General features: G+C 64.7%; 107 protein-coding genes and 7 pseudogenes (1 of these 114 running past the window's edge). 71 read left to right on the top strand and 43 right to left on the bottom strand.

What is annotated here, in order from left to right; translation table 11 throughout:
• The 8 genes and pseudogenes from GXN78_RS30960 to GXN78_RS30925 form a co-directional block, all read right to left on the bottom strand.
• A protein-coding gene (locus tag GXN78_RS30960; RefSeq protein WP_106561022.1) for an IS110 family transposase crosses the window boundary here: on the bottom strand, positions 1-892 show its 5' portion. 227 nt of this gene lie to the left of the window's left edge; only the first 892 of its 1,119 coding nucleotides appear in the window; the start codon lies at positions 890-892; the stop codon falls past the left edge of the window.
• A gap of 188 nt (positions 893-1,080) precedes the next feature.
• Entirely contained in the window at positions 1,081-1,725 is a 645-nt protein-coding gene (locus GXN78_RS30955; protein ID WP_106561028.1) for a DUF938 domain-containing protein, read from the bottom strand.
• A gap of 15 nt (positions 1,726-1,740) precedes the next feature.
• Positions 1,741-2,674, bottom strand: a pseudogene (locus GXN78_RS30950) (transposase); the annotation flags it as partial.
• A gap of 153 nt (positions 2,675-2,827) precedes the next feature.
• Entirely contained in the window at positions 2,828-4,354 is a 1,527-nt protein-coding gene (locus GXN78_RS30945; protein WP_239143034.1) for a cytochrome P450, read from the bottom strand.
• Between the two features lie 515 nt (positions 4,355-4,869).
• Positions 4,870-5,142 (bottom strand): DUF3761 domain-containing protein, encoded by a 273-nt coding sequence (locus GXN78_RS30940; protein WP_239143054.1) that lies wholly within the window; start codon positions 5,140-5,142, stop codon positions 4,870-4,872.
• Positions 5,143-5,559: 417 nt separating this feature from the next.
• The gene (locus GXN78_RS30935; protein ID WP_106561019.1) at positions 5,560-5,976 is read right to left on the bottom strand and encodes a hypothetical protein; all 417 of its coding nucleotides are present in this window, start codon (positions 5,974-5,976) and stop codon (positions 5,560-5,562) included.
• A 159-nt stretch (positions 5,977-6,135) separates the two neighbouring features.
• Positions 6,136-7,026: an alpha/beta hydrolase gene (locus GXN78_RS30930; protein ID WP_239143033.1), complete on the bottom strand. Its 891-nt coding sequence runs from the start codon at positions 7,024-7,026 to the stop codon at positions 6,136-6,138.
• Between the two features lie 221 nt (positions 7,027-7,247).
• Entirely contained in the window at positions 7,248-7,472 is a 225-nt protein-coding gene (locus GXN78_RS30925) for a hypothetical protein (protein ID WP_106561026.1), read from the bottom strand.
• Between the two features lie 619 nt (positions 7,473-8,091).
• Between GXN78_RS30925 and GXN78_RS30920 the strand changes: the two genes are divergently transcribed.
• The 3 genes from GXN78_RS30920 to GXN78_RS30910 all read left to right on the top strand — a co-directional run bounded on the left by GXN78_RS30920 (position 8,092) and on the right by GXN78_RS30910 (position 10,556).
• On the top strand, positions 8,092-8,496 hold the full coding sequence (locus GXN78_RS30920) for a hypothetical protein (RefSeq protein WP_146163209.1): 405 nt from the start codon (positions 8,092-8,094) through the stop codon (positions 8,494-8,496).
• Between the two features lie 369 nt (positions 8,497-8,865).
• Entirely contained in the window at positions 8,866-9,030 is a 165-nt protein-coding gene (locus tag GXN78_RS30915; protein WP_164255966.1) for a hypothetical protein, read from the top strand.
• 584 nt (positions 9,031-9,614) lie between these two features.
• On the top strand, positions 9,615-10,556 hold the full coding sequence (locus GXN78_RS30910; protein ID WP_106561017.1) for a zincin-like metallopeptidase domain-containing protein: 942 nt from the start codon (positions 9,615-9,617) through the stop codon (positions 10,554-10,556).
• A gap of 121 nt (positions 10,557-10,677) precedes the next feature.
• On the opposite strand, the gene GXN78_RS41550 is transcribed toward GXN78_RS30910, so the two are convergent.
• A complete protein-coding gene (locus GXN78_RS41550; RefSeq protein ID WP_239143032.1) occupies positions 10,678-11,433 on the bottom strand; it encodes a hypothetical protein in 756 nt (251 codons plus the stop codon).
• On the opposite strand from GXN78_RS41550, the gene GXN78_RS42070 reads away from it, so the two are divergent.
• From GXN78_RS42070 to GXN78_RS30885, 5 genes and pseudogenes are all read left to right on the top strand, one after another.
• Positions 11,426-11,548, top strand: coding sequence for a hypothetical protein (locus tag GXN78_RS42070; protein WP_275407624.1), 123 nt, complete (start codon positions 11,426-11,428; stop codon positions 11,546-11,548). The two genes, GXN78_RS41550 and GXN78_RS42070, sit on opposite strands and share 8 nt — an antisense overlap.
• 519 nt (positions 11,549-12,067) lie before the next feature.
• Positions 12,068-12,280, top strand: coding sequence for a hypothetical protein (locus GXN78_RS30900; protein ID WP_106561015.1), 213 nt, complete (start codon positions 12,068-12,070; stop codon positions 12,278-12,280).
• 152 nt (positions 12,281-12,432) lie between these two features.
• Positions 12,433-12,894, top strand: coding sequence for a hypothetical protein (locus GXN78_RS30895; RefSeq protein WP_164255963.1), 462 nt, complete (start codon positions 12,433-12,435; stop codon positions 12,892-12,894).
• Between the two features lie 505 nt (positions 12,895-13,399).
• Positions 13,400-13,588 (top strand): annotated as a pseudogene (locus GXN78_RS41545) (DUF2958 domain-containing protein); the annotation flags it as partial.
• A gap of 242 nt (positions 13,589-13,830) precedes the next feature.
• Positions 13,831-14,154, top strand: coding sequence for a YnfA family protein (locus GXN78_RS30885; protein ID WP_106561013.1), 324 nt, complete (start codon positions 13,831-13,833; stop codon positions 14,152-14,154).
• On the opposite strand, the gene GXN78_RS30880 is transcribed toward GXN78_RS30885, so the two are convergent.
• Positions 14,151-14,615 (bottom strand): helix-turn-helix domain-containing protein, encoded by a 465-nt coding sequence (locus tag GXN78_RS30880; protein WP_106561012.1) that lies wholly within the window; start codon positions 14,613-14,615, stop codon positions 14,151-14,153. The genes GXN78_RS30885 and GXN78_RS30880 overlap by 4 nt on opposite strands.
• 53 nt (positions 14,616-14,668) lie before the next feature.
• Between GXN78_RS30880 and GXN78_RS30875 the strand changes: the two genes are divergently transcribed.
• Positions 14,669-15,358, top strand: a complete 690-nt coding sequence (locus GXN78_RS30875; RefSeq protein WP_146163208.1) for a hypothetical protein — start codon at positions 14,669-14,671, stop codon at positions 15,356-15,358.
• A gap of 145 nt (positions 15,359-15,503) precedes the next feature.
• Here the strand turns inward: GXN78_RS30875 and GXN78_RS30870 are convergent, their stop codons facing one another.
• On the bottom strand, positions 15,504-15,860 hold the full coding sequence (locus GXN78_RS30870; protein WP_106561010.1) for a LysR family transcriptional regulator: 357 nt from the start codon (positions 15,858-15,860) through the stop codon (positions 15,504-15,506).
• Between the two features lie 23 nt (positions 15,861-15,883).
• On the opposite strand from GXN78_RS30870, the gene GXN78_RS30865 reads away from it, so the two are divergent.
• From GXN78_RS30865 to GXN78_RS30840, 6 genes and pseudogenes are all read left to right on the top strand, one after another.
• On the top strand, positions 15,884-17,131 hold the full coding sequence (locus GXN78_RS30865; RefSeq protein WP_164255960.1) for a nitrate reductase associated protein: 1,248 nt from the start codon (positions 15,884-15,886) through the stop codon (positions 17,129-17,131).
• 58 nt (positions 17,132-17,189) lie between these two features.
• Positions 17,190-17,966 (top strand): sulfite exporter TauE/SafE family protein, encoded by a 777-nt coding sequence (locus GXN78_RS30860; RefSeq protein ID WP_239143053.1) that lies wholly within the window; start codon positions 17,190-17,192, stop codon positions 17,964-17,966.
• A gap of 91 nt (positions 17,967-18,057) precedes the next feature.
• On the top strand, positions 18,058-19,623 hold the full coding sequence (locus GXN78_RS30855; RefSeq protein ID WP_106561350.1) for a tyrosine-type recombinase/integrase: 1,566 nt from the start codon (positions 18,058-18,060) through the stop codon (positions 19,621-19,623).
• Positions 19,614-20,531, top strand: a complete 918-nt coding sequence (locus GXN78_RS30850; RefSeq protein WP_219910144.1) for a tyrosine-type recombinase/integrase — start codon at positions 19,614-19,616, stop codon at positions 20,529-20,531. Before GXN78_RS30855 ends, GXN78_RS30850 begins: the two co-directional genes overlap by 10 nt.
• Positions 20,528-21,529, top strand: a complete 1,002-nt coding sequence (locus GXN78_RS30845; protein ID WP_106561349.1) for a tyrosine-type recombinase/integrase — start codon at positions 20,528-20,530, stop codon at positions 21,527-21,529. The genes GXN78_RS30850 and GXN78_RS30845 overlap by 4 nt, the downstream gene beginning before the upstream one ends.
• An 82-nt stretch (positions 21,530-21,611) precedes the next feature.
• Positions 21,612-21,791: pseudogene (locus tag GXN78_RS30840) on the top strand (DUF2958 domain-containing protein); the annotation flags it as partial.
• A 219-nt stretch (positions 21,792-22,010) separates the two neighbouring features.
• On the opposite strand, the gene GXN78_RS30835 reads toward GXN78_RS30840, so the two are convergent.
• From GXN78_RS30835 to GXN78_RS30815, 4 genes are all read right to left on the bottom strand, one after another.
• The gene (locus GXN78_RS30835) at positions 22,011-22,439 is read right to left on the bottom strand and encodes a DUF6283 family protein (protein ID WP_106561348.1); all 429 of its coding nucleotides are present in this window, start codon (positions 22,437-22,439) and stop codon (positions 22,011-22,013) included.
• An 857-nt stretch (positions 22,440-23,296) separates the two neighbouring features.
• Positions 23,297-24,283 (bottom strand): tripartite tricarboxylate transporter substrate-binding protein, encoded by a 987-nt coding sequence (locus GXN78_RS30825; protein ID WP_164255957.1) that lies wholly within the window; start codon positions 24,281-24,283, stop codon positions 23,297-23,299.
• Positions 24,284-24,330: 47 nt separating this feature from the next.
• Positions 24,331-25,011: a carbon monoxide dehydrogenase subunit G gene (locus tag GXN78_RS30820; protein ID WP_106561345.1), complete on the bottom strand. Its 681-nt coding sequence runs from the start codon at positions 25,009-25,011 to the stop codon at positions 24,331-24,333.
• A 7-nt stretch (positions 25,012-25,018) separates the two neighbouring features.
• Positions 25,019-25,753: an enoyl-CoA hydratase/isomerase family protein gene (locus tag GXN78_RS30815; protein WP_106561344.1), complete on the bottom strand. Its 735-nt coding sequence runs from the start codon at positions 25,751-25,753 to the stop codon at positions 25,019-25,021.
• Between the two features lie 402 nt (positions 25,754-26,155).
• Between GXN78_RS30815 and ltrA the strand changes: the two genes are divergently transcribed.
• Positions 26,156-27,664: a group II intron reverse transcriptase/maturase gene (ltrA, locus tag GXN78_RS30810; protein WP_164255954.1), complete on the top strand. Its 1,509-nt coding sequence runs from the start codon at positions 26,156-26,158 to the stop codon at positions 27,662-27,664.
• Between the two features lie 73 nt (positions 27,665-27,737).
• On the opposite strand, the gene GXN78_RS30805 is transcribed toward ltrA, so the two are convergent.
• The 4 genes from GXN78_RS30805 to GXN78_RS30790 are packed head-to-tail and all read right to left on the bottom strand — an operon-like array spanning position 27,738 to position 32,430.
• Positions 27,738-28,562, bottom strand: a complete 825-nt coding sequence (locus GXN78_RS30805) for an alpha/beta hydrolase (RefSeq protein WP_164255951.1) — start codon at positions 28,560-28,562, stop codon at positions 27,738-27,740.
• A complete protein-coding gene (locus GXN78_RS30800) occupies positions 28,559-30,976 on the bottom strand; it encodes a xanthine dehydrogenase family protein molybdopterin-binding subunit (RefSeq protein WP_106561149.1) in 2,418 nt (805 codons plus the stop codon). The genes GXN78_RS30805 and GXN78_RS30800 overlap by 4 nt, the downstream gene beginning before the upstream one ends.
• Entirely contained in the window at positions 30,969-31,493 is a 525-nt protein-coding gene (locus GXN78_RS30795; RefSeq protein ID WP_106561148.1) for a (2Fe-2S)-binding protein, read from the bottom strand. Before GXN78_RS30795 ends, GXN78_RS30800 begins: the two co-directional genes overlap by 8 nt.
• 19 nt (positions 31,494-31,512) lie before the next feature.
• Positions 31,513-32,430, bottom strand: a complete 918-nt coding sequence (locus tag GXN78_RS30790; RefSeq protein WP_106561147.1) for an FAD binding domain-containing protein — start codon at positions 32,428-32,430, stop codon at positions 31,513-31,515.
• A gap of 198 nt (positions 32,431-32,628) precedes the next feature.
• Here GXN78_RS30790 and gcvA point away from each other — a divergent pair, with 198 nt between their 5' ends.
• Positions 32,629-33,588: a transcriptional regulator GcvA gene (gene gcvA, locus GXN78_RS30785; protein WP_164255948.1), complete on the top strand. Its 960-nt coding sequence runs from the start codon at positions 32,629-32,631 to the stop codon at positions 33,586-33,588.
• 265 nt (positions 33,589-33,853) lie between these two features.
• Here gcvA and GXN78_RS30780 read toward each other — a convergent pair.
• Positions 33,854-35,303: pseudogene (locus tag GXN78_RS30780) on the bottom strand (IS1182 family transposase).
• A gap of 231 nt (positions 35,304-35,534) precedes the next feature.
• Positions 35,535-36,512, bottom strand: a complete 978-nt coding sequence (locus GXN78_RS30775) for a LysR family transcriptional regulator (RefSeq protein ID WP_239143031.1) — start codon at positions 36,510-36,512, stop codon at positions 35,535-35,537.
• Positions 36,513-36,530: 18 nt separating this feature from the next.
• Here GXN78_RS30775 and GXN78_RS30770 point away from each other — a divergent pair, with 18 nt between their 5' ends.
• From GXN78_RS30770 to GXN78_RS30760, 3 genes are read left to right on the top strand one after another with little or no spacing between them, the layout of a single operon-like run.
• Positions 36,531-37,547: a tripartite tricarboxylate transporter substrate binding protein gene (locus tag GXN78_RS30770; protein ID WP_164255945.1), complete on the top strand. Its 1,017-nt coding sequence runs from the start codon at positions 36,531-36,533 to the stop codon at positions 37,545-37,547.
• A 20-nt stretch (positions 37,548-37,567) separates the two neighbouring features.
• On the top strand, positions 37,568-38,776 hold the full coding sequence (locus GXN78_RS30765; protein WP_106561143.1) for an aromatic ring-hydroxylating dioxygenase subunit alpha: 1,209 nt from the start codon (positions 37,568-37,570) through the stop codon (positions 38,774-38,776).
• Complete coding sequence (locus tag GXN78_RS30760) at positions 38,773-39,741, top strand: PDR/VanB family oxidoreductase (protein ID WP_106561142.1); 969 nt, start codon at positions 38,773-38,775, stop codon at positions 39,739-39,741. The genes GXN78_RS30765 and GXN78_RS30760 overlap by 4 nt, the downstream gene beginning before the upstream one ends.
• Before the next feature lie 288 nt (positions 39,742-40,029).
• On the opposite strand, the gene GXN78_RS30755 is transcribed toward GXN78_RS30760, so the two are convergent.
• Positions 40,030-40,230: a hypothetical protein gene (locus tag GXN78_RS30755; protein WP_106561141.1), complete on the bottom strand. Its 201-nt coding sequence runs from the start codon at positions 40,228-40,230 to the stop codon at positions 40,030-40,032.
• A 379-nt stretch (positions 40,231-40,609) separates the two neighbouring features.
• Between GXN78_RS30755 and GXN78_RS30750 the strand changes: the two genes are divergently transcribed.
• The 3 genes from GXN78_RS30750 (at position 40,610) to GXN78_RS30740 (ending at position 43,308) form a co-directional block, all read left to right on the top strand.
• Entirely contained in the window at positions 40,610-41,434 is an 825-nt protein-coding gene (locus GXN78_RS30750) for an alpha/beta hydrolase (RefSeq protein ID WP_164255942.1), read from the top strand.
• A gap of 17 nt (positions 41,435-41,451) precedes the next feature.
• Positions 41,452-42,768 carry a tetratricopeptide repeat protein gene (locus GXN78_RS30745; RefSeq protein WP_106561139.1) on the top strand — a complete coding sequence of 439 codons (1,317 nt, stop codon included), beginning with the start codon at positions 41,452-41,454 and terminating at the stop codon, positions 42,766-42,768.
• A gap of 165 nt (positions 42,769-42,933) precedes the next feature.
• Positions 42,934-43,308, top strand: a complete 375-nt coding sequence (locus tag GXN78_RS30740) for a helicase SNF2 (RefSeq protein WP_106561138.1) — start codon at positions 42,934-42,936, stop codon at positions 43,306-43,308.
• Between the two features lie 115 nt (positions 43,309-43,423).
• Here GXN78_RS30740 and GXN78_RS30735 read toward each other — a convergent pair whose 3' ends face one another.
• Positions 43,424-43,789, bottom strand: a complete 366-nt coding sequence (locus tag GXN78_RS30735) for an SMI1/KNR4 family protein (protein WP_146163222.1) — start codon at positions 43,787-43,789, stop codon at positions 43,424-43,426.
• Positions 43,790-44,322: 533 nt separating this feature from the next.
• Here GXN78_RS30735 and GXN78_RS30730 point away from each other — a divergent pair.
• The 3 genes from GXN78_RS30730 to GXN78_RS30720 all read left to right on the top strand — a co-directional run bounded on the left by GXN78_RS30730 (position 44,323) and on the right by GXN78_RS30720 (position 47,221).
• Positions 44,323-44,604, top strand: coding sequence for a DUF5372 family protein (locus GXN78_RS30730; protein WP_106561481.1), 282 nt, complete (start codon positions 44,323-44,325; stop codon positions 44,602-44,604).
• Between the two features lie 48 nt (positions 44,605-44,652).
• Positions 44,653-44,985, top strand: coding sequence for a DUF6788 family protein (locus tag GXN78_RS30725; RefSeq protein WP_106561479.1), 333 nt, complete (start codon positions 44,653-44,655; stop codon positions 44,983-44,985).
• Between the two features lie 139 nt (positions 44,986-45,124).
• Positions 45,125-47,221 carry a recombinase family protein gene (locus GXN78_RS30720; RefSeq protein WP_106561480.1) on the top strand — a complete coding sequence of 699 codons (2,097 nt, stop codon included), beginning with the start codon at positions 45,125-45,127 and terminating at the stop codon, positions 47,219-47,221.
• Between the two features lie 8 nt (positions 47,222-47,229).
• Here GXN78_RS30720 and GXN78_RS30715 read toward each other — a convergent pair whose 3' ends face one another.
• Positions 47,230-48,288, bottom strand: a complete 1,059-nt coding sequence (locus tag GXN78_RS30715; protein ID WP_239143030.1) for an IS110 family transposase — start codon at positions 48,286-48,288, stop codon at positions 47,230-47,232.
• 103 nt (positions 48,289-48,391) lie between these two features.
• On the opposite strand from GXN78_RS30715, the gene GXN78_RS30710 reads away from it, so the two are divergent.
• Positions 48,392-49,738 (top strand): hypothetical protein, encoded by a 1,347-nt coding sequence (locus GXN78_RS30710; protein ID WP_164255939.1) that lies wholly within the window; start codon positions 48,392-48,394, stop codon positions 49,736-49,738.
• Positions 49,739-49,789: 51 nt separating this feature from the next.
• Here the strand turns inward: GXN78_RS30710 and GXN78_RS30705 are convergent.
• Positions 49,790-50,041 (bottom strand): annotated as a pseudogene (locus GXN78_RS30705) (integrase core domain-containing protein); the annotation flags it as partial.
• A gap of 95 nt (positions 50,042-50,136) precedes the next feature.
• Here GXN78_RS30705 and GXN78_RS30700 point away from each other — a divergent pair.
• The 4 genes from GXN78_RS30700 (at position 50,137) to GXN78_RS30685 (ending at position 53,354) form a co-directional block, all read left to right on the top strand.
• Complete coding sequence (locus GXN78_RS30700) at positions 50,137-50,367, top strand: DUF5372 family protein (RefSeq protein ID WP_239142876.1); 231 nt, start codon at positions 50,137-50,139, stop codon at positions 50,365-50,367.
• A gap of 116 nt (positions 50,368-50,483) precedes the next feature.
• Positions 50,484-50,993: a helix-turn-helix domain-containing protein gene (locus GXN78_RS30695; RefSeq protein ID WP_239142877.1), complete on the top strand. Its 510-nt coding sequence runs from the start codon at positions 50,484-50,486 to the stop codon at positions 50,991-50,993.
• Positions 50,994-51,121: 128 nt separating this feature from the next.
• Positions 51,122-51,289 (top strand): hypothetical protein, encoded by a 168-nt coding sequence (locus GXN78_RS30690; RefSeq protein ID WP_164255698.1) that lies wholly within the window; start codon positions 51,122-51,124, stop codon positions 51,287-51,289.
• On the top strand, positions 51,279-53,354 hold the full coding sequence (locus GXN78_RS30685; protein WP_164255700.1) for a recombinase family protein: 2,076 nt from the start codon (positions 51,279-51,281) through the stop codon (positions 53,352-53,354). Before GXN78_RS30690 ends, GXN78_RS30685 begins: the two co-directional genes overlap by 11 nt.
• A 12-nt stretch (positions 53,355-53,366) precedes the next feature.
• On the opposite strand, the pseudogene GXN78_RS30680 reads toward GXN78_RS30685, so the two are convergent.
• Both GXN78_RS30680 and GXN78_RS30675 read right to left on the bottom strand, forming a co-directional pair.
• Positions 53,367-53,828, bottom strand: a pseudogene (locus tag GXN78_RS30680) (DDE-type integrase/transposase/recombinase); the annotation flags it as partial.
• A 192-nt stretch (positions 53,829-54,020) separates the two neighbouring features.
• The gene (locus GXN78_RS30675; protein ID WP_106561467.1) at positions 54,021-54,671 is read right to left on the bottom strand and encodes a TetR/AcrR family transcriptional regulator C-terminal domain-containing protein; all 651 of its coding nucleotides are present in this window, start codon (positions 54,669-54,671) and stop codon (positions 54,021-54,023) included.
• 117 nt (positions 54,672-54,788) lie between these two features.
• Here GXN78_RS30675 and GXN78_RS30670 point away from each other — a divergent pair, with 117 nt between their 5' ends.
• Positions 54,789-55,364, top strand: a complete 576-nt coding sequence (locus GXN78_RS30670) for a peroxiredoxin-like family protein (RefSeq protein WP_106561466.1) — start codon at positions 54,789-54,791, stop codon at positions 55,362-55,364.
• Between the two features lie 104 nt (positions 55,365-55,468).
• Here GXN78_RS30670 and GXN78_RS30665 read toward each other — a convergent pair whose 3' ends face one another.
• Entirely contained in the window at positions 55,469-55,717 is a 249-nt protein-coding gene (locus tag GXN78_RS30665; protein WP_106561465.1) for a DUF6429 family protein, read from the bottom strand.
• 390 nt (positions 55,718-56,107) lie between these two features.
• On the opposite strand from GXN78_RS30665, the gene GXN78_RS42275 reads away from it, so the two are divergent.
• On the top strand, positions 56,108-56,449 hold the full coding sequence (locus GXN78_RS42275) for a hypothetical protein (RefSeq protein WP_258187316.1): 342 nt from the start codon (positions 56,108-56,110) through the stop codon (positions 56,447-56,449).
• A 232-nt stretch (positions 56,450-56,681) separates the two neighbouring features.
• On the top strand, positions 56,682-57,926 hold the full coding sequence (locus GXN78_RS30655; RefSeq protein ID WP_164255936.1) for an IS4 family transposase: 1,245 nt from the start codon (positions 56,682-56,684) through the stop codon (positions 57,924-57,926).
• A gap of 1,210 nt (positions 57,927-59,136) precedes the next feature.
• On the opposite strand, the gene GXN78_RS30650 is transcribed toward GXN78_RS30655, so the two are convergent.
• Positions 59,137-61,509 carry a DNA polymerase II gene (locus GXN78_RS30650; protein WP_106559203.1) on the bottom strand — a complete coding sequence of 791 codons (2,373 nt, stop codon included), beginning with the start codon at positions 61,507-61,509 and terminating at the stop codon, positions 59,137-59,139.
• 217 nt (positions 61,510-61,726) lie between these two features.
• On the opposite strand from GXN78_RS30650, the gene GXN78_RS30645 reads away from it, so the two are divergent.
• Entirely contained in the window at positions 61,727-62,368 is a 642-nt protein-coding gene (locus GXN78_RS30645) for a hypothetical protein (protein ID WP_106559204.1), read from the top strand.
• A 565-nt stretch (positions 62,369-62,933) separates the two neighbouring features.
• Here the strand turns inward: GXN78_RS30645 and GXN78_RS30640 are convergent.
• From GXN78_RS30640 to GXN78_RS30630, 3 genes are read right to left on the bottom strand one after another with little or no spacing between them, the layout of a single operon-like run.
• Complete coding sequence (locus GXN78_RS30640; protein ID WP_106559205.1) at positions 62,934-63,401, bottom strand: hypothetical protein; 468 nt, start codon at positions 63,399-63,401, stop codon at positions 62,934-62,936.
• The gene (stbB, locus tag GXN78_RS30635) at positions 63,398-64,165 is read right to left on the bottom strand and encodes a StbB family protein (RefSeq protein WP_106559206.1); all 768 of its coding nucleotides are present in this window, start codon (positions 64,163-64,165) and stop codon (positions 63,398-63,400) included. The genes GXN78_RS30640 and stbB overlap by 4 nt, the downstream gene beginning before the upstream one ends.
• Positions 64,162-64,605: a hypothetical protein gene (locus GXN78_RS30630; RefSeq protein WP_106559207.1), complete on the bottom strand. Its 444-nt coding sequence runs from the start codon at positions 64,603-64,605 to the stop codon at positions 64,162-64,164. Before GXN78_RS30630 ends, stbB begins: the two co-directional genes overlap by 4 nt.
• A 380-nt stretch (positions 64,606-64,985) precedes the next feature.
• Between GXN78_RS30630 and GXN78_RS30625 the strand changes: the two genes are divergently transcribed.
• The 3 genes from GXN78_RS30625 to mobF are packed head-to-tail and all read left to right on the top strand — an operon-like array spanning position 64,986 to position 70,002.
• Entirely contained in the window at positions 64,986-65,339 is a 354-nt protein-coding gene (locus GXN78_RS30625) for a hypothetical protein (RefSeq protein WP_146163126.1), read from the top strand.
• Positions 65,339-66,970: a type IV secretion system DNA-binding domain-containing protein gene (locus GXN78_RS30620; RefSeq protein WP_164255934.1), complete on the top strand. Its 1,632-nt coding sequence runs from the start codon at positions 65,339-65,341 to the stop codon at positions 66,968-66,970. Before GXN78_RS30625 ends, GXN78_RS30620 begins: the two co-directional genes overlap by 1 nt.
• 17 nt (positions 66,971-66,987) lie before the next feature.
• Positions 66,988-70,002 (top strand): MobF family relaxase, encoded by a 3,015-nt coding sequence (mobF, locus tag GXN78_RS30615; RefSeq protein WP_106559209.1) that lies wholly within the window; start codon positions 66,988-66,990, stop codon positions 70,000-70,002.
• A 570-nt stretch (positions 70,003-70,572) separates the two neighbouring features.
• Here mobF and GXN78_RS30610 read toward each other — a convergent pair.
• Entirely contained in the window at positions 70,573-71,496 is a 924-nt protein-coding gene (locus GXN78_RS30610) for a helix-turn-helix domain-containing protein (protein ID WP_164255931.1), read from the bottom strand.
• Between the two features lie 283 nt (positions 71,497-71,779).
• Here GXN78_RS30610 and GXN78_RS30605 point away from each other — a divergent pair, with 283 nt between their 5' ends.
• Positions 71,780-72,490: an autoinducer binding domain-containing protein gene (locus GXN78_RS30605; RefSeq protein WP_164255928.1), complete on the top strand. Its 711-nt coding sequence runs from the start codon at positions 71,780-71,782 to the stop codon at positions 72,488-72,490.
• A 95-nt stretch (positions 72,491-72,585) separates the two neighbouring features.
• Here the strand turns inward: GXN78_RS30605 and GXN78_RS30600 are convergent, their stop codons facing one another.
• Positions 72,586-73,248, bottom strand: a complete 663-nt coding sequence (locus GXN78_RS30600; RefSeq protein WP_106559212.1) for an acyl-homoserine-lactone synthase — start codon at positions 73,246-73,248, stop codon at positions 72,586-72,588.
• 1,147 nt (positions 73,249-74,395) lie between these two features.
• Between GXN78_RS30600 and GXN78_RS30595 the strand changes: the two genes are divergently transcribed.
• The 4 genes from GXN78_RS30595 (at position 74,396) to GXN78_RS30580 (ending at position 77,321) form a co-directional block, all read left to right on the top strand.
• The gene (locus tag GXN78_RS30595) at positions 74,396-75,469 is read left to right on the top strand and encodes a tripartite tricarboxylate transporter substrate binding protein (protein WP_106559213.1); all 1,074 of its coding nucleotides are present in this window, start codon (positions 74,396-74,398) and stop codon (positions 75,467-75,469) included.
• 2 nt (positions 75,470-75,471) lie between these two features.
• Entirely contained in the window at positions 75,472-75,825 is a 354-nt protein-coding gene (locus tag GXN78_RS30590) for a chorismate mutase family protein (RefSeq protein WP_219910101.1), read from the top strand.
• A gap of 203 nt (positions 75,826-76,028) precedes the next feature.
• Positions 76,029-76,550 (top strand): XRE family transcriptional regulator, encoded by a 522-nt coding sequence (locus GXN78_RS30585; protein WP_343231042.1) that lies wholly within the window; start codon positions 76,029-76,031, stop codon positions 76,548-76,550.
• A gap of 21 nt (positions 76,551-76,571) precedes the next feature.
• Positions 76,572-77,321, top strand: coding sequence for a hypothetical protein (locus tag GXN78_RS30580; RefSeq protein WP_146163128.1), 750 nt, complete (start codon positions 76,572-76,574; stop codon positions 77,319-77,321).
• A 138-nt stretch (positions 77,322-77,459) separates the two neighbouring features.
• Here the strand turns inward: GXN78_RS30580 and GXN78_RS30575 are convergent, their stop codons facing one another.
• Positions 77,460-77,720 carry a helix-turn-helix transcriptional regulator gene (locus GXN78_RS30575; protein WP_106559215.1) on the bottom strand — a complete coding sequence of 87 codons (261 nt, stop codon included), beginning with the start codon at positions 77,718-77,720 and terminating at the stop codon, positions 77,460-77,462.
• 36 nt (positions 77,721-77,756) lie between these two features.
• Between GXN78_RS30575 and GXN78_RS30570 the strand changes: the two genes are divergently transcribed.
• Entirely contained in the window at positions 77,757-78,482 is a 726-nt protein-coding gene (locus tag GXN78_RS30570; RefSeq protein WP_239143029.1) for an XRE family transcriptional regulator, read from the top strand.
• 704 nt (positions 78,483-79,186) lie between these two features.
• Here the strand turns inward: GXN78_RS30570 and GXN78_RS30565 are convergent.
• From GXN78_RS30565 to GXN78_RS30555, 3 genes are all read right to left on the bottom strand, one after another.
• A complete protein-coding gene (locus GXN78_RS30565) occupies positions 79,187-80,059 on the bottom strand; it encodes a DMT family transporter (RefSeq protein ID WP_258187104.1) in 873 nt (290 codons plus the stop codon).
• Position 80,060: 1 nt separating this feature from the next.
• On the bottom strand, positions 80,061-82,373 hold the full coding sequence (pabB, locus tag GXN78_RS30560) for an aminodeoxychorismate synthase component I (RefSeq protein WP_239143028.1): 2,313 nt from the start codon (positions 82,371-82,373) through the stop codon (positions 80,061-80,063).
• 528 nt (positions 82,374-82,901) lie between these two features.
• Positions 82,902-83,711, bottom strand: coding sequence for a helix-turn-helix domain-containing protein (locus tag GXN78_RS30555; protein ID WP_164255925.1), 810 nt, complete (start codon positions 83,709-83,711; stop codon positions 82,902-82,904).
• Between the two features lie 366 nt (positions 83,712-84,077).
• Here GXN78_RS30555 and GXN78_RS30550 point away from each other — a divergent pair, with 366 nt between their 5' ends.
• The 12 genes from GXN78_RS30550 (at position 84,078) to ssb (ending at position 94,549) form a co-directional block, all read left to right on the top strand.
• Complete coding sequence (locus GXN78_RS30550; RefSeq protein WP_239143027.1) at positions 84,078-84,635, top strand: transglycosylase SLT domain-containing protein; 558 nt, start codon at positions 84,078-84,080, stop codon at positions 84,633-84,635.
• A gap of 48 nt (positions 84,636-84,683) precedes the next feature.
• Positions 84,684-85,058 carry a hypothetical protein gene (locus GXN78_RS30545; RefSeq protein WP_106559219.1) on the top strand — a complete coding sequence of 125 codons (375 nt, stop codon included), beginning with the start codon at positions 84,684-84,686 and terminating at the stop codon, positions 85,056-85,058.
• A 5-nt stretch (positions 85,059-85,063) separates the two neighbouring features.
• The gene (locus GXN78_RS30540; RefSeq protein WP_164255920.1) at positions 85,064-85,399 is read left to right on the top strand and encodes a hypothetical protein; all 336 of its coding nucleotides are present in this window, start codon (positions 85,064-85,066) and stop codon (positions 85,397-85,399) included.
• On the top strand, positions 85,399-87,921 hold the full coding sequence (locus GXN78_RS30535) for a conjugal transfer protein TrbE (protein ID WP_164255917.1): 2,523 nt from the start codon (positions 85,399-85,401) through the stop codon (positions 87,919-87,921). Before GXN78_RS30540 ends, GXN78_RS30535 begins: the two co-directional genes overlap by 1 nt.
• A complete protein-coding gene (virB5, locus tag GXN78_RS30530; RefSeq protein ID WP_146163129.1) occupies positions 87,888-88,643 on the top strand; it encodes a P-type DNA transfer protein VirB5 in 756 nt (251 codons plus the stop codon). The genes GXN78_RS30535 and virB5 overlap by 34 nt, the downstream gene beginning before the upstream one ends.
• A 2-nt stretch (positions 88,644-88,645) precedes the next feature.
• Positions 88,646-88,900 carry a hypothetical protein gene (locus GXN78_RS30525; protein ID WP_106559222.1) on the top strand — a complete coding sequence of 85 codons (255 nt, stop codon included), beginning with the start codon at positions 88,646-88,648 and terminating at the stop codon, positions 88,898-88,900.
• A gap of 22 nt (positions 88,901-88,922) precedes the next feature.
• Positions 88,923-89,873 carry a type IV secretion system protein gene (locus GXN78_RS30520; RefSeq protein WP_106559223.1) on the top strand — a complete coding sequence of 317 codons (951 nt, stop codon included), beginning with the start codon at positions 88,923-88,925 and terminating at the stop codon, positions 89,871-89,873.
• A 143-nt stretch (positions 89,874-90,016) separates the two neighbouring features.
• Positions 90,017-90,823, top strand: coding sequence for a VirB8/TrbF family protein (locus GXN78_RS30515; protein WP_106559224.1), 807 nt, complete (start codon positions 90,017-90,019; stop codon positions 90,821-90,823).
• Positions 90,820-91,644: a TrbG/VirB9 family P-type conjugative transfer protein gene (locus GXN78_RS30510; RefSeq protein ID WP_106559225.1), complete on the top strand. Its 825-nt coding sequence runs from the start codon at positions 90,820-90,822 to the stop codon at positions 91,642-91,644. Before GXN78_RS30515 ends, GXN78_RS30510 begins: the two co-directional genes overlap by 4 nt.
• 117 nt (positions 91,645-91,761) lie before the next feature.
• Complete coding sequence (locus tag GXN78_RS30505; protein ID WP_164255913.1) at positions 91,762-92,877, top strand: TrbI/VirB10 family protein; 1,116 nt, start codon at positions 91,762-91,764, stop codon at positions 92,875-92,877.
• Between the two features lie 2 nt (positions 92,878-92,879).
• On the top strand, positions 92,880-93,950 hold the full coding sequence (gene virB11, locus GXN78_RS30500; protein WP_106559227.1) for a P-type DNA transfer ATPase VirB11: 1,071 nt from the start codon (positions 92,880-92,882) through the stop codon (positions 93,948-93,950).
• 65 nt (positions 93,951-94,015) lie between these two features.
• On the top strand, positions 94,016-94,549 hold the full coding sequence (gene ssb / locus GXN78_RS30495; protein WP_106559228.1) for a single-stranded DNA-binding protein: 534 nt from the start codon (positions 94,016-94,018) through the stop codon (positions 94,547-94,549).
• Positions 94,550-95,245: 696 nt separating this feature from the next.
• Here the strand turns inward: ssb and GXN78_RS30490 are convergent.
• Both GXN78_RS30490 and GXN78_RS30485 read right to left on the bottom strand, forming a co-directional pair.
• Positions 95,246-95,839 (bottom strand): H-NS family nucleoid-associated regulatory protein, encoded by a 594-nt coding sequence (locus tag GXN78_RS30490; RefSeq protein WP_146163130.1) that lies wholly within the window; start codon positions 95,837-95,839, stop codon positions 95,246-95,248.
• Between the two features lie 88 nt (positions 95,840-95,927).
• The gene (locus tag GXN78_RS30485; protein ID WP_239143026.1) at positions 95,928-96,782 is read right to left on the bottom strand and encodes a tyrosine-type recombinase/integrase; all 855 of its coding nucleotides are present in this window, start codon (positions 96,780-96,782) and stop codon (positions 95,928-95,930) included.
• A gap of 726 nt (positions 96,783-97,508) precedes the next feature.
• On the opposite strand from GXN78_RS30485, the gene GXN78_RS30480 reads away from it, so the two are divergent.
• Positions 97,509-97,775 carry a hypothetical protein gene (locus tag GXN78_RS30480; protein ID WP_146163131.1) on the top strand — a complete coding sequence of 89 codons (267 nt, stop codon included), beginning with the start codon at positions 97,509-97,511 and terminating at the stop codon, positions 97,773-97,775.
• A 217-nt stretch (positions 97,776-97,992) separates the two neighbouring features.
• Here GXN78_RS30480 and GXN78_RS30475 read toward each other — a convergent pair whose 3' ends face one another.
• Entirely contained in the window at positions 97,993-99,156 is a 1,164-nt protein-coding gene (locus GXN78_RS30475; protein ID WP_106559232.1) for a twin-arginine translocation pathway signal protein, read from the bottom strand.
• Between the two features lie 85 nt (positions 99,157-99,241).
• Here GXN78_RS30475 and GXN78_RS30470 point away from each other — a divergent pair, with 85 nt between their 5' ends.
• The 7 genes from GXN78_RS30470 (at position 99,242) to GXN78_RS30440 (ending at position 104,948) form a co-directional block, all read left to right on the top strand.
• A complete protein-coding gene (locus tag GXN78_RS30470) occupies positions 99,242-100,144 on the top strand; it encodes a LysR family transcriptional regulator (protein WP_106559233.1) in 903 nt (300 codons plus the stop codon).
• Between the two features lie 526 nt (positions 100,145-100,670).
• Positions 100,671-101,189 (top strand): hypothetical protein, encoded by a 519-nt coding sequence (locus GXN78_RS30465; RefSeq protein WP_146163132.1) that lies wholly within the window; start codon positions 100,671-100,673, stop codon positions 101,187-101,189.
• Positions 101,190-101,263: 74 nt separating this feature from the next.
• The gene (locus tag GXN78_RS30460; protein WP_106559235.1) at positions 101,264-101,533 is read left to right on the top strand and encodes a hypothetical protein; all 270 of its coding nucleotides are present in this window, start codon (positions 101,264-101,266) and stop codon (positions 101,531-101,533) included.
• Positions 101,534-101,979: 446 nt separating this feature from the next.
• Positions 101,980-102,246, top strand: coding sequence for a hypothetical protein (locus GXN78_RS30455; protein WP_146163133.1), 267 nt, complete (start codon positions 101,980-101,982; stop codon positions 102,244-102,246).
• A gap of 479 nt (positions 102,247-102,725) precedes the next feature.
• Entirely contained in the window at positions 102,726-103,541 is an 816-nt protein-coding gene (locus tag GXN78_RS30450) for a hypothetical protein (RefSeq protein ID WP_106559237.1), read from the top strand.
• 426 nt (positions 103,542-103,967) lie between these two features.
• On the top strand, positions 103,968-104,216 hold the full coding sequence (locus tag GXN78_RS30445) for a hypothetical protein (protein ID WP_106559238.1): 249 nt from the start codon (positions 103,968-103,970) through the stop codon (positions 104,214-104,216).
• A 429-nt stretch (positions 104,217-104,645) separates the two neighbouring features.
• On the top strand, positions 104,646-104,948 hold the full coding sequence (locus tag GXN78_RS30440; protein ID WP_146163135.1) for a hypothetical protein: 303 nt from the start codon (positions 104,646-104,648) through the stop codon (positions 104,946-104,948).
• Positions 104,949-105,101: 153 nt separating this feature from the next.
• On the opposite strand, the gene GXN78_RS30435 is transcribed toward GXN78_RS30440, so the two are convergent.
• Positions 105,102-105,413 (bottom strand): hypothetical protein, encoded by a 312-nt coding sequence (locus GXN78_RS30435; protein ID WP_146163136.1) that lies wholly within the window; start codon positions 105,411-105,413, stop codon positions 105,102-105,104.
• A 113-nt stretch (positions 105,414-105,526) separates the two neighbouring features.
• Positions 105,527-105,742: a hypothetical protein gene (locus tag GXN78_RS30430; RefSeq protein ID WP_106559242.1), complete on the bottom strand. Its 216-nt coding sequence runs from the start codon at positions 105,740-105,742 to the stop codon at positions 105,527-105,529.
• Positions 105,743-106,071: 329 nt separating this feature from the next.
• On the opposite strand from GXN78_RS30430, the gene GXN78_RS30425 reads away from it, so the two are divergent.
• The 7 genes and pseudogenes from GXN78_RS30425 (at position 106,072) to GXN78_RS30395 (ending at position 113,081) form a co-directional block, all read left to right on the top strand.
• A complete protein-coding gene (locus GXN78_RS30425; RefSeq protein ID WP_106559243.1) occupies positions 106,072-107,247 on the top strand; it encodes an AAA family ATPase in 1,176 nt (391 codons plus the stop codon).
• A gap of 482 nt (positions 107,248-107,729) precedes the next feature.
• Positions 107,730-108,623 (top strand): annotated as a pseudogene (locus GXN78_RS30420) (PDDEXK nuclease domain-containing protein).
• An 18-nt stretch (positions 108,624-108,641) separates the two neighbouring features.
• The gene (locus tag GXN78_RS30415; protein ID WP_106559244.1) at positions 108,642-109,181 is read left to right on the top strand and encodes a hypothetical protein; all 540 of its coding nucleotides are present in this window, start codon (positions 108,642-108,644) and stop codon (positions 109,179-109,181) included.
• Between the two features lie 16 nt (positions 109,182-109,197).
• The gene (locus GXN78_RS30410; RefSeq protein ID WP_164255911.1) at positions 109,198-109,590 is read left to right on the top strand and encodes an alpha amylase C-terminal domain-containing protein; all 393 of its coding nucleotides are present in this window, start codon (positions 109,198-109,200) and stop codon (positions 109,588-109,590) included.
• Positions 109,591-109,663: 73 nt separating this feature from the next.
• The gene (locus GXN78_RS30405; RefSeq protein WP_106559259.1) at positions 109,664-110,065 is read left to right on the top strand and encodes a hypothetical protein; all 402 of its coding nucleotides are present in this window, start codon (positions 109,664-109,666) and stop codon (positions 110,063-110,065) included.
• A 669-nt stretch (positions 110,066-110,734) separates the two neighbouring features.
• Complete coding sequence (locus GXN78_RS30400; protein ID WP_106559246.1) at positions 110,735-111,556, top strand: SHOCT domain-containing protein; 822 nt, start codon at positions 110,735-110,737, stop codon at positions 111,554-111,556.
• 889 nt (positions 111,557-112,445) lie between these two features.
• A complete protein-coding gene (locus GXN78_RS30395; protein WP_106559247.1) occupies positions 112,446-113,081 on the top strand; it encodes a YkgJ family cysteine cluster protein in 636 nt (211 codons plus the stop codon).
• Positions 113,082-113,127 lie beyond the last annotated feature (46 nt).

Genomic DNA, 113,127 nt, shown 5'->3' with positions numbered 1-113,127 from the left:
AGCGATAGTTCCAAGCGGCCTCAGTCAACAGTCGCCGCGCATGCGCGTTGCCCGTCTTGGTGATGCTGCCGCGGCTCGTGCGCTCGCCGCTGGAATGCTCGGACGGTACCAGCCCGAGATAGCCCATGAGCTTGCGCGGATGTGCAAAGCGACCAAGGTCGCCGATCTCGGCCACCAAGCCAATCGCTGTGATCGCGGCAACACCACGCAGTGCCTGCAGCGCACCGACCACCGATTCAAAGCGCCAGCCAGCGATCGAGGACAGCAGCGCCTTCGTCAGCCTATCGACACGATCATCTGCCGCCGTCACGGCTTGCCAGTATTCGGTGAACGCGGTCTGGGCGGCACCAACACCGAAGTTCAGCGTCCCCAGCCAGCGGTAGTAGGCACCGCACCACGAGGTCTTGCCCTTGTAGCGCACGTCGTGGCGCAGCAAGAAGCCCTTGAGCTGATGGCGGGCCTGGACGCGACTGTGAACCGCGTCTTCCCGCGCCCGCGACAAATCCCGAATCGCTTCGTCGTCCGGATCGGGAATCCACACGGCGCTCAACTGGCCAGCACGTGAACACTCGGCCAATTGAACGCTGTCGCGTGTGTCAGTCTTGATCCGCTCACCTGGACGTCGCGGGATCTGCGATGGGGCAATGATCTCGCAGCTATAGCCCTTGACCTTCAAGGCACGCTGCAGACCGAAGCCCGTCGGGCCAGCCTCGTACACGATGTGCAGTCGCTCCGCGGTGCCGACCTTGGCCAGCACTCTTAGCAGCTTGGACACGTCGTGCGGGACCTTGCCGACCAATCGCCCGGGCGCTCGGTCAGGCTCGGCCGCCGCCACGCTGATGCTGTCCTTGTGGACATCCAATCCCACGTGAATCTTGCTACGCTCTTCCATGGTCGGTCTCCTTGTTGCTGACGACGCAAGTCACAGCATGTAGCTCTACGTTTTTGGACGCAATCTACGATGTTGGAGACCGGCCGCCTACGCTGGGGCGGCGACCATCATGTCTAGATTCCAGCTGTAACCTTTGGCCGGCCGCCCTCGGCCAGTTCCCCGCCATTCGTGGCCGACAGCTTTGGTGCTCAAGCAAACCCGTCGACGAGGGCCCGCGCGCCGGGGAGTGCGCCGTTTGATTTCCGCCAGACCAGAGTGAAGTTGTTTGCCGGCATTGGTACGGCCTCCTCCAGCGCAAGGCCTTCATTGCCCGCGACTTCCGCCACCTTGTCGATGTCGCGCACGCCCCAGAGCGGATTCCTTGCGCGCAGGCTCGCGTCGAACGCTTCGTTGCTCTGCGACGTATGCGCGCCGCCGCGCATGTACGGGCCGTAGGTCACAAGCACGCCACTGGCGGGCAGGATCCTGCCGGCGCCCGCCATCAACGCGAGCGTGGCCTCCCACGGGGAGATGTGAATCACGTTGATGCACACGACCGCGTCGGCCGCGGATACGGGCCAGGGATGCTTCGTGACATCGATGGCGAGAGGCGGCTTTACGTTCGACAGGTTGCCTTCGGCCACCCACGCCTCGATGGAAGCATGGCGCTCCACGTCCATCTCGCTGGGCTGGAAAGTGAGGGCGGGCAAAGCCCTGGCGAAGTGCACCACGTGCTGCCCGGTGCCGCTGCCGATCTCGAGCACTAGGCCGCGTGGCGGCAATACGCGCGCAAGTACCTCGAGCATCGGCTGCTTATTGCGCTCGGGGGAGGGGGCGGTCTCGCGTGAGTCCATGCAGCGATGGTAAGCGTAGGTCGTGATGCCCGCGTCCTCGCAGGCCTTGAGCTCCGTGCCGTTGAAGTAGCCGCGGCGGCGAGGGCCTGCAGCTTGGTCTTGCCCATCGCCTCGCACGCGGCCGTTGCCATCGTTGGTGACCTCGTGCGCCACGATCGGGTGGTGTCTGGCGTCGACCGCCGCTTGGACGTTGTAGCCCACCAGGCCCGACCCCTTGGCTTGCGAGTTCATCGATCGCGCATCGGGATCGGTGAGCGAGCGTTGCCCGTCGGGTTCCTTCTTCAGCTCTTCCCTCGTGCGATCGAGCTGCTTCGTCTGCTCGCGCAGCTTCTTGATCTTGTCCTGCAGCCGCTCGGTCTTGGCCTCGACCTCTGTTCGGCTGCGTCCGGTCGGCCGTCTCCAGGGCGTCGAGGTAGCGCTGGATGCTCTGCTCGATCTGCCGCTGACGAGCGTCGATCTTGCCGGCGGTGAAGTTGCGGTCGCGGTTGCTGACCGCCTTGAACTTGCTGCCGTCAATGGCCACGATGGCATGAGAGAACAGCTTGAGGTCGCGGCACAAACCAACGAAGCGGCGGCAGACCTTGCGGATACCCGCCCCATTGTCGTGGCGGAAGTCGGCGATGGTCTTGAAGTCCGGCGCGAGCCGGGCGATGAGCCGCATCAGTTCGACGTTGCGCTGCGCCTCGCGCTCCAGGCGGCGGCTCGACTGGATGCGGTTCAGGTAGCCGTAGATGTAGAGCTTCAGCAGGACCGAGGGATGATAGGAAGGCCGACCGGTGGCTGCCGGATCGACGCCTTCGAAGCCCAGTGCATAGAGATCCAACTCCTCGACGAAAGCATCGACGACTCGCACCGGGTTGTCTTCGCCGATACAGTCTTCAAGGCACTCTGGCAGCAGAGCGACCTGCTGTCGGTCTTCGCCTTCGATGAACGCTTCATGGGCCTCCACCTCGCTCAGACGGGTTGGCTCAATATAGGCCAGACTTGCCGCGGCCGCGGCCGCGGCGGAGGCTGCGCGGGGCCGACGCACGCGATGCCCCTATCCTCGGCCGACAGCCTGGCAGGCGGCCGGCCCACGCCCTGACGCGGAGGCGAGCGCGATTCAGGCCTCAGCGCTGATGCCGTGCTCGCGCACATTCATCCTCAAGCCCACAGGTGCCATGGCCAGTTGCAGCCGTTCGCGCGGCTCCTTGCCGTCGACCGTGCTCACGTTTTGGATGTCGAAGCGACTCAGCAGAACCGCCATCGCCATCTTCATTTCAACCAGGGCCAGGTAGCGCCCAGGGCAGATGCGGGGGCCAGCACCGAAGGGCATGGAGATCCGCTTGGCGGCGCTGGCGTTCTGCCCCGGGTGGCCGTCGGCAAACCAGCGTTCGGGGTTGAAGCGGGCGGCCTCGTGAATGTGGGTCTCACTCATCGCGTCGCGCCGCATGACCGCGATCACCACCATGCCGGCAGGGATGCGCACGTCACCCAGCGTGGTGTCGCGCAGGGCTTGCATCGCGTTCTGCGGAGCCACGGGCTTCAGGCGCATGGTTTCGTGGGCGCAGGCTTCTACATAGTTCAGTTGACCGATCTGGTCGACGGTGGGTGGCTCGCCATCGGCACACACGCGGCGTACCTCCGCGGTGGCCTGGGCCAGAGCCTGCGGGTTTTGCCATAGCAAGTGGATCATCCATGCCAGCGTGTTTGCCGTGGTGTCCTCTCCGGCCAGGAGCATGGTGAGCACATTGCCTGCCACTTGCTTGTCATCCATTCCACTGTCAGGTTCGTCAGCGGCAACCAGCAAGGCCTCCAGCAAGTTGGATGGGTGCTCGCGCAGGGCCGGATTCGCCTGTAGTCGCCGGCGACCTTGCGCGATGAAGCCGTCGACGGCCGCATTCACCTCGACCACGCTGTGCACCAGAGCGCGATCCTCGGCCGATGGGAACCAGCGCCACAGCGGAAGTGGCGCGAAGATGCGCTTGAACACGGCCGGAAAGATGCGGTTGAGATGTTTCTGGATCACATCCTCGTCGCTTTCAAGCGTATTGACCTCGGCGCCGAACGCCAAACCGGCAATCGCGTCGACTGTGAAGCGCATCAGATCAGCCTGCAGATCGATGGTGGTGCCATGACGCGCGGCCTGCTGCCAGCGCTTGGCCAGGCGCAGTCCAACGCGCTGCAGTGCCGGGTGATAGCGCTTCACATGACCGGGATCGAAGGCGGCCATCACCATGCGTCGCTGGCGACGCCAAGTCTCGCCGTTGGGCCCGAACACGCCAGCCATCAGACCGAGTTCTGTCCACACCTGTTCGAGCTTGGTGGTACGGCGAAAGCCGTCCGGGCGGTCACGCAGGGCAGTGGCAATCAGTTCATGGTCACCGAGCACCACCGCGCGGCGAGGGCCCAGGCGCAGCTTGAAGATCGGGCCGTGCTCTTCACACCAATTCTCCAGTTGCAAGTGCAGTCGCGTGGAGTCAATCTGAAACAGGTTGCCGAACACCGGCACGCCGCGTGGGCCGGGGAGATCGTCGAACTGGCGCAGACGGCTCGCCGAGGTAGGCGTATTCATAGGCTTGCCGGCTGCCACGAGCGGCGCAAAGAGCGAAGGTCGTGCCAGATGGCCCTGCTGAATTGGATCGATCAAGTGTTGGGCAGCTTTGAGAGCTCGGCAATCGACAATTGTGAGGATGGCGGTGGCAATGCGGCCGCTTACACAGCAATCCGGTCGTGGCCCGACTGTCAGCCGCCGACGCCGCCAACGTGCGGGACAGCCGCTGCACGTGCGCTGCGTTCTTCAAGACCCCAGCAGCCAAGCGCGAGTCCGAGGAGTTGCTGGCGCTCGCAAGGTCTACACGACGAAGGTCAGCGGCGCGCACGCGACATGGGACGGCCGCCTGCCCGGGAGCGACGTCGATGCTCAGCCGTTCGAACATGCCGCGGCCCTTCGGAGGACATGGCCCGATTGGAGATTGCGCGACAGTGGCTGCCCTGCGACTACGTCCGCGCTGGTCGTGGAAGGACGCTGCACGTCCCAGGTGACGCGCAACGCAAAGGCGCGGGGTCGGGGGAGGGCCGGGGGCTCGCAGGGGCTGTCGGCCAGCGCGTGGCCGCATGCCGTCACGCCGGGTCGGGGCCAGCATCGCGAAAGCCTCAGCCCTGTTACTTCTGCGTTCCCGACGGCGCAGGCTTCACGGGATTTTCCGGGGTCGCCGGGGTCTTGGACGGCTCGCCAGTCGTCGGCGCAGCGCCAGTTGCCGTGACCGCAGGAGACTGGGTCTGCACTGCCGCTGCGCTGGTTCCGTACCACGTCTTGACCCCCCGATGCCCGGCGCACGCTGCAGACCTCTTGGCGGCGCTCGAGTAGGTCCCGTCCTTGCATTGCGCCGTGCTGCCGGCAGGCGCCTTCGCCGGCGCCTGTGCTTGCGCGGCCATGCAAAGAAGGGATGAGCAGATGAGAAGAACCGGCCGATAACGCATGACTGAACTCCTTGGCGCATCCAGTGAGGATCCTTTCTTGCTCCGTGGAGAAGCTCGAGGGCCAGTCTTGGTTGCGCTTGTGCGTAGGACATCCGGCTCGCTGCGCCTGTGACGGCGCCGACCGAACCCTTTACCGGCCTCGGTCGAGCGACATCGCCGTGGCGTGAACGGCTCGAAGCCGCTGGGAACTGTGGCGGAAGCCGCGGCGTCCGATCTTGGCCTCGTTTCCTGCTCACGCTACTTTCTTCCGCTGGGCTGCTCTCCGTTGGGCTTCGCGCCCGTGAGGTACGCGTTCGGCGTCGCCATCTTGACGACGCGCGAGAGGTCAGGCCAGGGGGACTGGCTGCTCACGATGCGGCCCAGCAAAGAAGCTCATCCTTTTGTTGTGGGGGTCCGAGCGCAAGCAAGATACAGCGTGGGCAGCAACTGCAGGTTGCTGTGTGGGCACAGCAAGAAGCCGCGGCGCTCAAGCCAGCCGATGAAGCGACGATTCGTCACGTTCTCCACGAATAGCGCCTGCGCGTGAATCGGGCAGTCTGCAGCTTCGAACTGGTCGCAAAGGGCTGAGAAGAGCCCACAACCAGGTTGCGCGACCGTGATGTCGGCGATGCAGAGACTTGGTGCGCCCTGTACCGCCGCCTTGAGCATGGAATATCGACTGTAGGCCGTCAGAAGACGGCTGCGGTAATGACGCGACACCACACCTTGGTCGGGCTTGACGCTTCGCTCCAAGTCTTCGAACCACGACAAGTAAGCACGCGTCTCTTCAGCGACGGAAGCCTCATCCATCCACGCACTATAACCACGCCAACTCGGCTGCCCGGCAGTGCCTCCTGGGGGGTGCTGCGGCTTCGCCCCCGTGGAAGTTCTGCGCCGATGCCAAGCTCGACGTCCTCCGACGAGGCGACTTTGTCCTTCCACGGTTTCGCCGCGCGCAGCTGCGTCGGGTCAGCAACGCGGCAGCTCCGATGCTGCCAGCATGCGTTGCCACAAGCCTCGCCATGGGTTCCAGTCATGCCCGCCCGGTGCGGTGAATACCCGACCGGGCGGCAACGCCTGTGCGAGTACGCGGTGAGTCGGGGCGAGGCTGTCCGAGAGCCCATAGCCGAGATAGAACGGCGGTCGTGCGGGCCCCTCATTCCGCAGCAAGAGGCTTTGGACGCTGCGCCAGACCTGCGTCGCGACCTCATCGTCGGGGAGCGGATCCGGGGGAGCTTTCCACCGCCGCAGGCCGCCGGCCTTGAGAATCGCCTGGCTTGCCTCCGGCTCACCGAGGTAGGGCGCGAGCACGACGATCCCTTGCACATCTGCGGGATGCACCTCGGCATATCGCAGCGCGCCAAGACCGCCCATCGAAATACCCGCAAGCCAGATCGAGCGGTAGCCCTGTGCCTGCGCGGGCGCGATGACATCGGCGCGCACGCGCTCCAGGATGCTGCGGTCCCGGTAATAAGCCAGATGGGCATCTACGCGCAGCACGTCGACGGCAAGGTCGAGGCTGCGTATTGCTGAGACAAAGCCCTCCTTCTCCAGTTCGCGCAGCGTCATGCCGCGGCCCGGCAGGATGATCAGGAGGGTCCGGGCCTCTACGGTACAAGCGCTCTTGTCCAGTTGCGCCGGCATGGGAACCGTGGCCGGGCGCGGTAGATGGCTGCAGCCGTCGATGCCTAACGCGGCCATGGCTGCGAAGACCGCAGTCCACGCGCCGAAGCGCCGCCGAATCGGACGAGCCCCATTCATCCGCCTCAGGCTAGCAGAAGGTGGACGGCGGTTGCCTGACCGCTTGCGCGGGAGCGGAGGATCACTTTGCGCGGCGTTGCCGATCGTGTTGGCGGTCATGCGTACCGGCATTTCTCGGTCGCCCGTTCTGCGTCAGCAACCTGTCCAGAATGCTCGGCAACGCGCGGGCACGCCTGCCCCGTACGTCGAACAGCGCCTCGGCAAGGGCCGCGACGTGCCTGTCATCCCGATTTCACCCAGCACGCGCGCGTCCGAGGGCAGGCGCGTCGGGAATGCCGGTCCACACCATCTCCACCGGCGGCATGTCGGCATACGCTGGGCTAATCGGCCAGGTCCCGCTGTACCTGGAGCAGCATGGAGCACCGGATCAGCCCGATCCGGTCGACGGCCTCGGCCATGGTGCAACCCAGCTGGGCGAGCCACTCGGGCCGGTTCAGCACCAGCGCGGCCACGATCCTCTCTCCGGTCGAGAGGGCGCTCAACCCGCCATCGCGGGCGTCCCTGCACTTCTCGAGCAGGTGGCGATACTCGATGTCATTTCGCATAAGCTGGTGCGCGCGTTGCAGGATCGGGTCTGTCAACGCCCCCCACACGGGTGTCGCGATCTGGTTTCATGGCTGAAATTCTCACTCAGAATTAGTGCTTTCGTTTGCAACCGTTGATCCGAATTGTCAAAAAATTCACGCTCGCCGAGCCGTGGGCCCGCCGCCATCGCGGCGATTCCAGCGAGCTGTCATCGGCTTCATGGCGAGAGGGGCTCGGGCGCGTGCGCGGCCTTGTCTGCAGTCGGGCGGGACGCATGGGGACGTCAAGATTGCATCGTGGGTTGGATGTCTTGCGCTGCGTACCGGCTGCCCAGACAGGGCGCAATGCACGGCCTTCGAGGCGGCGCCTCCTGCGACAGTGCCCATTCATCAGCCATTCTCCAAACGAGGTAGTCCACCGATGGTTGGCAGCGCCTGCATGGCTGAGGCGCTACGGACCTAGGCCGAAAGTGCAGCGGACAAACGCCATCGCGCGAAACATACTTTCCTGTCCAAATTCCCCTGTTACGGCCGGCGAATGGAAACTGGAAAGCTCCTCGCGATCGTGGAAGTCGCACAGGCCAGACGGTTTGCATGTCAGGCCCCCGGCTGTGGCCGCAGTACGTTTCGGCAACTCTACGTGGTCTTTCACAGCGGAGGAATCATCGTCCTCGGCTCAGGCTGCTATCGGAAGATGCTTGGCACCGAAGTCCCGGTGCGGCCGCTGGATCGGACGCCTGTCGTGCGTCGCCTCACCGAACGGGAGTGCAACTTGCTCGCGGAGAATCCGGCCCAGCTGATCGCTGAGTTCGACGCGGGCCACGCGTTCGCCTTCGCGCCCTCGGCGCCTGCAAGCCCGCGCGAGCCCGCACCACGCGCCCGAATTCCTCGCTTGCCCCTGGGGACGAGACGCCAATTTGGTGCGCAGGCAGAAAGAGAAGTGGAAGCGAAATACGGGCAGCGATCACACCTCAAGGGCTGGCGTTCGCTGGTCGACCTTCGCATCAGGGAACTTGCGAACGGCGTCACGGGCTCGAGCGTCTAGCGCCCACCACGCACCTATGGGTGCAGATCCAACGCATCCTCTGCTTCGCCGTCTCGACCACGACGCCAACTCCGGGCTGCTCCTGTTTTGCGCCGTCGCGCGCATCCCCTGGCGGGCGCGGGCTGCGCCCGCCTCGCGCATCGCTGACGCGGGAGCGGGATCGGACTTCTTCCGGGTGTGCTGCTGAGGGGGGAAGGGCTTGCCTGTGTGCCCTCACGCTACCCCCCCGTTCTCGCGTTCAAGGCCCTGTGCGCGCTTTGCGTGCTCGGCGCGTGCCGCGCGCCTGCGGCGGCCTTGAGCGCTGCGCTGCGGCGGGGTGATCCGGGGTCGCGCAGGCAATCCCGCCTGTGCCATTCACAGGAGCTCATCATGACCGCATCGTTCGATCTCACCGCCCAGCAACGCCGCATCGTCGATGCCTTGCGCCCCATCCTTGGCGCGGAGGCCGACGCGCTGTACGAAGCCAATGGCCGCTCGCTGCACAGGCTGACCGGCTTCGCCCGCGACTCGTCGATGCCGTGCTGCCAGCGCTGATGTAGGGGCAAGGGGCCCCTCGGCCCCTTTTTCTGATGGCGACGCCGCATGGTGCGGATTCGAGGCTTTGCACTTGAGTGACCGCTGGAGCGCGGCCACTTGGCAAGCAAGAAATCATTGATCCCCGAGCTTGTGCGCGTGCGCGCAGAGGAGGGCGCGGCCTGCTGGCCGCTGGAGGCACTGACGGCGCTTGGATGCGCTGTGCCGGCGTGGTGCGCCGCGCTGCATCTCTGCCTTCCGAGCCACCTCTTGACCGACGCATAGCTCGCACGGGCCGCTGTCCAGGGCAAGGGCTGCGCCACCGTCCTCACCCGGTCCTCGCTTGGCTCGGCTGCGGCCTCCGGGCGGTCCCCGGACATCGGCCCTTGGGCTCGCTCTTCATGCGTCGAGGCGGCTCCGAAAGCAGATGTTCAACACCGCGGCACACCCCGCAGAAAGGCCCAGCCATGCATGCAACTTCTTCCACCCGTCAGCGCCATGCGGACACCCGAACAGCCACGGGCGTTCCCCCCGTACCCCCCGAGGACTCACCCAAAGCAGGCACTGTTGAGGAAAACAAGTCAGCGGGTCGCCCGGTCGGGCGCATGGACGTTCGGCAGCTCATCACCGATCGGATCGTCGGCATGCTCGAGAAGGGCGGCCACACGTTCCGGGAACGCTGGACGCGGGCCGCTTCGCGCGGCATGCCGCGCAACGGCAAGACGGGCCAGCCCTACCACGGCGCCAATGTGCTGCTGCTGTGGGATGCCGCCATCGAGCAGGGCTATGGATCGAATGTCTGGCTGACCTACAGGCAGGCATCGAGCCTGGGCGCTCAGGTACGCAAGGGCGAGCGGGCGGTGATGTGCGCACATTTCGAACGCAAGGCGGGCCAGGCAAACGACGGCGATGGTGCTGAGTGCGGGCCGGACGGCGAGGAAGAGGGCAGGGCGGAAGAATCGCCGCGCGGCGGCGTTCTGCTGGCCAGGCCGTTCTGGGTCTTCAACGTCGCGCAGATCGATGGATTGCCCAGCGAGGTGGTCGGCCTGTGCGTCGATCCGGTGAAGTCGCCGAGTGGCCCCGTGGAAGGCGCCTTGCGCCTCCTGGGCGGCTGCGATGCGGTCATCCGGCATGGCTTCGAACGCGCGATGTACCTGCCCGAGCTCGACGAGATCCGGCTGCCGTGGCCGAGCCGCTTCATCAGCGGGGAAGCGTACTGCGCCACCTTGCTGCACGAGCTGGTGCACTGGACGGGACATCCGAGTCGACTTCATCGACAGTTCGGGAAACGGTTCGGCGATGCGGCCTATGCGTTCGAGGAACTGGTGGCCGAACTTGGATCGGCGTTCGTGATGGGGCGCTGCGGGCTGGTCGACGCCACCATCGAGGGGCATGCCGCCTACCTGGACAGCTGGCTGCCGTTGCTGAAGAACGACCGCACCGCGATCTTCACGGCCGCACGGCAGGCGGGCGAAGCGTTCGAGTACATCCTGGCCCGGGAGATGCCGCTGCTGGACTGCGCGCCGCTGCGGTCATCGGATGAATGAGTCCCCGGCCGGTCGGCACGCGTTCGATCGGACTTGAATTGTTTGCGGCCCAGTCCCATTGGGCTGAACAAAACTAATTAGACTCCAGCCTTTCCACTTTCAAGTTCTTCATGACCAAGACCTACGCCCAATTGGCACGCGAGATTGCTGCTCTCCAGGCCTCCGCCCACAAGCAACTTGCGATCGAAGCCAAAGGCGCCATCGCGAAGATCAACGGCATGATCTCGACGTACGGCCTCACGGCTGGCGATCTGAAATTCGCTTCGACTGCGGCATTGGCAGTGCGGCCTTCGGCTTCGAAGAAGATCAAGGCGACGAATGGCAAGGGGCGCGCTGCGGCCCAGCGCGCGAAGTTCAGCGATGGACAAGGCAACCAGTGGGGTGGGCGTGGGCCGAGGCCGGCATGGCTGCGCGATGCCATCGCTGCCGGTCGGACGCTCGAGAGTTTTGCGGGCGGTGCGGCAGCACCGGTCGTCGTCGCACCCGTTGCCGAATCACCCGCGAAGAAAGTGACGGCCAAGGTGACCGCATCCAAGCGGATCAAGCCGCGCGCCGGCGCTGCGACAGGCAAAGCAAGGAAGATGTCGGCGGCCGCGAAGTCATCTCCCGGCGCTGCCGTGGCGGCGCCCGCCGACGCGGCGACGAGTCCGGCGAAGGCCTCGCGCAAGAAAGTGGCTGTGAAGCCTCGTGCCGGATCTGCTGTCAGTTCAACGTCCACCCAAGCGGTCCAGCCGCCGGTGAAGAAGTCGCCGGCGAAGAAGGGCCGCGCGGCCACGACAGCGCGCGCTTCGACCGCAGTGAAGACAAGCACCCGTGCGAAGACACCGGTGGCGGCGTCGGAGCCGGCCGTGGCGGCGAAGAAGGCGGCGGTGTCCAAGGCCCTGCCGATCCGCAAGAAGGCGAACCCGAAACCTGCTGCGCGCAAGGCGGCCGTGGTGGAGAGCCAGCCGCCTTCGGCGCCTGAAGCCGTCGCCGCAACGGCGGCTGCGTAACCCTCGTTGCGGCCCTGCCGTCACGAAGGTGGCGGCCGCCCCGGCCGCCTCGCGCCTGTTCCTGCGCTGCTGCAGGTGCGCGCCGTTGCTGCGACTGCGCGCCTGACACGCAGTAGCCGGGGCGGGTGCGATCTGCGGCGCTCCCGGGTGTTGCCTTCTTCCGCATGCGGTAGCCTGGGTCGGGCAGAGCGCAGAGGGCTTTCTTGATCGGTTGCCGCCCTTTGGGAGCCCGCCGGGCACGGTGCCATGGCGGTGGCCCTTGGGCCGGCTGTCGCCCAGGCGAACGAGCCGTTCTGCGACCTTGTCCCTGCGCGTGGCACCGCACCACGAGATGACTCGGCGCGCCGCGCCGTTGCTCGCCGGCCAGACCCGATGACGCTTGCCTGATGCGAGACATATTCCACGCTCCAGGCTTTTGGGGATCGGCTCGCGCAGGTCGGGGCAAGCTCCTGCCAAAAACTTCCAATCGTTTTGGCTCATAACGAGATACAACACGCCGCATTCACTAGAGGAGCCACCATGTCAGGTCGGGGAAGACTCGCGCTGAGCGTCAACGAATTGGAGACCGGCGAATATCACTACGTGCTCCTGGAGGCTGTGACGGAACCGGGCGAACTCCTTTGCTACCGGCCGAAGGAGATCGATGAGAAGGCCCACGCGACCTCGCTGCAGGCGTGGTTCGCCGGCGTGGGCGCCGTGCGCAGGCTTGAAGCCAACCGAGGACAGCCCTAGGTGCGAACGCGCCCCGTGCCTGGACGGTCCATCACCTTGCTCAACCCCGGAAATTTGTCCCCTTGATGCCCCGGGATCCGAGAGCATCAATACAATCCGCGTCGACGATTCTTGGCCGAGAGCTGCGCGCTCGCCTCACCTCTGATTTCCCCATGCCTGAGATTGATTTGACCGCGCAGAAAGCGGCGGTTCGCAACGTGCTTGCCTCCAGCGGAATTCGTCCTGCGCTGGCGCTGCTCAATGACAGGACGCAGTACCGGTACACGGCCATCTACAAGTTGAGCGGCGATGCGTTGCGCGCAGCGCATGTCTTCGACCGCGCCTCGGAGTACCGCACCTGGCTGAAAGCCGTTCCCCTGGACAAGAGCTTTTGCCAGCACGCGATCGCGCAGGGCGAGTTCACGACCGGCCACGTCTCCAAAGACCAGTCCCTGGTGAACTACCGGCCCTACGTCGGCCTCGTCGAGTCGTACTACGGGCGTCTGCTGACGCGCGATTCCGGCGCCCCCTATGGCACGTTCATCCATTTCGATCTGGAGCCACGCAGCATCGATGCGAAGGAGGTCGCCTTTCTCCAGGAAGTGACTCCGATGTTTCTCGACTACCTGGACTGAGTGAGGACACGGGCCCTGCGGTTCTTGGCCAGCGCATCGCGCGTGCGGCCGGGCATCTCATCGATGTGGTCGACATCCCCAGGCTGAAGCGGTGCATGCCTGGAAGGGGATCCGCACCGGTCTGCAGCCGTGGCGCGTCGGCGCCGGCGCGGACGGCCGGTGCGCATCCTCTGGCCTGCTGCGCGTGGCGCGGGTGCCGCGCGTGGCCGGCGAGGTGGGGTCTGAGGGCCTGCGTCGGATCGGCACGAGGCCTTGACGTGACCTCGGCGCGACACCAAGGCGCGTCTGCCCCGCCTCGCGGTCGCTTCGTGCTGGAACATGCAAGGCGCGGAGGGCTGGCTTGCTGTTCCCCTCAGGGTGCCACACCGTTCTCGCGGTCAAGGTCGGCGCGCGCCGGCGTGGCGCGCTGGCGGCCTGCGGCCGTCTTCGAACCTTGACCGCTGCGCTGCGGCGTGCCGGCGACGGTCCCGGGCAATCCCGCCCGCAACCGTTCAAGGAGAACGCCATGGCTTCCAGGTTTCCCTTCATCACCGATGCGCAATTCGAGCTGCTGTTGGCCAACGGCCTGCAGTCACAGTCGCAGGAAGACTTCGATCCGCTGCCCGTGCTCAAGCTGTTCACGCCGGATGCCGGGGCCACCTGGCTGCTGACGGAGATCGACCCGGAGGACCATGACATGGCTTTCGGCTTATGTTGTACCCAACATAAACCGAATTATGTGGAGCGCCGCGTTATGCAGCGCACGCGGCTGGTACCCGGGCGAAGCGCTCACGAACGTGCGGCGATCTCTCTCTCCATAACTGGCGCAGACCACGACTGAAGGCCGCTGGCCTAGAGCGTAGGGCTATCCCATCTTGGCAAGGTCGTTGGCTTCCAAGGCTCTGGCAACCGGGATGCTGTAATTGAAGCACTTCCAATCACACCAAAGGTGCCTCTTTGAAGACACTCCTTCTTTTTGTCATCACCGCCATCGCTGAGATCGTGGGGTGCTACTTACCGTATTTGTGGCTGACCAAGGGTGCCTCTGTCTGGCTGCTCGTCCCCGCAGCGATTTCTCTCGGGCTGTTCGCATGGCTGCTCACCCTGCACCCTGCAGCCGCAGGACGCGTCTATGCCGCCTATGGCGGGGTATATATCGCGGTGGCACTGGCGTGGCTGTGGGGCGTCGATGGCATTCGCCCGAGCGCCTGGGATGTCGCAGGTGTCGCCGTTAGCTTGACCGGTATGGCGCTGATTGCATTCCAGCCGCGGGCTGGCTAACCGCAGCACCCAGTCGACTTGGCCAATCGAGAATCTCGCAGGCTCAAGTCCTTGAGGATGGTGCACTTGGGCGCCGGACCACCGATGCATTCGTCTGAGCAGGCCCGCACAAACTTGGCTAGGCTGCGCTCCAGGTTCTGCAACTCCTTGAGCTTGGCGCGCACCGCATCCAGGTGCACCTGCGCAATATCGCGCGCCTCGACGCAATCGCTCCCCTCGCTGGTCGAGAGCGTCACCAGCGCCCGCGTTTCTTCAATGGAGAATCCAAAGTCGCGGCAATGACGAATCAGCGTCAGAACTTCCTGTACCGTCTCGCTATAAACCCGGTGCCCGCTCGGGCGGCGCATGGCCGGAGGAATCAAGCCCACTTCCTCGTAGTACCGCAGGGCCGACACATTGAATCCCGTGCGCTCGGCCAGCGTACCGATGCTCAATTGCCGATCAGACTGTGGGGGAATCATGCTGCGCTCCTTGCATCTCAAGTTACTTGAGGTTCTAGAGTCAGTGTACGGGAATGTTCCCGGCATTGCGTAAGGAAGAATATGAAGAAGCCACTTCTGGCCGTCCTGGGTTTGGCCGGCGCTTGTGCGGCGTGTTGCTCCATCCCTATCGCGCTGACGCTGGTCAGCGGGCTTTCGGCCGCTGGCGTCGCCACGTGGATTCTGGGCAATCAGACGGCACAACTCATCGTTGCTGGTCTGGGCGCATTGCTCGTGGTTGCCATCGGAATCTGGAGATCACGGCGGGCCAGCGCGACCTGTGTGAGCGAACAAACCTCGCGCTGCGCGCCGAGTGCAGCTGCGGGTTGCGGGTGCGCAACGTCTTCCAGCAAGGCAGGATCATGAGTGGCGATTCAATCGCACCCATCGCCTGCTCCCTTGGGCCTGGCGAATTGAATGATCGACAAGAGCGCATTGCAGACCTTGCGCGTCGCAGCCTGATCCACCAGCATCGAGAGGGCCGCGCCCTGACGCTGCGCTATACGCGATCTGCAGCGGCCGAGCTGCGAGAGCTTGTGGCGCTGGAGAAAGAATGCTGCGCATTCCTGGAGTTTCATCTACAGGAGGCGCACGACGCCATTGAACTTCGGATCACCGCGCCACGCGAAGCCGAGGCCCTCGCCGAGGAACTGTTCGGCCACTTCGATGCGCCCTCACGTGCCCGAGGGTGCAATAACGAGTGCACCTGCACTGGAAGAAGCTGACTCGAGAGCGCTTACCGTTGCCGGCTCCCGGACGCTGTTGACACAGCGGGAGGCCCTCCACGATTTCCCTGGAAGCCGCGATTGAGATACGATATGTTTTTAAAAACATATTGAAGGCGCACTGACGCTTGGGTTTCAGCGCCCGTCAAGGACGGATCAGGGCCTGCAGATGGTCAACCTCTTTCGCTATCGCCTTGAGCGCAAGGCGCTCCATCTTCCGGTAGCAGGCAAGCACGTCCTTGCCGGCCGGGGTGAGACTGGCGCCGCCACCCGTCGCGCCGCCTCGTGTCACCGTCACCAGGGGTTCCACGAAGGCCTCGTTCATGCTGGTCACCAACGCCCAGGCCGTCCGATAGCTCATGTCCATGGCAGCGCCAGCCTGGCTGATGGAGCCCAACTCGGCAATGTGCGCGAGCAAGTCCGCCTTGCCCGGGCCGATCGCCACGCCATGCGCGATCTGCAGTCGGATGTTGGGTTCGGGCGTAACGCGGCGCTTGGGCATAGGTTTTCCAAGAGGATACAGTCATGAGTGCCTTCTCGCTCATGGTGGTGCGGGGTTGCGGGGACGTAGGCTCGGCCGTCGCGCATGCGTTGTACATGCAAGGTGCCAAAGTCATTCTGCACGACGAGCCCGCCCCGGCCCACCCGCGTCGCGGCATGGCATTTGCCGATGCCCTCTTCGCGGGAACCGCAACACTCGAAGGAGTGGTGGCGCAGCGTGCCCCCAATCTGGACACCTTGCTTTCGATCGGGGCGATCGACGAACTCGTGCCGGTGTGCGACGCTCCCCTCGGGGAGCTGATGCAGGCGTACCCACCTGACGTGTTGATCGACGCTCGGATGCGCAAGCGTTCAGCCATCGAGGACCAACGCACCCTGGCCCCTACTGTGGTCGGCCTCGGCCCCGGGTTCGATACCCGGACCAACTGCCACATCGCGATCGAGACGGCATGGGGAGAATGCCTGGGCTACGTCGTGCGCGAAGGCCGAACCGCAGCCCTCGAAGGCGAACCTCGTCCGCTCGACGGCGTCGGACGGGAGCGTTTCGTGTACGCCCCCACGCAAGGCGTGTGGCACACCGCCCTGCAAATCGGCAGCAGGGTGACCAAGGGCCCGTCCATCGGTCATGTCGAGGGACACCAGGTTGTCGCGCCACTCGACGGTTTCCTGCGTGGTCTCAGCCACGACGGCGTGGCTGTGGCCAAGCGCCAGAAGATCGTCGAGATCGATCCTCGGGATGTTCCGCAGGTATTTGGCCAAGGCGAGCGCCCGCGGGCCATCGCGAAGGGCGTGTTGAAGGCACTGAATCTTCACGGCGACGCTGAGCGCCAGTTCTTCGGATTCGAACGCGAGTTCGAGGCCACGCTCGATTGCATGCCGATGAGCGTTCGGCTCAAAATGGATCTGTGCGGCATCAAGCTGTCCTTGGCGCAGTGGCGCGCGCTGCCTGCCGAGGCGCGGCGCACCACGCTGGATGCCCAGTGTGAGTCGCATGTCGACGTCCGTAGACTGCGGCGATTCCTGGAGTGGTGGATTCGCGAAGGCGGCGGAACCACCCCATTGCAGATCCAGATCGACCACTCCGACTGGCAGGTCGCGACCCGCGTGCCTGACCAGGTCAACTATGTGCTGGCGTCTTCGGGACTTCCCCATCTGCCCCAGCCCGCGTGGGCGCGGCTGGACGATCTGCAACGCTTCGCGCTCTGCAAGCTCACCACCAAGGGCCAGGCGCGCACGCTTCCGGTAGCGCTGGTCGAGTTCGGGCTGGCATAGGCTTCGCGACGTGGCGACGGACCTTGCCCGCGCCGGCTCGCCGGACGCTTCGACCCTTTTGCGAACACTCATCGCAGGCGTCGTGATCGGCACCTTGGGTGGGCTCATCGGACTCGGCGGCGCCGAATTCCGCTTGCCGCTGCTCATCGGCATCTTCGGATTCACGGCGCTGTCCGCAGTGATCCTCAACAAGTCGATGAGCCTCGTGGTGGTCGCATCCGCGCTGCTGCTCAGGGCACACGTCGTGCCTTTCGACGCCGTGATTGCGCATTGGCCCATCGTTGCGAACCTGCTGGCAGGTAGTCTGGTGGGTGCGTGGATGGGTGCCAGTTGGGCCACACGACTGCGCAGCCAGACCTTGTACCGTGTGATCGCCGTCCTGCTTATCGTTATCGCGGCGGTACTGGTTTTCGGGCATATGTTCCTGGGTCGCAACGAGCCGCTGCTCACCGGGTGGCTGCAGGTCGTGTTTGGCGTGATCGCGGGCTTCGGTATCGGCGTCGTGGCGTCGTTGCTCGGCGTCGCAGGTGGCGAACTGCTGATCCCCACGATCGTCCTTCTGTTCGGAGCAGACATCAAGCTGGCGGGCAGCCTGTCACTGGCCGTCTCACTGCCAACCATGATCGTTGGCTTCGCGCGCTACAGCCGCGATGACAGCTTCACAGTGCTCCGGCGCAACAGGCACTTTGTGATTGTCATGGCCGCTGGTTCCCTGCTGGGGGCATGGCTGGGCGGGCTGTTGCTGGGCGTGGTTCCGGACTTCGTCCTGTTGCCGGTGCTGGCGCTGATTCTGCTGATCTCATCCTTCAAGGTCTGGCGACACCAGGATTCCTGAGTAGGAGAGCACGCGTCGATCGACACGCCAAGGCTGCGAATGCAGCGTTTTCGCTCAAGCTGCTGTCCTCTCAACACCACAGGAGTACGAGATGTCAGAGCAGACAGCAACCCGGGTTCAGGCTGCCCCGGTCCCAACGCCCAGCGTCTTTGAGCCGTTGATCCCCGAGTTCCTGGCATATCTGAGGAGATTGGGCCTCTCCGAGAGATCGATTCCAAATTTCCCGGGGCCGGCCAAGCATCTGTTGGTATGGCTTCACGCAAAGCGCATCGACGTGAACGCCTTGGACATTGACACTGTTCGACGATTCTTTGCTCACGAATGCCACTGCGTGCGTCCGCCTGGCGAGCGCTACCAGAATCGCTTGCAGCGCTCGCGGGACTTCCAGTCAAGGACTTTGCAGTTCGTCCGATTCCTGGAGGACTCGGGCCGTGTTTCCAATCCGATGGCGCTGGACGCTGCGCTTGAGCGGGTGGAGGACTTCGTGCGCTATCTCGGCGAGCAAGGCTATGCGGTGGGAACGGTTGACCACTATCGATACAGCTGTCGCCATTTCGTCGCCTGGCTTCATCAGTACCGAACGCCACTCGCAGCGGTAGACGAGGGCGTCATGGCTCGGTTCGGGAACCATGACTGCATCTGCCCCGGCTTCTTCACTCTTCGTGCCGAGCGAAGCCGACATTGCATGGGACACGTCAGGCGGTTCGTCAAGTTTCTGGCAGCCAATGGCGTGATCCTCCGTGGCACGATGGCAGCCCGTCCGGCACCGGAAGACTCGCTCGCATCGTTTCGCGAATGGCTGCGTCGGCACCGGGGTATTGGCGAACAGACCATCTTCGACCACGTTCGCCAGATCCGCGAGCTGCTCGCCGTTCTCAAAGCTGACCCAGGCCAGTACGATGCCGCGTTGATCAGGCGCGTTGTCTTGCAACGCGTGGAGCGCGCTTCTCGCACCAGTGTGCAACGCATGACTGGATCCCTGCGGATGTACCTCCGGTTTCTGGCATCGACAGGTGCGTGTCCCGCGTCGCTGGTCCATGCGATCCCGACCGTGCCGCGATGGCGCCTGGCCACCTTGCCGCGGTACATCCTTCAGGACGACGTCGAGCTTGTGATCGCGTCATGTGACCTGACCACGCCCAGAGGTCTCAGGGATCGCGCCATCCTGCTACTGTTGTCGCGCCTGGCGCTGCGCGCCGGCGATGTCGCTCATCTACGCTTGCACGATATCGACTGGGATCGTGCCCTCATCAAGGTATCCGGCAAGTCGAAGCGCGTCGTGGCCTTGCCTCTGCCACAGGATGTCGGTGACGCTCTGTCAACGTACATCGAGCATGCGCGTCCTGCCGTAGACGCGGACAAGGTCTTCATCAGGGCGATTGCTCCGTTTCAGCCATTCTCCGACGCAAGCGCGATCGGATCGGTCGTCCGGGACGCGCTCAAAAGAGCGGGGGTCAGGAACGCACATTTGCGCGGCGCCCATCTTCTGAGACATTCGGCGGCGACTCATATGCTCAGGTCCGGGGCAACTCTGGAGGCGGTGGGCGCAGTGCTTCGGCATCGCTCACCGGAGACCACCGCCATCTATGCCAAGGTCGACACGTCGATGCTGGCGCAAGTCGTTCAACCGTGGATCGGAGGTGCAACATGCCGATGAGCACCCACGTGGAGCGGTACGTCGCCCTCAAGCGCGGGCTGGGCTGCAGCTTCACCGACCAGGCGCAGATGCTGGAGAAGTTTTCGGCGTTCGCAGACCGCCATGGAGACGAGTTCACTTCTTCGGCGCGGATGGTCGCTTGGGCCTCGATGGCCTCTTCGCCGTGCCGATCCGGCGAGTGGCTGCGCGTTGCCCGGAACTTCGCGATCGCGATGCACGCGGAGGACGATCGCCATGAGATTCCGTCGAGGGATGTTTTCGGGAAGGTGAAGCGGAGGCGGCCGCCGCCGCACATCATCGCGGCGGCTGACATCGAGCGCATCATGCGCGCCGCGCTCACGCTTCCGCCCGTCGCCTCACTCACGCCCTACACGTACCACTACCTCTTTGGCGTTCTCGCTGCCACGGGTCTGCGTGTGTCGGAAGCGATTGGATTGTTTCAAACCGATGTGACATTGGACGGGTTGCTGATCCGCGAGACCAAGTTCCACAAGACTCGGCTTGTTCCGATCGACCAGAGCACGCGAGGAGCGCTCGAAGAATATCTGGTCTTGCGAAGACGGATCGGCGGCGAAGATCCGCATCTGTACGTACTGTCGACTGGGATACCTCCGGATCGCACGAGCGTTTCGCGCGCCTTCATCCGACTCGCAAGGGAAGTCGGGCTGCGCGGCGACGCCGGCGTGCACGGACCCAGACTCCACGACTTGCGGCACAGCTTCGCGGTTCGCTCCCTCGAGCGCTGCGGAGGTGAGCGGGCCGCCATCGATAGACACATGCTCGCCTTGAGCACGTACCTTGGTCATGCCTGTCTGTCAGACACGTACTGGTATCTTGAGGCAACGCCCGTGCTGGTGCGGCAAATCGCGGCGGCGACCGAGGCATTCCGGGAAGGAGGTGCACCATGACTGCCCTTGCACCGCATCTGAGCGCCTATCTGCTCGAGTATCTTCCGCGTGACCGCGGCGCGAGCCGTCACACGATCAACAGCTATGCCTACGGCTTTCAGTTGCTCATCTGCTTTGCAGCGCGGCGACTGCGTGTGCGGCCTTGCGAGATTCAGGTGGAGCAGTTCACCCCGGAGCTGATCCTGGACTTCCTGGACCATATCGAGACCGAGCGAACCAACAAGCCAAGAACCCGGAACGCGCGCCTGGCCGCGTTCAAGTCGTTCTTTCGGTACCTTGAGTACCGAGCGCCGGCTTGCCTCAACCTGTCGATGCAGGTGCACGCGATCCCCAGCAAGCGCATCGAGCAGCCGCTGATCGACTACCTGACTCGGCAGGAACTGCAGGCCCTGCTCGACGCGCCGGACCAGCGGACGGCGTCGGGCCTTCGTGATCGCGCGATGCTGCACGTCGCATACGCTGCAGGCTTGCGGGCGTCGGAGTTGACGGGCCTGCGAATGGTCGACCTCGGACATCCTGCCATGGACACGATTCACGTCATTGGCAAGGGCCGACGTGAGCGGGTCTTGCCGCTGTGGAAGGAGACGCAGACGGTTCTCAAGGATTGGCTGCGTGTTCGCCCTGGCTGTGGCGATCAGGCGATCTTTCTGAATCAGCGAGGCGAAGCGATGAGCCGACATGGGTTCGCGAGCCGACTTGCGGCGCATGTCGTCACCGCTCAGAGGTCTGCACCCACGCTGGCGTGTAAACGCGTCAGTCCGCATGTCTTGCGGCATACCTGCGCGCTCCATACCCTGGAGGCCACTGGCGACATCCGGCGCGTCGCGCTATGGCTTGGCCACAGCAGCATTCTCAGCACGGAGATCTACTTGCGCGTCGATCCGGCCGAGAAACTCAGCATCTTGGGAGCCGGCGCTCCGCCGCAGATCAAAAAGGGGACTTTTGCGGGCGTGTCCGACAGGCTTCTGGCGATGCTGGCAACGGCGAGGGTGGCGTAGTTATGGAGAGTAATCTGCTTCGGACCGCTGCGCCTGGCTGGCCCAGCATGGGCGCATGGACATAACTGTGCTGTCCACATAATTCGGCCTGTGTGACCTCGGGCTAGGGTTCCCCGAGCTAGGGCGCGTGAGCCTTATGGAGCTGGCGCAGGTGCGCGGCATGCTGAAGCTGCCGATCGAGCAGGACCTGCATTTCCGGCCCGACAAGCGCCTGAGCGTCTATGCGAAGGAGGCCCGCAGCGCGGGCCGCATCCAGGCCTGAGGGCCCGGCCGCCGGCCCCGCCGGCGGCCTTCCCTTCCAGCAGCAGCGAAGGATTCCGCGTTCGACTCGGGCCCATGCGCCAGGTATCCAAATTGATCGCGATGCGCCGCGGCTGCCTGCACCAGCTGGGCTTGCCAGTTGTGGCGCGGGCGAGAAAGGCAGGGCCGATTCGCGCCCCCCCCCCGGGGCTATCGTGTTGTCCGGCCGGCCTGCATATGCTCAAGCGCCCCTTTCCAGCGCAAGGCCGGGTTCGCCAGGCTCGTCGCCGATACCGGGCACGTCCGGAAGGGCGGTGGCACGAAGCTTCCCGAGCACTTGCCCGTAGTTCTCGTGAAGGACGGGCCAGTGCGGGCCGGGCTGAAGGTGGCCGGGGTCCAGGTCGCCGCGTGCAACGCTCAGCCGTACGGCCGGGTGCTTGTGTCCCACGGTTGCCAGCCATCCAGCGCAGTGCACTTCGGCGCCGATCCTGGACTGGTGGCAGGCGAACACGGCGGCGCCGAAGTCGGGGCCCATGTTGCGCGCATCCGGGCAGGTGGTCGCGAGCGCTTGTGCCAGTTCCAGGCTGAAGTTCGGAATGCTGCGAGCGTCCTGGTCAAGGCGCCAGGGACAGGTGGGGCAGGGCAGGCGAGGTGGCTTTGGGACGCTCATGGTGAGCGTTGTTCCAGACCGACGCTGCGAGAGGCGCTGTGCGCCCCGAGAGTGAGGTCGGGAAGGGGAGGGGGCTTGCCTGTCTCCGGTCAGAGTATCACGCGGTTCTCGCTTTCAAGGCCCCGCGCGCGCGTGCCGCGCGCCTGCGGCGGCGTTGAGCGCTGCGCTGCCGCGTGCGCCAGGGGTGACGCACGCAATCCCGCCTGCATCACTCCAGGAGCTCATCATGACCTTTTCTCAGGACGCTCCTTCCTACGCCTTTGCCGCCAGGAAGTCCCCTCGATACAGGAGCTCGCGCGCAGCGCGCCGGTGGTCTTCGGGAGCAAGCTGCGGCATGCTCCGGGCCGAAGTACATCTTCATCAACACGCGTGACATCGTCACCGCATTGATGGACGCGGGCTTCGAACCGACGGAGGCGGTGCAGACGCATTCGCGCGGCGGCCGAGCGGGTCGCGCGCGGTACCTGCTGCGCTTCCAGCCGGTGGTGCAGTCCCCGTCGCTGGACGACGTGCCGGGCGAGATCGTGCTGATGAGCTCGCACAACGGTCGCAGTGCCTACCAGCTGCTTGCCGATCTTTTCCGGCTATGTACTTCCGGACATAGCCGGAACCATGATCGGTGCCGAACTATGTCTCGCAACGATGGCCCCCTGGTGGGCGCAATGGCCAAGCGGTGGACATAGTCAGCTGGATTCGTACGCAGTCGGCGCGTGGCAAATCCCGTCGCTTTTTCGGACAACGACCAGGGTCGAGCGTCTGCTTTCTGGCACCATCAACATCCGCTGACAGGCAGGATTGGGCCCTGAGCGGTCCTCCAGCTCTTTCGAATGCAGACCTTCGCCGCAGATTTCACACGGCTAGTCGAGCCGTACTCCGCTTCGCTTGACTGCCTCTCCCCAATGGGCGTATTCGCTTCGAACAAAAGCTGCTGCTTCGGCAGGGCTGGTGCTGAACCGCGGAATGGCGCCAATCTGGCGCATCCTTGCATCGACCTCGGTCGTCTGCATTGCCTTGTTCAAGGCCGCGAACGTACCTGCCACAAACTTCTTGTCCGTGGCAGCAGGGTAGAGAAGCATGAGCCATGTGACGGCGCTGAAATCCTTGAACCCCTGCTCCGCGATGGTGGGTACGTTCGGCAACGTGCTCAGCCGCTTCGTGGTGCCGGCACCGAGCGCCTTGACGCGACCGGACTGAATGAACGGCTGCACGGCGGCCGCGGTTTCCAACGCAAGCGACACCTGCCCAGCAACCACATCCGTCAGTCCCGGACCGCTCCCCTTGTAGGGCACATGCAGGATGTCGATGCCCGCGCGAGCCTTGAAGTCCTCCATGGCCAGATGCGAGACCGTCCCATTGCCCGAGGATGCATTCGTCAACTTTCCGGGGTTGTCCTTGGCGTAACGCACAAGTTGCTCGATATTGTTGAACGGCATGGACGGATGACACACCAGCACGAACGGAAGGTCGCCGAGCAATCCTACGGGCTCGAAATCCTTCAATGAATCGTAGGGAACGGACTTGTACATGTGCGGATTGGTCGCAACGGCGGACATGTGCGTGAGCATCATGACGCTGCCATCGGCTGGCGACTTGGCGAGCGCCCCCATGGCGAGACTCCCGCCCTGACCCGGCTTGTTGTCGACGATGTAGTTGCCGCCGGTCACCGCCGGCAGCTTGTCGGCCAGCAACCGGGCAACGATGTCAGTGGCCTGCCCAGCAGGGAACCCGACGATGATCTTCACGACGTGAGACCCCTTGCTTACCTGTGCCTGTGTCGCACCGGCGATGCCTATACCGGCAGCGGCCAGCACGACGGTGCGCCGATTGATACCGGCATTCTTCATATCTGTTTCCATCTCGACCTCTCAGTGGGGAATGAATGAATCGCCGTTCAGCGTGCAAACAGGACGCCTGCCAGCGTGGCGACCGAACCGATAACGGCCGAGATGGCAAGCCACCAGCCGGGGACCATCACCGCTGGAGCGGTTTTTGCATTGGCTTGCGTCGCGGCAACGGCTGCGGGTGTGGGCGTGATGGAAAAGCCTGCCGTCGGGTCGGCCGCGGGTTTGCTTGCGGACTCCTTCACAACTGCAGCAACCGGCGCCGCGACCGCGTTCTTCGCCACGGCAGGCACTCCTGCCAGTTGCGTCTTGAAGGCCTTGAAGAAGTCATCGGCCATCTTCCGTGCGACGCTGTCGATGAGCCGCGACCCGACCTGGGCGAGCTTGCCGCCCACCTGCGCCTGCGCGGTATAGGTGAGCTCGGTTTGGCCGTTCGACTCGCTCAGCTTGACCGACGAGTTGCCCTTTCCGAAGCCGACAGCGCCTCCCTGACCTTCGAAGACCATGGTGCAGGACTCGGGCGCCCGAATGTCGGACATCCTGAGCAAGCCGTTGAAGCGAGCTCGCAAAGGGCCGATCGCCGCAGCCACGATCACCTTGAATTCCTCTGCGGATGTGCGCTCGACCGACTCGCAGCCGGGCAGGCTCCTCTTGAGGATGTCGGGGTCGTTCAGCGCTTCCCAGACGCGCTGGCGCGGCGCTGCGATGGTTTGGGTTCCGGTGATTTCCATGGCCGCCTCAATGTGTGTTCTTCTTCATGGCAGTAGCCGTGTTGACCATCGAGTGCAGGCTGCGCGCGTAGTCGATGGCGCCTTGCTCGTCCATGCGAGGTGCTACGCGCAGGTACTCCTTCAGGCCCAGGATCGCAGGTCGCGGACGAGAAAGCAGAACGTCCGCGAAGCGGGCCACCTCCGCGTCCAGCTTCGCGTCAGCGACGACATGGCTCACGAGCCCATAGGCCAAGGCCCGCTGCGCGTCGATGAAGTCGGTGGAGTACGCCATCCAGAGGATCGCGTTTCGATTCATGCGGTCGTACACCGCCGACATCACCATCGTCGGCATGACGTTGTGTCCGATCTCGGGGATGTTGAAGGTGGCCGTGTCGCTTGCGAAGCTGACATCGCACAGCGAGGCGATGGCGGTGCCGAAGCCCATGCAGCGCCCCTTGATGACGCCGATGATCGGCACCTTGGCGCCGCGCATGGCCTGGTAGCTGCCGAAGATTCCGTCGTATTCGTCGCGGCGGGTGTATGCCTCCGAGGCTGCTGGCGTGGTGCCCGCGTCACGGATGCGGCCGGTGCAGAAGTCGGGGCCGGCGCTGCGCAGCAGCACGGCATCCGCGGTCTCATGCGCCTTTGCCAGCAGCTGCGAAAGTGCCGAAGCCATGCTGTCCGAGACTCCGTTGTCTTCGGTGCGGTTGAGGGTCACAGACAGAAGGCGATCCTGCTGCTTGATGATCAGATGCGGATGCATGGAAGTCTCCGGTGCGCCGGTCAAAACCGGCGAGGTGTTGTGAATGAAAGAGTCATACGTTGAAGGCTTAGCCAGCTACGGCGGCCCCGAGTCATGCGTACACATTCGTGAGGGTGTGGGCGAAGCGTTGACAGGGGTACGCGCGGGCCGGGTATCGAGCCGCGTAATACATGCCCCGCGGCGAGAGCTGCGGGTGGTCCGGGGTGCCGAGGTTGTCGGAGAAAGCCGAAGGCCACACCGATGCTGCCGCTTTGGCGAGGCGGCATCGGACCCCGCGCGGTCAGAGACCCCGCGCACGCGCGGAAACACCTCGCACGGGAACCGGGAGATCCCGCGTCCTTCTGCGCAGCGCTGGGAAGCGCCTGGCGCAGAGCGCATCGTGAAGCCCAAGGGCGTACGACGATGAGCCACGGGCGCGGGAAGTCGGACTGCTGCGTAGTACCGAAGAAGCTGCCGAACAAGGCCGCGGGGGAAGCCCCTGCGGCGGCGGAGGCGGTGGAGGGAAGGCGGCAGGCCAAGGGCAATGCCATCGCGGCGCGCATGTCCCGCAGATCGGTGCGGGTCTATGACATGGGAACCGCGCTCGATGGCATACGACAGACGGCAAAGGGCCGTCGTGGTGCGAGGTTCACTGGACTGCTGCATCACATCTACGCGGTCGAGCGCCTGCGGGCGGCCTACCTTGCGCTCAAGCGCGATGCGGCCGCCGGGGTGGACGGCCAGACCTGGCAGACGTACGGGCAGGACCTGGAGGGCAACCTCCTGGAACTGTCCGAGCGGCTGGCCCGAGGGGGCTACCGGCCCCAGCCTGTCAAGAGGGTGTACATCGACAAGGCCGACGGCAGCAAGCGCCCGCTGGGCGTGCCGGCGCTGGAGGACAAGCTCGTGCAGCGCGCCACGGTCGAAGTGTTGAACGCCATCTACGAGCAGGACTTCCTCGGGTTCAGCTACGGCTTCAGGCCCGGCAAGAGCGCGCACAACGCGCTGGATGCCGTGGCGGTAGGTGTGAGCAGCAGACGAGTGAACTGGATACTCGATGCGGACATAGCCAAGTTCTTCGACACGATCGAAAGGGACTGGCTGGTGAAGTTCATCGAACACCGCGTGGCTGACGCGCGCGTGGTGCGGCTGATCAAGAAATGGCTGCACGCGGGCGTGCTGGAAGACGGCAGGCTGACGCAAAGTGAGTTGGGTACGGTTCAGGGTGGGAGCATCAGCCCGCTGCTGGCCAACATCTACCTGCACTATGCGTTCGACCTGTGGGTCAAGCAGTGGAGGGGGCGCCATGCCCGAGGCGACGTGATCGTCGTGCGCTACGCCGACGATTGGGTTGCCGGGTTCCAGTTCCGCGACGATGCCGAGCGCTTCCAGCGCGCGGTGGCCGAGCGGCTGGGCCAGTTCGGGCTGAAGCTGCACCCCGAGAAGACGCGGCTGATCGAGTTCGGGCGCTTCGCCCGCGAGAACCGACGCCGCAAGGGACAAGGCAAGCCGCAGACCTTCGACTTCCTGGGGTTCACGCATTGCTGCGGGACGACGAGGAAGGGCAAGTTCATGGTCCTGCGACTCACCAGTGCCAAACGCCTGCGAGCCAAACTGCAGGTGGTCAAGCTCGAACTCAGAAGGCGCATGCACCAACCCATCCCGGAGCAGGGCCAGTACCTGCGGGCGGTGGTGACTGGGCATGCGCGCTACTTCGGCGTGCCGTGCAACGGCGCGCGGCTGAGGGCATTCCGCTTCCAGGTCGTCGGGTTGTGGCACCGCACGTTGTGCCGCCGCAGCCAGAGCCACGACCTGCCTTGGCGACGCATGTATCGCTTGATGGCGCACTGGCTGCCTGTTCCGACCATCTGCCACCCTTACCCGAACCAGCGTCTGATCGTCACGACCCAAGGCAGGAGCCGTATGCGGTAGCTCCGCACGTACGGATCTGCGGAGGGGGTGCTGGGTGACTGGCATTCCTACTCCTACTGGTGGTTGGAATGGGTTAGTTGCGGACACGCTCGAAGTGCCGCAGAAGAGCGGCGTCGAACGCCGCGGGCTGGTCCACGTTGGGCAGGTGCCCCGCGTCGGGAATCGTCTCGAGCACCGATCCGGCAATTCGCTGCTGCAGCTCGCGCATGGCATCGGGCAGCGCGCCGTCGTTCGAGCCGACGATCAGGGTGGTGGGCGTCACAATGCCGGCCACACCCGCCAAGTAGTCCAGGCCCTGAATGGCTCGAGCGCAGCCGACGAACCCCTTGACGGTGGTGCCTGCGGCGATGACCTCGAGGCGCTTGGCGATCCCGGTGTTCGCCTTCACGAACGCCTTGCCGAACCAGCGCTCGATCGTCGGTGCAGCCAGGGGCGCGCAGGTCCCGTGCTGCTCGACAAGTGCAACGCGCTCGTCCCAGGGCGCGGCGACCGCAGGCGGCGCATCCGCCCTGCCATCGCACAGGACGAGGCTCAGGAGTCGCGCGCCGTGCCGGATGCCCAGCCCGAAGCCGCTCATCGCGCCCAGCGAGAGTCCGACATAGTGCGCGCTGGCGATGTTCAATGCATCGAGCACCGCGACCGTATCGGCAGCGAGACCGTCAATGGTCACGGCTTCGGCCGTCGGCGCGGGTGAGTCGCCGTGGCCCGTGGTGTCCACGCGCACTACGTACCAACCTTCACCGGCGAGCAGCGCAGCCTGCCTGTCCCACATGGCCGCGGACGAAAGAATGGAGTGCGTCATGACGACCGCGGGGCTCTTCGGGTCACCTTGCAGCCGCACGGCCACTTCGCCATGATGGGCGAGCACGAGGCGCCGCTGGATGTCTGCGTCGTTCATTCGGACCCCTTCACACCGGCAGCGCGCAGCGCACGCCATACGGCTTGCGGCGTCATCGGAAGTTCATTGATTTTTGCGCCCACTGGAGCGAGCGCGTCGTTGATCGCACTGGCGATCGCCGCGGGGCCACCGAGGTAGCCCGCTTCCCCCGAGCCCTTCTGGCCGAAGGCCGTCAACGGCGATGGCGTGCAGTGGTCGACGATGGTGATCGACGGCACCTCCTCAGCACTGGGCAGGAGGTAGTCCATGAAGGTGCCCGACAGCAGTTGCCCTTCTTCAGAGAAAGCGAACTTCTCCAGCAGAGCGGCTCCCAGGCCATGAGCAACGCCCCCATAGGTCATGCCATGGACCACGTCAGGACTGATCATCACGCCGCAGTCGTGTCCGACGGCGTAGCGATGCAAGTGCGTCTTGCCGGTCTGGGGATCGATGCTTGCGAGGACGACGTGCGACTCGAAGGAGTGGCAGGGATACATCTGGACCCGGCCGTCCGCTGTCGGCATCTTCCCGCCCGTGGGCACCTCCCAGCAGAACTTCTCCTGGAGTCCAGGCTCCATGTCTGGTGGCATGCAGTGGTACTTGCGGTGGGCGATGTCGACCAGTGCGCTCCAGCTCATGCGGCGCGCGGGATCGGCCTGGACGAACACGTCGCCGTCCTCGTAATTCAGCGCTTCCTTGGGCGCCTCCAGGTTGTGCGCCGCGATGGTGAGCAGCTTGTCCTTGAGGATCTTCGCGGCGCCGGCGGCCGCGCCGCCCAACATGATGGCCATTCGGCTGCCCACCGGGCTGTTCGACGGAAGCGCATTGAGCGAATCCGCGTGCAGGACACGGATGCTGTCGGGTTCGCGCTGCAGCACTTCACCCACCACCGTCGACACCAGCGTCTCATGCGCCTGGCCCGACGTGGACGTGCCCATCAGTGCCGTCACCGCACCGTTGAGATCGATGCGAATGAGGCAAGAGTCCATCCAGGTCGTCGTCTCGTTCTTCGGATTGAACAGCGGCTCGAAGGCCGAGTTGCCGCCCGAGGGCTCAAGGCAGGTGGAGATGCCGATCCCGGCCAGCAGGCCCTTGGCCCGCAGCGCGTCGCGCTGCACGACCAGTTCGTCGTACCCCGCTGCCGCGAGTGCCTTGTCCATCACTGCCTCGTAGTCGCCCGAGTCGTAGTACGTGCCGCTCGGGATCAGGTAGGGGAAGGAGTCCTTGTGGATCAGGTTCTTGCGGCGCAGCGCCACGCGGTCCATGCCGAGGTAGCGCGCGATCCTGTCGATGCCCGTCTCCATGGCGTAGTTGGTCGGCGCCTGACCGAACCCGCGCACCGCTTCCTGGGGCGTCTTGTTCGTCATCACCGAGTAGGCGTCGTACTCGACGCTGGCGATCTTGTAGGGCCCTACGATGGCGCCCACCGGCTTTCCGAGCTGGAGGGGGGAACGTCCCGAGTACGCGCCGATGTCATCGACAGCACGCATGCGCATCGACCGTATCGTTCCATCGCCGTCGAAGGCGAAGGTGACGTCGAATATGCGGTCCGGCCCCTGCATGTCGCCGCCGCGCATGTTCTCCAAACGGTCTTCCAGGAATCGCACCGGACGGCCCAGCTTGCGCGCCAGGAAGCCCACGAGGATCGTGTGCTTCAGACCCCGCTTGACACCGTAGCTTCCGCCCACGTCGACGTCGTAGTGCACGCGCACGCCATTGCCCGGCAGGCGCAGGCATTTGGCCAGCAGGTCGGGATACTTGGGCATCTGGATCGAGGCCCAGACATCCAGGATCTGCGTCGCGTCGTTCCAGCTGCAGGTCGCAACGAAGGTTTCGATCGGCACAGTGGAACTGCGAGCCCAACGCGCCCGATAGCTCAACTGGTGCTCGGCGTCGGCGAAGTGCTCATCGACGTTGCCCCAGGTGAACTTGCGCTGCCAGATGATGTTGCCGCCATGCGCAGGATGCACCTTGGGTGCGTCTGCCGCCATGGCAGCTTCGGGATCGACCACGTGCGGCGTCTGCTCGTACTCGACGTTCACCATCTCTGCGGCATCCTCGGCCAGCGCACGAGACTCTGCGACCACCGCAACCACCCATTCGCCGGCATAGCGAACAACGCCGCGCGCCAACGGGTAGCGCGCGACCATGGGCGCATCGACGCCCGGAAGCATCGGATCGATGGCGTCATTGAGTTCCTCGCCGGTCAGCACCGCATGCACGCCCGGCATGGCCAACGCGGCAGAGGCGTCTATCGAAAGGATCCGCGCGCTTGCATACGGACTGGCCACGATGGCCACATGAAGCAGGCCCGGCGGGACGACATCGGCCGCATAGTGGCCGTTGCCCGTCACGAAGCGCCGGTGCTCGACGGCGCGGCGATGCCGGCCGATGTACTTGAAGGCCTGGTAGGCGGGGTGCTTCGGGTCAGCCATTGGAAGCCTCCGTGCCCGTGGCTCGCGCGTCCTTGACCTGGTAGCCGGGCGACGTGGCCAGCTTGACCGCGTCGACGATCTGTTGATAGCCGGTGCAACGGCAGATGTTTCCGCCGATGGCGTCGCGAATCTGAGCTTCGTCGGGCTGCGGCGTGCGCTCTACCAACGCATGGCACGCGACGAGCATGCCCGAGGTGCAGTAGCCGCACTGCATCGCGTGCGTTTCGCAGAAGGCGTCCTGGATCTTCGAGAGGCATCCACGCTGGGGCGCCAAGCCTTCGACGGTGGTCACCGCCATCCCGTCAGCCTGGACGGCGAACATGCAGCAGGAACGAACGGGCTCGCCGTCGAGCAGTACGGAGCACGCACCACAGATGCCGTGCTCGCAGCCGACGTGGGTTCCGGTAAGGCCCAGATGGTCACGCAGGAAGTCCACCAGCGTGGTGCGCGGCTCGACGGCGCGCGGCTGGATCACTCCGTTGACCTTGATCTCGACCGTGATGAGGGAGGATGACATGGCAATTGCCTTTCTTGTCTCAGTGTTGAAACTGCGCGGCCTTGAGCAGGACGCGCGTGAGCATCACGACCCCCAGATGCCGCCTGTAGTCAGCGTTGGCATGAAGGTCCGATCCCGGCTCGGTCTGTTGCAATGCGGCCTGGGCCATCTCCTTGGCCATGCCCGAGTCGATGCGATAGCCCACCAGTTGCCGTGCCAGCTCGGGAAACGCGCGCGGCGTGCCGTCCACGCCACCGACACCGAATGCCGCGCGCCTGCAGACACCGTCCACGTCCAGTTCGAACTGGCACGCGGCGGAGGCCATGGCGAAGTCGCCATGACGCATCGCGGTTTCGTCGAAGGCGGTGGATACCTGGCCTTGCCACACGGGCCACTCGATCTCGACCAGGCATTCGGTCTCGCCGGTCGCAGTGAACATGGGGCCGAGGAAGAACTCCTGCGCGGAGACCTGCCGCTCGCCATCGGCTTGGCTCTGCAAGCGCAACGTCGCGTCGAGGACCGTTGCAGCGAGCGGCAGTTCGGCCGAAGGATCGGCGTGGACCAGGCTGCCGCCTATCGTCCCGCGATTGCGCGTCTGGATGTGGCCGACCCAGCGAAGCGCGTCCCGAACCAAGGGCAGCGCCGCATGAAGTTCGGTCCCATGCTCGACCGTCCGCTGACGGGTGGTCGCGCCCATGCGCACCCTGTCTGACTCGATGCCAACTTGCCGCAGTTCGGGCAGGCGATAGATGTCGAGAAGGACCGTCGGCCGGGCAAGGCGCATCGCCATCATCGGCACCAGGCTCTGGCCACCGGCGATGGCCTTGGCGTCCATGCCGTTCTGGTTCAGACAGTCCAGCGCGTGTTCGAGGGATTCCGCGCGGACGTAGTCGAAGGGTGCTGATTTCATGGGTTTGACGCGGGGTGTGTTCTGTCGATCGGCGGGGAAGGCAGCCATGGGAGTCCATTTCGGCGACAGGAAATCTCACGTTCCTGCACGTCGGTCGGGGCTGCTGCCTTCTCCTTGTGTCTTGCTTCGTTAAGGGAATTCTGTTTTTTGCCCTGCAAACGAGCAATCGATCAAATCTGAGGCGGCGTGAGAAAATCTCATGGTCTGCAACGTCTGCATGCCGCCGCGACATTGATGGAGACCAGGATGAGAAAGCTCCCGCCACTGAATGCCTTGAAGGCCTTCGAGGCCGCCGCCCGCCACGTCAGCTTCACCAAGGCCGCGGCGGAACTGCACGTCACGCACGGCGCCGTCAGCCGGCAGGTCTTGCTGCTGGAGGATTGGCTGGGCGTGACGCTCTTTCAGCGCGGCGCTTCGCAGGTCGGTCTCACTTCCAGCGGTCGCGCCTATGCACAGGAAGTCACCTCCCTCCTCGATCGCCTGACCGTGGTGACTGCGCAGGTGATGGAGAAGGCGGCCCCGGCGGCCATCAGCGTGAGTGCCCCGCCGACCTTCACGATGCGGTGGTTGATTCCCCGGCTATCGACCTACCAGCGGAAGCGGCCCGGCATCGAGGTACGGCTGACAACTTCGATTGCACCGGTGCATTTCCAGGAGAACAACTACGACATCGCGATACGCGGCGCGCTGGAGCCCATGACGGGTTGCGACTCCGTGCCCTTCATGACCGAGACGATCGTTCCGATCTGTCACGCCGACTTCGTGGAATCGGGTGGCCTGCGAAGTCCGGAGGACCTGGCGCGCCATACGCTGATCCGCTATTCGACCGAGCCCTATGCATGGTCGACATGGTTCGACGCCGCGGGGATTCCCGAGATCGCCGGAGCCGGCACGCTTCACTTCGAGCAGATGTTCTTCGCATTGCAGGCCGCTGCAGAAGGACTCGGCGTGGTGCTCGTGCCGCTCTTCCTGGTAGCAGACGACATCGTGGCTGGAAAGCTCTGCGCGCCGTTCGGTTTGCACGGCGCGATGCTTCGACACTACTACGCCAACACCTCGCCCGCCTCGACCCACAACGCTGTCATCGCGGACTTCCGTGCCTGGCTCATCGAGGAAGGTCGTGGTACTGAACAAGCGATCAACATCTGGGCACAGGAGACGCTGAAGCAGGTCACGCCATCTGCGAGAAGGCGAAGACGGAAGTAGCTGGCATTGCGCGCCAGCTTGTCGACTGCGGCAGCAGCGGCACCAATACTGAATGTCCGCTATCGGAGGCGCATTCGTCGTGATGCTGAACGCCCGCTTCTGGCCGAGGTCGTGTGGAAACGGCCTTTGACTTGCGAGTGTGCCGAACGCGCGGCCTTGTGGTCGTCATCGGCGCCACCGAGTCATGCAGTAGTCTCGTTGCACAAACGCGCGGGTGGTCCGGTCGAGAGTCGCGGCGCGAGCTGCAAAGTGCCGTTAAAGAGGCTCACGCCCCCGCCAGTCGCATCGCCTTCATCGTTCTGGCAATACCCAGGATCGAGATCACCCGCTTCAGGTTGTAAGCCAGCACGTGCAGGCTCATCTCGGTGTTCACGTGCTCCAACTTCTTCGTCAAGAAGTGCGTCCAACCCATCCAGTGCTTGAGTGTCCCAAACACGTGCTCCACGGTGCACCTTCGCAGCGTCATCGCGACAGGCTTGCGGTCCAGGCGTTGCTGGACGCGCTCAAGCACCTCTTCGTGCTCCCATCGGCGCATGCGGCGATAGGCGCTGGTTGTGCACTGCTTTTTCATCGGGCATGTGGGGCAGGCGCTGGTCCAGTAGACGCGAAGCTTGTTGCCGTTCTTCTCGAGCGTGGTGAACCTGTAGATGGCTCGCTCGCCGGCAGGACACTGATACTCGTCAGCCTTGGCGATGTAGATGAAGTCGCTCTTGTCGAAGCGTCCCTCGGCCTTGGCGTTGGAGGTCATCGGCTTGGGTACGTAGGTCGTGATGCCCGCGTCCTCGCAGGCCATGAGCTCCGTGCCGTTGAAGTAGCCGCGATCGGCGAGGGCCTGCAGCTTGGTCTTGCCCCTCGCCTCGCACGCGGCCGTTGCCATGTTGCTCAGCTGCGCACGGTCATTGCCCTCGTTGGTGACCTCGTGCGCCACGATCAGGTGGTGTCTGGCGTCGACCGCCGCTTGGACGTTGTAGCCCACCAGGCCCGACCCCTTGGCTTGCGAGTTCATCGATCGCGCATCGGGATCGGTGAGCGAGCGTTGCCCGTCGGGTTCCTTCTTCAGCTCTTCCCTCGTGCGATCGAGCTGCTTCGTCTGCTCGCGCAGCATCTTGATCTTGTCCTGCAGCCGCTCGGTCTTGGCCTCGACCTCTGTTCGGCTGCGTCCGGTCGGCCGTCTCCAGGGCGTCGAGGTAGCGCTGGATGCTCTGCTCGATCTGCCGCTGACGAGCGTCGATCTTGCCGGCGGTGAAGTTGCGGTCGCGGTTGCTGACCGCCTTGAACTTGCTGCCGTCAATGGCCACGATGGCATGAGAGAACAGCTTGAGGTCGCGGCACGAACCAACGAAGCGGCGGCAGACCTTGCGGATACCCGCCCCATTGTCGTGGCGGAAGTCGGCGATGGTCTTGAAGTCCGGCGCGAGCCGGGCGATGAGCCACATCAGTTCGATGTTGCGCTGCGCCTCGCGCTCCAGGCGGCGGCTCGACTGAATGCGATTGAGGTAGCCGTAGATGTAGAGCTTGAGCAGCACCGCCGGGTGATACGAAGGGCGACCCGTCGCAGCTGGTTCGACGCCCTCGAAGCCCAATGCTTGAAGGTCGAGTTCCTCGACGAAGACGTCCACGACTCGCACCGGATTGTCCTCACCGATATAGTCGTCCAAGCACTCGGGAAGCAAAGTGACCTGCTGTCGGTCTTCGCCCTCGATGAATCGCTTCATGGCCACCTCGCTCTGACGGGTTGGCAGATTTTATTTTGAGTGAGACGATCAACGAAGCGTTTTCACACAGGCTCGGCCGCATCCTGCCACACTCCTCGACGGCGCCGGCGGGCCCAAAGCGGAGCTCGCGGTCTCGCGAAAGCCGTCGTTCGGCAGCGAAGTCCTAGGGCCACAGCCAGATCTTGCGGCTCTGCTAGGTAGACATGTGCCGGCAGCCCCAGGAGTGGTTTTTCACGCATGCGCGCGGCCCAGGCGCACGAGCGCATCGCGCAACCAGAGTACCGCCTGATCGGCGTTGGAGCGGGTATCCCAGCACACGTAGAGCCGGTAGCTCGGCAACTCGAAGGGCAGCGGCAGCGCGTCCAGGACGCTGGCGTACCGGCTCGCGACGCGCTGCGGGAAGACGGCAATGGCATCCGTGCTCGCCAGCAGATCGGTCATCTGGCTGAAGGTGGTGACCGCTGCCTGCACATGGCGCGATAGGCCCCGGCGCGCCAGGGCCTGGTCGATGCTGTCGTCCAGGATCGAGCGGCTCTGTCCCAGCACCACGTGCGGCATGGCGCAAAAGGCCTCGAGGCTCATGCCACCTGCAAAGCTCGTATGGTCGCGGCGAGCCACGGCCACGTAAGCATCTTCGTAAAGCAGCTCTGATTCGACCGCCACCGGCGGCGTCATGCGCGGCAGCAATCCGAGGGCGATGTCCCCCTTGCGTAACCGCTCGGGCAACTGGCTGTAATCGGCCAACTCCCAGGCCAATTGGATGCGCGAACCGCTGGCCGCAAGCTCCTGGCACAGCAGGGGCAGTAGCACGCGACAAATGTGATCGCTTCCCGCGATGCGCAGGATGCGGTCGGAGTTCGCGGCGTCGAAGGTGCGGTCCATGTTCAGCAGCTGCTGCATGTCCTGTAGCACCGCTTCAACGCGAGGGGCCAGCGCCAGGGCGCGCGGTGTGGGCACCACGCCGTGCGCGGTACGAGTGAAAAGTGGGTCGTCGAAGATGTCACGCAGGCGCTTGAGCGACGCGCTGACAGCCGGCTGGCTGAGGAAGAGGCGCGAGGCCGCACGCGACACACTGCGCTCTCGCATGAGGGCGTCAAAGCTTCGCAACATCGCGAGGTCGATGCCGCGAATATCAGGCCGATTCATATCAGTTATCCAAACGTTGGAATTGATCCTTTCGGATCGAGCTTCTATCGTATTCGGACCCACAAGATGAAGGAGACAGACATGTCCGCTCGTTATCCGCCCGGCCGCACTTGCGGCGTGCGCCGCCGCGCCTGCGTCGCCAGCCTGGTCGCGCTCGCCCTAACCGGCGTCCCGCCGCTCGCTCTCGGTCAGCCGCAGGCGCCCTTTCCGAGCAAGGTGATTCGCATCGTGCCCTTCGGAACGGCTGGTGGACCCATCGACGTCATCGCCCGCGTCTATGCCGAGAAGCTACAGCAGCGCTGGGGCCAGGCCGTGATCGTGGAAGCCAAGCCGGGCGCCAGCGGCATCCTGGCGTCGGACGCGGTGGCCAAGGCACCGCCGGACGGGCACACGGTCCTGTTCACGCTCTCGCTCACGCACATCAACAACGCGATCCTTCAGCCCAAGCTGCCCTACGACCCAGTAAAGGACTTTGAGCCGATCTCGCAGCTGGCCACGGGCGGACCGATGCTGGTGGCGCGCGCGGACGCGCCTTACTCGAACCTGAAGGAATTCGCCGCCTACGCGAAACAGCACCCGGGCCTCACCTACGGCACCTGGGGCAACGGCTCGCAGGCTCACCTCATGGGCGAGCTGCTCAAGCGCCAGAGTGGCATCGCGCTGACCCACGTGGCCTACAAGGCCGAGGCTGCGGCGCACACCGACATGATCGGCGGCGTCCTGGACTTCGCCTGGGCCAACCCCGCCACCGCGCGCACGCAGTCGCAGGCCGGACGCATGAAGGTTTTGGGAATCGCGGGCAGCCGGCGCGTGTCCACCTTGCCCAACGTGCCCACCTTCGCCGAGCAGGGCTTTGCCGGCTTCGACGTGGACAGCTGGATCGGCGTGTACGCGCCCGCGAGGACGTCTCAGCCCATCGTCGAGCAATGGACGCAGGCGCTGCGCGAGATCACCCGCATGCCGGACGTGCAGGGCAAGCTCACCGCCTTCGGCTTCGAGCCGCTGGGCAACACGCCCGCCGAATTCAAGGCCAGCTACCAGGCGGACTTTCCACGTGTCGCCGACCTGATCAAGGCCGCGGGCGTAACAGTCGAATGAACGCAATCGAAGGAGCATCGATGAATCCCAGCATCGCCGAGAAGGTGATCCCCATCGCGGTCGATACCGGCACCGCTTACGGCCGCAAACCAGGCACACACAATCCGGCGCTCACGGAGGTCGGTCCCGGCACGCCCATGGGCGAGTTGCTGCGCCGGTACTGGCATCCCGTCGGGCTCGCATCGGATGCCAGCGACACGCCGCGTAAAGTGCGCGTACTGGGCGAGGACCTGATTCTCTTTCGTGACAAGGGCGGGCGGCCTGGCCTGGTGCATCCCAACTGCACGCACCGTGGCGCATCGCTTTATTACGGCCGGGTAGAAGAGCGCGGCATCCGCTGCTGCTACCACGGCTGGCTGTTCGACGTGGAGGGCAACTGCGTGGAACAGCCCTGTGAGCCCGAGATGGGGCGCGCGCGCGGGCGCATGCGCCAGCCTTGGTATCCGGTACAGGAGCTCTACGGCCTGGTGTGGGCCTACCTGGGCCCACCCGAGAAGAAGCCGGTTCTGCCGCGCTACGATGCGCTGGAGCGGCTGGACGAAGGGGAGACGCTGGAGACTAACGACGCCAGCATCGGCGGAGGCGGGCCGCAGGTCATCCCCTGCAACTGGCTGCAGCACTACGAGAACCTGGTCGATCCCTTCCACGTAGTAGTGCTGCACTCATCCTTCAGCGGTACCCAGTTCGTCGAGGCGATGGCGCAGATGCCTGAGGTGAGCTGGGACACGGTGGAGCTGGGAGTGCGCACCACCTCTATCCGGCGCATGCCCGATGGCAAGATCTTCCGGCGCATCAGCCAAGCCGGCATCCCCACGCTGCGAGTGATCCCGAGCCCGCGTGTGGGTCGCTACGGGCCGGTGGAATCGCTGGGCTGGATCCTGCCCATCGACGACCACAACTTCCGCATCTACGTAGTCGGCCGTGTGAGCGAAAAGGGAGAGCTCGCACGCATGCGCTCACGCATGAACGGCAAGCTGTGGGAGGAACTTACCGAGGAAGAACACCAGCGCATGCCGGGCGACTACGAGGCCATGGTGAGCCAGGGCGCGATCGCACGGCATTCGGAAGAACACCTGGCCACCTCCGATCGAGGCGTCGTGATGCTGCGACGCTTTCTCAAGGAGCAGGTCGAAGCACTGCAGCGCGGCGAGGATCCGGCCGGTGTGAGCTTCGACCCCGCTGCCCCGGCAGTGATGTTCGATGCGGGCAACTACCTCGACGACCGATGAGCGGAGGGCACACGATCGCCGTGCGGGTGGCGCGTCGACGCCATGAGGCGCAGGGCATCAGCAGCTTTGAGCTTGTGGACGCGGCGGGCGGCATGCTGCCGGCATTCACTGCCGGCGCGCACATCGACGTGCACTTGCCCAACGGTATGGTGCGGCCTTATTCGCTTTGCAACAGCCCGGGCGATCGCGGCCAGTACATGATCTGCGTACTCCATGAGCCCGCATCGCGAGGCGGCTCGCGCACGATCCACGAGCAGGTGGCCGAGGGTGCCTTGCTGCGCATCGGTGCGCCGCGCAACCTTTTCCCTCTTGCGGCGGAAGCGTCACACAGCCTGTTGGTGGCTGGGGGCATCGGCATCACGCCGATCCTCAGCATGGCCGAGGAGCTCTGGGCGACTGGGTCACCTTTCGAGCTGCACTACTCGGTGCGAAGCCGCGAGCGCGCGGCCCTCCTAGCGCGCATCGATGCCTCGCCTTTTGCTGCGCGGGTGACGCTGCATTGCGACGACGGACTGCCTGTGCAACGGCTGGACATCCACCGGCTGTTGAGCGTTGCGGGCGCCGGCACTCACCTCTACTTCTGTGGCCCGCCGGGGTTCATGCAGGCGATGCGCGAGGCGACCGAAGCGCAGGGCTGGCCAGCGCAGAGAGTGCACAGCGAATCCTTTTCAGCGGTGGTCGCCGAAAGCGACTCGGACGAGGACTTCGAGGTGGTGCTGGCCCGCTCCGGCCGCACGATCAAGGTCGCACGCGGGTGCAGCGTGAGCCAGACGCTGGCGGCGGCCGGCGTGGACGTGCCGACTTCATGCGAGCAAGGCGTTTGCGGCACCTGCCTCGTGCGGGTGCTGAAGGGTGTGCCAGATCATCGCGACCTTTACCTCACGCCCGCGGAGCAGGCGCGGAACGATCAGTTCACGCCGTGCTGCTCACGCGCGCTCACGCCGACGCTGGTGCTCGATCTCTAGTGGAGGCGATCTGAGTCGCGGAAGTGGGCCGACGCAAAATGCAATCGCGCCATGTGTGCCCGTAGCCTTGGCGCCCGCTGGCGGCGAGGCCAGGTGGCAGGATCGACCAGGCGACCTGGCGCATCCTGCGAGCGGAAGGAAGCTGCCAGAGAAAGCCTGTCGACCCGGCGCACGTTCAAGGGAAGCATTCGAAAAAGGTGTGGGCGTAGTTCCGCTTTTGGCCCGAAGGCCGCCCCGTTGCTTGCGGCCTCGAGTCACGATTTGCTCGTTGTTCCAAGTTGGCTGGGCCTAAGGGCTTGCCGTCGTGGTGGTGTGGTATCCGGTGAGCCTGCCGCCCTGCGTCTCCTCAGCGCCGCGCCCCTTCCGGTTTGAGAAGAGCAAGGTTGCGGCCGCCAGCCCGAACGACGCAAGCAGTATCCACACGCCGAAGGCGTAGACCAGTCCAATCGGAACGAGAAGAACAAGGAGGAAAAAGAGCGCCCTCAGCATGGCATCAGTTTGCCTCTCTGAGGCCAGCTCGTATCGTGAAAAAGTGGACGCCCGGCGATAAATTGGTCGAGCGGGGTGGAGACGCTGGACCGTTGGCGCGAAGGTCTGTTGTTGGCCGGCCGACTCCGGTCCTCTCGTTGCGTCATTCCAGACGGGCTTTCTACGAGTCTATTCGCTGGTTCGTTCCGGCAAGCTGAAAACGAGCGCCAGGGATGTGCCTGATGGTTGCCCCCTACACGCGGATAACAAACAGAGAACAAAGTCCGGCCGCCCCGAAACATACGCGATACGCCCGCGGACGAGACTTTCGGCACTCGACATGCTGCTCGCCCGCGCGACGTGTCCCGGTCCGTCTCCACCCGCTCCCGAGGGACCCTCGATGAAACTCACCCTCCGCCAGATCCAACTCCCCGGCCGCGTGCGGCTCGAGTTCGCCGAACAGGGCGGCCGCTCCGGCACGCCGGTCATCGCGCTGCACGGCGTCACCGACTCGTGGCGCTCCTTCGAGCCGGTGCTGCCCCACCTGCCATCCGAACTGCGCGTGATGGCGCTCACCCAGCGGGGCCATGGTGACAGCGACAAGCCGGCCGGCGGGTACCGGCCCGCCGACTTCGCCGCCGACATCGCGGCCTTCATGGATGTGATGGAGATCGAGCGCGCGGTGCTCGTCGGCCACTCGATGGGAAGCGTCAACGCGATGCGCTTCGCGATCGACCACCCGTCGCGGGTCGCCGGCCTGCTGCTGGCCGGCACGATGCCGTGGTTCGGCCGGCCGCCCGAGCTGATGGCCTACCACCGCGAGCAGATCGTGCCGCTCGCCGACCCTGTGCCCGACACCGTCGCCCGCGACTTCCAGCAGAGCACGCTGGCCCGGCCGATCGCCGCTTCGATGCTCGATCGCTTCGTCGCCGAGAGCTTGAAAGTCCCGGCGCGAGTCTGGCGCGCCTCCTTCGCCGGCTTCACCGACGACGACTTCTCGCTGCGCCTGCGCGAGATCGAGGTGCCCACGCTGATCGTCTGGGGCCGGCACGATGCGTTCTGCTCGGCCACCGACCAGGAGGCGATGCTGGGCCTGATCCGGACTGCCCGGCTCGTCGAATACTCCGACGCCGGGCACGCGATGCACTGGGAGGAGCCACAACGCTTCGCTCTCGACCTGAGCCGCTTTGTCACCTCGGCCGCCGCCAGCGCGGCGCTCGCCTGACCTCGGAGGACCCGACCATGACGGTTCTGATCGACACCCTGGGACATCCGGTGAGCGGTGCCACCGCCGCCGCGATCGAACACTACGATCAGGCCGCGCACGAGCTGCGCTGCCTGATCGGCGACCCACTCACGACGATCGAGCGTGCGCTCGCCGAGGCGCCAGGTATGTCGATCGCGCACACGCTGCGGGCCTGGCTGCACCTGCTAGGCGCCGAGGCGCCGGCGCTCGCGACCGCGCGCGGGGCGGCCGAGGCCGCGGCGCGCCACGCCGGAACCGATCGCGAGCGGATGCATGCGCGCTCCGCCGCGCTCGTCGCCGCCGGCCGCTGGCGCGACGGCGCGCGCGTGCTGGAGGACCTGTCGGCGCAGCACCCGCGCGACCTGCTCGCGCTGCAGACAGGCCACCAAGTGGACTTCTTCACCGGCGATTCGCGCATGCTGCGCGATCGCATCGCGCGCGTGCGGCCGCACTGGAACGACGCGATGCCCGGCCACCATGCGGTGCTCGGCATGCACGCCTTCGGGCTCGAGGAGACCGGCGACTATGCGCAGGCCGAGCGCACCGGACGCCGCGCGATCGAATTGCAGCCGCGCGACACCTGGGCCTGGCATGCGGTGGCGCATGTGCACGAGATGCGCAATGCGCCGAAGGACGGCATCGCCTGGCTCGAGCCGAATGCGGCGCATTGGTCCCGTGACAGCTTCTTCGCGGTCCACAACTGGTGGCACCTGGCGCTGTTCAAGCTCGAGCAGGACCGGCACGACGAGGTGCTCGCGATGTACGACGCGTCGATCGGCGGGCCGGGCTCGGCGGTCGTGCTCGACATGATCGACCAGAGCGCACTGCTGTGGCGCCTCGCGCTGCGCGGCGTGGACGTCGGCGACCGCTGGCGGCCGCTAGCCGAACGCTGGGCGCCGCATGCTACCGCGGGCAACTATGCCTTCAACGACCTGCACGCGATGATGGCCTTCGCGAGCGCTGGGCGCAGCGAGCTCGCCGCGCAGCTGCGCGAGACACAGCGCGCCGCGCTCGCCGGCGACGGCGACACCCGCGCCTTCACCGCCGAGGTTGGCGAGGCAGCGACGCGCGCCGTGCAGACCTTCGTGGCGGGCGACCACGCGACGGCCGTCGCGCTGCTGCGGCCGATCCGCTCGAATGCGCATCGCTTCGGCGGCAGCCACGCCCAGCGCGACCTGCTCGACCTGACGCTGATCGAGGCGGCGCTGCGCGGCGGCGATCGGCCACTCGCGGCAGCGCTGGCGGCCGAGCGGGCCGCGATGCGACCGGCGAGCCCGCTCGCTCAGCGCTTCGTCGCCCGAGCCGCGGCGTGAAACCGGCGTGCGACCGCGCGCGTTCCGTTTGCGACAAGCGTTTGAAGGGCCGGATTGTTTCCACGACATGAACGCCGAGGTGCGAAAACGGACATCCGCGAGGCCCCTTGCCGGCGCAAACTTCCCCTCACCCCAACCCGTTCAACCAGTTGAAGGAATCCGACGATGAACACCGCTTCCAAGCTTCTCTCCGGCTTTGCGCTCGCGATCCTCGCTGCCGCAGGCGTCCAGGCAGAGACCTATCACGGCGTCGTCAAGGTCACATCGACCCAGACCCGTGCCGCGGTCCGGGCCGAAGGCGTCGCGGCAGCACGCAGCGGGGATCAATTCAGCGATGTGGCCGGGCAGGGCGTCGCCAGCATCGCCAGTTCAGTTGAGCGCGCTTCGGTTCGCTCGCAAGGAATCGCTGCCGCTCGCAGCGCGAACCCGTACGCGGAAGGCTACGGCCAAGGCGTGACGCGCGTCGAATCGCCTGTCGACCGCGCCAGCGTGCGCATCCAGGCCCGCGCAGCCGCGCGCGGCGATCGCCTCGCTATCTGAAGCGCGGCGCTCCAGAAAAAGCCGGGCTGGGCCCGGCTTTACTTCGTGTATTCAGTCCGCCGTGCGAATGCCTGCAGCGAATTCTGCCTCGGCCTCCAATATCCGGAGTTGGGCGTCAGGAGCCGGCGGCTACAAAGGCGGCGAAGTCGCCGGCGACGAAGACCTCCGGACCAAGCCCTTGTCCATCCGCCAGAAAGACGACCTGGTCACCTTCGCCGTTGCTGCCCAGCGAAATCGCGGCCGATGGAAATCCTCGCCAGGTTCGTGCGCGCTCCGTCTCGGGGACGACGCCATTGAGGGTGCGGGCGAGCCGCTTTCTGTCCGAGTCGTCCGCGATGGGATACAGCTCCCAGTCGTCGCTCTCGGTTGCGACCGTGCCGCCGTTGCTCCTCATCATGGCCAGGCGATACGTCGTCGGGAAAGTGACGCCCAACGCCTGCTCCGCACCTTGCACGTTGCGCTCATCCAAATCGAACGGCATCAAATCCCTCTATTGAGAACTTGGGTCGAAGGACGGCTTCTATGAGGACTTGTTTGTCAAGCCGTTGTGATCAACGATTCGATGGGCGGTAGTTCATGGCGGCACCTGTATGTTGCTGGGCGGATGAGACGGCGCGGCATTGGTGATACATCCTGATCCGAGGTCGGGGTATGACGAGCGTTCGAGCCAGTGCTCGAACGAACTTCTATCCGTGCAGGGCGTGAACGCCTTGCACCTCATGCTGCATGCGCGCGAAGCGCACTGGCAAACCCCGGTTACCGGCGCGCCCCTTCTTTTGGGTCGGTCACTGCGCAGTGACCCGCCGACCTTGCGGGCGCGTCGACCTTTGATCATGATGATGCGTTCCTTGGCCGCGTTAGAACAAGGCTGCTCGGCACGTCAGGCCGCGGCCGGCTTGAGCAAGGCCCCGTTCGGGATCTCGCCGTGCTCGAGGTAGCGCCACAGCGCGATCGCCAGCCTCCTCGCCAGGGCGACCACGGTTAACGTCAACTGCACTCTCGTCCAACCAGTCGTTGGGTTGGGCCGAGATTCGGCATCCGTTTCATCCACGTAGGGGGCAGCGCTTTGCTGTACTGAAGGCGCGATACGTTGCGGGTGTGGACACGCTGATCCTTCGGGATGATGGCGAGCGCCTCAGCTTCGCCATCGCTCGCGAATGGACCGACCTCGCCGCGCCCAATCCATCCCAGCGAGTTGACGGCTCGACGGCTCGGCTTGACCTGGGCTCGCTGTGCGATCTGGTCGCGCTGCTTGAGATCCTGGCAGCTCGCTCGTGCGGAGGGCTTGTCAAATGAGCGTTCATGAACTATTGTCGGACCAGTTATATCTGTGGTCCGTCAAGAATGACAGAGCCGACCTCTTCAGCCCTCAAGCGACGCCGCAGGCAACTGCTGCGCAAGATGCCGCCGCTGGACGCTGTGCTTCGGGGCTCCTTGATCGAACGCTACAAGCGCTGCGGCAATCCAAACTGCAAGTGCGCAGAGGGTCCCGGACACGGACCCAAGTACTACCTCTCGGTGAGCTACTCGGGCAGGTCGCCTCAAATGGACTACGTCCCCCAGGCCGAGCACGCGCAGGTATGCGAGCACCTGGCCAACTACGCCCAAGTGCGCGAGATCTTGGAGGAGATCTCCGAGATCAACCACGAACTGCTGCGTCGGCGAGAGCCACTCTGAGGTGCAACGGTGAGCCAGGTATCACCCCTGTCGCCCACCGTCCCCATCGATCTCTCAGTTGGCGCGACTCTGTTGGCCAACATGCTGATCGCCATGATCGAGGCCGACCCGACGCTCATGTCCAGTGTGGAGGCCTGCGATGAACACGACCATCACTCAAGCGCACCTGAGCAAACCGGCGTACATCTACGTGCGGCAGTCGACACCGGGTCAGGTGCGTCACAACCAGGAGAGCACCGAGCGCCAATATGCGCTGCAGGACAAGGCACGGGCCATGGGGTGGCCGCAGGGGTCGATCCGCGTGCTGGATCGGGACCTGGGCCGCTCGGGGGCACAGATCGCCGGTCGCGAGGACTTCAAGACGTTGGTGGCGGATGTCTCGATGAGCCAGGTCGGAGCGGTGTTTGCCCTGGAGGTGTCGCGCCTGGCGCGCTCGAGCCTCGACTGGCATCGGCTCCTGGAACTGTGTGCCCTGACGCACACCCTGGTGATCGATACCGATGGCTGCTACGACCCCGCGGACTTCAACGACGGACTGGTGCTCGGAATCAAGGGCACGATGGCCCAGGCCGAACTGCATTTCTTGCGCGGGCGCCTCCTGGGCGGCAAGCTGAACAAGGCGCAGAAGGGTGAGTTGCGCTTCCCCTTGCCGGTAGGCTTTTGCTTTGACGACCACGACCGCATCGTCATGGATCCCGACGACGAAGTGCGGGGGGCCGTGCAACTGGCGTTTCGAGTGTTCCGGGAAACGGGCAGTGCCTACGCCGTTGTCCAACGCTTTGCAAGGGACGGCCTGCGCTTCCCAAAGCGCGCCAATGGAGGTGTGTGGGCTACCAAGCTCGTTTGGGGTCGACTCAGCCAGAGTCGTATTCTGACCCTGCTGAGGAACCCGATGTATGCCGGCAGCTACGTTTTCGGCCGCCGCCAGTACGCCAGAAGCATCACCCCCGAGGGCGAGGTGCGCAAGAATGTGCGGGCGGTCCCCATGCCGGAGTGGCGTGTCCACTTGCGTGAACACCACGAGGGCTACCTCACCGTGGAGGAGTTCGATCAGAACCAGCGGCGCCTGGCGAATAACCGCAATAACGCGGAAGGGACCGTGCTCAGCGGTCCGGCACGCGAAGGCCTTGCGTTGCTCCAGGGAATGCTGTTGTGCGGCACCTGCGGGCGGGCGGTCCTAGTGCGCTATCAAGGCAACGGCGGCATCTATCCCACCTACCAATGCACTTGGAGGCGCCGCGAAGGGCTGGCCACGAAGAACTGCTTCAGTGTGCGCACCGAGCTGCTCGACGACGCCATCTGCGCAGAGGTATTCAAGGCCCTGAAGCCAGCCGAACTCGAGTTGGCCTTGGCAGCCTTGAACGACCTTGAGCAGCGCAACCAAGCCGTCATGCGTCAGTGGCACATGCGAATCGAGCGCGCCGAGTATGACTGCGCATTGGCCAAACGCCGCTATGAAGAAGTCGACCCGTCCAATCGCCTGGTCGCCGCAAGCCTTGAGCGCCGCTGGAACGAAGCCATGTTGCACATTGACGAAGTCAAGTCCGAAGCCGCAAATTTCCAGACCCAGAAGGCCCACGTCGTGACGCCCGAGCAGAAGACGAAGGTTCTGGCTCTGGCTCGTGATCTGCCGCGCGTCTGGCGCGCTGCGACGACCCAGTCGAAGGATCGCAAGCGGATGCTGCGACTGCTCATCCGCGACATCACGGTCGAGAAACTCACTGATGCGAGACAGGTCGTTCTGCACGTTCGCTGGCAAGGGGGTGCCTGCACCGACACCACGATTCCTCTCCCAAGCCCGATCGCAGACCAAATGCTTTACCCGCGCCAGATCATCGAACGCATACGAGAACTGTCCAGCCGGCTCTCCAATCAACAGATCGTCCAGGCCTTGAATGAAGAGGGCCTTCGCAGTCCGCGTGGACTGCCAATTACGCGGGCAATGATCAAATGGATCCGCATTCGCTACGCCGTGCCTTCCGTCTGTCTGATGCGTCCAGAAGAGCTCACAGCCGGGCAACTTGCTGATCGCCTATCCGTGAGTGTCTATTTTGTTCGCTACTGGATAAAGCGCGGAGTTATTGATGCACGCCATCTCGGCGCACAGGGCCCCTGGTGGATCACGATCACCGACCAACAGGAGCAGCAACTCCGTGATCGCATACGCACCTCAGGTCACTTGAAGAACCATCGCGAGACGCTACCCGACGTCTATCATCCCAACTCTCAGCTGTGAGGAGTGCTTTATGAAGCCACCATCACGATGCCCACGCGTCGCATGCGCTTGCCGTTGCCGGCGAAGCGCCGGTTGAACCACTGGGTCAAGGCGCTCTCGGGCTGCAAGCGCAGCCAGCTCCAGGCGAGTTCGACCAGCAACGCGCGCGCTCGCTTGTTGCCGGCCCTGCTGATGCCTTGCTCGATCTGGCTGCCGCCGCTGTCATAGGGCGTGGGTGCCAGTCCCAGGCAGCCGGCCAGTTCGCGCCGGTTGGCGAAGCGCCGCCAGCCGAACAACTCCTTGACCAACACCCAAGCGCCCTTGGGCCCGATGGCACGCAGCTGGGCCAGTTGCGCCACCAGGGGCTGCTTGCCATCGGCCAGTTCCTGGCGCCGCTCGGCCTCCAGCACCTTGACCTGCTGCTTGACCAGCGCCAGCCGCACGCTCTCGCGCTCGATCTCGGCGCGCAAGACAGGCGGCACCTGCGCGCCATGGCGTGCCCACCAGGCGGGCCAGTCGCGCCCGCCGACGATGATGTGCGGGCGCAGGTTGTGCAGCACCAGCAGCGAGCCGATGCGATTCATGTGCGCGGTTCGCTCCGTGGTCAGCCTGGCCAGCTCGCGGTGCGTGCGGCGCGCGTCTTCGTCCTCAGGCGTGGGCTCATGCACCACCGACCACACACGCTCGCCGCGATGATGGCGCAGCAGCATCGCCAACAGCTTGTCGCCATCGAGCCTGTCGGTCTTAGCCCGCCTGGCATGTCGGTTCACCTCGATGCTGGAGGAGTCGACCACGATGTTGTCGACACCTTGCTCGATCAGCCAGCGGTGCAGCCACCAGCCGTCGCGGCCGGCTTCGTAGCAGGAGTGCACCCTAACCTGCGGCTCGAGCTTGCAGCGCTCCAGGGCCTTGCCAATGCAGTGTGCAACTGCGGCCGTGTCGCCGGCATCCACGTTGTACCGGCTGGGGCTGCGCTGGCCATCGCTCGACGTCACCTTCCAGGACTTGTCGCCGAGCTCGAAGCTCATGTACAGGTCGCCCGCGATCGCCGTATCCTTGATTTGTGGGGCTGTCTGGGTTGTCGACATTTCCATCTCCTTTGCCAAGAGGTTGAGGAAATCCCGTTTTAGCTAAGCGGGTCTCGCTCGGGTAGTCCCACATAGCATCTTCTGGCCGAGGCTGTGTGAAAACGTGCGCCAACAAGGCAACCCTGCAACATCGAACTCTCAGATCTGGCTCAGGATCGATTTTCTGTGCATGGGTACCGGGGGGAACTGGCGTCTAGATCGAGCCGGGCGGATGGATCTGAGATTACATCGAAAGATGGCTAGCGCAGGCGGGAGCGGGCGCGATACGATGCTCCGCGGCTTCCGCAACAGCCCCCTGTGCCCCCTGGAGCGGCGCCCGGGCCGCGCCACGAGGAGGACGGAAATGGATGTGAAAGGCGAGTTCGCGCGGCTCGAGCGCGAGAATCCGGGCAAGTCGATCGCGGCCTACCTGGACCCCGCCGGCAGCAGCACCGAGGCGCCCACGCGGGCGACGCTGTACTACCACGTGTCGACGAACGACAGCGTGCCGGCTGCGGCACACGTGCTGGATTCGCTCGAGGACAGGCGGGTCGTCTACACGAACCTGGCCTCCGACCACTGGCTGACGACATACATGTCGTCGCAGCTCGCGCACATGCAGAACCCGGCCGGCCGCAACGAGCTGCGCCTGTGGCAGCGCAACTCGGTCGACTGGACGGTCGAGCGCTCGGCGCGGGCTCCCGGGATGGCGCTGCGCGTCGGCGGCCGCTTCCTCGGCGACGCCGAGGGCCCGATCGCCGGCGGCGGCCTCGGCGCAGTGGCGAAGGAGGTCGCCGCCCGGTCCGCGCTCGCCGACGCGGGAGGCGGGCGCGAGAAGGCCCTTGAGCGCGCACTGCGCTACTACGCGCTGGCGGCTTACGCCGTGATCTCGCGCGCGCGCCACCACAGCACGATGCTCGGCAACTACGTCGGCGCGATCCTCGTTAGCGACAGCGGCCGCATCCTCGCGTGGGGTTTCAACAGCACGAGCTTCCATCACGCCGAGGTCAACCTGATGCTGGCCTACTTCCTCGCCAAGCCGGGCGAGACGAAGCTGCCGGCGAATTCCGTCGTGTTCTCGAGCCTGACGCCGTGCAAGCAGTGCGCGACGCTGCTCGAGAGCGCGCGCGGCACGACGAACTCGATCTTTTACGGTCAATTCGACAGCGGCGACTTCGGCAAGGCCGGCGCGGCGACGAGCGCGAAGATCGACGACGTCACGAAGCCGGTCTCGGTCGGCGGCAAGCCGGCGCGCACGTTCGTCGCCGGCACGCTCGACACCGAGGTCGCGAAGCAGAACATCGCGCAGAACATCGGCAAGTCGGAAGCGGCGAAGACGTTGATCGACCGCACGCTCGACGAGATCGGCCGCCGCTCGTCGAAGGACAGGAAGCTCGCAGATGAAGAGCAGACGGTGAAGTCGGCGGTGCTGAAGCACATCAAGGAGACGCTCGACGCGATCGCGATCTGAGCAAGGTACCTCCCGGATAGCCCAAATCGCTACGCTTGAAGTGATGGGTGCTCACCAGGTGCTCACCCGTCGGTCGGCCGCGTGTGTAGAGCAGCAAACCCGCTGGGTGTTGAGTTGCAATAGGTTATTCCCGCCGAGCCTGGACGCTGGAGGCAGGTAGCCCAGGGCCGAGTGCGGCCTGCGGGCGTTGTACTAGCTCAAGAACGCGGGCAGCCAGGCGGTACGCTGGTGGCTGTTGGCCCACACGCGACCGTAGGCCCATTCACGCAGGCAGGGCTGGATGAAGCGTTCGGCTTTGCCATTCTCGTAGGTCCAGAACTGCACGTGATGCAGCGTCTGGAGCGTCCATAGAGGTCGAAGTCACGCACCCTTTCCATCCGTGGAAGGGTCGGCGCCTGGTGCTTGCCACTCGCAAGCAGAACTGGGGCGAGGACCGCGTCATGTTCTTCGACGCCCATGGTCAGCTGCGCTCACTGCCGGCGGCGTGGACCGACGTTGATCCGCCAGATGCTCGAACCGATGCTGCAGCCGGGCGGTCGTTCTTCCGCGCGGACGACCTGTCGACGCTCGTGGCGCTGGTTGGCGAGATCAAGAGTCGGCATCACAGCAGGCGCAAGCGTGTCAAGTAAATTGCGCCGCATGTGTAAACGTATTAACGCCGCACTTGGTGCTGCCGGTAGACGCCTCTTAAATTCAACTGGCCTAATTCATTCAAGTTCATTGGATCAGAAGGAGCAAATCCATCTTGACGTTGCATGCAGTGCGGCATATTATGATTTACACAACAAGAACCACTGCGACCATGCCCAAGCCTGCCAACAAGCTCGACCGATTGCGCGAGGCGGGCATCCTCAACGTGCAGCCCAGTCGGGTTCAGGCCGACTGGTTCCACCCCGGCGGGTTCTTCGACGCCAACGACCTGGTGCAGGTCAAGTACGAGATGCTTCGCCACGCGCGGCAAGACGGCGTCACCAAGGCCGAGGCGGCCAGCTTGTTCGGCCTGTCGCGACCGACCTTCTACCAGGCCGAAGCCGCGTTCGAGCGCGACGGCGTTGCCGGGTTGCTGCCGCAACCGCGCGGGCCGAAGTCAGCCCACAAGCTCACCGCCGAGGTGATGGACGTCATCGAGTCGCACCACACCGGCAGCGGCCCGATGCACGCACGCGAGATGGCCAAACTGGTTCACACCCAATTGGGTGTCAAGGTGCACCCACGCAGCATCGAGCGGGCAATCGCTCGCAAAAAAAAACGCTGACACCTTCTTCGACGAACACCTCGTCGAGTCTGCCCAGCGATGCGGCCGCGGCCTACGAGTGCATTCGCGCCGACGTAGTGGCCGGTCGAGGCCGTCCAGACGCTCTGGGCGCAATCATCTTCCACGGCATGTGGCACGGCCTGCGGGTGTTGCGCGCCACCGCGGCACCCTCGACATCTTCAGTGATCGCGCCGCCGACATCGGCGGCACCCACCGGCACGCTCGATCGCCAGCTCGTGCGCCTGCTGGCCGACATGGTGCTGGCGACCCAGTTAGAGGTACTTCATGCCCAGTGATTCTGCCCTGAAGGTCGACGCCGACCACTTGCGCCGTGATGCGTTCCTGTACGTGCGGCAATCCTCGTTGCGCCAGGTGTTCGAGAACACGGAGAGCACCAAGCGCCAATACGCGTTGCGCGAGCGTGCGGTGGCGCTGGGCTGGCCGCTGGAGCACGTGATCGACAGCGACCTGGGCCTGTCCGGTGCGCAGGCACGCGACCGCGACGGCTTCCAGAGTCTCGTCACCGAGGTTGCGCTCGGCCACGCCGGCATCGTGCTGGGGCTGGAGGTCTCACGCCTGGCACGCAACAACGCCGACTGGCATCGCCTGCTTGAGCTGGCAGCCATGTCACGCACCCTCATCCTCGACGAGGACGGGGTCTACGACCCGTCCCACTTCAACGATCGCCTTCTGCTGGGTCTGAAGGGCACGATGAGCGAAGCCGAACTGCACATCCTGAAGTCACGCCTGCAAGGTGGCATCCTGAACAAGGCACGCCGAGGTGAGCTGGAGATGCCCTTGCCGATCGGGTTGGTGTACGACGGCGCTGGTCACGTCGTTCTCGACCCCGACCGCCAGGTCCAGGACACCGTTCGATTGCTGTTCGAGATGTTCAACGACCTCGGCTCTGCCTGCGCCGTTGTGCGGCGTCTGCGCAAACAGGAGGTACTGTTCCCGCGACGCATCCGTCGAGGAATCGGCAAGGGTGATCTGCTGTGGGGCCTGATCGACGTCTCGCGGGTATTGCAGATCTTGCACAACCCGCGCTACGCGGGCGCCTTCGTCTACGGCCGTTCGCGCATCTTCTGCAACGCGCAACTGCGGCCGGTGCAGCGAGACGTGGGGCAGCAGGATTGGAAGGTGCTGATCCGCAATGCCCATGCGGGTTACATCGATTGGTCGCAGTTCGAGCGCAATGAACTCAGGCTGCGGCAGAACCTGGGCTTCGCCCCCGGAGAGCGGGGACGCATGCCGCGCGAGGGCAATGGCCTGCTGCAGGGGCGCGTGTTGTGCGGCAAATGCGGGGCACGCATGCGGGTGCACTACGAGTCTCTCAGTGGCCAACTGCGTGCGTACTACCGCTGCTACGAAGAGGTCGTGCGCCGAGCCGGCAAGCCGTGTCAAGCGGTTCACGGACCGGCGGTCGACGCGGCGGTCAGCGCCTTGCTCCTGCAGACCGTGGCGCCGGCGGCGATCGAGGTCGCACTGGCCGTGCAGGATGAGATTGCGCAGCGCATCGAGCAGGCCGCCGCGCGGCGTCAGGCGCAGCTTCAGCGCACGCGCTACGAGGCCGAGTTAGCCCGCCGCCGCTACGCCAAGGTGGATCCGGACAACCGCTTGGTGGCCGATGCGCTCGAGGCGGAATGGAACCAACGCCTGCGCGAACTCGACACCTTGCAGCAACAGCACGAACGCCAGCAGCACGAGGATGAGGCTCAACTCGACGAGCCGGCGCGCAAGCGCATCGTCGACCTGGCGCGCGACTTCCCTCGGGTCTGGAACGACGCCAGGACCAGTGCGTTGGAACGCAAGCGCATGCTGGCATTGTTGATCGAGGACGTGACGTTGGTGGCCGGGCCGAGCATTGCGGTGCACGTACGCTGGCGCGGCGGACGAACGCAAAGCCTTTGCGTCGACAAGCCGCGGCCCATCGCGCAGATCCGCAAGACCCCGCCGGAAGTGGTCGCCCTCATCGACGAGTTGCTCGAGACCTCTACCGACCGGCAGATCGCCGTCAAGCTCAACGCGCTCGGGCATCGCAACTGGCGCGGCGAAGCGTTCACGATGAAGAAGGTCATCCTGGTGCGATACGCCTACGCGCTCAAGAGCCGCTTCGAGCGGCTGCGCGAGCGCGGCATGCTCACTGGCGAAGAGGTCGCCAAGCACCTCGGTGTGTCCTCGACGACCGTTCATCAACTCGGCCGTCTCGGCGTCCTCAAGCGCCACCTGTACGGCAACAATCATCGATGCTTGTACGAACCGCCCGGCAACGTCACACTGGTTAAAGGCGCCGGCAGCCGATACGGCGGTCGGCCCCCACGCCTTATTGCCGCTCAACTATCCGAACAAGGTGCAGTATGAAGTCCACGCCTTGGTCTGGGGCCGGTACGGCCTGGTGAAGCTGTGCTTGATGCCCAAGGCTTGGCAAGTCTTGGCGAACAGGCGTGAGCGGTAGGCCGAACCGTTGTCGGTGATCAGGCGCTTGATCTTCATGCCCAGCGCCTCGTAGTGCGCCACCGCCGCCTCGAGGAACTCCACGGCCGAGCCCTTTCGCTCATCGCCGTGCATCTGCACGAAGCCCACGCGGGAGTGATCATCGATGGCCACGTGGGCGAACTCCCAGCCTGCGCCGTCCACCGAATCGCGCCGGTTGCCCGTCACGCGGTGGCTGGGACGCACGATGCGCCCGAGCTTGTTGGTGTCCATGTGCGGCAGTTCGCCTGGCGCCTCACACTCGTAGCGCATCAGCGGGGCCACCGGATCGAGCGCCTTCAGGCTGGACAGTCCCAGGCGGTCCAGTAACCGGCTGACAGTGGCAACGCTGCGTCCCACAACAGCGGTTCGCGTCGCCCCCGAAACGCTTGTTGTGCAGCACCTGAGCTTCCTCATTGAAGGTCCGCAGCCGACAGAGGCCCAGGCGTCGGAGGTTCGGGCCCGAAGCGGGATTCATGCCGACGTGCCTCTCGGCCGGAATCACCTTCGCCCCCTATAGAAGGAATACCGCCCGCCACCGCATGCTTCGAGGACTCAGCGGCCTGAAACAATCTCAGTGCGCAACCCATCGACTAGGAGGGCCAGCCCTGCGCGAAACTCGGTCTCAGCGTCACTGGCCGAAGCTGCCGTTGCGATTTCAATCAGATGTGGAAATCGGTCCTGAGAGAGAGCTTGAAATCGAGCAATTGTCTCGCTGGCGGACTCGCCTGCCTGTAGCGCAAGCGGTCCAGCGAGCTCGGCCTGGGCAGCGCCCATGATGAGCGCAGACACGGCTCTGAAAGCGATGAGAAGGCGGTCTCCCGTGCGTCCGCTGCGCGCCAACGTTCGCAGCAGCGCCTCGGTCACTTCGAACACAGCCGGGGAACGGCTGCGCCTGGTCAGGATGAGTGGTACGACGTGCGGGTGGATTCGAATGGAGCGCCACAACTTGACGGCGATGGCCTCCAGCTCCTCGTGCCAGGCGAGGTCATCGTCGGGCGCCCATTGGGCTTGACCGATGACAGCCTCGACCACCAGGAGTTCTAACTCCTCTCGCTGCGAGACGTAGTTGTAGAGGGTCATTGCCCCGGTTTCAAGCTCGCTGGCCAAGGCGCGCATGGTCAGGCCCGCGAGTCCCTGCGCATCGACAAGCGCGAGCGCGGCTCGCTGGAGTTGCTCACGGGTGAATCTTGCAGGACGTCCCACGCTTGACTCCGTTCTGACTTGGCCGGTACATTACGTAGACGTACATTGTACGTTAATAATCGACTTCGAGCCTCCCGCGGCCAAGACCCGCATCTGCAACTCGTTCAAAGAAGATTCATGAAGCTCGCACCTGGCGATATCGCACCCGCAATGGCCCTGGAAACCATACGCGGAGAGCGTCTGACCGTGCCGGATGCTTCTGCGCGGCTGGTTCATCTGCAGTTCCGTCGCTTTGCAGGCTGTCCGGTATGCAACTTCCATCTTTTGAGTCTCGCAAGAAGGCGCCAGGACCTCGAGGCGGCGGACATTCGTGAAGTCATCCTCTTTCACTCATCGAAAAACGAGATGCTCGCGTATCAGGCCCAGCTGCCCTTTGACTGTGTCGCTGACCCAACCAAGCAACAATACCGTCGGTTCGGTGTGGAAACGTCGAAATGGGCAGCGTTGCACCCGCGCGTATTCTGGGCGGGTCTGCGGTGGATTCTGGCGACCGGCCGGTTCTACAACAAGGCTGAAAATGGAATCCTAGGCTTGCCTGCAGATTTCCTCGTCGACTCGCGGGGCTTTATCGCAGCGGCCAAGTACGGCCTTCACGCTGACGACCACTGGGACGCTGATGAGCTGTTGCAGCTCGTGTCGGACCTGCGTCGCGTCGGCGATGCAGGCGCCCACCGGATCCCGGCAACGCGATAGGAATCACGTCCCGTCATTTGCGGGCACTCGAGCCGACGAGACCCGCATTGCCCAAACTCGGGGTTTGCAACGCACGTCCGGTCCTGGCCCGGATTCTGCCGCAGCTACTGAGGCTCCGGTGCCGCCCCGTGGGTCCCAAAATGCTTGGCCGCGAGGTCCTTGGCGCGGCGCAGCCCCTCGTCAGTCAGGTAGACCGATTCTTGGCGGCCATGCGGCACCGTGATGAGTCCCTTTTCATGCAGACCATCCATGGTTGCGAAGTCATAGCGCTTCCATACGCGTCCGTTCTCGAACTCGAAGACGCCGAGCAACGCCAGAAGCACCTCTTCGACCTTGACCATGTCGTATTTCATGGCATCGCCCCTCAAAGTTTCGCGCGACGGTAGAGCCCCTGGAGGGCGCTCACCTCTGATCGGCTGCGGCCGATGCACGACGCCAGTCTAAATTTACGATGGTACTTTGGCCACTCGGCCTTGGCTCAGCCAGGATGGTTTGCCCCGGTTGGGAGCTGCGGGCTCAACTTTGCGCACAGAGATGAAAGCAAGTAAGACGAAAAGGGCCGCGTCCTGGAGCGACATCAAGGCCAGGCTGACCCGCTTCGACCGCGACGGCCTTGTCGGCTTGGTGCACGACTTGTACACGGCCAACAAGGACAATCAAGTATTCCTTCACACCCGATTCGGGCTGGCAGAGGAGTCCTGAAGCCGTACAAGGCCACCATCAACCGTTGGCTTTGGCCCGACATGCTCAGGAACCAGAACGCGTCCGTCGCCGAGGCCAAGAAGTCCATCGCGAACTACCAGAAGGCCATTGGTCAATCAGATGGTCTGGCAGAACTGATGGTCTACGACTGCGAGCGTGCGTCAGGGTTCAGTGCCGAAGTCGGCCTGCAGGATGAGGGCTTTTATATCGCGTTGGTGCGAATGTTCGAACAGGCGTTGCAGGCCATTACGAGACTGCCGGCTGCGCAGCAGCCCCCGCTCATGGAGCGTCTGGATGCCGTGCATCACATCAGTCAGAACATCGGCTACGCCGTCGACGACGCCATGAGCAACCTATTGTTCGAGTACGGCACCTACGGCTGACGACGACGTTCAAGGCTGGCTTCTGGCCGGCGACGCATCCAGCCATCGTTTATCGACAAGACTCAAACGGATGCGAGCCGATCCACCGGATCAGGGAAGCGCTCACGCCGCGAACGTCGGCCTTCTCGCGAATTCTGCGGCGCGGCCGACCGCCCGCTCATCGCCCAATACTGTTCGATTAGAGCAATGTCGCCTACAATTGCTTCCGTGGCAACTCGATGGCGGACGGGATATGGCACGGACGAAGGCAGTGTTGGGCGAGGGAGCCAGGCTTAGCGACTTCTTGGCGGCCAGTTTGCTGGCCCGGGTGGTACCAGCCGATGTCGTGCACGCTGTGCTGGACGAGCACGGCTGCAACAGCCAACGCATTCGCAGCTTCCCCGCGGTGGCTGGGGTCTACTACTGCATGGCCTTGAGCCTGTATCCCGAAGCAGCCTACGAAGAGGTCTTCGCCGTCGTCTCTCAGGGTCTGGCCTGGGCCAATGGGGCCGCGCAGCCGGCACTTGTGGCCAAGTCTTCCATTAGCGCTTTGCGCAGCCGCATCGGCTCGGCACCCTTGAGCGACTTGATCAAGCGCTGCTGTGTGCCTTTGGCCAATCCCCAGGATCATCCGCAAGCGTTCTTTGCCGGCTTGCGGCTTGTAGCGTTTGACGGCAGCACGTTCGAGCTACCTGACGAGGCTGATAACGCGCGGGATTTCGGTTACCCGAGCAGCAGTGCGATCACCGCTGGCCATGCCGGCTATCCGCAGGCTCGCTGCGCCGTATTGATCGAGTGCGCGACACACGCCATTCTCGGTGCCAAGATTGGGGCCTTTAGCGATGGCGAGCGAGGGCTCGCGGCCGCGTTGCTGCCGCGTCTCGAGTCAGGCATGCTTTGCATGGCCGACCGGGGCTTCAACTCCTTCGAACATTGGCGTCAGGCCACAGCCACGGGAGCGCAGTTGCTATGGCGATGCGGGAGCACGTGGAAGATGCCGGTCCAACGCGTGCTCGATGATGGGTCGTTCCTCAGTGTCATCCGCCCCAGCAATGTTCCCCGAGCTGAGGCCGAGCAGCAAGCCATGGCGGTGCGCGTGATCGACTATGAGTTGCCGGGCTTGGATGACGCGCAGCCGCGCTACCGACTCCTGACGACGTTGTTGGACCCGCAGCGCGCACCCGCCATGGAGCTGGCAGCGCTGTATCACCAGCGCTGGGAGATCGAGTCCGTGTTCGATGAACTCAAGACGCATTTGCGGCAGAGCCGGCGGGTGCTCCGAAGCAAGACACCCGAGCTGGTGCGTCAAGAGTTCTACGGCTGGGTGCTGGCGCACTACGCGGTGAGATGGCTGCTGCATCAAGGGGCCTCCAACCACCGAATACCTCACGCCGAGCTGTCCTTCAAAGGACACGTAGAACTCCTCCGACGTACGCAGCCCCACTCCGGGGCCTTTCCCCCCAGCGAGGCCCAAAAAGCGACGACGCTGGTTCCGTGAACTGCTCCAGGCCAGCGGCAGCATTCGCGCATCGAGGACTCTCAATCGGCGTTCTCCGCGGATGGTCAAACGACGCACCTCACCGTACGCGGGTCACGACCGCGCCGCTCCGACTCGCGTACTCGTGGACTTCGCGCCCTGCTTGTTCTCAGGGCCACCAGGTGCCCCAATACAAATTGTCCGGCGCTCCGGCGTGCGGCCATGGTCGCCAACCAACCCTTCAGGCAGCTTTTCTAATTAAGCGAACAGTATTGGCTCATCGCCGGATTCTGCCGGAGAGCTTCGGGTCGCGCGCGGCCTCCATAGCCGCCGAGTTACATGCGCTCATGCCGCTCCAGAATCACAACCAGTCCACCGGGCTGCACGCCTTGACTCGGTCTGCCGCAGGATTCTCCGCAGAGCAAGCGCTGAGGCACTCAGTGTTTTCTGCAGTGGCGCCTGCCACGGACGCTGGCTTCGTGTCGCAGCGGGCCTTGCAAGCACGCTGTGTCCGCAGGAATGAGCTCACGTCAGACTGCCCTCGATCGGCAGCCGCAAGCAGCGTTTCTCCGTCCAGGTACTTCATCCGGGGCACGAGGTAACTCCGGAGTCGGCGCACGTCTTGCTCGTACCCTGCCTGCGCTTGCCGGAAGCCGTCCTGTTGCCACCCGGGCGCCGGCAGAGAGGCGAGCGCTTGAGCATCCTTGGCTTGGCCATTCAGCACGCTGATGCAGTACGCCGATTGAGTTTCGATGCTGGAAGGGGTCTGGCGCTGTGCTTGCGCACTGCAGGCGAGCAGCGAAAGGATGAGGGCGAGCAGAGCTCTGAACATTCCCAAGTCTAGCCACGATGCGGCATGGTTGGTGCTGGCTCAGGGTGTGCATGAGGGGCGCTTGAGAGAGCTGGCGCATCAGTGCGCCGTCGATGACCTGATTTCATCATTGAACGCTCATGCTGGAGGTCGACCACGGCGGTCTGCTTGTGACCGACTGTCGTCGCCGACTGCACGCAGCGGCCAGCGCGGAATGCCGCGAAGCCTGAGCAGAGGAATTCAGTGCACGCTCCTCGTCGCACCGTATTCTTGGTTCGCCGGACGCTGCGCCAGCGGGTGGCGTCTTTCTGGGTCGCTATGCAACGTCTGGTTGGCACCCGTGTGCCGTCTGAGAAACCGGTCCACGATTGGCCACTGAGACTTGCCTCCCGACGGAAGGTTCAAGACCTGGGGGGACGTTCAGAAAAGACCTTGCTGTGAACTGGTCAGGGCCATGAAATTCTCCCCCATCGGCTGGAGGATGGCGTCGGCAATCGGCTGGAGCTGCTTGCTCAGGTAGTGTTCGTAGTCGATGCGGGAATGGCGCGTCTCCAGCGGCTCCGGCCCGTTCCGAGTCATGACGTATTGAATCCAGCCGCCTTTCTGGTACTGCTGAGGCCGATGGACCCGACCGTTGTACTCGTCGGCGATGCGCGCGGCGCGGACCTGCGGCGGTACGTTGACCTGGTAGGCATCGAGGCGATGGCGCAGGCGCTTCCGGTAGATGAGAAGGTCGTCCTTCCGGCCGGCCAACGTCGAGCGCGCGTAGTCGGTCACGAACTCCTTGTAAGGCTCGCCCTGGAAGATGCGCGACAGCAGGCCCTCCTGGAACTGGCGCGCCAACGGCGTCCAGTCGCTGCGGGCCATCTCCAAACCGCGGTAGACCATCTCTTCCCTGCCCGTCGCATCCACGCTCAAGCCTGCGTAGCGCTTCTTGCTGCCCACGTCCGAGCCACGAATGGTCGGCATGAAGAACTTCTTGTAGTGAGTGTCGAACTCGATCTCGAGGAAGTTCTCCAGCCCGTGCTCTTCGCGGAGGGTGCGCGTCCACCAGTCGTTGATGTCCCTCGCGAGGTTGGCCGCGATGGCGTGCGCTTCCTCGTTGGTGTGCGTGCGCTTGAGCCAGATGAAGATGGAGTCGGTGTCACCATAGATGGCCTCGTAGCCCCGGCTCTCCACGAATTCGCGTGTGAGCTTCATCATCTCGTGTCCCCGCAGCGTGATGGCGGAGACGACCTGAGGATTGAAGAAGCGGCAGTCGGCCGCACCCAGCACGCCGGCGAAGGAGTTCATGAGCAGCTTCAGGGCTTGCGACAGCGATTCGTTCTTGACTCGCTTGGCCTCGTCCCGAGCCCGCCAGAGGGTGGTCACGATCTCCGGCAGGCAATGCTTCTCGCGCGAGAACGAGGTCCCTCGCGGGCCCTTGATGACCCTTGCCGGGTCGCTGGCGTTCGAGCCTTCCACAAAGCCCACAGGGTCGACCAGGAACGTTCGAATGATCGATGGGTAGAGGCTCTTGTAGTCCAGGACCACGACCGAGTCGTAGAACCCTGGCTTCGAGTCCATCACGTACCCACCGGGGAAGGCCTTGTTCGGAATCTCGCCCACGTTCGGCGCCACATAGCCCAGGCGATGCATCCGCGGCAGATAGTGGTGACTGAACGCGGCAATGGAGCCACCGAGGTGGTCTATCTGCAGGCCCATGGTGTGGGCACGTTCCATCATGAACTGCAGCAGCTTCGCCTTGTCGAAGATGCGCAGAACCAGCTCGCAGTCTCGAATGTTGTAGAGCGCAAGCGCGGGCTTGTCCTCCTGGTACCGCCGCTCGATCTCGGCCATCTTGTCGTACTCATCGCCGATGGCCTTGCCCTCGCCCAGCAGTTCTTGTGAAACGGCCTCCAGGCTGAAGGAAGGAAAGCTCCACGACGCGGCTTTGAGTGCGTCGATGCCGTCGATGACCACCCGGCCGGGCATGGCCGCGAACAGATAGCCCTGCTTTCCCGGATGGGTCCGCCAATCGATGGGCCGACGCTCTCGCCCGAGAAGGAACTTCGCCCCACACGCGTCGGCTGCCTTCTGAAGGACTCGCAGGTCGAACTGAATGACGTTCCACCCGATGATGACGTCCGGGTCGTTCCTCTCGAACCAGTCATTGAGCCTCTCCAGCATGGCCTTGCGGGTTGGGCAAAAGATGAGCGAGAAACTGATGGGCTCCCCCGGCTCAGGGGGCGGCTCGCCCAGCATGTAGACCACACGGCCTTCCTTACCGTCCAGCGCAATGGAATAGAGCTCCTCGTATTGACTCGTCTCGATGTCCAGCGACACCACTTTCAGCACCGGCCGGAAATCGGGCGCAGGCTTGATCTTGCAGTCGACGATGGTGGAGCGGTCGGCCCTGCCTCCCTCCACCAGCACGCCAGCCGTGATGAATCGCTCCATCAGGTAGCGGTCGTGCGGGCGCACGTCGGCTTCGAGCAAGGGAATGCTCTGGGTCCGGAGGGTACGTGCCAATTGACCTAGTTGGCGGAAGTGCTTGGCATAGACACCGACCACAGGTACCTGATGGAAGGTCTTCAGCTCGAGCTCACGCAGTTGCATCTCCGGCATGGCGGCGAGGTGCGCTTCAACCGACGCCCTGTGCTGTGTTTCGACGAATGCGACGGAGGTCTGCGAGGTCAGGACGACCTTCCTCGGCCCCGCATCTGTTGCCAGCCAGTACTCGATCTCGGTGCCGGCCGTGACATCACGCCAGCGACGAGTGAGGATGAAGCCCTTGAGTTCGGTGGGGAGCACAAGCGCTTAAGAAATCGTGTGGCAAAGAAAGGCGGGCTTGCGCATGCCCGATTTTCGCCGAGTTAGGGCCGGATTCCGCAGGCAGGCAGGCGAGCGGCGCGTTGTGGCCGCCAGCCGCTTGTGACGCGCTTCATGTTAAAACCAAACCCGACCTCCCTGTGTTCGCATGCGGCAAGGGACGGTGGTCATGACGTAGTCGCAGTTCTCCCCAGCCCGAATGAGTGCCGCAGATTTCCTCCTCGCTCCAGAAGTTCAGAAGTTGCTGAAGGTCGTTTTCGCAGCACCGACCCATCAGTTTTCCGTTGCAGAGCTCGCCAAGAAGGCCAGGTTGGATGCAGACGATGTTGAGCGGACGCAGGAGCATCTCATCAAGAGCGGCATCCTGACCAGGCACAGGTCGGCGGCCGACGAATCTGGGACGGTCGGGGCGAACATGTCGTTCGTTTTCTACACTGAGCTTCGGTCTATTGCGCTCAGATCGTTCGCTGCCGCGGAACCCCTCCGCACGATGCTGCGGTCTAAGTTCAAGGATTCTGTTCTGCGTGCCTACATCCTCGGAGAAGGCAAGGACGCCACGATTGAACTGCTTGTGGTGCACGGCCAGCAGGTCCCTGATGAGGTGGCAATGTCGGCGGCTTGCGAGAAGGTCTCGGCCGCTATTGGCCGGCACCTTCAGGTCCACGTCATTTCTAGCAAGCGTCACGCTTCCCTCGCCATGCGCGACGACCTTGGCCGGAAACTGGCTGCTCCCAGTGCGTTCGAGATCATTGCAGAAGGCGAAACCAAGGCGAGGCGTGGCGTTGAGCGCGGAGGCTTCCTGCAGAGTGCCAAAGAGAAACTGGTGGCCCTGGCTCGGTAGGTGGCAACGGTCTCACTGGGCGGTGTTCGCGCCAGCGACCCGAACGGGCCCGAGGGCTCCTGGCCGCGCGGGCGGCCGAATACTCAATGAAGAGGGTGTCGATGGTCCGGGTCCACTGCTCGGTGGCTCTGCGTCGGCCGTCGGCCTGCATGTTGCCCTGGAGGCTCGGCTCGGCTCGGCGTCCGACTGGTGTTGCTGGTTGAAAGGGCTGGGGCGGGAGAGGCTGGAACGGCGACACCGGCCCGGCGAAGGATGGTCTCTTTCAGGTCCGTGGTGAGCATGGCGGTCTCCTGCAAGCGCCGTTCCAGCTTTGCGCAGTCCGGAGCACCCGCGCCGTCGGCGATTTCTGAATCGCGTTTTGGGCCGGCCGGCGCACCGGGGCGCCGGCCGGCCCCATGCAGAAAAAGTGAGGGCCGATCGAGGGAACGCAAGGTCCGCAGCAATGCGCAAAGCGGCGTGAGCAAGGCGAAGGCGCTTGCGGTTGTCGCCACTTTGCGCAGCCAACACCACTTTAGAAGACGAGACGGAACTGCAAGGCGATCGGGCGAGGCAAGCCTCGCCGGCTCTATTTGCGCATGACTTCGTGCACCTTGATTCGAGTGCCCGCGTCGAGGGACGACCAGGCCGACTGCAGGGCGCGGCCGATTCGGGCCTGCTCGAGAAGGTCGCGACCGACGAAGCAGAGAACCGCTGTCACGAGCGCGGCGGACAGCAAGGCACTTCCCACCGATGCGGCGAGCACCGCCAGCCAGGCACCCGGTCTTCCAGGTTTCGCTGGCGGCACGGCACCGGCGCTTCCCATCGACGCTTCGATGCGGGCGGCGGAGCCATTCAGTTTTCGGCCGGCTTCGAGCAGGGCGGGTTGCGCATCGACGGTCCGCTGAACCAGCGCGCCGAGCGTCTCCAGGTCCGCGTTGAGTTCCTCGCGCACGGCCTTCAACGTCGCCGCGACTTCGTCGGCCTGCTTCAGCAGAGGCTCGACGTCCTCCAGCAAGACCCTGAGCGCCGCGTGCTGGGCGCTGGTCGGGCTCATGCCCTTCGGGCCTTGACCGTCGTCGCTGCGCCCGGGAACAGCGCGCGGTGGACCTGCGAGAGGTTCTCGTGCGCGGTCACGGCCAAGTCGTGCGTCATCTGTCCCGACATCGCACGCTCCAGCGCCACCAGGTCGCCGGCTCGCTTCGCCTCGCTGCGTGCCGTCTTCCAGTCAGTGGCGTCGCCTGCCAGCTCCATGATGGTTTTCTTGCTGGACTTCGCCAGCTCATAGACCTCGTTCAACGTCACGACCGCGTGCGGCTCGAACACCGCCTTGCCCTTGCCGTCGGTGGCGGCGTAGCCGGCGACCTGCGCATAGACCAGCTCGATCGGCTCCAGGCCCTCGGTCGAATACTGGTTGAAGAGCACGCGCACCTTCCTCCCGTCAATGCCGAGCGTGTGCAGCCAGTCAATGGTCGCGATGGTGTCGCGCTGCTGCTTGTCGGCCGGCACGGTCGGCACCAGCACCAGGTCGAACTCGCCGACCGCGCTCTTGAATCGTGTCATCTCGGTCATGAAGGCCGCGACGTTCGAGGCCCCGACATCGACGATCACTTCGTCGTTGAGCATGATTTCCCGGAAGATTTCCTTGAACCGGCTGGCACTCAGTTCCTCGACATCCAATGCCTCCACGTCGTTGACGTTGCTGGCGTTGATGGACTCGACGCTGATGATCTTGGAGGCGGGGGCGAAGGCAGCGAGCAGGTGCACGGCCAGGGTGCTCTTGCCGACATTGCCCGAGAGGTTGAGGACACAGATTTTCATGGGCGGGTCTTCCGATGGAGGTCTCGGGCAACTTGTGCGTAGTCGCGCGAGGCCACTTGCTTGGCCCCGGCCAGCGCGTCGAGGACGTGCGTCGGGGAGGAGAAAGAGCTTTCGGGCTCCATCTCGGCCGCGCCAACCGTCGCTCGTGAAGCTCGGCTTGGCTCAGGCTGTGAGCTCGCGTGAGGCGCCGCGGGCGCTCCGGCCCTGCGCACCGCGCGCTTGCGAGCCCTGACGAGGCAGACCCGGTAGTTGTTCCAACTGGCCTCGAGGCCGCCCGCCAGCAGGCGCGCATGGATGGCCGAGTGGCTGTGGCCCAGCCGATGGGCTTCCGCAATGAGGTCCCGCAGGCGCGCGATCACGGTCGACGTGCTTCGCAGCTTCTCCGCGACCAGCATTTCGGTGCGTTGCTGAACAAGATCGAGGATGTTCTGATTCTCCATGCTGCTGGATAAACGTCACATTCAACGCTACATTGTGGCGAACCAAATCGAGTTTGTCTTGCAAATCAGGATAAATGATGAGTACATCCAGGACGCAGCAGGAGTACACCTTGAGCACACTTTGGACGCAGTCTGCCTTCGGCCTACTGTCACGCTCTCGGCCGATCCTTCGGCTCGGCCGACCCGTTTTCCTCTTTGAAGGTCGCGTTTTGGCGGATGGCACAGGGTTCGCCGACTCGCCTAGGGGCGATACACCATACGCACCTACCAGGTGCCGGCAAACCCGCATGCAGACTGCAAAGTCCGGTATGACCTGCAACCGGCGGGGTATGACCCAGCCGGCCGGAACCCGCATGGACAGGGCGTGAGGGGGTAGGACCATGCCCAGCATCGTGTCCATCAAGTTCAACGACGAGGAGGCCGAACTGCTGCAGCGCGCCCATGCAGCCTCGGGTGTCGCCGGGCTGAGCTCCCACATCAAGCAGGTCTACTTCGATGCCCTCAAGCTCAACGTCGGCGTGCTGCAGGAGATCCGCGGCGACCTCGATCGCATCGGCGCCGGCGTGGAGCGGCTGCGCGACAGCGATGCCGGCAAGCCGGACACCGACATGCTCCTCGCCATCGTATGCGGCCTGTACGTGATGGTGCGCAAGTCGGTGGGGGAGGGCATCCGCGCCCAGGCCGACCAGGTGCTCGACGTTTCGGCCATCGAGGGCTACCTGAAGGGCCGCTGATGTTCGTCAACCACCGCACCCCGGACAACACACTGCGGTCGTGGCTGGCGCTCTGCGTCTTTGCGGCCGTCGCTGCCGGCTGGATCGCCGGAGTGGCGCTGTACTACCGGCTCCCAGCTTCCCTGTTCGCACGTGGCCTCTGGTATGCGGCCAGGGAAACGCCCGGCATCCCGGCGCTCTGGCTCGGCCCTGCCGTCGGCTTGGTCCTCGGCATCCTGTTGTTCGCCCTCTGCGCGAAGCGCTACGCCAACCACTTCGGCGGCGCCGTCTTCGTGACCCGGCTGCGCGGACCGAAGATGGTCAGCCAGACCCTGCTGGCCGAGCAGACGCGCAAGGGCAGCCGCCAGCTGCGCTTCGCCGGTATTCCCATCCCGAAGGAGGTCGAGAACACCCAGTTTTTCGTCGGTGGCTCGACCGGCACCGGAAAAAGCGTGTGCATAAGCGACTACATCGAAAGCGCGGTCGCCCGTCATGACCGGGTCATCTGCGTGGACCCCGACGGCGCCTCGATGCGCTACTTCTACGCCCCGGGCGACGTCATCCTCAATCCCTTCGACCAGCGCAGCCAGGGCTGGAGCATCTTCAACGAGATTCGCACCAGTTTCGACTGCGAGCAGTACGCGATCAGCCTGATCCCGCGCAGCCCGTCCACCGAACAGGAAACCTGGAACAGCATGGGACGCACGATCGTGAGCGAGACGCTCACGGTCCTGCTGCGGCAGGGTGCGGGGACCACGGAGCGCCTGGTCTATTGGCTCACGACGGCCAGCAATGACGATCTCAAGGCGCTGCTGGCCGGAACGCCGGCGTCAGGCTGCTTCCACGGCGCCCCCGACACGCTGGCCAGCATTCGCACGGTGCTCACCCAGTACATCACGCCGCACAAGTACCTGCCCTCGGGCGACTTCTCCTTCCGGGATTGGCTCGATGCCGGCAAGGGCAGCCTGTGGATCACCTGGCGCGAGGACATGCTGCAGGCCCTGAAGCCGCTGATCTCGTGCTGGGTCGACGTCACCTGCGCGAGCGTCCTGTCGATGCCGGAAGATCCGAATCGCCGCTTGCACCTGGTGTGCGACGAGCTCGACTCGCTGGAGAAGCTGAACTACATCATCGATGCGGCGACCAAGGGTCGGAAGAAGGGCCTGCGGATCATGCCGGGCGTGCAGTCGCTGGCGCAGCTGAACGACATCTACGGCAAGGACGATGCGCTCACGCTGCGCAACTGCTTTCGCAGCGCCTTCCTGTGCGGCATCGGCGAGCTCGACACCTATACCGCCGAGGAGTTCTCTCGGGGGCTGGGCGAGCACACGGTGCTGCGACGTGCGCCGAGCGTGTCGGTCGGCACCGCAGGGAGCAAGGGGACGATCTCACACCGCCAGGACACCGAGCGGCTCGTATCGCCCGCGGAGTTCCATCTGCTGCCGAATCTCACCGGCTACGTGAAGCTGGCGGGCAACTACCCGATCGCGCGGGTGACGATGAAATACAAGGCTCGGACGATGGTGGTCGCGCCGATGGTCATGGCGGACGGGTTTCACGACCGGCCGCAGGAAGAGAATTTGCTCTTCAGCGCGCCGACCGTGGCGCCGACCTCAGGTCGCGGCGGCGTCCGGGCAGCGGCAACGGCCTGAGGACGGAGGCGAGTCGCATGCTGTCCTTCAAGTTCGTGACCAGCGCCTCCGGCGCCGCGCATTACTTCGAGACCTCTGACGACTACTACGGCAACGAGGGCCATCGCGGGGAATGGGTCGGACATGGCGTGATCGATCTCGGACTGGGCGGCACCCATGCGGTCGATCGCGAGACCTTCCAGAACCTGCTCGATGGTGAGCTGCCCAACGGCCAGCGCATTCGTCTGAGCCAGACGAAGGGCAGCAAGGATCGCAAGGGGATCGACTTCACCTTCAGCGCGCCGAAGTCGGTCAGCATCCAGGCGCTGGTGCAGGGGGACGAGCGCATCGTCGCCGCCCACGACGCGGCGGTGAAGAAGAGCCTCGAGTTGCTGCAGGAGTTTGCCGCCACCCGCAAGAAGCAGGCGGGCTTGTCATTCCGCGAACGCACCGGCAAGCTGGTCACGGCGACCTTCCGCCATGAACTGTCGCGGGCGCAGGACCCGCAGCTGCACACCCATGCCATCGTGATGAATCTGACGCGACGCGCGGACGGCGAGTGGCGCGCGCTGTCCAACGAGGACATGCTCAAGAACGTCAAGGTGGTGGGCGCGTTCTACCGCGCGACACTGGCGGCCGAGCTGAAGGCGCTGGGATTCGATCTGCGCGAGACCCGCAAGGGCGGCTGGGAGCTGGCGCACATCCCGGAGACGGCCATCCGGCACTTCAGCCAGCGCAGCCGGGAGATCGAGCAGTTGCTGGCTGCGCGCGGCCAGGACCGCGAGAACGCCACAACGGCGCAGAAGCAACTCATCACGCTGGCCACGCGCCGCAAGAAGACCGAGAGCGATCGGGCCTGGCTGCGCCAGCATTGGCTGCAGACGGCACGCGAGGCCGGCGTCGACCTCGGCGCACAGGATGGGTTCGCGCACCGGGCGAGCAGGGCGGTCAGCCGGGCCGGCGATGCCGCCGTGAAGAAATTGACCGGCAGGAGCGCAGCCCGCAAGGCGGCCGACGAGGCGATCGATTTCGCGATCGCGCATCTGGCCGAGCGGCAGGGGATCTTCTCGCGCGGCGAGCTGCTGGAAGTGGCCTACGGGCGTGCGGCGACGCGGACCACGACGTCTGCCGTGGAGGCCGCGCTGGACAAGGCGGCCAACGACGGGCGCTTGCTGCCGGAATTGCCGCTGTACCAGACCGCTCGCTCGCTCAACATCAGTGCCGGCGAACTGGCAAAGGACCCGCGCGCCAGCCGCTTCAAGGGCCACGACGAATTCGAGAAACTGACGCGGGTGTCGTGGATCGCGCTGACGATATCGGCGCGGGGTCAGGCGCAGGCGCAGGCTGAAGCGTCGGTCGACGCCGCGATCCGGCGCGGCGCATTGATCTCGGCCGAAGCGCGCTTCGCCACGCCCGAAGCCAAACGCAGCGAGATCCGCCTGCTCGCGATCGAGAAGGCCGGCCGGGGGAGGGTGCCGGCGGTCGTGTCCCTCGAGACGGTTAGCAGCTTGCTGGCGTCGAGCGACTTGAATGCCGGCCAGCGCGAGGCGGTGGCCATGGTGCTGACCGCGCGCGATCGGTTCGTGGGCGTCCAGGGGCTGGCAGGCACCGGCAAGAGTCATACGCTGAGCAAGGCGGTGCAGGGTATCAAGGCGCAGACCGCCAAGCTCTCCGGTCGACACGGTTTTCGGGTCATCGGGCTGGCGCCCTATGCCTCGCAGAACCAGGCCCTGGCGTCGCTCGGCATGGAGTCGCAGACCCTGGCCTCGTTCCTCGCACGCACCAGCCAGCACCACCTACTGGACCGCCAGACCATCGTGTTCTTGGATGAAGCGGGCGTCGTGCCTGCGCACCAGCTGGAAAAGCTCATGGCCCTCATCGAAAAACAGGACGCGCGCTTGGTGCTGACCGGCGATCGGCAGCAGACCCACGCCGTGGAAGCCGGCAAGCCCTTCGAGCAGTTGCAGGACGCCGGCATGACCAAGGCCTTCCTGACCGAGATCAAGCGCCAGAACAACGAGACCATCCGCGCGGCCGTGGTGCACGCGGCGAACCACGAGGTGCCGGCCGCGGTGGCCCTGCTGCGGAACACCGTGGTGGAAGTGAAGCAGGACGCCAGGCGGCACGCGCGCATTGCCGAGGCGTATTTCCAGCTTCCGGAGAACGAGCGCAGCGAAACGCTGATCGTCGCGGGCACCAACGATGCGCGGCGCGCCATCAATGCGCTAGTGCGCGAAGGCTTGGCGCTGTCCAACGGTGACAAGGTCGAGATCCTCACCAACGTCGACATGACGCGCGCGGAGCTCCGGTCGGCGCAGAGCTACGAGGCCGGCCAGGTTGTCGTGCCGCAGCGTACCTATGGTGGAAACGGAAACGGAAACGGAAACGGAGGCGAGATCTTGATGAAGGGCGAGCAACTGCAGATCGTGAGCCACGACATGCGACGCAATGAATTGACGGTCGAGCGCGAAGGCGGACGGCGCTTCAGCTTCGACCCCTCCCGTCAGTCGATGTTGCGGGTCTACGAGCGCGAGAGTGTGGACCTGGCGCCGGGTGATTGGGTGCGCGTCAGCGCCAACGACAAGGCCTTGGGGATCTGCAACGGCGAGCGCTACCAGGTCGCGGCCGTGGACGCGACGCACGTGATACTCAAAGGCGGCGACACCGACATCCGGGTCGATCGCCGCCGACCGGTGCACCTGCAACACGGCTATGCAAGCACCATCCACTCCGCGCAGGGCCTGACCAAGAACCGGGTGCTCGTGGACGCCAACACCAAGAGCCTCACCAGCAACCGCGCCGTTTTCTACGTCGCCATTTCGCGACCGCGCAACGACATCACCCTCTTCACGGACGACGCGTCGAAGCTTGCCGCGGCCATGAGCCGGGAACCCAAGAAGTTCGCCGCGTTGGAACTGCGCGATCAGCGCAACGAAGCAATGGTTCTGAAAACCAAAGTTGACCGTGCGGCGCGCAGCAAGTTGGCCGCGCAGGTCAGGATCCACCCGCCGACCGCGCGCCCAGCGGCGGAAGCCCTTAGAGTTCAACGCTAGCAGTTGAAGTTGCCACCCCGAAGGAACGCACACCATCTTGGCTCGCGAGGTCATCATGAATGCACGGCGATCATGGCAGCCGCTTCCCTGATGTTCATCTTGGCGCTCGGTGCGCCGATGACAGCGTCAGTGCAATGCGTGCGCGATACGTACTTGGTCGTGAGCGCTTCGGCACCCACCGGTTGGCAGCGCAGTGTCGTCGAATTGACGGAAGCCGAGCTCAGGGCACCTCCACCGTTATCACTTCGACCGAATGGACACCTGTCAGCAGCTTGTAGGGTCCCCAGTTGAGCAATGTGCTCAAGCTCGCCGCGGTTAAGGGCCGGTGGACCGCGGTCACCGATACCTCGCGAATCTGCGTCAAATCGCGTGCCGGTCCCTACCTACCTGCGCCGCCGCGCTGAGCGCGACGCGCAACCATTCAAAGGCCATCGCAGTGCCTGTGGCGAAAACAGTTCGCTGCGCTCACGCGCGAGCCGGATTTCGCACCAACGCGGCACCGAGGCAAGTTCGCGCCCACTCCTGCCTGCACGCAAGGATTCGATATCAACAACTGTATACGGGGTTCTGTCAGGGCCTGCTACTACTGCTAGCCAGGAGCTGGCGGTACTGCTTGGGCGAGACCCGCAGGTTGCGGATGAAAGCCCGTCGCATCACCTCGGAGGAGGCGAAGCCGCATTGGAGCGAGATCGCCTTGATGGAGCATAGGCTGCTCTCCAAATGGCGTCTCGCCGCGTCGAGGCGGATGCGCTCGACGCCGGCCGCCGGCGTGGACCCTGTGGCGCGGCGATAGAAGCGTGTGAAGGTGCGCTCCGACATCGCCAAATGCTCGGCCAGGCTGGCGACGCTGAAGGACTGACGCAGGTTCCGGGCGATCCAGCGGTGCAACTCGTCAATGCGGGGGTCGGCCGGACTGTATGTGACGAGGGGAGCTTGTGACGCGCCGTTGCGGTAGGCATCCCGGAAAGGTGCGCCCAGCCGGCTCGCGATGACGCTGGCGATCACGCTCCCGTGATCCTGGGCCACCAGGTCCATCGCGAGGTGCGCGCCGCGGGTGAGGCTCACCTCGATCCAGCGCGCCTGCGCCACGGGACTGGTACGCGCTCGGTGCGAATCCATTGGGGTCGCGCACGGGGCTTGCGCGAGCGCGCGGGCGGCCCGGCCGATGGTGGCCCCGAGCTCCACCTGACGCGCGTGGCGCTGGAGCCAGCAGGGAAGGATGCGCCGCTCGGCCGCGTCGAACTCTTGAATGGACGCGCGCGAGTCCCCTGCGATGATGAGCTTGGCGATCGCGCCCTGCACGCGCATGGGCACTGCATGTGTCCCCAGCGGGATGCCGCTCGATCCCAGTACCGGTTTTTCGGTTGCAGCGAGCAGGCGCAGGCGATAGGGCGGTGGCTTGCCCAGATGGCTCAGCACGTCATTTGCCATGTCGAAGACCGCCACTGCGCCTGCGACGTCGACTATCGCAAAGCCGGGGAGCAGCAGGAACAAAACTCTTTGCATGCGTAGGTCGTCATGGCGGGCCGCGCGAGAACGCCATCTCGCCCGCGTCGGCTCGCGAACTTTAACGGCTTGTGACAAGCCGGTGAAATGCGAAAAAAGGATGGGGGATTGGCGGGAACGGTGGGCAGTTTGGCGGCTTCGGGGGGCTGCCGACATCTAAACTGCCTCTTGAACGGGGGAGTGACGGCGGCCAGATGGCCGTGATCGAGGCCTGGCTCGTGCGGCGGGATGAGCGGGGAGTAAGGCCACAGCTTGCCGAGGAGATGGATCCATGGCTTCATGGACGCGGGAATTGCTCATGCGGATATCGAAGGCGCGCTCCGTCGAGGCCGCCTTCGAGCAGATCGATATCGGCGCTCGCCAGCTGGGCTTCGAGTGTTGTGCCTATGGCGTGCGGCTGCCTTCTTCCTTCACCAGACCCAAGACACTGATCTTCTCGAGCTATCCACCGTCATGGCGCGAGCGCTATGCCGAAGCGGACTACCTGAACGTTGACCCGACGGTCGCGCATGGGATCCGAAGCCTACAGCCCCTGGTGTGGAGCGACAGGCTGTTCTGCGGCGCGCCGCAGATGTGGTACGAGGCGAGATCCTTCGGGCTGCGGGTGGGTTGGGCGCAGTCGTGCTTCGATGCACAGGGGCGCATCGGCATGTTGTCGCTGTCGCGCTCCTGTGACCGCCTTGGCAGGATGGAACTGCTCGCGCATGACCCTCTTCTGCGCTGGCTCGTCAACACCGCGCATCTGGCACTCACGACGCATCTGAGCGAGCACCAGTATCCTGCGATCGAACCACTGACGCGAAGGCAGATCGAAGTGCTGCGGTGGACCGCCGATGGGAAGACGAGTGAGGAGATCGCAACCATCCTCGCCATTTCTGCACGCACGGTGAACTTTCACATCAGAAACCCGATCGCCAATCTGCGCGTCAATAACAGGAACTCGGCCATCGCGCGCTCCTCCCGTCTCGGGCTTCTGGATTGAGCAGGCAGGCAGCGGCCACGCCAGCGTCTGCCGGTGGCGAGGGTGGCAGCAGCGTCGCGTCAACTCGATGTTCTCGACCAGGAGGGGACCCGGATTCATTGCAGGGGTCGGCCAGCCTCCACCGTCGCCCGGGTGCCAGGCACTGCGTGTCCCTGTCGGGAAGACCGGCGCCCCAGAGCGCCTCTTCGCTGCGCGCGCCAGTTCTCGTCAACGTCGATCAGACAGGCGAACAGCACTCGTCCGTCCACTGTCGTCGGCTCTCCGGCGCGTCGGCAGCCCACGCCAGCGGCCTTCAGGATGCGTTCGATGCCAAGGGGCGAGACGCTGATCAGCTGGCGCACCCCGTGATGCGCTGCCACCTGCATGGTGGCAGCCAGCAGATCCAGAGCATGCGGCGATGCAAGTCCATGCTGTTGCGAGTTACGTGCCGAGTCGAGGTCGAGCGCAGCGAAGCGTGAGAGCTCCCAGATGCAGGGCGACCGGGGCGGCGACTTCGCGCCGAGAAGCTGGGGAAATGCCTCGGCGAGCAGATAGGGGCCGAGCGTCGGCAGCAGCCGTGCGCTGCCGATGATGCGCGCGTGCATATCGCGTGCGACCACATAGTGGGTATCGCGGCGGTCGAACTCGTCGAGTTCCATCCTGCCGCTCGTTCTGAGTTTCCAGCCCAGTCGTTGCACGAAAACGCAATGTCGATAGCACGCAAGGTCAAACAGAAGGCCCATGGGCAAGACATCGGCGGTTCCGGTGGTGATTTTCATGTGCGTATCCAGTGCGAACGAGGTCTCATTACAGCGAAAGCGCAGCGCGGGCGGCACTGTCAGATTTGACAGGTCTGGGCGCTCGCGCATTCACCGGAGGGATTGGCGTCCAACCCTCGAAAAACGACGAACCTCCTGTAGCTGAACGGGCGCTCAATGAATACCGGGGTTCAATTCCTGAACCACTGGATGCCGCGGCCGGACTGATGGCGTGCATCAGGACATCACGTCACAACAACAAGTGGCGGGTCGCTCGATGCCGGTTGCGGAGGTTTGCCGGCACCTGCGGGGGCAGGAGGCACCAGCGGCAAGATGCATTCCGTGGCGCTTTCGTGCAAACAAACATGCGGCTTCAAGCCATCACCCGACCCGGGTCGCCTGTTCCCAACGTACACGAGAACTTGCGGAACTTGGCGCTCCGCTCTCATGCTACGCAGTGGCTCCTGCGATGTCTCACTCCGAGCGAAAGAGGTGCTCAGTCATGTTGCCGTAGGCGCGCCGATCAGCATCTCGACGGAGGTACAGGCGACGCCGCGCTGTCGACGCGCGCAAGCATCAAGCGCGAGGTCCGGCATCGGCGGCAAGCCTGACACCAGCGGTAACTGCGGCCAGGCGCAGCGCGCCAAACTGCCTGCCGATCATTGCGCCACTGGCGCCGGCGCTGGCAGTGCCAGACGACCCGAGACCACCGTGGCCGCCGAGCCGGGGCTTTGAAGGCCGCTGTATCGGCAAGGACGGGTACGCGGCCCTCAAGTCCTCTCATGAGGCCGATGCAATCCATTTCCCGTGGAGCCATATCCCGTGGAGATTTGCGCTGAGCAATTCGATGATCCCGGGCATGGTCAAACTCATTGCTTTGCATCGACTGCGCGCGCCATGGGCCCGGGCTGGGGGCGCGCCATTGGCGGATGAAAGGCCAACCGGCGGCCTAGGCGCTCGGTTTGACGACCTGTGCGCGCGTTGCATGCCGTGCGACATGCAGGCGGCGCCATACGGTCGCGCTTCGGTGTTCTCCAGAGGGAGATCGGTGGTTTCTTCGCGCGCTGTGGAACGTGCGAAGCACGCGCCGTGGTTGCACCTCAGTGAAGTGTTGAGGCAGCGCAATCGACGGGGAATCATCGGCTTCCCGATTCAGCCCAGGTGCACCATGCAAGTAAGCCCTTTTTCCTCCCAGATCCGCGTTCGTGTCCGCGCCCGAACCCGTCCCGGCGCCTCTCTCATTGCGACCCCCCTCGTCACACTGGTGTGCGTGCTGGCGCTTCTCTTCCTCGGCGTGGTCCCGCGCGAGGTGCGGGCGCAGCCTGCGCGCGGCGCGTTCGAAGCGCCCTGGCCCACCAAGCCGCTGCGCATCATCGTCGGCTTTGGCGGTGGCTCCTCGCCGGACTTGGTGGCGCGTACCCTGGCCGAACCCCTCGCCAAGGCGCTCGGGCAGCCGGTCATCGTGGAGAACCATCCGGGCGCGAGCGGCAACATTGCCGCGGACCTGGTCGCCAAGTCCACGGATCAGCACACGATCGGCATGCTGATCAACGGCAACATGACGATTGCGAAGCTGCTCAATCCGGCAACGCCCTACGACCCGCACAAGGACCTCGCGCCGCTCAGTCTGATCTGCACGGCGCCACTAGTGCTGGCCGCGCCCATCGATGCGCCGGGCAAGGATGGGGCCGAGTTTTTTGCAACGGCGCGCTTCGCCGGCGACCGCTGGAGCTATGGGACACCCGGGATCGGCACGATCGGCCATCTGGGCATGGAACTGCTCAAGTCGAAATCGGGCATCGCGCCGGTGCATGTGCCCTACCTGGGCAATCCGCAGGTGATCAACGGCATGCTCGGCGGCCAGGTGCAACTCGCGCTGCTGCCGCCCGGGCTCGCGGCGGCGCAGGTGCAGGCCGGGAAGCTGCGTGCCATCGGCGTGACCTCCGCCACGCGCAGCGCGCTGGTGCCGAACTACCCGAGTCTCGATGAGATCGGCATCCGGGGATTCCAGCTCGAGATCTGGACGGCCGCGGCGGCGCCGGCCTCGATGCCGCGCCCCGTCGTCGAACGGCTGTCGGCGCTGCTTTCCGAGATCACGCGGTCGCCGCAGGTGCGGCAGAAGCTTTTTCAGCAGGGCTACCAGGCCGTGGGCACTTCGGCGGAAGGCTTGGCGAGGCGCATCAACGCCGATACGGAGCTCCTGCGGGGCATCATCGCCGCCAACGGCGTGAAGGTGGAGTGAACATGGCCACCGAAGCAAAAATGATCCTGGAGAACAGCGGTGACGCGGAGATAGCGCTGCAGGCCTTGCGCGAGGAGCTCGACCAGATCGATATGCGGCTGCTGCGCGTGGTGCGCGACCGTCTCGAGTGCTGCGGGCGCATCGGCCATCACAAGCGTCAGCACGGCGTTCCGATGATGCAGCCGGCGCGCATCGGTGTCGTGCAGCAGCGTGCTGCGACCTTCGCGCAGGCTCACGGCGTGAATGCCGATTTCCTCCGCAGCCTCTACGAACTGATCATCGCAGAGACCTGCAGGCTCGAGGACGAGATCATCGGCGCTGACGGTGCAGCGCGCGTCGATGCGAGATCCGGCTGAAAAAGGCGTAGCGCGTTGTCGGATCGAGCAACCAAAGACCCGTCGTTGAAGGTGAGCGCGTGAAGAAGCAACTCGTCGCCTCGCCATTCCCGACAGCCCGACGTTTCCGGGTACCGGAGGCACTGTTGCAACGGCGCGATACCGTGTCGTCTGCCAAGAGCGAGCCGGCCGCCAGGTTGGGCGAGAGGATCAAGGCGCTACGCATCGCCGCGAGCGCTTCGGGCGTGCAACTGGCGCAGAAATGCAGCATCTCGCGCTCGATGCTCTCGCGCATCGAGCGGGGCACGGTGTCGGCCTCTGTGGAGATGCTTGACCGCATCGCGCGGGGCCTGGATGTGCCGTTGTCGCGCTTCTTCGCCGACCAGGCGGATCGCATCGACTTCTCCTTTGTTCCGGCCGGCAAAGGCATCGTGGTCGACCGCATCAGCGCGGTGGCGGGCTACCGCTACGAACTGCTTGGCCATCTACTGTCCGGGAACCTGTTCGTCGAGCCCTACCTGGTGCGGTTGCTGCCGGGCGCCAAGCCCTACACCAGCTTCCAACATCCGGGTGTCAAGTTCGTGCACCTGATGTCTGGACAGGTGCGCTACCGCTACGGGTCGAGGGCGCTGGAGATGCAGGCGGGGGATTCGTTGCTGCTGGAGGCGAATGCCCTGCATGGCGTGGAGGCGATCGGCCAGGAGCCCGTCTGCTATCTGGCGGTCGTCTTCACCATCAGGAACTAGGCCTTGACTTCGAACTGTGCCATGCCGATGCCCGAGCGGCGTACAGGTGCCTCGAGCCCATTCGTTTCCGGCGGCCACCCGGGCGATCAGAATCTGTTGTCGGCGCTGCCAGCAATGCGCGCCGGATTGTTGAGTTCTTCCTGGATCGGAGAGACGACCATGCCAAGCTTCGTCACGCTCGGGCCTCATGGCAGCAACCATGCCTTCGTATTGCAGCGCTATCTGCAGGCGCACGGCATCCTGCACGCCAGCCACGTCGAATACATCGAGGATTTTCATGAAGGCGCTCGGATGGTCATCGAGAGGCACGCGGACTTCATGCTGCAGTGCGCGGTCCATCCGGCGGCGCCGGAGATCACGGGCAAGTACCGGCAGCAGCTGTTCGTTGTGGACGCCTTCATCTCGCCGAGCAGGCCGATGGCGCTCCTGCGCTCGACGAACGCGGGTGGGGCGCCTGGGCGCGTCGGCGTGCAGCCGGCGACCCGGTACTACGCCGATCTGTCGTCGTGGCCGCAGCGCGTGGAGGAAGCGAGCGTCATGGAGGTGGGACGGGGGCTGCTGCAGGGCCGGTACGATGCCGGCATTGCATTCGCGTCACTGGCGACCGAGCATCCGGAGCGCTTCGAGGTCGTGCAGGCGATCGCTCCGGTGTGCGACGCGTGGATTGTCTTCGGCCCGACACCGGTCGACCGTGGCCAGGCCATCGTATGGACAGGCAGTCCGGCGGCGAGGCTGTATGCAGGCGCGGACGATGCGCCGCGCGGCCGATGATGGGCGCATCGTCCCATGCAGAGCACGGGGCGAGCTGGGAGGAAGTGCCCGCTGAGACTGGCCGCAGATGATTGAGCTTGTTGCTCTGAAGAGGCGGTGACCGGCCTTCGGCTGAAGGCAGGATTTCTGGCGTCGCGTCTATCCCTGGCTCCGCTTCGACTCCGCCAATTTTTCCATCTCGAGGAACAGCGCGGACGGCTTTGTGCGCAGCGCATCGGCAATCGCGAAGAGGGTATCCAGCGACGCCGGGTTCGCGCCACGCTCGATGCGCGAGATGAAGCTCAGCGAGAGCTTGGCCTTGTCGGCGAGCTCGGCTTGGCTAAGCCCACGCTCTTTGCGACGCATCTGGACTGCGGCGCCGAACAGGGCCAGACGATCTGCTGAATGTGTTCTCTGCATGCGTCAATTCGCGAGTGACGAGTTTGCAGTACACTGATGGGCATATATGCCTATATTGCCGGCGCCATGAGAAGCAAGGATCAAGGCTTGGAAAGCCCGCGAGTACAGCGTCGAGCTGTGGCCTCGCCCTTTCCTACGGCGGGCAAGCCCTTGATTCCGCCGCAGGTGTTCAAGCCGCGCCTGCGTCCGAAACGAAGCGACCGCTCCGGCCGGCTGGGGCAGCAGATCCGCGATCTGCGACAAGTCTCCAATCTCTCGGCTGGTTCCCTGGCGCGGGCGGCGGGTGTTTCGCGATCGATGTTGTCTCGTTTCGAGAGCGGCTCGGTGTCTCCGTCCATCGAGACGCTGGAGAAGCTGGCGGGCAGTCTGAACGTGCAGTTGTCGCGCCTTTTCAGCGATCAGATCGAGACAAGAAGCTGGTGCTTCGTGCCAGCCGGCAAGGGCGTGGTTGTCGAATTTGGCAACGCCGCACAAGGACACCAGTACGAGTTGCTAGGGCATGTCTTGTGCGGTCGCTGGCGGGTACAGCCATACCTGGTGACCCTCGGTGCGTACGCGGGCCCCAGCGCGGCCTTGGAGCAGCAGGGTGTCCAGTTCATACACGTCTTTTCGGGCGGTATGAGATACCGCCACGGATCAGAGATCGTCCACCTTCGACCCGGGGATTCGCTGTTGTTCGAAGCGAAGACAGAGCACGGCGTCGAAGCCGTAGGGAACCAGCCGGTGAGCTACCTTTCCATCAGTTTGCGGCCGCGCGGATAGGAGAGGGCAGGCACCCGAAATGTGCCGGTCGTAGGATTCTGTCATGACTCGCTTGATATCTATTGACGTCAATCCCGGCAAGCAAGGCCCGCTCGTTGGCGAGCTGCGGGCTGACCGCGTCTAGAGGATTTGGGCGCCGTTCTCGAAAGCGCCCGATCGCCATCTGCGGGACCTGGTCGCCACCAGTGAAGATCTGACTAGGCTCGCTCAGGAGCTTTACCGTCCTGATCAGCTCGGACGCGAGGGTTCCCTGGGAGAGACGTCCTTGTGGGCCTTCCGAGGCCGGGACCTCCAGGTTCTAGTCTTCGCACTCATCTCCTGCGGGGAGCGTGCATCGCCGGCCTTGCGCATTCCCTCCGCTTGAACCGTGCTTTCGCGGCGGCGCGGCGCCCGAGGCCTGTAGGCACTGGCTCAGCGTTGCTGCTGGGACACTGCGGCCTGCCTGGCGTTCCCGATCGAGTGCAGCGTCCAGTGGCAAGAACTGGTCGCTGCTCTTGAAGAGCGATCGCGGCGTGATCCTCGGTACGGGCGCTGCTGGTCAGCCAAGCCCTCGGATTCATCTGGTCCGATGGCGCGGAGGAGCCGGATTGCCGAATCGAAGCGTGTGCCTCGCCTCGCAAACAACTTGCCTGGGCGCGACGCGTGCTGTGATTCCTGCCTCAGGGCCCTCGACGCGCAAGCAGGCCGCACGCAGCCGCCTCGAGTCATGGCCGTTGCCGGCTCATCGACAGCAGGCCGCCGGCGACGATCATGGCAATGCCCAGGAAGGCCTGCCGGTCCGGCGTGTCGTTCCACAGCACATATCCGGCGATCAGGGCCCAGACGATGTTGGTGTAGCGGAAGGGGACGATCGCCGACAAGTCGCCTCGGCGGCAGGCGGCGATCAAGGCATAGTTCCCGAGGGCGGCGCACAAGGCGGCGGCGGCGAGCAGGCCGCCGTCCTTGGGCTCGAGCGGCGACCAGTGCTCCGTCAATCCGAGCGCGCCGCCACCCACGCAAACAGCCACCGCGGCCGCCAGGGCAACCATCCACGACGGCGCATCCGGGGGAAGGCGGCGCGTCGCGAGCTCGCGCGCGCCCAGCAAGGCCGCGCACAGCAGCGCGCTCGCGATGCCCCAGGGCGGCAGCGACGTCAAACCGTCCTGCGGACGAACAATGATCAGCACCCCGAGCAGGCCTGCCAGTGTGCCGGCAAGCCGTCTCGCGTTCCACTGTTCCCAGCGCAGGTACATCGCTGCAATCGAGATCATCAGCGGTGCAGTCATCATGAGGGAGGTCACCATCGCAAGCGGGATCATGGCGAGCGCGAACACTGACGCCAGTGCGGTGGCCAGCTCGAGGACGCAGCGCAAGGCTACCAGCGGCTGCAGCACCATCCGCCAGCCACCCTGCAACCGATGCAGTGTCACCGCGATGGTGAACAGGATCGCGACGGCGAAGATGCCGCGCACGGCCAGGACCTGGCCAGGAGGCAGGCGGTCGGTGCTGAGCTTCACGCAGGCATCGTTAAGCACGTAGCACGCCATGGCGATGGACATGAGCGCCGCCCCGCGGCGGTTCGCAGCGTCGGCCGTCATTTCAGGAGACGCCGTCCGGGTCGGAGAGGGCCGCGCCGCATTCGCGCAGCACATGCCACGGCGCGCGGCTCTTGAGGACCACCTCCTCAACCTCGGCATCCGGATCGGACAGGGCGATGATGGCGCCTCCGGCGCCGATCGACACCCGCTCGCCCGCGCAGACGATGGTGCGGATGACGATGTTGAGCTGGGCGGCGCCGTTGAAGGAAAGATAGCCGATGCTGCCCGAGTAGACGCCGCGCGCGGAAACCTCGAGCTCGTCAAGCAGTTGCATGGTGCGGATCTTCGGTGCACCGGTCATGGAACCGCCCGGGAAGGCAGCGCGTATGCAGTCAACCGCACCCACACCCTCGCGCAGCCGGCCGCGAATCGTGCTCACGAGCTGATGTACGGTGGCATATGACTCGACCTGGAACAGGACGGGTACGTGCACACTGTCGACCTCGCAAACGCGATTGAGATCGTTGCGCAGCAGGTCGACGATCATTAGATTCTCTGCGCGTGTCTTCTCGTCGATCAGCAGGGCGGCGGCGATCTCGGCGTCCTCCTGCGGCGTCGCGCCGCGCGGGGCCGTGCCCTTGATCGGCTTGGAGTCCACCATTCGATCGGTTCCGATGCGCAGGAACAACTCCGGCGAGGCGCACAGCACCGCGACATCGCCGGACCTCAGGTAGGCGGCGTAGGGTGCCGGGTTGCGCTCCCGCAGCGCGCAGTAGACCGGGAGCGGATCGATGCGGCCGTCGCCGACCAGTTGATTCGTAAGACAAACTTCGTAGGTCTCGCCCTGCACGATCTCATGCTGGCTGCGCAGGATCAGCGCGCGATAGGTCGGGAGATCGATCTGCCACTTCAGCGAGCGCAACGGTGCGGCGGCGTGCTGCCGCACCGTTGCGGGCTCGATGTCGATCTGCGGATGCTGTGTCGCGAGCTCCCGCATCGATTGCATCCAGGCGCGGTTGTCCTCGTGCAGGTCCCGGTCGTCCAGACAAACGACCCAGGTCTGCAGCTCCGCGTGATCGAAGGCCACGAAGCGGTCTGCCATGATCCACATCGCGTCGGGGGAGGGCGCGTCATGCGCATGGCGTCCGCCCAGCTCGCGCTTGAGCTCATAGCCGAAATAGCCAACGAAGCCACCTGCGAACTCGAAGGGCAACGTTGCGCCTTCGAGCGGCCGCGCCGGGATGTGCTCGCGCAGGTAGTCAAAGATCGATTGCGATCGCGTCTCGACCGTCTCGCCATGGCGAATGACGAGTTCTTGGGACGCGGAGCGATAGTTGAGCACCTGCGCGCGCGGTCCGCTCGCGTCGCCCATGAAGGAGAAGCGCGCCTGTCCGCCTTGGGGGAGGCTGCTGTCGAGCCAGAACGACGCGTCGGCTTCTGCGAACGCGCGCGCGAAGAGCGCCTCGGGCTGCACCAGCGTATCGAGGCACTCGGCATGGCAGCACTGCGGTGCAGCGCCGACACGAGCGGAAGGGGGTAGGAACATGCCGAGAGTGTCGCGGCGATTCGGAGCCGCACGCCACTCTTCTGTCAGTTCCCGGAAGTTGCGCAGCAGCCGCGCGCCGAACTCCGTGCAGATCGACTCGGGATGGAACTGGACGCCCCACCAGGGCCTGGCAGCATGGCGCAGCGCCATCAAGGTTCCGTCGCCGCTCCATGCGAGGGGCACCAGCGAGGGAGGCAACTCGGTCACAGCCAGCGAGTGGTAGCGCACCGCTTCGAAGCGGTCGGGAATGCCGCGAAAGAGATCGCGCTGTGCATGGGACACCCGATCGATTCGCCCGTGCATGGGACGAAGCGCCAGGTCCACCCTGGCGCCGCAGTGATGGGCGATCGCCTGGTGCCCGAGGCACACGCCGAGCACCGGAACCTTCGAATGTCGCAGGGCGTCGGCGGAGATGCCCACATCCTCTGCGCGCTGGGGCCGGCCAGGGCCGGGCGAGATGACGATGTTGTCGAAGCCGATGGCTTCGGCCTCGCTCCAGCTCAGCTCATCGTTGCGGACCACGTGTGGCGACTCGCCATTGGATGCGGCGAGATACTGGTAGAGGTTGTAGGTGAAGGAGTCGTAGTTGTCGATCAGGAGCGTTCGCATCTGAGTCCTTATGAGGGGAGACTTGACGCCATGTTTAGGCTGGTCGCGCTGGCGAGCAACTGTCGAATCTGGCAGTTGCGGTTTGGCTGAGGACTGCCGCGAATCAGTGCCACACGCCCGCGCCGCCGGAGATCGGGGGCTTGTTCTTTCCTCGTTGATGGTCAACCACTCACACGACGGGCGCCGAACCGGCGAAGACACGGCGTGCGAGCCGCCCACGGTGAGGGGGTACCCTGCCCTTGTCGAATACTTGACGCCGTTTCCGGCATCCAGGAGTGCGAGAGGTAACCGGTCGCGCGCGTTGGACCGTCAACCTTCGGATGAATCTTCGATGGCGAGAGCCGTAAAAAGGCGGCATCCGAGTGGCCTCGATGCCGGCCATGTCTTCCCGTCTCGACAGGAGGCTGCGGTCATGCAATCCTCATCGAATGGATGGGCTCGTCTGGCCGCGCGGACCCTGGTCAGTTCGCAGAGCGCGGCCATTGCGCCGCCGCCGCGCCGCTCGGCTCGATCTTGACGCTTCGGTGCAGATCGAGTTGCCGTCGCTGGCCAGCCCGTCGCCCCGTTAGGCGCTTTGGTCCGACAGGGGACTGCCGACATTTGACAGAGGAACCGGCAAGACAGACACGGCGCCGAGCCGGCTGTACGCCCTGCCTGATGGCGGCCGCTCCATAGCCACTATGCTTTCTCCGTCGCCATCGCTGTAGTGCGACCCGAGTTCGAGGACGACCCGTACGAAGGTCATGGTCAAGCCAGTGGGGCGACTGCGCGTCCAGTGACATCAAGCCCATCGGTCACGAGCGCGGAAAGAAGGAAAGGCGGCTGAACCGGTTTCTCGACCAGTTGCGCCTTGAAGTTGCTCGCTGCCGCGGCGACCTCAGCCGGGTCGGCCGAGCCGTTGCGAGTATTGCCGGTGAGCAGGACCAGCGCGCTGCGCTTGGGCTGGTGGCGCACGGCGGCCAACAATGACACCGTGGTCTCCTTGTTGGGCAATAGCCAGTCAATGACATAGCCGTCAAAGAGGCCCTGCGGGATGTCGGCCAGAAGATCTTCTGCTGTGTAGTAGGCCATCGCCTCGATGCCCATGGTGCGCAGATGTGCACAGAGCGCATTGGCGACGTCGCGCTCATCGTCGAAGACCGCGACGCGCGGTGCGACGGCCTTGGCGTGTCCGACCTCGAGCCGGGCGATGCGCAGGCTCTCCTGTCCCACCGCTGCAGTGGCCGGCATCACCACGTAGGAACCCGCGTTCTCCATCGCCACCAGCGCATCGCTGGAGGTGTCGTCGGTCTCGCTCGCGAACCAGACGCGGCAGCCGATCTGCAGGGCGCCCACACGCAGTACGGCGTCGGTGCCGCTGTGGGGTGTGGTGGCGCCCAACACCTCGGCCAATGTCTCACCAAACCGATCCGCCAACTGCTGGAACTCGTCGACCGTCCAAGCGGTGCTCTTGTTGACTCGCTGGTGCGCGGCCGCGCGGGACAGACCAAAAAGCTCGCCGACGAAGGAGGAGTGCCGGTGTTTCGGGATGCCGTGTCGTTCGAGCAGCGCGCGCACCAGTTGGGCAGCTTGCGAATGCGATTCGTCGTCGGGGGGCTGTGGGGTACTCATCCGCAGTTAGTTGTCTCGGTTTGTAAGTTCCATTGCGGAGCAAAAAGCGATGGCGCAGAGTCTTGTAAAACAAGACATACGGCTGAGAAACCCTCTATTTGTACATCTTTTGATCGCATACGGCGAGCGAAAACCAGTCAATAGTCGAATTATGCTTCTTCAAACAATCCTTTTGTTTGCATCTTCCACGTCCAGCCGAATGTGGCTTTCGTTCACGCGCGGCGCGTTCGCGGGGAAAAGACAATGGTACTGAGCGCAGCCCTGCTGGACCAATGCGCGCCCCAGGTTTCGCCAGTGCTGATGCAGGCGCTTGTGCGCACCGAATCCGCCGGGCAGCCCTTCGCGATCGGCATGGACAAGGCGCATGGGACGGTGAAGCAACCAGCAACTGCCGAAGAAGCCGTTGCGACCGCCAAGTCCCTGGTGGCTGCTGGGCGCAAGTTCTCGGTGGGCCTGGCGCAGATCCACGTGAGCAACGTGTCGCTATATGGCCTGACCTGGGAGCAGGCATTCGACGCCTGCCAAAACCTCCAAGTGGGCCAGAAGATTCTCTGGAATTTCTATCACCGCGCTTCCGCGTCCGGCTACAGCGGCATGGCGGCGATCTGGGCGGCGCTGCGCGGCTACAACTCCGGCGGGGTCGATCGCACCATCAGCGACGACTACGCGAGCCGGATCTTCGCGTACATGAGCAGCGCGCCGCCGCAGGTGCAATTCGGCACCGCCGCAGCGCCGGCTCGCGCGGCGGCATCGACGCCCCGTGCGGCGTTGAACGTCGCGACGTTGCCTGCAGCGGGCCAGGGCGCACCCCATCGTCCCGGCGAGTCGCTCGACATCTTCGAGAAGGCCGCCAGCAAGACGGGCTTCTAGGTCCGGTTACGCACCTTCATCAGCATTCATTTCCATCGGGAGGGATTCATGCTTCGACAGTTCATCAGTTCGCTGCCCAGCAAGACCTATGTGAAGGTGCAGCGAGCGACTGCATTCGTGCGCATCGCGTTCCCGTTCGGCGCATTGGCGTTGGCCGCCAATCCCGCCATGGCGCAAAGCCTGAAGCAGGCAGGCGTCAACATCTTCAATGTCATCTACGGGGTGGTGGGGGTGATCGGCGCCATCGCGTGCCTGCTCACGCTGCTGAACTGGGTGACGGGCAATTGGCTGGGCCGCGACGATCCCAAGAAGATCTTCTTCCAGTCCTTGCTCGGTACTGCGCTGGCCTTCGGCATCGTCGCCATCATCCAGTTCGTCAAGGACATGGTGGGCGGCTCGGCCTCCGGCATCTCGAACCTCTGAGCGCCATGGCAGAGGTCGATGCTCGCCATGAGGAACCGGCGCTCGAGCGCGCGGTGATCTACCGAGGGCCGCAGGCGCCGGTCCTGCAGGCGTATGTGCCGCTGCCGGTGTTCGGTGCCGAATGCATGCTGCTGCTGTTGTGCATGCGCCTGTTCGGGTTCTGGACGCTCCTCCTGCTCCCGCTGCACCTGGTCCTGGTCCTCAAGACCAACGACAACCCGTTCTGGGTGCGCGACCTGGTCGCGAACTACCGCTTTCGCTGGTTCGTCGACAACAGGAACGCGCACGGCGACGGCGTCGTCAGCTTCAGCCCGCATCTGAGCCGGCGCGAGGTGCGTTGATGTCGGCCGTCCCCCGCACCAAGGCCGAGCGCAGCGTCGCGAGTTGCCTGCCGTACTCGCAGCAGATCGACGATCACACGGTCATCACTTACGAAGGCGACCTGACCCAGACGATCGAGGTGCAGGGGCTCTCCTTCGAGACCCTCGGTCACAGGGAACTCGACAACCTCAACCAGCAGTGGTTCTCCGCGATCAACAACGTTGCACGCAGTCCGAACGTCGCCCTATGGACCCACCTGGAGCGGCGGCGCGTGCGGCACGACCTCTCTGGCGTTCTCTACGACAACGATCTCTCGGCCGAGTTCGCCCGGCAGTACGGCAGGAAGTTCGAGGGCGAGCAGCACTTCACCAACCAGCTGTTCGTCTCGCCCGTGTACCGGCTGGCCGGCAATCGCGCGGATCGCACCAGCATCCGGCTGTCGAAGCGCACCAGCGAGGGCATGGCGGAACTGCGGCTGCGCGCGCGCGACGAACTGGCCAAACTCTCGGCGCAATTGATGGCGAGCCTCAGGCGCTACCACCCGCGCCGTCTCGGCACCTACGACCTCGACGGGAGCCTTTGCTCGCGTACCGCCGAGTTCTATTGCCTGCTCCTGAACAATACCGAGCGCCACATCGGCCTCGGCGCGCAGGAACTCAGCCACAGCCTGCAGGCCGCGGCGTTGAACTTCGGCGCCGAGACGTTGGAGATCGAGGGGGCGTCGGGCTCGCGCTTCGCCGCGATCCTGACCTTGGTGGCGCCGTACCGCGCGGAGCAGCTCGATTCCAAGGTGTTCGAGGGGCTGCTGTCGGCCTCGTTCGAGTTCGTGCTGAGCCAGTCGGTGACCGTCATGGCCTTCGACAAGGCCGACGCCCTCCTCAAGACCCAGTACAACAAGATCAAGTCGACGAGCGACAACGAGGAGCAGTTGAAGGAGGTCGCGGCCGCACGCACCCAGCTGCAGGCGGGCAAGTTCTCGATGTTCGAGCACGAGCTGATCCTGGTCGTGTACGGCGACAGCATCAAGGAGCTGAACCAGAACGTGAACGTGGCGGTGACGGTGCTCGACCAGAAGAGCATGAACACGTCGCGGGAGCGGGGCGGGGCGCTGATTTGCACCTACTTCAGCACGCTGCCCGGAAACTTCAAGTACGGCCGCATCCGCGCGATGCCGATCAGCAGCAAGAACTTTTCCAAGTTCTTCCCGATGCACAACCATCCGCGGGGAAATGCACGGGGCAGCCAATGGGGTGCGCCCATCGCGCTCCTGAAGACGGCCGCCGGCGGGCCGTACTTCTTCAACTTCCACGTCAGCCGCAACCGGTTGCTGGAGCAGGGCATCCGGCTGGACTACGACGACGAGCCTCCGGGGCGACTCACCGCAGAGGATGAGAAGCGCGACGAGGCGGCCAACGACCGTGGCCGGGGCGATCGCCCGAAGGTGCACCGCAAGGAATTGGGCAACTACAAGATCATCGGCCGCTCCGGCGGCGGCAAGACAGTCCTCAAGCTCGCGCTGCGTCTGCTGGCCCGCAAGCGGGAGATGGCGAGCGGCCGGCCCTTGAAGATCTTCAGCTTCGACAAGGACTACGGCGAGGAGATCTGCATCCGCGCCATGGGTGGACGGTATTTCCGGATCGCCGGCGGCGAGCCGACCGGCATGAATCCCTTCTCCATGGCGCCGACGCCGGAGAACACCTCCGTGATCCTGAGCATCATGTCCTGGAACGCGCAGTTCGACGGCAAATACGTCATGACGCACAAGGACGAGGAGGACCTGCTGCGCAGCATCAAGCAGGTCTACCAGCTCGAACCGAAGCTGCGTCGCTATGCGCGCGTTCGGGATGCCCTTCCGACTCACCGTGAAAGCAGCCTGTACCAGGCGCTCGGACGCTGGTGCGACGACGGCGCCTTCGCCTGGGTGCTCGACAACGCCGAAGACCGGTTCGATCTGACGGGGGCCGACACCTTCGGCTTCGACATGACCCACTTCCTCGAGATCGAGGAGGCGCGCACGCCCATCTTGCGCTATCTGACGCACAAGATCGCCCAGAATGCCTCCGGCGCGCCGCACATCATCGACATCGCCGAAGCCTGGCGGGCGCTGAAGGATCCGTTGATGCAGACCTTCATCGAGAACAAGGGCAAGACCATCCGCAAGGAGGACGGCGTGATCGGGCTGGACACCCAGGAGCCCAGCGACATCAGCCGCTCGCCGCTGGGCAGCACGCTGTTGTCGCAGTTCCCGACGCAGCTGCTGCTGCCCAATGGCGAGGCGGAGCAGGCCGACTACATCGACGGCCTGAAGCTCACGCCGCGCGAGTTCCACCTGATCAAGCACACTGAGGAAAACTCGGGCCAGTTCCTGCTCAAGAAGGGCGCCGAGTCGGTCGTCGTGAAGTTGGATCTCAGCGGCATGGACGACCTGCTGGCCGTGCTGTCCGCCAGCCTCGACAACGTCGAGATCATGCACGCGGCGATCGGTGAGGTCGGCCCGGAGCCTGCCCAGTGGCTTCCCCTGTTTCTGAAAAGGAGAGTGTGATGAAACTGTTCGCGCGAGCGAAGCGCCTTCTCTTCGGCGTTGTCGTTTCCGTCGGCCTGGCCGGCGGCGCTGGCGCTCAGATCCCGGTCACGGTCACAAGCGATATCCCGGCGACCATGAACCAGATTGAGACCATCATGAAATGGACCGAGCAGCTGCGCTCGATGAGCGACCAACTCGACCAGATGAGGCAGGTCTACGGCACCCTGCAGGGGATGCGCAACCTGGGCAGCCTCATGAACAATGACCTCCTGACGCAGTACCTGCCGCAGGACTACGTCGGTTCGGTGAAGGCCTTGCGGAGCGGCGGTGGGTCGTTGGCCGGCATCTCGGGCTCGCTGAGCAACATCGTCCGGGCCAACCAGCTTCGATCCTGCGCAGAACTGAACAGCGACGCAACGATGCGCGCGACTTGCACCCAACAATGGCAGCAGCTTGCGTTGCAGAAGCAGATCGGAGACATGGGCTACCGTAAAGCCGCTGAGAACATCCGCAACCTGCAGACCTTCGTCGGATCGATCAATTCGTCGACGGATGTGAAGGCCATCAACGAAGTGCAGGCGCGCATCCAGGTGGAGACCGTGCGGATGCAGAACGAGCAGATCAAGCTCTCGACCATCCAGGCGATGGAGGAGGCCGATCGGCGCCTCCAGCAGCAGTCCGCCATCGACAACTTCAATGCCGGTATGACCCGCGGATCCGCCGGCGGAATCAGGTTCTAGCCATGAAATTCACGCTCATATTTGTGCCAACGATCGCTATTGCGCTCGCGGCTTGCACGAAACAGGAGACGGTCGAAGCGCCGAAGTTCGATCCGAAGTACGTCGCTGCAGAGGCTGACAGGGGAAACCTGGGGCCGCTGACCGAGCTGAACAACGCCTGTAGTGCAGAGGTAGAAAAGAACGGCAAGCGGATGTCAGCGTGTGCTGCACAGGACGAAGTGCGAAAGCTCGCCAAGCCTATCAACATCAGGCTCTGAGTGGGTAGGTCGGGAGTGACCCGTGGCCGAAAACATCATTGGTGACATCTATCGCAACTTCGAGCGAGCGCTGAGTGGGTTCTATGAAAGCGCAGCCGCTGGAATCTCGGGATACGTCATTCCGATCGCTTGGGTGCTGCTGGGAATCTGCATGTTGATCTGGTGCTACCTGATCATCGAAGGCAAGGTGGCGATGCCCATCACTGACTGGATCTTGAAGTTCGTCGGTTTCATGGTCGTTCTGTACGTGATGGGAAACGGGTACCTCTCTTGGGTTGCCAAACCTCTATTCGATCTCCCTTCCGATCTCACGCGCGCACTCAGTGCGACATCCGGAAGCGCGCCTGAATTGTTGGGGCAAGTCAACGAGAAGGTCGTAGATCTGATCTCGGCGATGTTCACGGCGGGTACCAAATTGATCAAGGAGCTCGCCTTCGGTCCTGCGATAGCGCTTTTCCTTATGGGAGTACTGGTCATTGTGGCGGTCTACCTCTTGCTGGGAGCGGCGCTGTTCTCGGTGATTTTTTCCAAGCTCGGCCTAAGCATGGTGCTCGCCGTCGGGCCCTTCTTTGTTCTGGCCTTGGTGTTGCCCCAGACGCGCAACTACTTCTTCTCGTGGCTGAACACGGCCTTCTATTTCATCTTCTATCACGTGTTCTCAGCACTGTTCATCTTCATGTTCATCGGGATCCTGCACAGCTACGTGGCTAAGCTGAACAGCACGCTTGGTGGCGTAGGTGGCGGGAACGTTCTTTCCATTGTGGCCAGACTGCTTGGGGCCAGCGGTGAAGGGCTGAATGTTGCGGCGATTTGCATTCCCATCTTTCTGATTGCGCTGGCGATGTTCTTCATGTTCATGCAGATCCCTGTCATGTGCGCTTCGCTCACTGGTGGCAGCGGAGGTTCATTTGGCGCGGGCCTGACGAACCTTGTACACGCACGGTCGCTCGTCAGCCGCTCGAGCCATAGGTGAGGTGTCGGTATGAAGTGGGTCGTCAAGCTGCTACTGCTCGTTGTGGCAATCAACCTTGTTAGCTGCGGTGCGCCGAAGCCGCCCGGCTGGCCGACCGGGGAGGAACGGCCCATTAATCCGTCCCACCTCTCGAAGGTCGCGAAGTGACGAACAAGGAGACGTATTTCGCGCAGGCGCTCGACTGGGACGCCCAGCAGCGGCTCGATCTCGAGCGGCGGGCGTCGCGCAGCGCCAAGATCGCGTGGGCGTGCGGCATCCTGTGTGGCTTGAGCGTCTTGAGCGTCACGGTGCTGCTGCCGCTCAAGCAGTTCGTGCCGGCCATCATCCGGGTCGACAACGCCACCGGTGCGTACGACGTCCAGGCGCCCGGCGAGGGCCTCAACCTTGGTCGTGATCGCGACCAGAAGATCGTCCTCTCCGACGTCGCGCGTTACGTGCTGGCCCGCGAGGGTTTCACGCGCGGTGAGGCCGAGTCGAACTACAAGACCGCCTACCTCATGTCCTGCGGGCCGGTGCGCACCGATTGGGAGAACTACTTCAATCCGGAGCTCAACGCGCAGTCGCCGGTGAAGACGATGAGTCCGACCGACTCGGAACGGGTAGAGATCCAGAACATCACGTTCCTCCCTACTGACCAGGACGATCTGCGCGTCGCGCAGGTTCGCTTCGACAAGACGGTGACCCGAGGTGTGGCGCCGCCTGTGCGTACACGCTACATCTCGACCCTGACGGTGCGCTACGACCGCGCCAACATCCCGGGCCAGATCAAGGACCTGCACGTCAACGCCTTCGGCTTCTGCGCGGTGAACTATCGTCGCGACCAGGAAGGCGTGCCGCAGGTATTGGGTACGCCTGCCGGTTCGCCCGCCGGCGGCTCAGCGCCCGCACCATCGACAACAGGCGGCATCACGCCGGCCAACGTCGGCATGCCCCAGGGGGCGGCCCGATGAATCGCCTGGCCGCTTCGTTCCCGCTGTTGTCGATGATGTTGGCGTCGGCGGCCGGCCATGCCGAGGTGGGGACGGTTCCGTCCGCCAGCGATGCGCGGATCCAGACGGTTCGCTTCACCGGCGACAACATCATCCGCATCGCCGCCGCGGAGGGCGTCGTCACGACCATCGAGCTCAGCAAGAAGGAAGAGATCAAGGACTTTGCGATGGGGGACCGCGATGCCTGGCACGCGGCGATCAACGGCAACCTGTTCGTCATCAAGCCCAAGGACGTCAAGGCCGACACGAATCTCACCATCTTCACGAACCGGCGCTCTTACCTGTTCCGGCTCAAGACCACCAGCCGCACCGCGCGCAACGTTGCCTACTGGGTGCGCCTGCAGTATCCGGAACAGGACGCCTCGACACCCGAGGCCCTGGCGCTGGCGAAGCGGGAAGCCGAAGCCAGGCAGATGAAGGCAGACCTGAAGACGTCGGGCTACGAGGGCAACCTGAACTACGACTACTGGATCGTCGGCCCGCAGGAACTGCAGCCGCTGTCCATGCACGACAACGGGCGCCAGACCTTCATGCTGTTCTCGGCGGCCAATCCCTTGCCGGCTGCGTTCGTCATCGAGCCGGATGGAACCGAGAGCCTGGTGGACTACCACGTGGAGGAGGACACCATGGTGCTGCACCGCGTGGTTCAGCGGATCCTCCTGCGGCGTGGTGCGTTGGTTGCGGGCGTCACGAATCGGTCGCCCAGCCTGCCGATCCAGTCGTCGCCCACAGGCACAGCCAGCGGGAAGGTCCAGCGCGCGATTCGCGAGCCGGGAGGTTGAGGGATGTTCGAACAGAGGCACGAAGAACCGATCGCCGAGCAGGAACGTGAGGGCCTGGTGGAGCGCAAGCGAGCTGTCGCGCCCGGCCAGAAGCTGATCCTGGTCGCGACCTCCACCGTGGCGGCGCTGCTGATCCTTTTCGGGATCGCCAGCAAGAACAATTTCTTCGGTGCCTTCGGCGCGCCGGCACCGGCCAAGAGCGAGATGCAAGCCGACGCGCGACCTCTGACCGCCCCGGATGTGAAGGTGCCGCTGGCCCTGGGCCAGCCTTCCGCGCCACCGTCGTACGTCGAATGCCCGGGCGGCCTGCGGCTTCCCATCGGCCTGAACTGTCCCGAGCCCGACAAGAAGCCTGAGGCTGCCCAGCCTGCACAAGGCTCGGGCATGTCCGAGGAAGATCGGGTCCGGGAGCGGCGCCGGAAGAGCGCGATCAACCTTGCCGCGGCCCAGCCGACGTCGGCGGCCGTCGCACAGCTCGGCGCCGCCATGGCCAATGGCAGCCTGCCGGGGGCGTCAACGCCCCCGGGCGGAACGAACGCCCTGGCCAGCGCGCTGGCCGCGACGATCACCCCCGGTACCAGCGCCACCATCAACCGCAACCCATCGATGACCCTGGCCAAGGGCACGTTGCCGGACTGCACGCTCCTCACCGCCATCCTCACCGATCAACCCGGGTTCCTCAAATGCATCCTCAGCGCACCGGTCATGTCCATGGACGGCAAGGTGGTGCTGATGGAGGCCGGCACCACCATGGAAGGCGAATATGCGCAGGGCGTGCAAGCCGGCCAGAAGGCGATCTTCACGTTGTGGTCGCGCGCCGTGACGCCGAACTTCGTGTCGGTGCAGCTGAACTCACCCGGCACGGATGCCCTGGGCCGGGCGGGAACCTCGGGCTACGTGGACAACAAGTGGTTTGAGCGCTTCGCGGGCGCGGTGTTCTTCTCGCTCCTGGAGGACGGTAAGCAGATCTACATCGCACGCGACGACGCGCGGGCGGCCCAACGCGCCAGCGGCAGCGGTGACACCTTCAACATCGGGATGCAGGGCACGCCTTCGCAGTTCAACAACACGGGCAGCACCACGAAGACGATCGTCGAGGAGATGCTCAAGCAGGGCAGTCAGCTCCGCCCCAGCCTCTACAAGCACCAGGGCGAGGTCATCAAGATATTCGTGGCACGGGATGTCGACTTCTCGACCGTCTACGAGCTCCGTCCTGCCGCGGGAACGAACTGATCATGGGCGCTTCCGACAAGTACGTCTCCATCCTGGCTCATCTTCGGGCCTTCGAGGGCTGGTTGGCCGATCCGTGTGTGAACGAGGTGGCGGTGAACGCGCCCGGGCTCGTGCAGCTCTGGAAGAGGGGCGTGTGGGAGCAGGTCGACGCGCCCGCGATCACCTTCGAATACCTGCAGGCGCTGGGCAACTTCCTGGCCAACATTTCGCAGAAGCCGTTCGACGAAAGCGATCCGATCCTGTCGGCGTATCTGCCCGGTGGTGAGCGCATCGAGATGACGATGCCGCCGACGGCGGCGCGCGGGATGATCTATCTCAACCTGCGCAAGCACACGAGCCAGTCGTTCGAGCTGCAGCAGTTTGTGGAGCAGGGGTATTTCGTGGGCACACGGCACGTCCACTCGACCACGTTGTCCGACACAGAGCGCACCAAGCTGCTCGACCAATTCGAGCCGGATCAGGTCGAGCTATGGAATCTGGCGCGCGCCGGCGATTGGCCGGCGTTCCTCGACAAGGCCGTTCACAGTCACCAGAACATGATCGTCTCGGGTGCCACCGGCAGCGGCAAGACATCCTTCATTCGCGTGCTCATCGAGATCATTCCGAGCTGGGAACGCCTGATCACCGTCGAGGACACCCCGGAGATGCCACTGCGCCATCACCCGAACTCGCAGGCATTGTTCTATCGCCGCGACGGCCATGCGGGCGAGCGCGTCGTCGGCGCGACGGCCAAGCAGGTGCTGCAAGCGGTCATGCGCAAGACGCCGAATCGGGTGCTTCTAGCCGAACTGCGTGGCGACGAGACCTTCTACTACGTCCAGAACGTCCTCAACTCGGGGCACCCCGGCGGCATCACGACCGTGCACGCGAACTCGCCGCGGGAGGCATTCGTTCGAATCGCGCTGCTGATCAAGGCGTCGGACGAAGGCAGGAGCCTGGCGCTCGACGAGATCATGCGGCTGCTGCACACGCTGGTGCACGTGGTCGTGCAGCTGGTGTTTGATCGTGAACGGGGCCGGCACGTACCGGCGATCTACTACGACCCGATGTATGCGCTGTCGGTCGTGAGGTGACCTGTCATTCAGCGCAGGCGTGACGGCCGCAGCAGTCGGCTGTCATTTGAGCGAAGGAGCGGGCAATGAATCGAACGCAACTGATCGGCCGGCTCGGCCGGGATCCGGAGGGCGGCCGGAGCGGGACGGGCACTTATGCCAACTTCAGCCTGGCCACCAACGAGTACTGGACCGATCGTGCGTCCGGCGAGATGGTCGAACACACCGAATGGCATCAACTGGTCTGCTACGACCGACTCGCGGAGATTGCGCTGGAATTCCTGACGAAGGGCAGCGAGATCTACGTGGAAGGCCGACAACGCACGACCCGATGGTCGGACAAGGACGGCAAGGAGCAGCGAAGCTGCGAGATCCGCGTCGACGAGCTGAAGATGCTCAGAAGGGCGCCAAGAGCCGATCCTATCGTGTCGGCTGCCAAAGGCATCGCGGCCATCGAAAAGTTGCTCAGCGATGTCGCCCTCGGGCTTCGAACGGACGTATCGCTGGCGGACGTGGCGGCGATGTTGAATGCGCTGCGCACCGCCATGATCGGCGACGATGAGCATGTGGGTGAGCTGAATGGTCACGCAGCTCCCAGCCCCAAAGTCGAGAGAGCATGACGTCACCACTGCCGCGCAAGAGCGGCCGACCAGCGACCTTGGTCGCGGATCGAATCATTCGGGCGGTAGAGATCAGCCCTCGGTGGCACCGCCAATGAAGCTACTTCGAGCCAGGCTGGGGCGTGAGGCCGAAGAGATGGCCCCCACCCTGTCGCCGGTTCAGGATCGGAGGCCGCGCGCGCTGCTCGAGACGGGGTTCGCACCCTGTCCCTGGAACGCGTCTCCGTGCTCGACGGCGCGGATCGAATGGTGTACAGCGAGACCCGGGATCGCAAAGCCTGGAGGCAACCCTTGGCCGCACACGAAGCCCTGAGCGATGCGAATCGGAGAGTGGATAGAGACGGGGCCTCCGGCGGCGAGGGCGTGCGCATCGTGCAAACGTTCGAAGGCGAACCGGAGCGACAGCCGGCGATCCCACGCGCCGGCGCATCTACTTCACCTACGCGCTACACGCTTGGCAAGGCAAGCGTCCTGGCCAACAACGCCGTGCGAGCGTCTCAGCCCCAAAGCAGCGCAAGACAGCAGCTACCTCAGGCGGTGCGAGAGACGACTCCGACGACGCGCGTGCGGACGCGATGAACAAGGAATTGGCGACAGCGGGCACGGCTGGGCGGCACTGCGATCGGACCTGCCCATTGGCGCTGGTCCGGTAGTATCCAGCGCTGTCGTGCCCTTGTGCCCCCGCTCGACGCCGGTCTATTTGGCGAAGTCTTCCAATGACTTTCCGGCGTCCAGTGCGGCCTTCAGCCATCTGGGCTTGGGCCCAAACCCGCTCCAGGAATTGCCCGCGTCATCCTTGTAGCTGGTCTTCGCGGTGCGCTTCGCCTTCTTGCGGGCGCGCAGGGCGGTTGGCGCCGCCGTCTCGCCGGATGCTCGGTCGACGGAGACAGGCTTCGCCTTCCTGGGCGATCCCACTCGGAATTCGTCGATGGATCGGCCCGCAGCCAGAGCGTCGCGAAGCCAGAGAGGACGCGGTCCGCGACCGGACCAGACGTTGCCATTGCCATCGCTGAACTTCGCACCGGACTTGCTCGAAGAGATCAGGCCTTTCTTCGGCCGCGCAACCGCTTTGCCTGGGCCAAGTCCCAGTTGTGCAGCCGTCAGGCCGTAGTGCGCAATGGCGACTTTGATACGGTCGACGACCCCATTGACCTCGCTATTTCGAAGCGCATCGGCCTGACGCTGCAATTTCTCGATCTGCTTCTGAATCTGGCTGTAAGTCTGGGCCATTTCAAATTCCATTGAAGATAGAAGAACCCAGAGCTTAACTGCCAAATTGGAATCGCTCACTCATCTCCATTCAGTCATACGAGATTTACCGCGGGCTGAGTCAACGCGTGTGGCTGAATCGCCAAAGGAAAGGTGTACTGAATGCGTGCTAAATCACCTGTTCGGGGCTCGCAACCACCCGCCGATACTTGGCCATCACTTCAGGTTCCACCCCCAGCCAGCGCGCGACCTGCACGGCATCCGTACCTCTGCGCAACTGGCGAAGCGCGAAGGTATGGCGCAATCGAAATGAGCCGCCCTCGGTGCCATCGAGGCCGGCTTCCTCGAATACTTGCTTGGCTGCCTTGTACTGGGCTTCCTTGCTCCAGGGCTTGCCCGAGCGCGTCGAGGGAAAGAGATAGTCGCCCGCAATCTCCATTTCGGCGCGCACCTGCAGCCAATGCTGCAGCAACTCACCCGCCCAGGGTGCGATCGGCGTCTCGCGGGCCGGCAAATTGCCGTTGCCCGGAACAGCGACTTTCCAGGGGCGCTCGCGCGTGCGCCCGCCTTGCGTTGTCGGTGAATGAACGGTGAGCACCCGCACATCGCCCGGCGCGAGCCCCGCACCCAACTGCAATGAAACCGCCACGCGATTGCGAAGTTGTTGCCATGTGAAGGCCTTGTGGTTGTCGCGGCGCGACCCCACCGCCGAGGGACGAGGGCGCGCGTTCGACAGGAAGGCGATCAGGTGCTTCGCTTCGGACACGGACAAGTACTCCGGCAGCGGATCGGCATGTGCGGCCTCGGCATATCGAACCTGCGGCTGCGCTGCGATCCAGTCGGCCGCCGCGGTATTTGCCTGGACGCCGGTCTCCGCGGCGTGATGGCGAGACACCCGGTCGATCAGCCGCAGCAGCCGCAGCGCATGACGAGGGGAGAGCGACAGGTCCGCGCTCTTCATGCCGAAGCGTGCCGCCTGGAAGGCCTCGAGGTCCCGCATGTTCAGCGACGCCAGCGTCACCACGGGTGATTGGCCCAGGCACCACGCGGTGAAGCCGCCCCACATGTCCCGGTAGACCTGGATCGAGGAGCTTTGCCGCAAGGACCCTGAGCCCTGCTGGTCCGACAGCCAGCGCTCGAAGGCCTGGCGGAGGCTGTCGGTCGGGACTTCTTCGAAGAGAGAAAGGGAAGTCATGAAAATACGCTAACGGCGAGGGAGTTTGTGCTTTGCAAAGGAGCTGTTCGGCTGGTCTGGTAAGTTAGGTCAGTTGTGGGTTGGTGTGTAGTTGGTAGTGGGGATGCCGTTAGTGCATTTTATGGGTCGGTTTCTGCAGCAGAATTGCTTTCCTGTCGTCCGATATCAACGCAGCAAGCGAGACAATGCGTGGCTGCTGCACGGAGTGCTCGACGTCAGGCACCGCGCAGCAACAGTCTTCCTGCGCCGCGAGGTGCGTCGACGAAGCTCCTTCAGTGCGGCGCGTGCGAGCGCGCCACCGGCTGGACTCGCTTCCTTTCCAGACCCGATTGGTGCGGAAGTTTCATGGGTGCAAAGGTTGCGCCTGGCAGCTGCAATCGACGCGTTGCCGGAGGGCCCGCGCGAAGGCCGTTCCACGGCGGTCACGCGGATTCAAAGTAAGGTGAAATACCTTTGCGGAGCCAGTGAGTTGAAGGGCTCTCGGAGCAAATGCCGGCGCCACAGCCGATGCCTGGTCCCGAGGACCTTAGCGGCACCAACCGCGGGGAGCAACCAATGGCGATGTCGGGAAAGTGGAGTGTCACCGGCGATGAGGAGCAGGAACTGATCGACTGGCCAGCAAACAGGCCGGGCCAGTGGCGCGTCTATAACGCTGGTCCCAATGATGCATATGTTCTCTATCGGGATCCCGATGGCACGGAGAAGGCGCACAAGGTGAAAGCGGACACCTCATTCGACATCTTCGGCACGAAGTTGCGAGTGACCTGCAAGTCTGGAGGGAACGTCAGCACCAAGGCATCCGGAACCTACGATACGGTTTAGATCGGTTCGACAGGGCTCGTCGCCCAGCATGTGCCGCTGTGGCGCTATCCGGCCGGCAGCGGATCCCTTGAGACGGAAAATCAGCGACTCCTGTCCAAGTGCTTCGGCACACACTGCAAATGACCTGGGCCTCACCGCTTCCGCATCTGCTGACGTTCGCTGGCTCGCAACGCGACGTTCGGAATGACGGGTTCCGGGGTCGGGCGGACATGCAGGCCTATGCGTGGAGCAGGTGGGCCTGCACGCCGCGGCGCGGCGCTGGGCGCACAGTGGGCCCGTGGCCCAGCCGCGCCCACATCTGGATCGTCTGGCCCGACTGCTGCGCGCCCAGCGACTGGCGAATCTGTGCGTGCATCTCCTCCTGCTCCCGATACTCCTGCAGCGCCTGTTGCAGCGGGTGCATCGCCAAGTCATGCGCCGTGGCGGCCAGCTGCGCGCGCACGTAGGCGCGGCCCGCGAGCAACTGCGTGACGCGTTCGTTGTCGGCCGTCACCATCCAAAAGAACGCCGGCGTTGAATCGATCACTGCGTTAAACCTCTTGATCTGGCCCTGGATGGCCTGGCTATCAGGCGCCGAGGCGCTTGTGCGATCGAACAACCCCAGGGCAGTGAAGAACCGCACCATCGGGTCGTTCAGCGAAAGCCCGTCGCGATGCTGCGTGATCTCTTTCGGCCCCACGCGCAGCACTTTGTACGACTCCAGCAGCGTGCGCGGCGTGCTCAGCTCAATGCGCCACGCCCGCTTGGCAATCTCGCGCTGGACGTGGAGCGCGGCGGGCTGCGCCGGATCGGTAAATCCCGCCGTCACCGGAAAGCCCTCCATCGCCTCGCGAATTGCCTGCAGCGCCTGTGCGCTGGGCGGGCGCATCTCGTAGGGCGAACGATTTGTGTGGCGCCGGAACACCTGGGCGAACAGCGGGTCGGGCCTCACGACCGCGTCTTCCACCAGGCGGATGCGTGCGGTGGGCCTTTGATCAGGGCCCTTGCGATCGAAGGCTCCACGCGGGAAGAGCTGCATTTCGGCACGGTGGCCGCGCTGCCGCGCCGCCTGGTCCAGCAGCTCCAGAAACGTGCCCTGGCTCATGACCATCTGGCGCGAGAAGGGGTCGGTTTCGGGCAGAAGCCGCTGCAAGTCCATGTATAGCGTGATCACGCCGGGTTCACCCAATTCCACGAGCCACGATTGCAGGTTATGCGAGTGCGGCGCCAGGATCGCGTGCGCCAGGACCCAACGCCGCAGGTCAGTTTCGGCGCCCGGGCCTTGCCAGGCGGCCACCGCTTCGGCCGGTAGCTCGCTGCTGCACCCCACCACGCCGGCGGTGGCCGCCGCGATCACCCCGCCGCCTATTACCCGCAAGGCGTTGCGCCGATCCGTCTGCATGGAGTGCTCCTGTAGTACGACCTAAATTGTGGAAGCAGCCCCGCAGCAGCACAATTGCATAAACGTTGACAACAGATATGCATCAATGAATATCTCGAACTTCGATTGGTCGCTGGTGCGAGCGTTCCTGGCAGCCATCGACCACGGCAGCCTGCTGGCCGCCGCGCGCGCCATTGGCGCCAGCCAGCCCACGCTAGGGCGCCATATCGCGGAGCTGGAGCGCCAGCTCGCCGTGGTGCTGTTCGAGCGCACCGGCCGCGGCCTGGTGCCGACCGAACAAGCGTTGCGGCTGGCCGACACGGCACGCGCAATGGAGGGCAGCGCCGCCAGGCTATTGCGGCTCGCCCAAGGCGCTGAAGAAGGCGCCAACGGCACAGTGCGCCTCAGCGCCAGCCAGCCGGTGGCCTGTGTGCTGCTGCCGCCGCTGCTGGCGCGCATGCGCGAGGCACTGCCCGAGGTGACGGTGGAGCTGGTCGTCAGCAACGCGGTCAGCAACCTGCTGCGGCGCGAGGCCGACATCGCCTTGCGCATGGTGGCTCCCCAGCAGGCCTCACTGATCACGCGGCGAATCGCGCAGGTGACCATCAGAGCTTGCGCGCACCGCGACTATTTGCGCCGCAACGGCAAGCCGCTACGGCCGGAAGACCTCCGCGCACACCTGTTGGTGGGTGGCGACCGAGAGAACGACCTGCGTCGCCACGCCGCGGCGATGGGCATCGCGTCGGACGCGCTGCGCTTCGGCCTGCGCAGCGACGACCTGATGGCGCAATGGGCCGCCGTGCGCGCTGGCCTGGGCGTGGGCTTCATCAACGAGTACGTGATGCGCTCCGACCCCAAGGTGCAACCGCTGCTGCCGACGCTCAAGCTGCCGCGTTTCCCCATTTGGCTCACCGTGCACCGCGAGATCCGCACCAGTCCACGCATTCGGGCGGTGTACGACTTTCTAGCCGAGCAAGTGCCCGCGGCCTTGTCTGCGGAGGGTTCGTGAGCGCGGGTCCGCCGCAAGCCCTCGACGTACGAGATCGGGATAGAGGTCCGAGCTACTAGCCGAAGTCGAGCGGTCACTCGTCCGGAAAGCTGCGACCGTCAGCAACGCGGGCCCGTTCCAGCCCGATCGCGGTCGCCGCGGCTTCCGCTTCTCGTCCTCGCCGAGGTGCGCGAGCGAAGGCTTGATCACGTCACTGCGCCACGAACGCGTGCTGGATCGGAATTGCCTTTCAATAAGCGCCGCGTCGCGTTCACGATGCGGCGACTTGGCCAGGCCCTGCCCGTTCATTCAACTCGCTCCTCTATTTATTTGGATCGAGGCACTCGGGCGCTAGGCCACGCCACGCCGCCTGAAAACTTTGGACCTCATATCGCCATGAGGCCCGCCAACGCCCGCGCGCGGGCCATGCCGACTTCGTCAGATATGCACGTTTCGCCTGTAGGACGGAGCCCCGGCATGCGAACGCATCGTCGATCGCCACCGTACGATGGGGCCGAGATCGAACGAGGACACGAGGGACTTGAGGATGAGCAAACGCAGGGATGAAATCGAGACAGAGCCGCATCAATTGGAGGACGGTCCATCGGGGCTGGCCCAGGCGGGCGCCAGGACGTTTGCAGGCACGGTAGCCGACTTCTTCCGCAAGAGCGGCGGCACGAGCGCTCAAGAGACGATGGTCGCCAAAGCCCGGCAGATCAGACAGGCCTCGGTGGCCGCCCAGAGCGAGCCGATCACGACGAAGTCGACGCTCTACAGGCACTGGGACGCCATCCGGGCCGATGGCATCACGGCCTCGGAGTTCATCGCGTTCCTGCAGCCTCTCGCTGACCTGGACGGCATCACCGTCTCCTACATCTACAGCGACGAAGATGGCACCGAGCACATCTACAACCACCGCCGCGGTGAGTTCGACATCGAGAATCCGCTTTCCCGAGCCATTCAGGAAAAGAAGCTCTCCAAGGAGAAGGCGCTAACCTTCGCGTTGAACGAGGAGGGCCGGGTCTGGATCGAGAGCAACTTCATGGACCCGAGCGAGCTGAAGTAGTCCTCCGAGATTCGGGCTGGCCAGCTTCGAAGCAACGCTGCAGGGGTGCCGACGTGAAAGGGCTCGTTGTTGCCATGCTCCTGCTGCCCTTGGCCTTCCCGTGTGCGTCAGAGTCCAGCGAGGGGACCCGCAGCGCCACCGCCCGGATCGGTTTCACGGTGGTGGTGCCACCGGTTTTCAAGGTCCTGCAAACGACGCCGGTCGCCGGCGGCCACGAATACCGGGTATGGGCGAACGTGAAGTCCATCGTGCTCAATGGCCAGGAACATCGATTCGCCCGGGTCGGGGAGGCGACCCTGTTCGTCCCCACCGCGAAGGACGCTTTCATCGTTCATGGGCTCTAGGCTCAGCTTGAGCAACGCCAGCCCAACGCAGAGATGTTCCCCAAGACCTCGTCGGCAGTCACAACGCCGCTCCGGCCACGGCGAGGCACGAGCGAATGTCGGAGGAGGCGCAAGGACCGCCACGCTCGGCCGACCCTGCGCGTGTCCTGACGCCGCAGATCGGACAACCATAAATCCCAGGTCTGCCGGAGACCTTCCTGGTCTGGCAGGACCGGACATCCGCTTGCGACGCGCGTCGCAGCTGCGTCGGCGCCTCGTCGAAGCCAAGGATCGCCTGAGGCCGTCGCCCCCGCGCTCGCCGCGCTCTGGCGAGAGACGAGCACGACCGCTCCCGCGTCTTCGTGATTTCCTGCGCGCAGGCGGCCCTCGATGTGGTGCATACCCTCAGCAGAACTGTCATCTTGGCGCACTACATTGCCCGCAGCCCGAAGTCACCCGAAGAAGACATGTCCTCCCAAGCGTGGGTCGAAACCCTCTACATCGCGCCCGGTCACTGCGAGTGCCGGGTCTACGCCATGCCCTATCCCATGGCGCCCAACCAGACCCCCGCGGACGTCGCCATGGCGCACCAGCTGCACGATTGGCGCGAGATCGCGAAGCTGGATCGTGACCACGCGCTCGTCTATATCGAGCCTGGCTACGCCGACTTCACCCCGGACATCGTCGGCCGGCAAGGCGGTTCGCATTTCGAAGTGATCCGGCACGCCGCGTGAGGCGCGCCCCTCGGCCGTTCGTGCGCCAAGGGGCGTGCGCCGGAACCTGAGCACGGGGGGCTGCGACAATCTGCTTCAAGACACCGACAAGCAGAAGCAGCTGGCCATGGACAGAATGAGTCAACTCGCCGACCTCTACGAAGCGTGCAGGCTCTGGCCCATCTGGTGAACAACAAGCTGGTCCACGCCATCCCGAAGGACGCTTTCAAACTCAGTTTCCGGCCAACGACTTTCGCATCAACTCCATGGGGCGCCGGGATCCCAGGCAGGGCGGCATGTCTGTCCGAATCCACTACCGGCCCCGCGTGCCGGCCTCGCTTGCGGAGCGTTTGAAGGGGTGGGATGACTTTCGGAAGGCTGATGCCTTCGGTTCGGACTTCGACGGCGACCTTTCGACCCACGCAAGCGCCCATGCCCAACTGCTGGCCTGCCATCGGTGACCGGAGCGCCAGGCGCCAGCAGCAACCTCCTTTTTTGACATGAGCAGAACACGCACCACCTTCATCGTCCTCCTGACGGCCCTGGTTCTGGCGGCCGCCTGGTTCACTCCGGCGACGACGCGCGCCCGCACGGAGGTTCAAGCGGGATTCGAGCGCGCCTTGACGGTGTTCGCGGCGGCCCGTGCGCTCGGCGCGGTGGTCTCCGTCGCGCAAGGCACACAGGTTGCCTTGCAGCCAGCGGGCGTCGGCGTGAACATGGCGCCCGGCCAGGCGCTGCAACCGCTTGACCAGCTCATCGACCAGTTCGCCAACATCATGCTCGCGGCGAGCGTGTCCTTCGGCATTCAGCGGCTTCTGCTCGAGGTCGGATGTCACTGGACGGTCTCGGCGGCCCTCTCGGTCGCGGTCCTGACCATCGCCCTGCTGCATTGGCGGAACAAGCCTGAGCGCTTGCGCTGGCTCCAACCCGTGCTCGTGGTCCTGCTGGTGGCGCGTTTCGCCGTGCCCATCTCCGCCCTCGGGAGCGAGGCGCTCTACCGCGCATTCATGGCAGAGGAGTACCGCAAGGAGCTGGCTGTGCTCAATGCTTCGCCGGACAAGGTCAGCGGATTGAAAGGCGCCGAGCCCGCGGGCAACGAGAGCGTCCTTCAGCGCTGGAAGTCGAAGCTCCCCGATCTGAAGGGTTCCTACGAGGCGATTCTTGCGGCGGCCTCGGAGTGGCCGCGCACGATGGTCAAGCTCATCGCGCTGTTCACCCTGCAGACGATTGTTCTTCCGCTCGTCTTCCTGTGGCTGGTGGTGCACCTGGGGCAGCTTGCCGTGCGCGCGCCACGACGCACGAGCGAGGGTCGCTGAGGGACCCTGGGCGAGCGTACCCGCCTTGGTCGGCCCGTGGCGCGGGTCGCGTCGGCGCGCCGGTCCAGCTCCGCGGGGCCTCGGCCGCAGCCGTTCATGAAGGCCCGTTTCCATGCCACGCGATGCCCTGGAGGTCCAGGCGATGGCCCCCTCTTGGCATGCCAGATGACCTTCTTTCCGCCAGGCCGCCGGCAAGGGCAGTCCCTCGACCGGCGGTGGCCGAGCTAGAGGTCTCGCCGGTCTCGAGGCTGCGACGGCCCACCTGGCGCTGGACGGGGTTCATCGCGGTGGGTACCCGGCGGCCATGGCGGCCAGCCTGACACACGCTCGCGCGTTCCCGGCCCCTTCGGCCGCCTACATCGCTTTCATCTCTCAACCTACACGCGCGCATTGCCGCGACCCGGGTTGCGACGACAGAATGACCCGATGCCGCACGCCATGGTCGTCCCCTTTCAGCAATGGCAGTTTCACCTCTTCATCGGTGAACGCGACTTCGAAGGTCTGACGCTCGGCAACGCCGAAGTGCACAAAGACGGTGTCGTCTGTTTCACCTTCAGCCTGGCGGGCAAGGCGCCCAAGGCCGCGGTGCAGGATGTCCTGCACGACGAGTGCATCGCTTGGGTGGCGGAGCAGGAGATCCAAGCCGAGGCAACGTCTGAGGAGACCCGACGGTAGATGCTGCGTGAAGTTGGTTCGCGGAGAAAGACGACTGATGCCGTGCTTGTCTGCGTGATTCCCGCGGCAAGGGCTGATCTATCTCGAAGAGAGAACGAATCGATGTGGCGGAGCAGGGCCCTGGAGTGCGCCGGTGCAGATCGCCGAGCCGCACAGCCCGCGGGCCCCAGAAAAGAACTTGAGGAAACTTCGAATCACCGGCCCCGAGAGGGCGACATACAGGCAGGGCGACCCCATCCATGTGCATGACGGCGCCGTCCTGCTTTGCACGCTGGACCCGGTACCCGTCAGCCCTTGCGGGACAGAAATTCACGTCGAGCACTACACGCCGCCGTTGGGTGACCTCGAGGAGAGTCGTCATCTGGGGCGGCTCGTGTTCCTAGAGAGATCTGCGCCTTCGTTGTCGAACGCTTCGGCCAGGTGCAGGCCGTGAGCTTCGCATTTTCACGGCCGGTCGCCCTGCTGGTCGGCGCCTCGCAGCAGGCGGCCGATCGGGCGGAGATCATGCATCGCATCGGGGTTGAAAACGTCCAGGTCGCGCCAAGAGCCGCTGCCAATCCCGCGCAGTTTGTCGTCACCGGCGTCTGGCTCTACAGCGAGCGCAACCTCGCGGCTTTGAACGAGGTGCTCGACGAGCTGCGCGCGCTGTACCGCCATCGACCGATCGGCTCGGACCCCAAGGGCATCGCTGCGGCGCTGGAGCGCCTTGCATCACGGTGGCGTAGGCCATAGCGATGCCAGCCCGGGCCTTCACCAGCACGACGAGCAACGCAGCCGCTCGATGTGTTCCTTCGCCCGGCGGCTGACAGCATCCCGGCGCCGAAGCAGGCGAGCGCTGCCCGTCAGAAGAACTGTGCGAGGCCCATCGCGAGTCCGGGCCAGGCGTCAACGAACTCGAGGGCCCCGCCGGTCGCGGAAACGCGCGCGCAGGAGGGCGGTTGAGCCCCAGATCAGCGCGGTGTTCACCGCTAGGCCCAGGGACACGATGACCGCGGCGCGATCCGCGAATCCTGGTCCGACGTCCAGGAGAAGCAGGGCCAGGGACCATGGGAGTGCGCACAAGATCGCGACGACCAGCAAGACGCCATGCTCGGCCGGACTCAGCGTCGCCGCCACCAGGACGATCGCCAGCGCGGTGAGGGTGCCCGGAGGCCACCAGGCGTGGCGATACCAGAGGGGCCAACGAGGACGGTTCATGGGCAGAAATTGTGGATGTGCGCGGCAGAACCTGCTGCGCAATTTCGCACATTCAAGCCCAAAGCCCGCCTCTGTGGCACGCCGCCCACACACGCGGGGCGAGGCCTCCGGAACTACCTTGGATCGGCGCGCAGGACCTCGACCGGCCCCATGCCCGAATACACCGTCGCTCCGGTCTTCAGCGCGCTGACGGTCCAGCGTTGCCCGGGCGTGATCTCGTACTCCCCAGGATCGAGCGGGAGTTCACGCTCCTCCTGCACGTCCGGTCCGAGCCAGGACGGCACGCGCAACAGAGACGAGGAACGAGCGAAGAGATCGTGAGAGTCCATGCCTTGATGCTACCGGTGCAGGCGCGCGTCGCTGCTGCTCCCTGGATTCAGCCGCGCGGGTGCCGTGCCGTCCGCGCGTGCGGCCTCCGCCATCAAGGATGCTCAGCGGCGGTGCAACGGGATCGCCGTGCGGTAGCAGGGCGCACTTTCTCGTGTCCCCGCGTGCTGTAAACACGTGTCCCGAACCAAAGATTCATGCCTCACCCGGTCGATCGGCAAACCGACAGCGCCCCACCTAGGGCAGCCGAACCCCAGCGGAGAGGCAGGGAGGCGTGCTTAGGCAATTTTATGAAAATAGACTAATTATGCGTTTTGGCTAAAATCACCCAATGGACAAGATCTTCCATCGCACCGCCCTCGCCCAGCAGATGGCGCAGCAGCTACTTCGCCCCGGGGTCTTGGACGAAGGCCTGCGATCAGGCCTGTTCATCTCTGGCGTACGGCGCACTGGAAAGACCACCTTTCTGCAGGCGGACTTGGTACCCGCTCTGCAAGCCGCCGGCGCGCTGGTGATCTACGTGGACCTGTGGTCCAACACGCAAGCGAACCCAGCCGCGTTGGTGCATTCCGCTATCCGCCGCGCGCTCCAGGAACTGCAGACGCCCGCGGGCGCGGTCGCCGAGCGACTCAAAAAGCTGCGCAACGCCGAAATCGCCGTCGCTGGTTTCAAGTTTGGCTTCAAGGTCGAGAGCGTCGGCACCGAAGGCGGCGTGACGCTGGCGGAGGCGTTCACGCAGATGGTCGATCAGGCGCACAGCGATATCGTGTTGATCATCGACGAGGTTCAACACGCAATCACCTCGGAAGAGGGCAACCAGATGCTGCTCGCGCTGAAGGCAGCCCGCGACGCAATCAATCCGAGACCGGGGACGCCGGGCCACTTCATTTTCGTGGGTACCGGCTCGCACCGCGCGCTTGTGAGCGAGTTGACGGCTCGCCGGAACCAGGCCTTCGCGGGAGCCACATCGATTGCCTACCCCGTCCTCGATGCAGACTACGTGGCGCACCTTCTGGAGCGGCTGCGCGTCGAGGGCCTGACCATGCAGCTCAGCCTCGAGGTGGCCACGCAGGCTTTCCGCACTCTCGGCGCGCGGCCTGAGGAGATGCTGCGAGCCTTGCGAGAGCTGAATTCGCTCCTGCCCCCCGGCAGCGACCCCAATGCCTTCCTGCCCGTCATTGCGGGGACGCTGCGCTCCACGGCGGCAGACGTGGAGATCATGAAGGTCGAGCAACTCGGAGCCCTCGCCACGGCCGTATTCGAGCGCGTCGCAGGCGTCGATGGCGATGTCAAAGGCTTGTTCTCCACAGAATCGCTGGCCGGTTACGCACAAGTCCTCGGTCGCGATGTCCGCGCCGACGAGGTTCAAGCGGTGCTCAATGAGCTGATGGTCGCCAACGTCGTGATGCGCCGTGGCCATGGCCTGTACGGATTGACCGATCCCTTCGTCCAGGAGATCTGGCGCGAGCGTCATACGCTGATGCGGCCGCCTGGAGACCGTGGCTGAAGTCCGCGGCCAGCGCCGATGGCCACACCACGACTTGATCAGAGCGCTCCCACACGCAGTCTCTGGGATGTCGACGGAAACAACCTTCGACCTCGGCCACCCCAACATCCGCGAGGCCCAGTCTCCGGCTGACGTCTGCATCCGACGAGTCCTCGGACGCCATGTGGGCGATGCATGAGCCGTACGCGGACCCTGACTTCACGCCGGGCGCTCGCACACGCCCCTGACGCCAGGTCCTGACGGCGGCGGTACAGCGTCGCCTGTCCTCGATCTGCCCTCGTCGATGCCCCATGGGCCGCGCCTCCAACGAAAATGCCCGCCAGACAAAAAGGCCGACAGGCACCGGTCGCAGACTTCAGCAAAAGCGCCCTCCCTCAAGGCGGCAACTGCTCATGTTGAGCGATGGTGTCACGCAGACGGTTCAAGGCCACCCGCGTCCGCGCAAACGCCTGCCTCTGGATGCCATGTTCGTGCAGCAATAGATCTCCGACACCTACACCCAGGGCCGGGTGCGGGCGGTGCAGGCCGTTAACTCCCAGCTCGTCGAGACCTTCTGGCAAGTGGGCCGCCATATCGTCGAATTCGAGCAGGCCGGCCAAGTACGCGCCGAGTACGGCAAAGGCGCTTATCGACACCCTGGCCGCCGACCTCGGATTGCGTCACGGCAAGGGATTCAGCCGCAGCAATCTGATCCGCTTTCGTCAGTTCTACCTGGCCTATTCCGACCTGGCGACGAGAGGTGCGACGCTGTCGCACCAATTGACCTGGTCACATCGTCGAGCTTCTGAAGATCGACGACCCGCTGGAGAGGGGCTTTTACGAACAGCAGGCGCTGCGCGAACGCTGGTCGGTGCGCGAGCTGGTCCGTCAAAAGGACAGTGCGCTGTTCCTGCGTCTGGCCGCCAGCCAGGACCCTGAAGATCCCAGAGCCCCATCAGCTGTCTGAAACCCAGCTCGAAACCCTGCTGTGCGACCACCTGCAGCCCTTTCTGCTGGAGCTGGACAAGGGCTTCACCTTCGTCGGCCGGCAATACCGCGTGACCATCAACGGCACGCACCACCGCGTCGATCTGGTGTTCTATCACCGCATCCTGCGCTGCTTTGTGCTCATCGATCTGAAGCTCGGCGAGGTGCAGCACCACGACATCGGGCAGATGAACCTTTACCTCGGCTACTTCGCCAACGAGGAGAACGTCGAGGGCGACAACCCGCCGGTGGGCATCATCCTGAGCCGCCAGAGGGACGAATTGCTGGTGGAGTACGCCACCTATGGCATGAGCAGCCAGCTCTTTGTTCAGAAGTACCAGTTGTATCTGCCGGACCGGGAGGCGTTGCGGCGGGAACTGGAAGTGACGTTGCGGGAGGCGGGGCAGTAACGGCGGCGACGGTGGTGTGTGCACGGCTGGCGCTTCTGCCAGGACCTGACCTCGACCGTGCGCTACCTTCGTCCCGGCGAGCTGCAGCTCGCGGAATGCTGGGACCTGAACCCCTGGGTCGTGCGCGCCGTCCACGGGGACGGCGCTGGCTTCGACACGACGCTGAACACCACGCTGCGCATCGCCGTGCGGGACGTATTGCGGGCGGCGAGCTTCTCCGGCACCGAGCCGCTGCCGATGCAGCGGCTCGCCGACAGCCTCTGGCCCGCGGGGTTTGGCGAGGCCTGGCGCTTTGTCCAGGGTCCCGAGAACCACGACGTCGTGCTGCGCGATCCGGATGCGTCCAAACGCCGTGAACGGCGCATCCCGACGTTGGCCGATCCGCTCAATCCCCGCTCGTGGTTTGCGCGCTCGCGCAGTCGGGTCGCCATGGGGCTGACGCTGACCTCGCCCGGTATCCCGATGATGTTCATGGGCCAGGAATTTCTCGAGGACAAGCAGTGGTCCGATGACCTGGGGAGCCGCCCCGAGCTGCGCCTGTTCTGGCCCCAGGCTTGAGGCACCGGAGCCGGCGATGCGCGACTTCCTGCGCTGCACCCGCGAGCTGATCCGGTTGCGCTGGCGCCTGCCGGCGATGCGCGCCGACGGCTTTCGCGTGATCGATGCCCACGACGGCAACCGCTTCCTTGCCTTTCACCGTTGGGTGCCTGGGGCGGGAGAGGATGTCGTGGTGGTCGTCAGCCTCGCCGACCAGCCCCGGTATCACTACCGCGTGGGCTTCCCGTCCGGTGGGCGCTGGCTCGAAGCCTTCAACAGCGACGTCTACGACCACTGGGTCAACCCGCAGGTCGTCGGCAATGCCGGCGCCGTCGAGGCGCACCCGGTACCGATGCACGAATTCGACCACTCGGCCGAGCTCACGCTGCCGCCCAACGCCATCCTGGTCTTCTGCCGGAGTTTCGCGTGAGAGGCGACGGCGGCGGCCCAATGCACGCCAGGATGTGCGCTATCCTGCGCAGGCATCATCGATGGGGCAAACGATGTCGAGCGATTGGAAGCGCCGCGCCAGGCTGTTGGTCCAGCGCTTCTGGCAACCGACCAGCGCATGCATGACCTGCATGCCGGGTAGCTGGGGCAATCTCCTGAGCCTTGTCCACTGGACGACTGCACTGCAGACGGGTCTGGCCACTGGAATCTTGGCCGTGCTCTTGACGTTCACGCCGGCGGCCAAGCTCTACACGAACCGCTACGGCAATGCGCTGGTCGTGGGCTTGCTGACCATGGTGGGCGACGCCTACGCGCACACGAATCACTATGACATTCCCTTTGCCGAGGCCATCGCGACGGGTGTGGTTTCGGGTCTGCTGACGCTCGCGGGGTCCTACCTCTTCGAAGACCGCGCCCGACGCATTCGGGCGATATGGACAAGGATGTTCGGATAGCCGACGTCCGCGCCCAGGCCGATCGGAACCACGAGGCCTCTGCAGGACTGACGGCATGGCCGATCTGCTGGAGGCGTATCGGTCCACCGTGGACAAGCACCACGGCCCTTGTTTGAACCACCCTCTTTCCCGTTGCCATGCACACTGTAGCGACGGGACCTTGGCCCAGGGCGCCAAGCGTCGGGCCTTCTTTTCGTCCAGCCTCCGCCACTCCGTCAACGCGCTTGGAGGACGTGATCAACCATGTCACGGGCCGCCGTGCTGATGACGGGCACCGAGCGCGGCAAGCGACCGCCCTGTGCGGCAAAGAGTTCACGAGTCCGGGCATCCTGTTCGACACGACATGTAGTTCGGCCCGCCTCGCCGACGGCGCCTGGCACGAAGCGCGAGGGGGCCGTGCGGAGATGCGAGAGCTCGACCTCCTCGGTCGGCTGGCGCGATGTCCGAGACCGGCCTCCGCGATCAACGCACGCGAGACGCAAAGTACAGGCCGATGCCAAGATCCGCAGCTGAAGGCGCTCGCCGAAACGATACGGCCGGTGACACGGACGGTACCCGGGAACGGCAGCGCGGATGGCCCCAAGCGACAGACACGCGTCGGCGCGAACGGACGCCGACATGCGCGAAAGACTCACCGCAGCCTGTGGACGGGCTCGTAGGCTTTTCGTCATGCAGCACCAGCGCCAAAACGCCACCTCTGCGCTTGGACCCCGGCGCGAACCCGCGGCGCCGGACCGAGAAGGCTGGCGCCGTGTCGTCGAGGCGGGGGCCAGGCACGGCTTCGGACCGGATGCCAGCGCGGTCATGTGGCACGCCGTCGCCGCCGGCTACGGCCGCATGGCCCAGTTCCAGCACCCCGAGTTCGGCGGTCCTGGCCAATGGATGCAAGGCGGCATGGTCATGGTCGGCGACATGTTCGACCACGCACTGAAGGCGCGGGTCAGCTCCCTGTGCACCGAGCTGACCGAGCTGCTGGCGGAGCAGCCGGATGCCATCAAGGACACCCACCCGGCGGCGAGCATCGTCTCGGCGCGTGGTTCGTGGTGGCCGGCCGAGCTTCAAGGGCCCGCCAGCAGCGGCGCCCAGAATGACCTTCGCTATGCGTGGTTCCCTGGCCAGCGGCGCCTGGCCATCGAACGCGCAGGCCGGGTGGAGATCTACGACACCGGCGATCACGTCATCGGGGGCGTCTCCCAGCAGCAGGGCGACCTGCATTCGCTGAGCTTTACCAGTCAGCACGGCACAGTGGCCCTCGCCAGACTGAAGCGGGTGCCGCTGGAAGGCGAAACGCCGCAGGGCATTTCCGGGGATGCGCGCCCGCACGCGCATGCAGAGACTGCCGCAATCTCCTCCTCCACGACGCAGGGGCGCGCCACGGACGCGGCGCAGCTCCTCGACGCCATCGACCGGATGGCCTCTTTACGCGATCGTGGCATCCTGTCCGACCCAGAGTTCCAGGCAAAAAAACGCGAGTTGCTGTCACGGCTTTGACCGAACGCCTCGAGTTCGGTCTGCGTGCAGCCTGTGGGCACCTGATACTCCCAGCATCGCGAGTAGGCTGCAGCAATTCAAGGTTCGCGAACGACGGCTGGCCGCCACGGTTGGCTGATTGTGGGCACGCGCGCACGGAGGAATGTGGCGCCAAGACACGATGCCATTTTTGCAGGCGCAAGCGTCGCCGCGCAGGCATGGCAACGGTCTCCAGCGTTGCCCACATCCTTATCCACCGTCTTATCCACCGCAATGGTGGAGAACTTGCCTTGTGTGAGTGGCGCGCCGGAAGTCTGCTCGAAGCAAGTTTTACACATTTGGTAGTACGTGGCAGCAACACGAATTTGGCGGGTCGTGCCCGGACCAGGACCCCCAGAGTCCGCACTCCCCAACGTCCACCACATTCAAGCTCCGCGCCGCTCGCATCGCCTTTCCCTGAGCGCCACCGGCTCCGCATCGGCCCAGAGGCCGAGTCGCTGCCATCGAGCGCCATACTGCCTCACGCAAGACCGCCGCATGCGTGGCGTCGCCAGCGCGACGCCACGGGCTACGAGCACGAAGCTGGTCGTGCGGCAGCCGGGCCATCAGACTCTGGCGAGCGACCACAGCAAGATCGAGGACGAGCTGGAGTTCTGTCAGGCAAATCCCTCCCGTGCCCTGGCGCCCCTGCGCCTGCGAACGGAAGACAACCGGCGCCGCGTGGAAGCGCAGGCCGCTTCATGCTGCACAGGAGAGCGAGAAGGAACGCCTGCGCGCACGTTTCGAAGACGAGCGCGCGCGCTTGGCGCCGCTCTGGCAATTTGCTGCAGCGCGCGCTCAAGCCGAGTCTGCCCTTCTTGTGGTCCGCCGCGCTCGGCCCATTTGCCGCGGCTGACGGTAAGCTCCCGCCATGATGGCCGAGATTGCCACAACGACCCTGGCTCAACAGCAGCGCGAGCGCCTGCCGCTGGCCATGCAGCGCGCCCAGGCCAAGCTGGCCAACCTCACTGCCGATGCCAGTGCCGGTTCCCTGGTCAGGGCATCCCAGAAGGCAAAGACCGTTGCACAACGGGTGATCTGGCTGCAGCGGGCGGCCTCGGCCTGGGCCAAGCCGATGGAAGCGGTATCGGCATGCCGGACGGGCTGCAGCCACTGCTGCCACATTCCGGTGACGATCTCGCGCGTCGAGGCACAGCTGTTGGGCCGCGCCGGCGGCCGGGTGCCGAGCGCGCCACGGCGCAGCATTCGCGTCACCGACGAGAGCTCGATGGAGGCCCTGGCCGCCATGGAACGTCAGCTGCAGGCGGGTCCGCTCGCGCCTTGTCCGTTCCTGCGGGCAGGGCGCTGCTCAGTCTACGAGCTGCGACCGATGGCATGCCGCACCCTGCTGAACCTGGATGACGACGACCTGCTGTGCCGGCATGCGGAAGGAGCGTCGGCCGATGTGCCCTATGCCGATGCCACGAAGCTCAAGGCCTTCGCATTGATGGCACAGCCCGCGACAGAGTACGCGGACATCCGAGAGTTCTTCCCCGGCCAGGTCTAGACAAACAGTGGAGCGTGTTCGTGCATCCAGAAGGGCCGCAATGCTG

The sequence above is a fragment of the Variovorax sp. WS11 genome, assembly GCF_010499245.1.
GTDB lineage: Bacteria > Pseudomonadota > Gammaproteobacteria > Burkholderiales > Burkholderiaceae_C > Variovorax.
Note: the sequence above shows the minus strand (reverse complement) of the source record. Positions and strands in the feature narration are given on the sequence as shown.

Bases quoted from the DNA above. Each gene is read 5' to 3' on its own strand.
- GXN78_RS30955 (WP_106561028.1), bottom strand. From the start codon at position 1,725: ATGGACTCACGCGAGACCGCCCCCTCCCCCGAGCGCAATAAGCAGCCG.
- GXN78_RS30940 (WP_239143054.1), bottom strand. From the start codon at position 5,142: ATGGCCGCGCAAGCACAGGCGCCGGCGAAGGCGCCTGCCGGCAGCACG.
- GXN78_RS30935 (WP_106561019.1), bottom strand. From the start codon at position 5,976: ATGGATGAGGCTTCCGTCGCTGAAGAGACGCGTGCTTACTTGTCGTGG.
- GXN78_RS30930 (WP_239143033.1), bottom strand. From the start codon at position 7,026: ATGACCGCCAACACGATCGGCAACGCCGCGCAAAGTGATCCTCCGCTC.
- GXN78_RS30925 (WP_106561026.1), bottom strand. From the start codon at position 7,472: ATGCGAAATGACATCGAGTATCGCCACCTGCTCGAGAAGTGCAGGGAC.
- GXN78_RS30915 (WP_164255966.1), top strand. From the start codon at position 8,866: ATGACCGCATCGTTCGATCTCACCGCCCAGCAACGCCGCATCGTCGAT.
- GXN78_RS30910 (WP_106561017.1), top strand. From the start codon at position 9,615: ATGGACGTTCGGCAGCTCATCACCGATCGGATCGTCGGCATGCTCGAG.
- GXN78_RS30900 (WP_106561015.1), top strand. From the start codon at position 12,068: ATGTCAGGTCGGGGAAGACTCGCGCTGAGCGTCAACGAATTGGAGACC.
- GXN78_RS30895 (WP_164255963.1), top strand. From the start codon at position 12,433: ATGCCTGAGATTGATTTGACCGCGCAGAAAGCGGCGGTTCGCAACGTG.
- GXN78_RS30880 (WP_106561012.1), bottom strand. From the start codon at position 14,615: ATGATTCCCCCACAGTCTGATCGGCAATTGAGCATCGGTACGCTGGCC.
- GXN78_RS30875 (WP_146163208.1), top strand. From the start codon at position 14,669: ATGTTCCCGGCATTGCGTAAGGAAGAATATGAAGAAGCCACTTCTGGC.
- GXN78_RS30870 (WP_106561010.1), bottom strand. From the start codon at position 15,860: ATGCCCAAGCGCCGCGTTACGCCCGAACCCAACATCCGACTGCAGATC.
- GXN78_RS30865 (WP_164255960.1), top strand. From the start codon at position 15,884: ATGAGTGCCTTCTCGCTCATGGTGGTGCGGGGTTGCGGGGACGTAGGC.
- GXN78_RS30855 (WP_106561350.1), top strand. From the start codon at position 18,058: ATGTCAGAGCAGACAGCAACCCGGGTTCAGGCTGCCCCGGTCCCAACG.
- GXN78_RS30850 (WP_219910144.1), top strand. From the start codon at position 19,614: ATGCCGATGAGCACCCACGTGGAGCGGTACGTCGCCCTCAAGCGCGGG.
- GXN78_RS30845 (WP_106561349.1), top strand. From the start codon at position 20,528: ATGACTGCCCTTGCACCGCATCTGAGCGCCTATCTGCTCGAGTATCTT.
- GXN78_RS30835 (WP_106561348.1), bottom strand. From the start codon at position 22,439: ATGAGCGTCCCAAAGCCACCTCGCCTGCCCTGCCCCACCTGTCCCTGG.
- GXN78_RS30825 (WP_164255957.1), bottom strand. From the start codon at position 24,283: ATGAAGAATGCCGGTATCAATCGGCGCACCGTCGTGCTGGCCGCTGCC.
- GXN78_RS30820 (WP_106561345.1), bottom strand. From the start codon at position 25,011: ATGGAAATCACCGGAACCCAAACCATCGCAGCGCCGCGCCAGCGCGTC.
- GXN78_RS30815 (WP_106561344.1), bottom strand. From the start codon at position 25,753: ATGCATCCGCATCTGATCATCAAGCAGCAGGATCGCCTTCTGTCTGTG.
- ltrA (WP_164255954.1), top strand. From the start codon at position 26,156: ATGAGCCACGGGCGCGGGAAGTCGGACTGCTGCGTAGTACCGAAGAAG.
- GXN78_RS30805 (WP_164255951.1), bottom strand. From the start codon at position 28,562: ATGAACGACGCAGACATCCAGCGGCGCCTCGTGCTCGCCCATCATGGC.
- GXN78_RS30800 (WP_106561149.1), bottom strand. From the start codon at position 30,976: ATGGCTGACCCGAAGCACCCCGCCTACCAGGCCTTCAAGTACATCGGC.
- GXN78_RS30795 (WP_106561148.1), bottom strand. From the start codon at position 31,493: ATGTCATCCTCCCTCATCACGGTCGAGATCAAGGTCAACGGAGTGATC.
- GXN78_RS30790 (WP_106561147.1), bottom strand. From the start codon at position 32,430: ATGGCTGCCTTCCCCGCCGATCGACAGAACACACCCCGCGTCAAACCC.
- gcvA (WP_164255948.1), top strand. From the start codon at position 32,629: ATGAGAAAGCTCCCGCCACTGAATGCCTTGAAGGCCTTCGAGGCCGCC.
- GXN78_RS30770 (WP_164255945.1), top strand. From the start codon at position 36,531: ATGTCCGCTCGTTATCCGCCCGGCCGCACTTGCGGCGTGCGCCGCCGC.
- GXN78_RS30765 (WP_106561143.1), top strand. From the start codon at position 37,568: ATGAATCCCAGCATCGCCGAGAAGGTGATCCCCATCGCGGTCGATACC.
- GXN78_RS30760 (WP_106561142.1), top strand. From the start codon at position 38,773: ATGAGCGGAGGGCACACGATCGCCGTGCGGGTGGCGCGTCGACGCCAT.
- GXN78_RS30755 (WP_106561141.1), bottom strand. From the start codon at position 40,230: ATGCTGAGGGCGCTCTTTTTCCTCCTTGTTCTTCTCGTTCCGATTGGA.
- GXN78_RS30750 (WP_164255942.1), top strand. From the start codon at position 40,610: ATGAAACTCACCCTCCGCCAGATCCAACTCCCCGGCCGCGTGCGGCTC.
- GXN78_RS30745 (WP_106561139.1), top strand. From the start codon at position 41,452: ATGACGGTTCTGATCGACACCCTGGGACATCCGGTGAGCGGTGCCACC.
- GXN78_RS30740 (WP_106561138.1), top strand. From the start codon at position 42,934: ATGAACACCGCTTCCAAGCTTCTCTCCGGCTTTGCGCTCGCGATCCTC.
- GXN78_RS30735 (WP_146163222.1), bottom strand. From the start codon at position 43,789: ATGCCGTTCGATTTGGATGAGCGCAACGTGCAAGGTGCGGAGCAGGCG.
- GXN78_RS30725 (WP_106561479.1), top strand. From the start codon at position 44,653: ATGACAGAGCCGACCTCTTCAGCCCTCAAGCGACGCCGCAGGCAACTG.
- GXN78_RS30720 (WP_106561480.1), top strand. From the start codon at position 45,125: ATGAACACGACCATCACTCAAGCGCACCTGAGCAAACCGGCGTACATC.
- GXN78_RS30715 (WP_239143030.1), bottom strand. From the start codon at position 48,288: ATGTCGACAACCCAGACAGCCCCACAAATCAAGGATACGGCGATCGCG.
- GXN78_RS30690 (WP_164255698.1), top strand. From the start codon at position 51,122: ATGTGGCACGGCCTGCGGGTGTTGCGCGCCACCGCGGCACCCTCGACA.
- GXN78_RS30685 (WP_164255700.1), top strand. From the start codon at position 51,279: ATGCCCAGTGATTCTGCCCTGAAGGTCGACGCCGACCACTTGCGCCGT.
- GXN78_RS30670 (WP_106561466.1), top strand. From the start codon at position 54,789: ATGAAGCTCGCACCTGGCGATATCGCACCCGCAATGGCCCTGGAAACC.
- GXN78_RS30665 (WP_106561465.1), bottom strand. From the start codon at position 55,717: ATGAAATACGACATGGTCAAGGTCGAAGAGGTGCTTCTGGCGTTGCTC.
- GXN78_RS42275 (WP_258187316.1), top strand. From the start codon at position 56,108: ATGCTCAGGAACCAGAACGCGTCCGTCGCCGAGGCCAAGAAGTCCATC.
- GXN78_RS30655 (WP_164255936.1), top strand. From the start codon at position 56,682: ATGGCACGGACGAAGGCAGTGTTGGGCGAGGGAGCCAGGCTTAGCGAC.
- GXN78_RS30645 (WP_106559204.1), top strand. From the start codon at position 61,727: ATGAGTGCCGCAGATTTCCTCCTCGCTCCAGAAGTTCAGAAGTTGCTG.
- GXN78_RS30640 (WP_106559205.1), bottom strand. From the start codon at position 63,401: ATGAGCCCGACCAGCGCCCAGCACGCGGCGCTCAGGGTCTTGCTGGAG.
- stbB (WP_106559206.1), bottom strand. From the start codon at position 64,165: ATGAAAATCTGTGTCCTCAACCTCTCGGGCAATGTCGGCAAGAGCACC.
- GXN78_RS30630 (WP_106559207.1), bottom strand. From the start codon at position 64,605: ATGGAGAATCAGAACATCCTCGATCTTGTTCAGCAACGCACCGAAATG.
- GXN78_RS30625 (WP_146163126.1), top strand. From the start codon at position 64,986: ATGCCCAGCATCGTGTCCATCAAGTTCAACGACGAGGAGGCCGAACTG.
- GXN78_RS30620 (WP_164255934.1), top strand. From the start codon at position 65,339: ATGTTCGTCAACCACCGCACCCCGGACAACACACTGCGGTCGTGGCTG.
- mobF (WP_106559209.1), top strand. From the start codon at position 66,988: ATGCTGTCCTTCAAGTTCGTGACCAGCGCCTCCGGCGCCGCGCATTAC.
- GXN78_RS30605 (WP_164255928.1), top strand. From the start codon at position 71,780: ATGGCTTCATGGACGCGGGAATTGCTCATGCGGATATCGAAGGCGCGC.
- GXN78_RS30600 (WP_106559212.1), bottom strand. From the start codon at position 73,248: ATGAAAATCACCACCGGAACCGCCGATGTCTTGCCCATGGGCCTTCTG.
- GXN78_RS30595 (WP_106559213.1), top strand. From the start codon at position 74,396: ATGCAAGTAAGCCCTTTTTCCTCCCAGATCCGCGTTCGTGTCCGCGCC.
- GXN78_RS30590 (WP_219910101.1), top strand. From the start codon at position 75,472: ATGGCCACCGAAGCAAAAATGATCCTGGAGAACAGCGGTGACGCGGAG.
- GXN78_RS30580 (WP_146163128.1), top strand. From the start codon at position 76,572: ATGCCGATGCCCGAGCGGCGTACAGGTGCCTCGAGCCCATTCGTTTCC.
- GXN78_RS30575 (WP_106559215.1), bottom strand. From the start codon at position 77,720: ATGCAGAGAACACATTCAGCAGATCGTCTGGCCCTGTTCGGCGCCGCA.
- GXN78_RS30570 (WP_239143029.1), top strand. From the start codon at position 77,757: ATGGGCATATATGCCTATATTGCCGGCGCCATGAGAAGCAAGGATCAA.
- GXN78_RS30565 (WP_258187104.1), bottom strand. From the start codon at position 80,059: ATGACGGCCGACGCTGCGAACCGCCGCGGGGCGGCGCTCATGTCCATC.
- GXN78_RS30545 (WP_106559219.1), top strand. From the start codon at position 84,684: ATGCTTCGACAGTTCATCAGTTCGCTGCCCAGCAAGACCTATGTGAAG.
- GXN78_RS30540 (WP_164255920.1), top strand. From the start codon at position 85,064: ATGGCAGAGGTCGATGCTCGCCATGAGGAACCGGCGCTCGAGCGCGCG.
- GXN78_RS30535 (WP_164255917.1), top strand. From the start codon at position 85,399: ATGTCGGCCGTCCCCCGCACCAAGGCCGAGCGCAGCGTCGCGAGTTGC.
- GXN78_RS30525 (WP_106559222.1), top strand. From the start codon at position 88,646: ATGAAATTCACGCTCATATTTGTGCCAACGATCGCTATTGCGCTCGCG.
- GXN78_RS30510 (WP_106559225.1), top strand. From the start codon at position 90,820: ATGAATCGCCTGGCCGCTTCGTTCCCGCTGTTGTCGATGATGTTGGCG.
- virB11 (WP_106559227.1), top strand. From the start codon at position 92,880: ATGGGCGCTTCCGACAAGTACGTCTCCATCCTGGCTCATCTTCGGGCC.
- ssb (WP_106559228.1), top strand. From the start codon at position 94,016: ATGAATCGAACGCAACTGATCGGCCGGCTCGGCCGGGATCCGGAGGGC.
- GXN78_RS30480 (WP_146163131.1), top strand. From the start codon at position 97,509: ATGGCGATGTCGGGAAAGTGGAGTGTCACCGGCGATGAGGAGCAGGAA.
- GXN78_RS30475 (WP_106559232.1), bottom strand. From the start codon at position 99,156: ATGCAGACGGATCGGCGCAACGCCTTGCGGGTAATAGGCGGCGGGGTG.
- GXN78_RS30470 (WP_106559233.1), top strand. From the start codon at position 99,242: ATGAATATCTCGAACTTCGATTGGTCGCTGGTGCGAGCGTTCCTGGCA.
- GXN78_RS30465 (WP_146163132.1), top strand. From the start codon at position 100,671: ATGAGCAAACGCAGGGATGAAATCGAGACAGAGCCGCATCAATTGGAG.
- GXN78_RS30460 (WP_106559235.1), top strand. From the start codon at position 101,264: ATGCTCCTGCTGCCCTTGGCCTTCCCGTGTGCGTCAGAGTCCAGCGAG.
- GXN78_RS30455 (WP_146163133.1), top strand. From the start codon at position 101,980: ATGTCCTCCCAAGCGTGGGTCGAAACCCTCTACATCGCGCCCGGTCAC.
- GXN78_RS30450 (WP_106559237.1), top strand. From the start codon at position 102,726: ATGAGCAGAACACGCACCACCTTCATCGTCCTCCTGACGGCCCTGGTT.
- GXN78_RS30445 (WP_106559238.1), top strand. From the start codon at position 103,968: ATGCCGCACGCCATGGTCGTCCCCTTTCAGCAATGGCAGTTTCACCTC.
- GXN78_RS30435 (WP_146163136.1), bottom strand. From the start codon at position 105,413: ATGAACCGTCCTCGTTGGCCCCTCTGGTATCGCCACGCCTGGTGGCCT.
- GXN78_RS30430 (WP_106559242.1), bottom strand. From the start codon at position 105,742: ATGGACTCTCACGATCTCTTCGCTCGTTCCTCGTCTCTGTTGCGCGTG.
- GXN78_RS30425 (WP_106559243.1), top strand. From the start codon at position 106,072: ATGGACAAGATCTTCCATCGCACCGCCCTCGCCCAGCAGATGGCGCAG.
- GXN78_RS30410 (WP_164255911.1), top strand. From the start codon at position 109,198: ATGCGCGACTTCCTGCGCTGCACCCGCGAGCTGATCCGGTTGCGCTGG.
- GXN78_RS30405 (WP_106559259.1), top strand. From the start codon at position 109,664: ATGTCGAGCGATTGGAAGCGCCGCGCCAGGCTGTTGGTCCAGCGCTTC.
- GXN78_RS30400 (WP_106559246.1), top strand. From the start codon at position 110,735: ATGCAGCACCAGCGCCAAAACGCCACCTCTGCGCTTGGACCCCGGCGC.
- GXN78_RS30395 (WP_106559247.1), top strand. From the start codon at position 112,446: ATGATGGCCGAGATTGCCACAACGACCCTGGCTCAACAGCAGCGCGAG.